The following is a 115,343-nucleotide window of genomic DNA, read 5'->3' on the forward strand; positions in this document are numbered from 1 at the left end:
GGGGGGCGCTGTACGGGTTTGATGGCCCCCCTGCACCCTCCATCCCGCCCCTCTCCATCACCGGACCTTTCTGAGAAGGCTCCCCATGCACACGCCAACCCTGCGGACCGTCACGGAACGCGACCAGCCCCCCCTCCCCCGCTTGAGCCCGAGCCGCCTGGGCACCTGGGCCGTCCTCCTGCTCGTGGGCTGCTGGGGCGGGCCGGTGGCCCGGGCCCAGCAGGCCCTCCAATACGGACCCTTCAGCCTGAACGCGTTTGCCAAGTACGAGGGCGCCCGCACCAGCAACTTCAACGAAAACCTCCAGCTCTACCCGGAGGCGACCAAGCAACAGCAGTGGGCCGACCAGCTGGTGCCGGGCACCCGCTACGGCACCGAGCCCACCAACGTCTGGCTCTTCCAGCCCTGGCTGGGCGTCAAGTTCGACCTGGGCGGCGGGTTCAAGGCCTCCGCCATGCTGAGCCAGCGCTGGCGGGGCGGCATGGGGGTGCCAAGCACGGTCGACGTCCCCGGCTTCCTCTATGAAGAGAATGTGGCGATCAGCCACGAGGACTACGGTCGGCTGGCCGTGGGCAAGATGGTCGCCCGGGGCTGGAGCGTGGCGGACTACCCCTACGGCACGGCCGTGGGACTGGCCAATGAGTGGGCTCAGAGCGGCGCCGGTTACGGCCTGCTCACCAAGGCCATCCGCTACACGTCCCGCCCCTTCGACATCTTCAACGGCGATCTCGTGCTGGAGGCGACCTACGACCAGGGCAACACCGCCTTCAAGATCCACAAGCCCCGGTTCTGGGAGTTCTATGGGCAGTACCACAATGCCGGTCTGGTGGTGGATGTCATCGTCCAGGACACCCGGAACGGGAATCCCCAGGCCTGGGGCCACGGCCCCTTCACGGGGCTAACGCCCTTCCCCCAAGACGATGCCAAGATCGGCGGCGCAGGCCAGGGCATGGCCATGGTGATGGCCCGGTACGACCTCGACGCGCACTGGCAGGTGTCCGGCGGCCTCCGGTCGAACCGCTGGAGCGGCGCCGACGCGGTGATCACCGTGGCCGGCCCCCCCGCCCAGTGGAACGACATGTTCAACGTGGACTGGGGCGGCACCCGGGACGGAGTCGCCAACCCCGGCTACTCCGCCACCTCCACGGACGGCTTTGCGGCCCTGCGGTACCGACGGGAGAAGTGGTCCGCCTGGCTCGCCGGCCAGATCCTGGGCACCGCCTCCACCTCCAACCCCTCCGAGCGGGGCCAGAGCAACTGGGCCAACTTCAACACCCTGGGGTTCCAGTACGAGTTCGGACGCGGTCTCTCGGCCTATGCCGGCGTCGGCATGGTCCGCTATGGCCGCCTGGGCCTCTCTCCGATGTCCATGCCCACGAATTCCGCCTTCACCGGGGTCGATTCCCGGGTCAGCAGGAGCGGCAACTGGGCGCTGTTCGGCCTCCTCTACGTCCTCTGAGTCCAAAGGAACCCCAGCCATGTCGAACAACCTCCTCACCGTGGTCCTCCGTTCGTTCCTTGGACTCGCCCTCGTCGCCGCCCTCACCTCCTGCGGCGGCGGCGGGGTGGTGCCCGGCACCGTCGATGCCAAGTCCATCCGGCCCCTGCCCACGGAGTACCTCACCCGCACGGCCGTCGCCTACTCGCCCTACCGGACCGGCAACAACTCGACCGAGACGCCCACGGCCACGCAGATCGCCCAGGACCTGACGCTCCTTGCCCAGGGGAACTTCACCCTGATCCGGCTGTTCGACAGCTCCGACAAGGTGGCCAAGCAGACCCTGCAGGTCATCCAGAACAACCACCTGGACATCAAGGTGCACCTGGGCTGCTGGATCTCCAGCACCAAGTACACCGCGCCCGCCGATGTGCCTGCCATCGAGAACGCCAACCAGACGGAAATCGCCCGCTGCATCGCGCTGGCGAACGCCTACCCCGACCAGGTGCTCGTGGTGAGCGTCGGCAACGAGTGCATGGTCAGCTGGGCGGGCAACCCGGTCTCCCCGGCCCAGATGGCCTCCTACATCACCCAGGTGCGGTCGGCCATCGCCCAGCCGGTTACCAGCGACGACAACTACGCCTTCTTCGCTTCTGCGCCGACCTACCTGCTCAACACCCTCGACTTCGTCTCCATTCATTCCTACGCCCTGCTGGACACCCTGTACGGGCAGCCGTGGGATTGGAAGCAGACGGACGTTCCCGCCTCGGGCCGGGCTGCCGCGATGATGGGTGCCGCGCTCGCCTTCGAGCAGCAGAACTACAGCGAGGCCCGCACCTACCTGGACAAGACCGGCTACGCCGCGCTGCCCATCGTCATCGGCGAGACCGGCTGGAAGGCCTTGCCGACGGGGGGCGAATACGAGCGGGCCCACCCGGTCAACCAGCAGATCTTCTTCAACCTCCTGGCCGCCTGGCGCATCTCCGGCACGGGCCCCAAGAACATCTTCTGGTTCGAGGCCTTCGATGAGCCCTGGAAGGGTGGTGACGACGGCTGGGGCCTCTTCAATGTCAACCGCCAGGCCCGCTACGTCGTGCGCGGCCTCTACCCCGCCTCCGTCTGGGAGCCCGGCACCTACAGCGGCGCGGATGCCCTGCACTACCTCCCCACGGTGCAGAATCCCGCGGTGACCGCCGGGAGGTACACCCTCTATGCGGAAGGCGCCACCTCCGGAGAGGCCCTGCCCGCGGCGCCCCTGGCCTGGGCCGGCTGGACCTGGAACACCTCGGCGGTGCCCACCACCACCACCGCCGCGGAGGGCACCACCAGCCTGCAGATCACGCCGGGCCCCCAGCCCTGGGGCTGGGGTGCGGCCCTGGCCTACACCAAGCATGCGGATGATCTGAGCGCCTTTGCTTCTTCCGGGTACCTGAACTTCAGCATCAAGACCACCTACCCGGGCACCATCCTCGTCGGCTTCCAGACCGGCAACCCCATCGACCTCACCCTCTACAACGTCTTCCTCCCGCTGGCATCGGGCAGCTACGGCTACCTCAACGACGGCGCGTGGCATGACGTGAAGATCCCCATCAGCGCCCTCACGCCGTGGGGTGTCATGGGCTCAGGGATGCCCCTGGCGTCGCTGTCGAAGCTCGACATGACCATGGTCTCCAATCCCTTCGTGGTCGCGGACGTCTTCAGCAGCACGGGCAAGCCCGCCAACAGCAATCCCACGAATCCCATCTACGTCGACCGCATCTTCTGGTCGAAGTGAGGCCTGCATGCTGACGCAGGGGACGCCGGCGCCCCAGGACCCTGGGGTGCCTCGGTGACCCAGGGGGTAGTGACCACCTCTCTCGAGCAGGGCTACCTGGTGAAGGGCCTCCGCACGGACGCGGCCGAGCTTCGGATGGTCCCGGAGCTCGGCGGACGGGTCATCAGCCTGCGCAGGCTCAGCTCCGGCCGGGAGTGGTGCTGGCACCAGCCCCACCCGGACTGGCTCTGGCGCAACGGGCCCGGGGATTCCTTCGGGGCCAGTCCCCAGGCGGGCATCGACGAGTGCGTGCCGACCGTGGCGCCCTGCCGGGTCGGCGACCGGGACCTGCCCGACCATGGCGAAGTCTGGTTCCAGTGCTGGGAGCTGGAGCCCGAGGCCCTGGCCCGGCAGGAACTCTCGGCCACGGTGCGGCTGGCGGTCACACCCTTTCAGTTCCGCCGGTCCATCCGGGTCGGCACGGACGGTGCCTTCCTCTTCGATTACGCCCTGACCAACCTGGGCGACCGCCCCGAGCCATACCTCTGGTCCTTCCATCCCCTGCTGACCCTGGAATCGGGGGATCGCCTCGACCTTCCGGAGGAGGTCCGGAGCCTGCGTCTGAACGGGGGCCTTGGGGTGACCATCTCCCAGGGCGATGTGTGGGCCTACCCGGAACCGTTCCCCGGGGTGAGGCTCGATGCCGGCGAGCTTCCCGGAATGCCCGGCGCCTGCCTCAAGGGCTTCGCCGGCCCCCTGAAGACGGCCCGGGCGGGCATCGTGAACGGCCTGACCGGTGACCGCCTGGAGCTGGCATGGGATGGGTCCACGCTCCCCTTCCTCGGCGTGTGGATCAACCGCGGCCACGGCGGCTTCCACCACCTGGCCCTGGAACCCTGCAGCGGTGCACCGGATTCCCTCCTGGACGCCGTGGAGTCCTGGCGGCAGTACCGAGTCATCCCGCCGGGTGAGACGGTGCGGTGGTCCATCAGCGTCAGCCTGTCGTGATGTGGGGGTTCCCGTGAACGCAGCCGAAGCCAATTCCACTCCTGCCACCGCCATGCTGGAAGACGGGCGCCTGTCCTTCGGAGAGAAGGTGGGCTACGCCCTGGGCGATGCCGCCTCCAACTTCTATTGGAAGACGTTTGAGTTCTTCATCATCTTCTTCTATACCGACGTGTTCGGCATCTCCGCCGGAGCCGTCGGCACCATGATGCTGGTGACCCGGGTCATGGACGCCGTGGCCGATCCGGTCATGGGAACCATCGCGGACCGCACCAAGACCCGCTGGGGGCATTTCCGGCCTTACGTGCTCTGGTTCGCCATCCCGCTGGCCGGTGCGGGGGTGCTCACCTTCACGACCCCCAGCCTCGGCGGAGGGGCCAAGCTCCTCTACGCCTATGCGACCTACTGTCTCCTGATGCTCCTCTACACCGCGGTGAACATCCCCTACAGCGCCCTGCTCGGCGTCATGACGCCCAACTCGAAGGAGCGCACCTCCCTGGCCTCCTTCCGGTTCGTCGGGGCCTTTTCCGTGGCGGTCCTGGTGCAGTACTGCACGCCCAGCCTGGCCCAGTGGTTCGGGATGTCATCGGCCCTGCGTGCCCAGCACAGCTTCCTGGCCCACCCCATCGACTGGGTGCGCTGGTTCCTCTCCCGGGACTTCCTCACCCTGCCCTCCGACCCGGCCAAGGGGTGGCAGATGACCATGGTCCTGTACGGCGCCTTCGCAGTCGTCCTCCTGATCCTCTGCTTCGCCACCACCCACGAGCGGGTCACTCCGCCCGAGGACCAGAGCCCGGACTTCAAGGAGGACCTGAAGAGCATGCTCACGAGCCGCGCCTTCGTGGTGATGCTCGGGGTCCTGATCATCATGATCATGTCCTTCGTGCTCAGGGGCTCGGTCTCGGCCTACTACTTCAAGTACTACGTCCAGCGCAACGACCTCCTCGGCCCCTTCCTGGTGGCCAACGCCCTGGCCTTCCTGGCGGCGGTGGTCATCACGCCCACCATCGCCCGGCACTTTGACAAGAAGACCCTGTTCATCGCCGCCATCGGCATCGGCGGCCTCATCATCGGCGGCTTCTGGCTGGCCAAGCCCACGGACATCGGGCTCATGTTCGGCCTGCAGATCCTCGCCAGCTTCATCATCGGGTTCAACTCGCCCCTGGTCTGGGCCATGTTCGCGGACACCGCCGACGACGCCGAGTGGCGCCTGGGGCGCCGGAACACGGGGCTGGTCTTCGCTTCGGCCGTTTTCGGCATGAAGATCGGGCTGGCCCTGGGTGCCTGGGTGACGGGGCTCCTGCTGACCGGCTTCGGTTACCTCGCCAACCAGGAGCAGTCGGCCACCTCGCTGCTGGGCATCCGGCTCTCCATGAGCCTGATCCCCGCCCTGATGCTGGTGGTGGCTGCCGTCCTCATGAGGGCCTACCCCCTCGATGACCAGAAGATGGTCCAGATTGAGAAGGACCTGGCCAGCCGCAAGAAGGGGCTCGAAGGCGAGGCCTGATGGATCCACGGAGAGATGAGCGTATGCCAGCCACCCATGCAGCAGATGCAACCCTGAAGCACCCCGGCTCGCCGGCCGAGGGCTCCATCGTGGAATTCGAAGGCGAATCCTATTACCGCATCACCAACCACGACGCGATGGCGCCCTTCTTCATGAGTCTGGTGAGCGACTCGGACCACTGGCTCTTCATCTCGAGCAATGGCGCCCTCACGGCCGGGCGGAAGGATGCGGAGCACGCGCTCTTCCCCTACTACACCGACGACCGGATCCATGACAGCCAGGATCAGACCGGCAGCCTGACCCTCTTCCGCATCACGCGCCGGGAGCGGACCTTTCTCTGGGAACCCTTCAGCCAGCGGCTTGAGGGGCTGTACCAGGTCACCCGCAGCCTGTACAAAAGCGTCCATGGCAACAAGATCCTGTTCGAAGAGGCCAACCACGACCTGGGCCTCACCTTCCGCTATGCGTGGATGAACAGCGAGCGCTTCGGGTTCGTCCGACGGGCGATGCTCACCAACCAGGGGGACGACGAGGTCCATGTCCTGCTCGTCGATGGCATCCAGAACGTCCTGCCTGCGGGGGTCGAGCGGCGCTTCCAGGTGGAGTTCAGCACCCTCGTCGACGGGTACAAGCGCACGGAGCTGATCAGGCCCTCGGGCCTCGCCCTCTTCCGCCTCAGCTCGGTACCCGTGGACAAGCCCGAGCCGAGCGAGGCCCTGCGGGTCAACCTGGCCTGGTCCACCGGGCTGGAGCCTGCCCAGCGCCTGCTCTCCACCACTCAGCTCAAGGCCTTCCGGCTGGGGGCGACGCTTCGCGAGGAAAGCGACATCCGTGGGCAGCGTGGCGCCTACCTCCTGCACGGTGGCTTTCCCCTGGGCGGAGGCGAACAGAAGGACTGGCTCGTCGTGGCGGAGCTCAACCAGGACGCCACGGCGGTCGTCGCCCTGAAGCATCGCCTGGAGTCCGAATCCAGCCTGAAGGCTGAGGTCCTGAGTGATGTCGCCAGAGGCACCCGGAACCTGCTGCGGATCGTGGCCTGTTCCGACGGACTCCAGCTGACGGGCGACCCGTTGAACGCCCAGCGGCATTTCTCGAACACCCTGTTCAACCTCTTGCGGGGCGGCGTTCCCGACGATGGCTACCGGATCTCCCGCAGCGACCTGGCGTCCTTCCTGGCCCAATCGAACAAGACGGTGGCCCGGCGGCATGCGCTGTTCCTGGAGCAGCTCCCGGACCACCTGCAGCACCGTGACCTGATCGACCGGGTGACCGCCCTGGGCGATCTGGACCTCGAGCGGCTCACCAAGGAGTACCTGCCCCTCACCTTCAGCCGCCGACACGGGGATCCCAGCCGGCCCTGGAACAGCTTCTCCATCGAGGTGAAGGACGAGTGGGGCGAGAAGATCCTCAACTACGAGGGCAACTGGCGGGACATCTTCCAGAACTGGGAGGCCCTGGGCCATTCCTTTCCCGGTTTTCTGGAGAGCATGATCTTCAAGTTCGCCGACTGCTCGACGGTGGATGGCCACAACCCCTACCGCCTCATGCGGATCGGCTTCGACTGGGAAGTGAGCGATCCCCAGGATCCCTGGTCCTTCATCGGCTACTGGGGCGATCACCAGGTGATCTACCTGCTCAAGCTGCTGGAGGCCTCTCGACGCTTCGACCCAGGCCTGCTGACGGGCCTGCTGGACCGACCGATCTTCACCTATGCCAATGTCCCCTACCGCATCAAGCCCTACCAGGACATGCTCGCCAACCCTCACGACACCATCGCCTTCGACGCGGCGGCTCACGAGGAGGCGATGGCACGGGCGAAGGCCCTGGGAGCGGATGGCCTCGCCGTGCTGGGCGCCCAGGGGACGGTCCTCCGGGCCAGCCTGGCCGAGAAGCTCCTGCTGGTAGCCCTCTCCAAGCTGGCGAATTACGTCCCGGAGGCCGGGATCTGGATGAACACCCAGCGACCCGAGTGGAACGACGCCAACAACGCCCTGGTGGGCTACGGCGTGTCCATGGTGACCCTCTACTACCTTCGCCGGTACCTGGCCTTCTGCCGGGAGCTCCTGCCGGAAGCGCCCGGGGGATGGCTCGAGCTGGCGGAGGAGCTCCACAGATTCCTGGAGGACGTGGATCGCGCCCTCGCCGGGCATCCACCGACGCCCGGCCAGGCCATCTCCAACTGTGAGCGGAAACAGGTCCTGGATGCACTGGGGCAGGCCGGCACGGTCTATCGGACCGAGATCTATGACCGGGGGTTCTCGGGATCCAGGGTCCAGGTGCCCGTGGAGCGCCTCCTCGGCTTCCTGAATGGGGCGCTGGAGCACATCGACCACGCCATCCGGCTGAACCTGCGGCCCGACGGCCTCTACCATTCGTACCACGTGATGAAAGTCGTCGGGGACGGGATCGAGATCCGCCCGCTCTACGAGATGCTGGAAGGCCAGGTGGCCGTGCTCAGCTCCGGCGTCCTGTCGGGAGAGGCGTCCGTGGCCGTGCTGGATGCCCTGCGGTCGAGCCAGCTCTACCGGACCGACCAGGCCAGCTACCTCCTCTACCCGGACCGTCCCCTGCCCCACTTCCTGGACAAGAACATTCTCCCGGCCCAGGCCGTCGCCTGTTCGCCGCTGCTGACAACGCTCCTGGCCGATGGGAATGAGCGTCTCGTGACCCGGGATGTCGAGGGCCAAGTCCACTTCAATGCCGACTTCAGGAATGTCTCGCACCTTCGGGAGGCACTGGACAGGCTGAAGCATGGTCCCTACCGGAGCATGGCGGAAACCGAGGAAGCCCAGCTGCTGGCCCTCTATGAGCAGGTCTTCGACCACCAGTCCTTCACAGGACGCTCTGGAACCTTCTACAAGTACGAAGGCCTGGGTTGTATCTACTGGCACATGGTGTCGAAGCTGCTCCTGGCCGTCGACGAGACGAGGCAGCGCACCTGCGATGAGTCCCAGGCCGTCGGGGACCGTCTCAGCGCGCACTACCGGGCCATCCGCGAGGGGCTGGGAAGCCACAAGCCGCCCTCCCTGCATGGGGCGATTCCCATCGACCCCTACTCGCACACAACCGGGTTCGCCGGCGCCCAGCAGCCCGGCATGACAGGTCAGGTCAAGGAGGACATCCTCAGCCGCCTGGGCGAGATGGGAGTTCAAGTCTCGCAGGGGCGCATCGCCTTCCTGCCCTGGCTCATACGTGACGGAGAGTTCCTGAGCCAACGTGCCAGATTCGCCTTCCTGGACGTGGAAGGTCACCCTGAACACCTGGACCTTGAGCCAGGAACGTTTGCCTTCACGCTCTGCCAGGTTCCGGTCGTGATCCACCGGTCTGGGTCCCCTGGCATCCAGGTCCTCCGCCAGGCAGGTTCCGTGGATGTTGTGGAGGGACTGCGGCTGGACACTGATGCCAGCAAGGCCATCTTCAGTCGCAGCGGTGAGGTCAGGCGGCTGGAGGTCTGCCTGGGCCGCTCCAACCCTGGCTCCTGAGCCAGAACAAACTTGTACAGGACGCACAAATCGTGAGAAGACGCGGTTCAGACATCGTGATCCGCTGCGATTCCCCGATGGGCTTGTCCTGACCCATGGCAAGCAGGGGACGAGTGATCCGGTGGATTGCGATCGGGAGGGGAGGACGCGCCCGAGTGGGATTCGTGAGTGGCACCACCAGCCGAGCCACAGCTCCAGAGGTAGGGGCGGTCCATGCTTCCGTTCCCGGTCATAATCTGGTCCACAGTACAGGAAGGAGTCGTCATGGCCAGGACCCTTTCGTTCACGCTGAATGGCAAGCAGGTGGTCACAACCGCCGACGGCTCGCGCATGCTGGCCTGTGTGCTGCGCGAGGACCTGGCCCTCACTGGCACCAAGATCGGCTGCGGGCAGGGTCTCTGCGGCGCCTGCACGGTGCTCGTCGACGGGGAGGCCGTGCGCTCCTGCTCCACGCCGCTGGCCGCCGTGGCGGGCAAGGCGGTGCTCACCATCGAAGGCCTGGGCCTGCAGGAGAAGCTCCACCCCGTGCAGGAGGCCTTCCTGGATCACCACGCCTTCCAGTGCGGCTTCTGCACCCCGGGCATGATCCTCAGCGCCTACGCGCTGCTGAAGAAGACACCCAGACCGGATCGCCGTCAGGTGGCCGAGGCCCTGGATGGCAACCTCTGCCGCTGCGGCGCCCACGTGCGGATCCTGGCCGCGGTCGAAGCCGCCGCCCAGAAGGGAGGTGCCAAATGAGGCCGGAGCAGGAGCGGAGGGCCACGGGCCGAAGGCCCGCCCCGCAGGGGTTTGGCGTAGGAGGTGCCAAATGAACCGGCGCGACTTCCTCAAGGCCACGGGGGCCGTGGGCCTCTTCGTCACCTTCCCCATCCCGGCTTTTTCGCAGGAACCTGAGAAGATCCCCAACGACGTGCCCGAGTACCCCAAGGACTTCAACGCCTACCTCAAGATCGGGCCCGATGGCCGCGTGGGCTGCTTCGTGGGGAAGATCGAGATGGGCCAGGGCAACATGACGGCCCTCGCCATGCTGGCGGCCGAAGAGCTGGATGTGCCGCTGGATCAGGTGGACATGCTCATGGGCGACACGGACCTCTGCCCCTGGGATGGCGGCACCTGGGGCTCCCTCAGCATCTGGCAGTTCGGTCCCGTGCTGCGGGGCGCCGCCGCCGAGGCCAGGGCCGTGCTGATCCAGATGGCCTCGGAGCGGCTGGGCATCGCCGCCGAACGCCTCCAGGTGAAGGCTGGCGTGGTGTCGTCGCTGGGCGACCCTTCGAAGCGCGTGTCCTATGGCGAACTGGTGCAGGGCAAACGGATCGAGCGGCACCTGAAGGACGTGAAGGTGAAGCCCGTGGCCGAGTTCACGCTGGTGGGCCAGGAGGTGCCTCGCAAGGATGGCCGGCTGAAGGTCACGGGCGGCGCCAAGTACACCGCCGACATCGTGCCCGAAGGCACCCTGTACGCCGCCATCCTCCGTCCACCGGCGCACGGCGCCAAGCTGCTGTCCGTGGATGTCTCCGCCGCCGAGAGGCTGCCGGGGGTGAAGGTGATCCAGGCCGGCGACCTGGTGGCCGCCCTGCACGCGCACAGCGACCAGGCTCGCGAGGCCCTCGGCCAGATCAAGGCCACGTTCCAGCCCTCACCCTCCACGCTGACTAACGACAACATCTTCGACCACCTGCTCAAGGCCGCACCGCCCGCACGGCAGCTGGCCGCCAAGGGCGACCTAAAAGCGGGCGAGGCTTCCGCCATCCACCAGGTCGAGGCCACCTACCTGGACAACTACATCGCCCACGCGCCCATGGAGCCCCACACGGCCGTGGCCCAGTGGGAGAGGGGCAAACTCACGGTGTGGGCCTCCACCCAGGCACCCTTCCTGCTGCGGGGGATGCTGGCCAAGGCCCACGGCTTGTCCGCCCGGCAGGTGCGCGTCATCACGCCCTTCCTGGGCGGCGGCTTCGGGGGCAAGGGCATGGCCCCCCAGGCCCTTGAAGCGGCGCGACTGGCCAAGGCGGCGGGCTGCCCGGTGCAGGTCACCTGGAGCCGCAAGGAGGAGTTCTTCCTCGACAGCTTCCGCCCCGCGGGCGTCGTGAAGATCCGCTCCGGCCTCACGAAGGAGGGGAGGATCGCCTTCTGGGAGCACCAGGTCACCGCCGCGGGCGAATCCGAGGCGGAGACCATGTACGACATCCCGCACCAGCGCAGCACCTCCGCCGGCACCTGGATGGGGGGCAACCCCGCCGGGTTCCACCCCTTCGCGGTGGGCGCCTGGCGGGCCCCGGCGGCCAACACCAACGTGTTCGCCAAGGAATCCCACATGGACATGCTGGCCGCCAAGGCGGGCGTGGACCCGCTGGAGTTCCGCCTCCGCCACGTGAAGGATCCCCGCATGGTCACCGTGCTGAAGGCCGCCGAGAAGGCCTTCGGGTGGACCCGCAAGCCCGGCCCCAGCGGCCGGGGCTTCGGCTTGGCCTGCGTCAACCACCGCAGCACCCTGGTGGCCGCCATGGCTGAAGTGGCCGTGGACAGGAAGACCGGGGAAGTGAAGGTCAAGCGCGTGGTGATGGCGCAGGACATGGGGGTGGTGGTGCATCCCGACGGCGCCCGCCAGCAGGTGGAGGGCTGCGTCACCATGGGCCTGGGCTACAGCCTCTACGAGCAGATCCGCTTCAGGAACGGCCAGGTCCTCGACGAGAACTTCGACACGTACCAGCTGCCCCGCTTCTCCCAGATGCCCACCATCGAGACCATCCTCATCCCCAACCCGGACGTCCCGGCCCAGGGGGGCGGTGAGCCCGCCATCGTCGTCATGGGCGCCCTCATCGCCAACGCCATCCACGACGCCATCGGCGTGCGCATGCTGCAGATGCCCATGACGCCGGAGCGGATCAAGCAGGCGCTTGAGAGGGCCTGAATCGTGCGGCTTTCCTGACATGCTGGCGGCATGGCGCCCCGTTCCCTCAGCTTCGCCACGGCCCTCGGCCGGATGCACGTCGCGTGGACGACGGAGGGCGTCTGCGCCTTGCGCTTTGCCGATGGGATCAACCCCCGCGAGTCACCGAAGGCACCAGCCTGGGTGCTGAACGCCGTGCACCAGCTCATGGCCCACCTGGCGGGCCAGCCCCAGGATCTGGGCCGCCTCCCCCTGGACCTGTCGGGCCTGACGCCCTTTCAGCGCCGCGTGGCCGAGGTGCTGCGGGCCACCCGGCCCGGCCAGACCATCAGCTACGGCGAGGTCGCCCTGCTGGCCGGCCGTCCCGGCGCGGCGCGGGCCGTGGGTCAGGCCGTGAAGGCCAACCCCCTCCTCATCCTCGTGCCCTGTCACCGCGTGGTGGCCGCCCATGGGCCCGGCGGCTGGAGCGCCTTCGGAACGCCGGAACGCAAGGCGCGGCTGCTGGAACTCGAAACCCTCAAAGGCGGTTGATGTCGCGCATCTCCAGCACCGGCCGCGGCGCGCCTTCCAGACCCGCCTGGATCATGGCCCGGCCCAGCTGCTCCGTGGTGGTGAGGCTATCCGGCGAGATCGCCTTCAGCAGCGGCAGGAAGGGCCCCAGCACGCGATACAGCAGCCGGTACAACGGCGTCCGGGAGGTGATGCCATGCAGGGGCCGGATGGCTCCGGGACGGAACAGGTACACGGCCTTGAAGGGCAGCCGCAGCAGGGCATTCTCGATCCGCCCCTTCACCCGCGCCCACATGACGCGCCCCTTCTCCGTGCTGTCGGCGCCGGCGCCGGAGATGTAGCTGAAGGTCATGGCGGGATTCAGGCGGCTGAGGGTGGTCGCGGCGGCCAGCGTCAGGTCGTGGGTGATGCGGCGGTAGGCCGCTTCGGTCATGCCTGCCGAGGACACGCCGAGGCAGAAGAAGCAGGCGTCCAGCCCCGTCAACTGGCCTTCGATGGCCGTGTAGTCGAAGTAGTCCTGAGGCAGGATCTCCTTCAGCTTGGGATGCGTCACGCCGGAGGGTGTCCGCACGAGGGAGCGCACCTCGGTGATGCGGGGATCCCGCAGGCACTCCCGCAGCACGCCCCGGCCGATCATGCCCGTGGCGCCGAACAGCAGGACCTTCATGATCGACCTCCCCGTATCGGCCCCGCGGGTCGACACTCCCAGTGTGCCGTGAACGGCACCCTCCAGTCCCGGGGGCCCGGCTCCGGCGACCGATCCGGCTGGCGCCCCCCCGGATCGCCGGTGGATCTTTCGCCCCAATCCTTCATCATGGGGGCACGCCCGGGAGCCGCTATGGAAATCCGCGTGATGGCCGTCCTGCTTGCCATGGCCCTGGTGGCCCCATCCAGCCTTCGGGCGGAAGCCCCCAGGACCGACTTCAACCCGGTGCAAGTGACCTGGGACCAGAAGGTGCCCATGCGGGATGGCGTGAGGCTCAGCGCCACCATCTACCGCGATCCGAAGCAGCTGAAACCGCTGCCGGTCATCCTCACCATGACGCCCTACATCGCCGACCATGCGGCGAAACAGGGAACCTACTTCGCGCAGAACGGCTACGTCTTTGTGGCCATGGACCTGCGGGGCCGGGGGAACTCGGAAGGTGCGTTCGTACCCGGCCAGGTCGAGGCCAAGGATGGCTACGATGCCGTGGAGTGGCTGGCGAAACAGCCCTGGTGCGATGGGCAGGTCGCCACCTGGGGCGGGTCCTGGCTCGGCTTCAACCAGTGGAGCCTGGCGAAGGAGTTCCCACCCCACCTCAAGGCGCTGGCGCCCACGGCGGCGGTGCATCCTGGCGTCGACTACCCGCAACCCAACGGGATCCCGATGTCCTACATGCTGCGCTGGCTGGCCTACGTGCATGGGCGGGCCCTGAACAGCGCGCTCTTCGGGGCCACCACCTTCTGGAACAACGCCGAATGGGAGCAGGTCTCCACCGGGCGCCCCTTCAAGGATCTGGAGGCCATCACCGGCATCCAGGGCACGGTGTTCCAGACCTGGCTGCGGCACCCGCGGGAGGATGCGTTCTGGCAGGCCATGACGCCGCGCCCCGAGCACTACGCCAAACTCCGCATCCCGATCCTGACCATCACGGGCCACTACGACGACGACCAGACCGGCGCCCTCACCTACTATGAGCGGCACATGGCCCACGGGCAGCCTGACATCACCCAGCGGCACTGGCTGGTCATCGGCCCCTGGGATCACTATGGCACTCGACGGCCCAAGGCGGAGCTGGGCGGCGTGACCTTCGGCTCCGGTGCCGTCATGAGCATGGAGGACCTACACAGGGCCTGGTACGACCATGTGCTGAAGGGTGGCCCGCGACCGGCATTCCTCGAGAACCGAGTGGCCTGCTTCATCATGGGGCGCAACACCTGGATCCATGCCGCAGCCCTCAGCCAGATCGAAGGGTCTCCCCTGAAGCTGGAACTCGACCTGGCGGGGGCCCAACCGGGAGACGTCGCCCGGGGCGGGTTGCTGTCCCCCAATCCACCCTCGGGCCCTGGACATGTGACCTTGGTGGCCGACCCCGCCTATCTGCCGCCCCGCGCCGATCTCGAAGATGAGAACGCGCAGTATCTGAAAGACCAGAGAGATGCCTTCAAGCAGCTCCCGGGCCAGGTGGTCTGGCACAGCGAGCCCTTGAATGAGGAAACCATCCTTGCGGGGCGTCCCAAGCTGGCGCTGCGCCTCACCTGCGATCAGCCCGATGCGGACCTGCGGGCAACCCTCCAGGAGGTGCTTCCGGACGGCAGTGCCGTCGCCCTTTCCGGCGGCTCGCTCCGCCTGCGCTACCGTCGTGGGGGTACAGAGCCGGTCCTCATGTCCCCTGGCCAAACCGAACTGGTGGATTTTCCGGCCCTGGATTTCTTCGCCCGAGCGCTGGCCAAGGGCAGCCGGCTCCGGCTTCTGGTGAGCGCGGCCCCTGCCTTCGGCTCCCAGCGCAACACCCATACCGGAGGCGACCTGGCCGCCGAGCCCCTGTCCGCGGCCAAGGTGGCGCACCTTACGCTCTTGACCGGGCCGGGGAGCGGCAGTCTGCTGCAGCTGCCCCGGCCGGAGGCCGCACTCCTCAAAGCCAAAGAGACCCCGGCCCAGTCACACTAGCGGGGTGGCGCACCCTTTCCCAGATGACCTGCTCGCCGTCCCGCACCGCCGGGACGTGCCCTTCTCCCGCCTGACCACCCTGGGCGTTGGGGGCGTGTGCCACTGGCTCTTCGAGCCGAAGACTGAGGCCGAGGCACAGGCCTTCGTCCGCGCCTGCGCCCGGGAGGGCCTGCCCTGGCGGGTGCTGGGGGGCGGCTCGAACCTGGTGGTGCTGGGGGATGTGGCGACGCCAGTCCTGCGCCTGGCATTGCCGAAAGAAGTCCGGCGCGACGGCAACCGCATCACGGCCCCCGCCAGCCATGGCCACATCGCCCTGGCCGAGGCCGCGGCGGCGGCTGGGCTTTCGGGTCTGGAGTTCGCCAGCGGCATCCCCGGTTCCCTGGGCGGCGCCATCCGCATGAACGCCGGGGCCTACGGCCGCGAGTGGGTGGACGTGCTCACGCGCTACCGCTTCCTGACGCCCGGAGGCGAGCTGGTGGAGAAGGCGCCGGAAGCGGGCGAGTTCCGCTACCGCTGGAGCTTCCTGACCGGCGGCCACGTGGTGCTGTCGGCCACTGCGGATCTGGTGGAAGGGGATCCGGCCACCATCCGTGCCCGGGTGGCCGAGTACCGCGAGAAGCGCGGCACCAGCCAGCCCCTGTCGAAGCGCAATGCGGGCTGCATCTTCAAGAACCCACCGGGCCTGAGCGCGGGGCGGCTCATCGACCAGGCCCACCTCAAGGGCCTGCGCATCGGAGATGCCGAGGTGAGCCCAGAGCACGGCAACTTCCTCGTGAACCACGGCAAGGCCACCGCCGCGGAGTTCGCCGAGCTGATGGAGACCGTCCGGACGAAGGTCCGTGACATCCATGGCGTGGAGCTCGAACCCGAGGTGGAGATCTGGCGGGAGTAGACTGACTGCATGTCCATGCTCCCCCGCACCCGCCCCAAGCGTCCCTGGCTGCCCTGGGCGCGGGCCGGGATCACCGTGGCGGTCATCGGCCTGGCGGGCTGGGGCCTCATGGAGCTGGGCACCCGGTACCTGGGCCTGCAGAAGCTGGTCATCGAGCAGGTGAACGTGAGCGGCTGCCGCGGCGAACGGCAGGCCGAGGTCCAGAAGCTGGCGGAACAGCTGGTGCTGGGCAAGCCGCTCTTCTGGGTGGATGCGGAGGAGCTGCGGACCCGCATCGAGGCCAAGCGCTGGGTGCGGGGCCTGCAGATCCGCAAGGACCCCCCGGATCGCCTCAGCCTCGCCATCGAGGAGCGGCGGCCCGTCCTCTGGCTGGTCCGCGCCAACGGCGTATTCCTGGTGTCGGATGACGGCGTGCTGCTGGATCGCGTCAACCAGGCCAACCTAAATCCCATTCCCGTGGTCGTGGACCCCTCCAGCCAGACAGACCAGGGATTGGCCCATCTGGTGAGCGCTGCACGCACGCTCCGGGAAAAACAGCAGGGTTTTTACGAGCGGATCACGGAATTGAGGGATAGCCCAAAGGGGCCTGTGGCCTACATCGAGGGATTATTGGCCCCAATCTACCTTTCGCGCAGGGATGTCACGAAAAACGTGCCCAATTTCCAGGGCCTCTTCGTGGACCGCCTCTCCCAGCGGCCGGATCTCGCCCGGCTGAGGTACATCGACCTGCGCTGGGACGACGAGGTGGCCGTGGGCGAACCCGAAGACGAATCGGCCCCCGCAAAGCCGCGGCGCTGAACCCCGGAAGGACTATTCCGCGTTTTTCCCGCCACGAATCCTCGATTTCGTGGGCGGAACTGGTATAAACCTAGAGCAAGGAAAAGGATCTTCATGCCGCAGCGCGCCGTACTCCTCGGACTCGACCTAGGTGCAAGCAAAGTGGTGGCGGTGGTCGCCGTCCAGGAGGAAGACGGGACCCTCAACGTGACCGGGACGGGCCAGGCCTCGCCCCAGGGCGGCATGACCCAGGGCCAGATCACGGACATGGACCTCAGCACCCGCGCCATCGTGCGGGCCGTCGAAGAGGCCATGAACACCGCCGGCCAGACCAAGGTCGATGGCATCCGCGTGGCCGTGGACGGCATCCAGTTCAAGGGTGAGAACCTGCGGGATTCCATCACCATCTCCAGCGGCGACAAGATCATCACCGCCGGCGACCGGGACCGCGTGCTGGAACAGGCCACCAACAGCTGCAAGCTGGCCAAGGAGGAGCTGGTCCTCCACCGCATCCCGCAGATCTTCCACATCAAGGGCCAGCGGGACATCCGCAACCCCGTGGGCATGTTCGGCGAGACGCTGGAGGCTGAGGTCCGCATCATCGTGGCGCCCAGCCCCGTGATCATGAACATCCAGCTGGCCCTGAAGAACGCCGGGCTGCATGGTTCGGAGCTGATGTATTCGCCCCTGGCCAGCGCCGAGGCCGTGCTGAGCCGCGAGGACCGCGAGAACGGGGCGGTGGTGGTGGACATCGGCGAGCAGCTGACGCACCTGGGGATCTTCCTGCACGGCACGCTCTTCCACTCCGCGATCATCCCCATCGGCGGCGCCCACTTCACCCGCGACCTGGAGATCACCAAGCACCTGGGCGGCATCGCCGCCTCGGAGCGCGTCAAGATGCGCTTCGGCACGGTCCTGCCCAGCCACGTGCCCGCGGAAGAGTCCATCGAGCTCGAGGAGGAGGGCCGCCTGGTCTCCCGCCGCGAGATCGCCGAGGTGCTGCAGGCCCGTGCCGCGGAGCTGCTGAACCATGTTCTGGCCGAGATGGGCCGGACGGGCCTCATGCATGAGATCCACGGCGGTGTGCACCTGGTGGGTGGCGGCGCCCTGCTCACCCACCTGCCCATCCTCGCCCAGACCCTCCTGGGCCGGCCCCGCGTGGTGCTGGGCCGCATCCAGGGCGTGCTGGGCCTGCCCCAGGCCACGGGCAACCCCTTCTTCGTGAATGCGCTCGGCGCCGTGAAGGCCCTGTCCCGCGACCTGAGCGAGACCCGCGGCAAGCAGGACCGCAGCGACGGTTTCCTGGGCCGCTTTTTCAGCCGTTTCTCGTAGTACTTCCAGCCGATCCCTTCGGGAGCCCCGATGTCTGAGACCCCCTTCCTGCCCTGCCCCCACAGCCTTCCCGGCGCCAACATCAAGGTGCTGGGCGTGGGCGGCGCGGGCTGCAACGCCATCAACCGCATGATCGACAGCGGCGTCACCGGCGTGCAGTTCATCGCCATGAACACCGACCAGCAGAGCCTCGCCCACAGCAAGGCCCACCTGAAGCTGCCCCTTGGCCCCCAGAGCAGCCGGGGCCTGGGCGCGGGCGGCAATGCCGAACGCGGCGCCGTGGCGGCGGAGGAAAGCCGGGAGGAAGTGCTGGCGGCCCTCCAGGGCGCCGACATGATCTTCATCACCGCGGGCATGGGTGGCGGCACGGGCACCGGCGCCGCCCCCGTGCTGGCCAACTACGCCCGCGAGCTGGGCGCCCTCACCGTGGCCGTGGTCATCACCCCCTTCGCCTGGGAGGGCCGCAAGAAGGGTGATCTCGCCCTCGCCGGCCTGGCGAACCTGCGCGACACCGCCGATACCGTCATCGTGGTGAGCAACGAGCGGCTGAAGAACGTCTGTGATGCCCGCGTCACCATGAAGGAGGCCTTCCGCGTGGCGGACGGCGTCCTCATCCAGGGCGTGCGGGGCATCGCGGACCTCATCCTCAAGCCCGGCATCATCAACGGCGACTTCGCCGACGTGGAGGCCGTGCTGCGCAACGGCGGCGAGGCCCTCATCGGCACCGGCGCGGGCCGCGGCGAAGAGGCCGTCATGGATGCCCTCCGCAAGGCCCTGGCCTGCCCCCTGCTGGAGCGTGCGCAGAGCGGCGCCGCCGCCAACGTCATGGTGTCCATCACCGCCGACTGGGAGGTCATGGAGGCCTCCGCCATCGAGACCGCCATGAACTACCTGCAGGACCACTACAGTGGCCGCCCCGACATCAAGGCCTGCACCGTGGAGGGCGAGGGCATGGAGGACCGCGTGCTGGTCACCGTCCTCGCCAGCGGCTTCGACCAGGAGGAGAAGCTCCTCGAGGAACGGCGGAACAGCCTGCACCTGGGCGGGGCTGATGCCCCCCTCCAGGTCTACACCACGGCGCTCCCGATCCAGTCCCAGCCGCTCCCCGCCAACGTGGTGAGCGGCCGCGTCTACGGCGAAGTGCCCGCCGGGGAGCTGCAGGGACCGACGCCCACCCGCCTGCTGCCCCAGGCCCCCACCCCCAGCGGTGAGCTGCCGGGCGCCGCCGATGACCTGCACGTGCCCGCCATCATCCGCATGGGCCAGGGCCGGCTGGGGATCGAGTAGGCCCCACCACGCCGCTCCCCGGTGGCTGAAGCCCCCATGCCCCTCCCCGCCATGACACCGCCTCCGGGCGCCCAGCTGCTCCGCTTCGTGGGGGATCGGGTGGCCTTCGGACTGGCGCACCCGGCCCCCGGATCCGCCGGTTGGCAGGCCTTCCTGCGCACGAACCTGACCCGCGGCGCCAGGATGCGCGCCGAGACCCTGGCCCTGCTCGGGGAGGGCGACCGCGATCCCGGGGGCTCCTCCTGGCGCGACATCCCGCTGCGTGAGACCGGGGACGGCTGGTCCCTGGATCTGCCCCTCACCGAGCCCGGCTGTTTCCGCGCCAAGGCCTACTGCGTGGACCTGGAAGGGTTCCAGCACTGGCCCGAGGGCGAGGACCTCAGCCTCTCGATCCATCCCGACCGCCTGCGCACCGCCAACACCATCTACTGCGCCTTCCCGCGCATGTTCGGCGGGGCCGCGGCGCGCCAGGTACCGGACCTTGCCGGGGCCATCCAGACCCTGGATGCCGCCGGCTATGCCGTGATCCCGCCCTCGGGACGCCTGCGGGACCTCACGGCCGCCGTGCCCCACATCTTCGAGCGCCTGGGCAGCCGCATCCTGCACCTGCTGCCCGTGGGCCCCGTGCCCGCCACCTACGCCCGCATGGGCCGCTTCGGCAGCCCCTACGCCCAGCTGGACCTCACGGCCATCGACCCCGCCCTGGTGGACTTCGACCGCCGCACCACCGCCGAGGAACAGTTCCGTGAGCTGACGGAAGCCGTCCACCGGCGGGGCGGCCAGGTCCTCCTCGACATCCTCGTGAATCACACGGGCTGGGGCTCGCGCCTGCTGGAGAGCAAGCCGGACTGGTTCCGGCGGAATCCCGACGGCACCTTCCACAGCCCCGGCGCCTGGGGCACCACCTGGGAGGACCTGGTGGAGCTGGACCACGGCAGCCCGGCCCTGTGGGACGTGGTGGCCCGGGCCCTGCTGGTGTGGTGCGGGCGCGGCGTGGACGGCTTCCGCTGCGACGCCGGCTACATGGTGCCCCTGCCCGCCTGGCAGTACATCACCGCCAAGGTGCACCAGGCCTACCCGGAGACCGTCTTCCTGCTGGAGGGACTGGGCGGCGGCTGGGAGGCCACCGAGGCCCTGCTCACCCGGGGCGGCATGCAGTGGGCCTACTCGGAGCTGTTCCAGAACCATCACCCCATCGAGGTGGCCCACTACCTGGACCACTGCCTGCGCCAGGGGGAACGGACGGGCCTGCTGGTCCACTACAGCGAAACCCACGACAACCTCCGCCTGGCGGGCCGCGGCGTGGCCTGGTCGCGCCTGCGCAACCGGCTCTGCGCCCTGGCGACGCAGAACGGAGCCTTCGGCTTCACCGCGGGCGTGGAGTGGCTGGCCACGGAGAAGGTGGACGTGCACGAGGCCCGGGATCTCGCCTGGGGCGCGGAGCCGAACCTGGTGGACGAGCTCGCCACGCTCAACCGCCTGCTCGCCCAGCACCCCTGCTTCTTCGATGGCGCGGAGATCCGCCGCCTCAGCTCGGACGACGCCCCCGTCCTGGCCCTGCTGCGGCGCTCCGCCGAGGGCCTCGATGCCATGCTCGTCCTGGTCAACCTGGATCAGGACCGACCTCAGGCCTGCCCCGTGGGCGCCGCGGACTGGGCCAACCTCGGGGAGGCGGGACTCGACCTGCTGGGCCAGCCAGCCCCCACCGCCCGTCTCCTGCCCAACGGGGACCGGGAGCTGAGCCTGCCGCCCGGCGCCTGCTACTGTCTGTCGGCCCACGCCACACCCCAGGGTCTGGCGGGCGATGCCTACCGCCAGGCCCGGGCCCAGGCGGCCTGGGGCCTCCAGGCCCTGGCGGCGGTCCACCCGGCCGAGGCCCTCGGCCCCGCACCCTGGCGCGGCCTGGCCGAACGTGTGGCTTCGGATCCGGAAGCCTTCCTCGCGGCCCTGCCCCATCTGGATCCGGACCTGCTCCGGGAGGACCTGCTGGCGGCCCTCGACGCCGCCCTCGCGGCCCGGGCCTTCCCCCTGGTGACGGTCTGGCGGGTCGAGGACGCGCGGCGCGTGAGCCTCGTGGCGCCGCAGCACTGGCTGCTGCTGCAGTCCCCGGACCCCTTCGACGCCACCCTCCAGTTGGCGGATGCCCCGGACCTGCACCTGCGGAGCATCCCCGCGCAGCGCGGATTCATCGCGGCCTTCCCGCCCAGCCCCCCCCGCCAGGGCCCCGCCACGCTCACCCTGCGCCGCCATGTCGCCGGCGCCGAGAACCTCCGGACCGACCTGCTGTTCCTGCCGAAAGTGCCGGCGCCACCGCACCCCGTCCGGGAGGGGCTGGCCCTGCTCACCAATGGCCGCGGCGGCATGGCCCGGCTGCATGCGGATCTCGGCGCCATCGCCTCCAAGTACGACTGCCTGCTGGGGGCGAACCTGCACCCCTCGGCGCCCTCGGACCGCCACGTGCTGGCCAAGCGGCTGCGCGCCTGGGTGAACGCGGACGGCTTCATCACGCCCCTGGACGGCCACAACCTCGTGAGCTTCGAGGCCGGGCCCCCAGCCCGCTGGGTCTTCCAGGCCAGCGCCGGCGATGGCCGGCGGGTGGAACTCTGCCTCGAGGCGGAGATGCCCCTGGACCACAACGCCGTGCTGCTGCGCTGGTCCCGCCCGGCCAACGCCGGCGCGGACACGGACCTGCCCTTCGGCCATTCCGTGCGCGTCACCGTGCGGGTCGACCTGGAGGACCGCTCCTTCCACGGCGAGACCCGTCTCGATGGCGCCGCCGAGGACCACTTCCTGTCCCACACCAAGGCCCTGCCCGGCCGCGCCGGTTTCCGCTTCGAGCCGGCCCCGGATCGCCACCTGGAGGCCTGGGTGGAGGCCGGGACCTACCACCCGCAGCCCGAGGCCTGCCGGGGCATCCCCCATCCCATCGAGGGCTCGCGCGGACTGACGGACTCGGGCGATGCCTGGAGCCCCGGCTGGTTCGACCTGCCCCTGCCCCCGGGTTCCGACCTGCGCATGGTGGTCCATGCCGACGCCACCGCTCCTGCCCCCTCCATCCGTGCGGCGCACCCGAAAGTCCCCGATATCCCGGGGCGGCTGCGCCAGGCCCTCCAGGCCTTCGTGGCCCGCCGTGCCAGCGGCCTCACCATCATCGCGGGCTACCCCTGGTTCCTGGACTGGGGCCGGGACACGCTCATCGCCTGCCGGGGACTCCTGGCGGCCGGACAGGTCGAAGACACGGCCCTCATCCTGCGCACCTTCGCGGCCCTGGAAGATGGCGGCACCCTGCCCAACATGCTGGGCGCCGACCAGACCGCGGACCGGGACACCTCGGACGCCCCCCTCTGGCTGGCCGTGGCCTGCGAGGAGGCCGCCGAACGCCTGGGCGCGGCCTTCTTCCAGGCCGAGGCTGGGGGTCGGAGCATCCTCGCGGTGCTGACCTCCCTGGGCGAGCACCTGCGGGCCGGGGCGCGCAACGGCGTCCGGATGGATCCCGCTTCGGGCCTGCTCTGGAGCCCTGCGCACTGCACCTGGATGGACACCCGCTACCCCATGGGCACCCCGCGCGAGGGCTACCCCGTGGAGATCCAGGCCCTGTGGATCCGCCTGCTGCGCCTGCTGGATCGGCTCTGCGCGCCCAGCGATGGCGAGCCCTGGGCCGCCACCCTGGCCCGGGCCGAGGGGTCCCTCGATGCCTTCTGGCTGGAGGACCGGGGCTGGTTCGCCGATGTGCTGCTGGCGGCCAAGGATGTCCCGGCCCAGGGGGCCCTGCCCGCCGATCACCTGCGCCCCAACCAGCTGTTCCTGGTCTCGCTGGGGCTGGTGAGCGGTGATCGGGCCCGGCGCTGCGTGGCCGCCTGCGCCCGCCACTTGCTGGTGCCCGGCGGCCTGCGCAGCCTGGCGCCCCTGCCGGTCGCCGTGCCCCTGCCCATCCCGGCCCCCTGGGGCGGCACCCTCAACGACCCCTCGCTGCCCTACCAGGGCCGCTACGAAGGGGACGAGGACACCCGCCGCAAGCCCGCCTACCACAACGGCACGGCCTGGGCGTGGCAGCTGCCCATGCTCTGCGAGGCCCTGGACCTGGCCTGGGAGGGCGATCCCGCCGCCCGCGCCACGGCCCGCGCCTGGCTGGGCTCCCTCGCCCCGCTGCTGGACACGGGCTGCCTCGGCCAGCTGCCCGAGCTCCTCGACGGTGACGCGCCCCACACGACCCGCGGCTGCGATGCCCAGGCCTGGAGCGTGAGCGAGGCGCTGCGGGTGTGGAAGCTCCTGAACTGACTGGCCTCAGGCGGGCCTGTCCGCCGTCCACTGGCCGATGCGGAAGATGACGAACTCCGCCGGCCGCAGGGGCGCGACGCCGATGAGGCAGACCAGCCGGCCCTGGTCGAGGTCGCTCTGGGTCATGGTGCTGCGGTCGCAGCGCACGAAAAACGCTTCGTCCGGCTTGGTCCCCAGCAGGGCCCCATTCTTCCACTCGTTGGTGAGAAAGTCCTGGATGGTGCCTTTGATGTTGGCCCACAGCGCTTCGCCATTGGGTTCGAACACGGCCCACTGCGTGCCGCGGTCGATGGAGCCCTCCAGATAGTTGAAATACCGGCGCAGGTTCAAGTACTTCCACTCGGGATCACTGGAGACCGTGCGCGCACCCCACACGAGGTTGCCCCGTCCTTCGAAGAAGCGTAGGCAGTTGATGCCCTCGGGATTGAGGAGGTCCTGCTGGCCCTTGGTGATGGCCTGCTCCAGCCCCAGGGCGCCGCAAAGCACGGCATTGGCCGGCGCCTGGCTCACCGACCGGGTCACGTCGGTCTCTGCGTAGATGCCGCAGAGAAAGCCGGAGGGCGGCAGGCTGAGGGTTGGGGGCTGGCGCGAGGACGTTCCAGCCAGGGGATTGGCGACCGTCACCCAGGGGTAGTAGAGGGCGGCATGGCTGGAATCGAGCCGGCTCCGGATGTCGCGGATGTCGCTCAGCGTGCAGGCGGGAGGCGCGTCCAGCACGGCGAAGCGGTAGGCGCCGGACTGTTCCGCGAAGGCCACCAGCTGCCCCTGGATGTCCGCCCAGGCCGTCGGGTCTGTGGCCTTGCGGGCGGAATAGCCCGGGGCCGCCACCGTGGAGAGGTCTTCCAGCGGCTGCAGGGTGGCCAGGGCCGCGGCATGGTCCGCCGGCGTCGGTAGGGTCCGCGTCCGGTTGGGTCGGGTGCGCGCCACGTACAGGCGCCGGCCACCGTTGGCGAAGTAGGCCTGCGCCGCGTGGGCGATGTGATTGCGCTTCTGCTCCGGCGAACCTGAAACCGGCAGATCGGCGAAGCTGCCGTAGATGCGCTGGAAGTCCGCCAGGCTGGTGAGCAGCGCGGGGCGCCTGCCCCATGGCCCCTTGCGGGTCGGCCCCACGAAGGCCGCCGTGGTGGTATCGATGCCCTGGATGGCCTGGGACCGGAAGCTGCTCTCCTCGATGAAGACTCCGGGAGCGAGGTACTCGGGCATGGCCATCCTCCACGGGATCAGCGAGGGCCCATTCTGCGCCGCACCGGGTGCGGTGGCAATCGAGCTGGCCGCGGGTTTGCCGGACAGGTCCATCCTCAATGCACGAGGTTCGGGATCGCCAGATCCACTGAATCCGTGAGTCCGGGAACACGCTTCACACCCTAGAATGGTCCATGGAAGCACCCCGCGCCCCTTCGACCTTAGGCGACCTCGATCTGCACCTGCTTGGCGAGGGGACTCACTTGCGGGCCTACGAAAAGCTGGGCGCCCACCTGCGGACGGTGGACGGCAAGGCGGGCGTGAGCTTTGCGGTCTGGGCGCCGAATGCGAAGGCCGTGAGCGTGGTGGGCGACTTCAACGGCTGGGATGGAAGGGCGAATGCCATGGCCCAGGTGGGGCCCAACGGCTTCTGGGAGACCTTCGTGCCGGGGCTGGTCCCGGGGATGCTCTACAAGTTCGAGCTGCACGGACCGAATGGAAAGCTGCTGCCCCTCAAGGCCGATCCCTACGCCTTCCGCTGCGAGCGCGCCCCGGGCACGGCCTCGATCATCCACGGCCTTCCCGCCCATGAATGGCGCGATGGCGCCTGGATGGAGGCGCGCCGGAAGGCCAGGGCCCATGCGGCACCGGTCAGCATCTATGAGCTGCACCTGGGTTCCTGGCGGCGGCGGCCCGACGGCTCCTTCATGAGCTACCAGGAGATCGCCGCGGACCTGGCTCCCTATGCCAGCTGGCTGGGCTTCACCCACGTGCAGCTGCTGCCCGTGACCGAGCATCCCTTCGATCCCTCCTGGGGTTACCAGCCGCTGGGGATGTTCGCGCCCACCAGCCGCTTCGGGGGCCCCGAGGACTTCAAGGCCTTCGTGGACACCCTGCACCAGGCGGGGCTGGGCGTGATCATGGACTGGGTGCCCGCCCACTTCCCCGAGGATGCGCATGGCCTGGGCAGCTTCGACGGCACCCATCTCTACGAGCATGCGGATCCCCGCCAGGGCCGCCACATGGACTGGGGCACCCTCATCTACAACTACGGCCGGGTGGAGGTGCAGAACTACCTCATCTCCAACGCGCTGTTCTGGCTGGACCAGTTCCATGTCGATGGCCTGCGGGTGGATGCGGTGGCCTCGATGCTCTACCTGGACTACAGCCGCGAGCCCGGCCAGTGGATCCCCAACCGCGATGGCGGACGAGAGAACCTCGAGGCCGTGGCCTTCCTGCGCCGCCTCAACGAGGTGGTCTACGCCCAGTTCCCGGACGCCTTCACGGTGGCCGAGGAATCCACCGCCTGGCCCGGCGTGTCGCGGCCCACAGACAAAGGCGGCCTGGGCTTCGGCTTCAAGTGGGACATGGGCTGGATGCACGACACCCTGCGCTACCTGGGCGAGGGCATGATGGCGCGGCCCCACCACCACGATGACATCACCTTCTCGATGCTCTACCACGACGCCGAGAACTACATGCTGCCCCTCTCCCACGACGAGGTGGTCCACGGCAAGCGCAGCCTCTACGGCCGCATGCCCGGCGATGCCTGGGAGCGCATGGCGAACCTGCGCCTGCTCTACGCCTGGCTCTTCGCCCACGGCGGCAAGAAGCTGCTCTTCATGGGCGGCGAGTTCGCGCAGGGGAAGGAGTGGAACCACGACACGGCCCTGGACTGGGGCCTGCTGAATGAGCCCGGCCACAAGGGCATCCACGACCTGGTGCGCGACCTGAACGGCCTCTACCGCCGATTCCCGGCCCTGCATGAAGGGGACTGCCAGCACGGCGGCTTCGCCTGGATCGACTGCGGCGACCGCTTCAACAGCGTGCTCACCCTGCTGCGCCGGGCCTCGGACCACCGGGACTTCGTGGCCGTGGCCTTCAACTTCACGGCCCTGCCCCAGGGCGGCTACCGCATCGGCGTGCCCACCGCCGGAACCTACGTCGAGCTGCTGAACACCGACTCGACCTTCTACGGGGGGCGCAACCAGGGCAACACCGGGCGGGTCCAGACCGAACCCATCCCCGCCCATGGCTTCCCCCAGTCCCTGAACCTCACCCTGCCGCCCCTGGCCGCGCTCTTCCTGAAGCCCGAAGCCTAGCTTCACCCTCCGATTTTCCTAGGACCCGTCATGGACAAGCTCCTCCCGAAACTGCAAAAGCTCACCCAGAACCTGTGGTGGACCTGGAAACCCGAGGTGCGGACGATCTACCGCGACCTCGACCTGGACCTGTACCACAAGGCCCACCGCAATCCCATGTGCGTGCTCAAGCAGATCTCGCCCGACCAGCTGGAAAAGCGGGCCGCGGACGTGGACGTGCCGGCCCGGGTGGACCGTGCGCTGCGGCAGCTGCAGGAGTACCTCACGGCCCCCACCACCTGGGGCCTGACGCACGCGGGGGCCATGCGCTCCCGGCCCATCGCCTACTTCTGCATGGAGTTCGGCATCCACGAGTCGCTGCCCATCTACTCGGGGGGCCTGGGCATCCTGGCGGGCGACCACCTGAAGGCCGCCTCGGACCTGGGGGTTCCGCTGGTGGGCGTGGGCCTGCTCTACCACGAGGGCTACACCAGCCAGGTCCTCAACGCCGACTTCTGGCAGCAGGACGTGGTGGAACCCTTCGACATCGCGGACCTGCCGCTGGTGCCCGCGGTGGACCGCTTCGGCGAGCCCGTCCACGTGTCCGTGGAGATGTCCGGGCGGCTGGTGCATGCCGCCGTGCTGGAGGTCAAGGTCGGGCGCATCCGCCTCATCCTCCTGGACACCCGCGTCAAGCAGAACGACGCCAGGGACGTGGCCCTGGCTGCGCGCCTCTACGGCGGCGACCAGCGCATGCGCATCGAGCAGGAGCTGCTGCTGGGCGTGGGCGGCACCCGGGCCCTGCGCGCGCTCGGCATCAATGCCAGCGTCTTCCACCTCAACGAGGGCCACTCCGCCTTCTCGCTGCTGGAGCGGGCCCGCTACCGCGTCCAGATGGACGGCATGACCCCCCAGCAGGCCCTGCAGGAAGTCGCCTCGGCCACGGTGTTCACCACGCACACGCCCGTGGACGCCGGCCACGACCGCTTCCCGGCGGACCTGGCCGCCGAGCACCTGCAGCCCCTGGCCGAAGGATTGAAGCTGCCCCTGGAGGAGGTCATGGGCCTGGGCCGGGTGAACCCCCATGACCACGGTTCCCCCTTCCTGCCCACGGTGCTGGCCCTCAAGCTGTCCCGGCGTGCCAACGGCGTCTCCGCCCTGCATGGCGTGGTCTCCCGCAAGATGTGGAACCACCTCTACCCCGGCCTGCGGGAGGAGGCCGTGCCCATCGGCCACGTCACCAACGGCGTGCACCTGCCCACCTGGCTGGCCACGGAGATGAACCACCTCTATGAGTCGCACCTGGGCGTGGACTACCAGAGCTCCCTCACCCGTCCCGCCACCTGGTCGCGGATCACCTCGGTGTCGTCGGCCGAGATCTGGGAGACCAAGCAGGTGCTGAAGGCCCGCACCATCCGCTTCATCCGCGAGCGCAACGCCCAGACCCGCGCCCGCCTGGGCCTGCCCGAGATCGAGCCCGCGCCCCTGGATCCGGATGCCCTCACCATCGGCTTCGCCCGCCGCTTCGTGCCCTACAAGCGGCCCGATCTGCTCTTCTCGGACCTGGACCGCCTGGACCGCCTGGTGAACCACCCCGAGCGGCCCGTGAACCTCATCTTCTCGGGCCGGGCCCACCCCGCGGACAACACCGGCAAGGGCCTCATCCAGAAGGTCGCCAAGATCCTGGAAGACCCACGTTTCCGCCACCGCATCGTCTTCGTCGAGAACTACAACATCCACGTGGGCCGCATCCTCTACCAGGGCATCGATGCCTGGCTGAACAACCCCCAGCGCCCGCTGGAAGCCTGCGGCACCAGCGGCATGAAGGTGGTCCTCAATGGCGGCCTCCACATCTCGGTGCGGGATGGCTGGTGGGCCGAGTCCTACGACGGCGACAACGGGTTCGCCATCGGCACCGGCGAGATCCATGCTGACCAGTCCATCCAGGACCACCGCGACGCCGAGGACCTCTTCCGCCTGCTGGAGGACGAGGTGGTGCCGCTCTACTACGAGAACCGCAACGGGGCCGGGGTGCCCCGCTGCTGGGTGGAGCGCATGAAGAACTCCATCCGTACGCTGGCCTGGCGCTTCAACGCCGACCGCATGGTCCAGGACTACGTCGAACACCTCTACCTGCCCGCCGCCATCGGCAGCAGCTGCCAGATGCCCCCGGCCTGAGTCCCGGTGACTGGGGCCAGCCCCAGAAACGACCGACCGGCGGAGTGCCACCGCCGTTTCTCATCGCCAGTACCGGCCCTGCCGATACGGGTGGTGAGGAGCGGCGGCCATGGCCGGATCAGCTCATGCCCCATCGAGCACCAAGCGCCTGGACCTGGAGCGCCGGGCCTTCCTGGACCTGCTCCAGATGGCCAACACCCTGGCCGAGCCCAGGGAATTGGCCCGGCAGCTGGTGGTCCTCGCCCAGCACCTGTCCGGCTGCGAGGCCGTGGCCGTCCGCCTGAAGTCCGGACCGGGCTACCCCTATGCGGCCCACCTGGGTTTTCGGGACCGCTTCATCTCCGTGGAGAGCGACCTCTGCGCCACGGACGGGGCCGGGCACCTGCTGAGGGACGCCGACCGCAAGCCGATCCTGGCCTGCCTCTGCGGCAAGGTGCTGTCCTGCCAATTGGACCGCAGCCAACGGTTCGGCACGGACCGGGGCAGCTTCATCTCCTCCTCCACCAGCGACCTGCTGGCCTCGCCGGAGGCCGGCTGCCTGGGCCAGACCCGCAACCGCTGCTGTGCCGATGGATACGAGACCCTGGGCCTCTTCCCCATCCGCCGGGACGACGTGACCTACGGCCTGATCCAGTGCAATGACTCCCGCCCGGGCCGGCTCACGGCGGAGGGCATCGACCTGATGGAACACCTGGCCGCCAGCGCCGCGCACCTGTTCCAGCTGACCATGGCCTGAGGCCCCACCCGAACTCATGTCCCCGCCACCGGATGAAGATGAGTTGGGGGTGAGGCCCTAGCCCCGGATCCGCCATGCCCATGTCTCCGCACGAAGTCATCCAGAACCTGGGGGAATTGCCGCCCCTGCCCCAGGTGGCCACCCGGGTCATCCGGATCAGTTCGGATTCCGATACCTCCACCGAACAGCTCCAGAACCTGATCCGCACGGACCAGGCCCTCACGTCGCAGATCCTCAAGGTGGCCAACTCCGCCATGTTCGGCCGGATGCGGGAGGTCACCACCCTGACCCAGGCGATCCTGACCCTGGGCTTCTCCACCACCCGCAGCGTGGTGCTGGCCTCCAGCGTCAAGAACCTCTTCACCCGCGGCCCGGTGGGCCTGCAGGAGCGCATCCTCTGGGAGCATGCCCTGGTGACGGCCCTCACCGGCAGCGCCTTCAGCAGGGCCATGCGCTTCCCCATCGCCGAGGAGGTCTTCCTGGCCGGGCTGATGCACGACATCGGGAAGAGCGTCATGATCCTGAAGTTCCCCGAGAGCTACGGCACCCTGCTCCGGCGCCTCCAGGAGGAGGGGGGCGACGGCCTCAGCCTGGAACTGGACACCTTCGGCTTCGACCATGCCATGGTGGGCGAGGCCCTGCTGGCGTCCTGGAACCTCGCGGAAGGCATCGAGGCCGTGGCCCGCTGGCACCACGACCCCCTCCATGCGGCGATGGAGCACCAGCGGCTGGTGGCCCTGGTGGCCCTGGGCAACCAGATGGCCTTCGACCTGCAGGTGGGCATCGGCATGCCCGATGCCCTCGCCGGGGCCACCTGGGAGGCCATGGACATCCTGCACCTGAACGACGCGGCCTACCAGGAGCACCGGACTTCGGCCCTGGAGGCCCTCGAGCGGGACAAGGCCCTGATCACGGATCTCTGAGAGCGCCCGACTCAGGCCAGGCCGAGCCGCTTGAAGGTGCGCTTCTTCCCGTCCTCCACCTCGGGCTGGTCGAAGGGATCCAGGTCCAGGGCGAAACCCAGGATCCCGATGATGGCCTGCCACGCCATCATGAAGGCGCCCACCTCATGCTCGGTGAGGGCCGGCATGGGCCAGCGCAGCACCGGCACCCCGGCGGCCTCCAGGGCCCCCATGGTGCCTTCGGCTTGGGCTCGGAGGATCTCTCCGCCCGTCAAGCTGGCGAGGCCTGGATAGGGCGAGCCTGGCGGAGGGTCCAGCTTTTCCGCCGGGGCAGCACCGTCCAGGGTCATCACGATCACGCCGAGGTTCCGCGGTCCCGCCATCCAGCGCTGCAGCTGGCTGTGCTGGTCCACGGGGCCCACGGCGCGGATGGGGGTGTAGCCCTTGCGGGTGCCGTCCTTGGCCACCTTGCCCAGGGACTCGGCCACCAGCTGCACCCACCAGGCCGAGAGGTTGTCGAGGCGCATGGCATAGGGCATGAGCACCCACTCGGTGATGCCCTTCTGGTGGGCATCCAGAAGCAGCTGCACGGTGGCGGCCACCCGGTCGCGCCAGGGGCCCTTGTCCGCCTCGAGCTCCGCGGCGACCTCGCGACCTCCGCGCAGGAAGGCCGCGGCATCCCGGCCCATCCAGGCCAGGGGCAGGGTTCCGATGGGCGTGAACGCCGAGAAGCGCCCGCCGACTTCGACGGGGATCGGCAGGATGCGGCAGCCGTTCGCCCGCCCCCAGGTGGCCAGGGGGTTCGCGTCGTCCTGGGTGATGAGGATGGGCGCGGCCAGGTCCCCATGGCCCGGCAGGGCCCGCAGCCGGGAGATCCAGGTCCAGAGCTCCAGGGTCTTGCCGCTCTTGGAGGCCAGGACCAGCTGGTCGCCGGGCTGGAGGCGGAAGTCCGGGGCCGGTTCGGGCGAGGCCAGGGGCACCCAGTTCCGGAAGGCCCGCTCATCCCCGAAGGCGCGCACCAGGGTTTCGGAAGGCAGCAGGGAACCACCGATGCCGCACCAGAGCAGCCGCCTGGCGGGATCGAGGCCGGGCAGCGCCGGCTCGGCCAGCTGCCGCCAGCCGCCCATGGGGTGGGCGGCGATGGTCTGCCAGTGCGCGTGGATGTCCATCTCAATCCCCCTTCGGTGGAATGGTCGCATAGAGCTCGAGGTAGGCGCGGGCCGGGCCCTCCCAGCCGAATTCCGTGGCCATGCCGCGCCGCTGCACCTGCCGCCAGGCGGCGGGATCGCGGAACAGCGCCAGGGCATCGTTGATCGCCTCGCCCAGGGCCAGGCCGGTGGGCCAGTCGAACTGGAAGCCGGTGGCCGTGTCGGCGGCCAGGGTCTCCGGCGTGGCACCCACCACGGTGTCGGCCAGCCCGCCCGTGCGGCGTACCAGGGGCAGGGCCCCGTAGGCCTGGGCGTAGAGCTGGGTGAGGCCGCAGGGCTCCTGGCGCGAGGGCACCAGGATCACGTCCGCCGCCGCGAAGGCGCGGTGGGCCAGGATCTCGTCGTAGCCGATGAAGACGGCGACGCGACCGGGGTGGCGCTGGGCCGCCTGGCGGAAGGCGCCTTCGGCATGGGGGTCCCCGGTACCCAGGACCGCCAGCTGCCCGCCCTGGCGGACGAGGTGGTCCACGTTGTCCAGCACGAGGTCCAGGCCCTTGAGGGGATCCAGCCGGCTGATGGCCGCGAAGAGGGGCGCGTCCGGATCCTCCTGCAGGCCCATGCGGCGCTGGAAGTCCGGGCGGTTCGGCGTGCGGCGGCCCGGGTGCCTCAAGTCGTAGCGACTCAGGATGTGGGGATCCCGCGCCGGGTTCCACACGGTGCGGTCCACGCCATTGAGGATGCCGTGCAGGTCCCCGCTCCGGTGCGCCAGCAGGCCCTCGAGGCCATGGCCCCCGGCCACCTGGATCTCGCGGGCATAGGTGGGGCTCACGGTGCTGATGCGGTCCGCCAGCCGGAGACCGGCCTTGAGGAAGCCGATGTCGCCGTGGAACTCGACGCCCTCGGGCGTGAGGGCGTGGCGGGGCAGCCACAGGTCGCCCAGCAGCTTCGCGGAGAAGCGTCCCTGGAAGGCGATGTTGTGGATGGTCATCACCGTCGCGGGCCGGGGTCCACTCCCGTAGGCCACGTAGGCGGGCATCAGGCCCGTGTGCCAGTCATGCCCGTGCAGCACCTCGGCCCGCCAGCCAACCACATCCCCCACCCGGCCCAGGTGGGCCGCCGCCCAGGCCAGGGCGGCGAAGCGCTGGGCCAGGTCCTCGGGCTGGCCGTAGGGGCCACCGGGGCGCTCGAAGTAGGCGGGCTGATCCAGCAGGTAGAGGGGCAGGCCCGGAGCCTCGGCGCGCAGGATCCGGGCGGGCCCTCCCCCCATGAGGTCCGGCAGCACCGTGACCTCGTCCTGCAGGGTGACGGCATCGCAGACCGCCGGGTAGGCGGGGAGGAGCAGGCGGACATCGGCGCCGAGGACGCGCATGGCCCTGGGCAGGGCGGCCATCACGTCGCCCAGGCCGCCGGTCTTGACGTAGGGGAACAGCTCAGAGGCAACAAACAGGATCTTCAAAGTGGCTAGCGCTCCAGCTGATCCAGCATCCGCTGGGAGATCAGCGTAACGCCAGCGTCCGTGCGGTAGAAGCGCCGGCTGTCCTCTTCCGGATCCTCGCCCACCACCAGCCCCTCCGGGATGCGGCAGTCCCGGGCCACGATGCAGCGGCGCAGGCGGGCATGGCGGCCGATGTCGCAGTTCGGCAGGATCATGGCGCCGTCCAGGCGGGCGTGGGAATGCACGAAGACCCGGCTGGAGAGCAGGGAGTGGTGCACGTGGGCACCGGAGATGACGCAGGCGCCGGACACCAGGCTGGAGAGCGCCACGCCGTTGCGCATCTCGCCGGCATGGACGAACTTCGCGGGCGGCAGCTGCTCCTGGTGGGTGGTGATGGGCCAGGCCTCGTCGTAGAGGTTGAGCGCAGGCAACACGCTGGTGAGGTCCATGTTGGCCTCCCAGTAGGAATCCACGCTGCCCACGTCCCGCCAGTAGGGCTCCGGGTGCCCGGCATTCGGGATGCAGCTGCTCTCGAAGCGGTGGGCGAAGACCCGGGCCTGGGCCACGATCCTGGGGATGATGTCCTTGCCGAAGTCATGGCCTGAGTTCGGATCCTCGGCATCCAGCCTCAGCTGCTCGTACAGGAACTCCGCCCTGAAGAGGTAGATCCCCATGGAGGCGAAGGCCCTGTCCGGTTTCCCGGGAATCGCCGGGGGATCGTCTGGCTTCTCCACGAAGGACACGATGCGGTCCTGGTCGTCCACATGGGCGATCCCGAAGCCCCGTGCCGCATCCCTGGGCACCTCCAGGCAGGCGATGGTCATGTCCGCCTGGTTTTCCAGGTGGTCCCGGAGGAACACCTTGTAGTCCATGCGGTAGATGTGGTCCCCGGCGAGGATCAGCACGTTCTTGGGATTGGCCGACTGGATGTTGTCCATGTTCTGGTAGACGGCGTCCGCCGTGCCGCTGTACCAGGCGTTCTTGTCGAAGCTCTGCTGCGCCGGCAGCACGTGGACGTACTCGTTCAGCTTGCCGGGCAGGAAGGTCCAGCCGAACTGGAGGTGTTCGAGCAGCTTGTGCGAGTTGTACTGCGTGAGCACCATGATCCGACGGAAGCCCGAGTTCACGCAGTTCGACAGCGTGAAGTCGATGATGCGGTACTTGCCGCCGAAATCGAGACCGGGCTTGGAGTAGTGGTCCGTGAGGTCCATCAGGCGCTTGCCGCGCCCGCCGGCCATCACCAGGGCGATGGTGTGCCGTGGGGAAAGTCGCGATTCCGAGATCGTCTGCATGGGAGTCCTCGGTGGTGGCCTGTGGGAATGATAGCCACGCCCAGGCCGGATCTCCCTACTGAACTGACCAAGGCCCCATGCGGTCTCCGGCGTTGAGCGCCAGGGCGAGCTCCATCAGGAAGAGTGGCCTCGGCACGCTCTGGAAGCCGTAGCCGGCCAGCCCCTCATGGGGGAGCTGGCCATCCAGCAGGCTGAAGCCCCAGGCCGCCAGGCGCGCATCCAGCGCCGCCAGGGCCGCGCGGCTGGCCTCGGGTTCCAGGCTGAACATGCTCTCCCCGAAGAAGGCCCCGCCCAGGGAGACGCCGTAGAGCCCGCCGCGCAGCTCGCCATCCCGCCAGGCCTCCACGCTGTGCGCGTACCCGGCGTGGTGCAGATCCAGATAGGCCGAGCGCATCTCCGGCGTGATCCAGGTGCCATCCTGGCCGGGACGAGGCACCCGGGAACAGTGGCCGATGACCGCTTCAAAGGCCGTGTCGAAGCGGACCTCGAAGGGGCGCAGGCGCAGGCAGCGGCGGGTCCGGGCGGACAGGTGCAAGTGCCCGGGCCGGAGCAGGGCCCGTTCCGGCGGTGACCACCAGAGGAGGGGATCCCCTTCGCCGTACCAGGGGAAGATGCCGCTGCGGTAGGCCAGCAGGAGGCGCTCCTGGCTGAGGTCGCCGCCGATGGCCAGGAGCCCGTCCTCGGCCAGCTCCGGGTCCGGAAAGATCAGCTTCGTCGTCAGCCGAAAGACAGGCACAGCCGGTCGCCCTTGAGGTCCACCTTGGCCTTGCCGCCCTTGGCCAGGGGGCCGAAGAGCAGCGCTTCCGCCAGGGGACGGCGCAGCTCCCGCTCGATGAGGCGGGCCATGGGCCGGGCGCCGAAGGCGGGGTCATAGCCCTTCTCCGCCAACCAGGCCCGGGCCTTGGGCGTGCAGGTGAGGGTGACGGCCTTCTCGGCCAGCTGGGTCTCCAGCTCGCGCAGGTGCTTGTCGGCCACGCGCTCCATCTCCTTGCGGCCCAGGGGCGCGAACTGGAGGATGGCGTCCAGGCGGTTGCGGAACTCCGGGCTGAAGGCCTTCTCGATGGTGCCGGTGGCCGAGCGCCGGCCTCCGGCCTCCGCGAAGCCCACTTGGCGGGCCGACAGCTCGCGTGCGCCCACGTTGGTGGTCATGACGATCACCGTGTGCCGGAAGTCCGCGCTGCGACCGTGGCTGTCCGTGAGCGAGGCATGGTCCATGACCTGCAGCAGCACGCCGAAGAGATCCGGGTGGGCCTTCTCCAGCTCGTCGAGCAGCAGCACCGCGTGCGGCTGCTTGCGCACGGCGTCCGTGAGCAGGCCGCCCTCCTCGTAGCCCACGTAGCCTGGCGGCGCGCCGATGAGGCGGGCCACGGCGTGTTTCTCCTGGTACTCGCTCATGTCGAAGCGCAGGAAGGCGATGCCGAGGGCCTTGGCCAGCTGCTTGGAGAGCTCCGTCTTGCCCACGCCGGTCGGTCCCGCGAAGAGGAAGCAGCCCATGGGCTTCAGGGGATCGCGCAGTCCCGAGCGGGCCAGCTTGATGGCGCTGGCCACGGCCTCGCAGGCTGGATCCTGACCGAAGATCTGCGCTCGAAGCGACGCTTCGAGCGTGGCCAGGGCCTCGCGATCATCTGCACTCACGCTGGCCACCGGCACCCGCGCCATGCGGGCGATGACGGCCTCGATCTCTGCCGGACCGACCTTCTTCACGCGGTCCTTCTTCGGCAGCAGCTTCTGGGCGGCGCCGGCCTCGTCCACCACGTCCAGGGCGCTGTCCGGCAGGCGGCGGTCGGGCAGGTGCTTGGAAGCTAGGCGCACCGCGGCCTCCAGGGCCTCGGCCGAGTAGGTCACGCCGTGGTGCTTCTCGTAGGCGGCCTTCAGGCCCTGCAGCACGCCCAGGGCGTCCTCGGTGGAGGGCTCGCTCACCTCCACCACCTGGAAGCGGCGGGAGAGGGCCCGATCCCGGTCCAGGGAGCCCTTCAGGTCCTGGAAGGTGGTGGCGCCGATGCAGCGCAGTTCCCCGGAGGCCAGCGCCGGCTTCAGCAGGTTGGCTGCGTCCATGGCGCCGCCGCTGGTGGCGCCCGCGCCCACCAGGGTGTGCATCTCGTCCACGAAGAGGATGGCTCCGGCCTGCTCCGCCAGCGCCTTGAGCACGGCCTTGAGCCGCTCCTCGAAGTCGCCCCGGTAGCGGCTGCCCGCCAGCAGGGCCCCCAGGTCCAGGGCGTAGATGCGGGCCGCCTTCAGGGGTTCGGGCACGGCACCCTCGTGGATGCGCCGAGCCAGGCCCTCCACGATGGCGGTCTTGCCCACCCCGGGCTCGCCCACCAGCAGCGGGTTGTTCTTGCGGCGCCGGCACAGCACCTGGGCCATGCGGGTGATCTCCGCGTCCCGGCCCACCAGGGGATCCAGCCGCCCCGCGGCCGCCCGGGCCACCAGGTCCGTGGCGTAGGCCTCCAGGGGGTTCTCGGCCACGGTGGCCTCGTCCTCCTCCCCGGCAGCCTGCTTCTTCGCCGGGGCCCTGGGCACGCCCTTGTCCGCGGCGGGACCGTGGCTCAGCACCTTCAGCAGGGCCAGGCGTTTCACGCCGTGGCGCTCCAGCAGCTGGCGGGCATGGCTGGACTCCTCCTCGAGGAAGGGCGGCAGCAATTCGCCGCCCCGGAGGTCCTGGCGGCCCGAGCTGAAGGCATGGACGAGGGCCCGCTCCACCACGCGGACGAAGCCGAGGGTGCTGTGGGGCTGGAAGGCCTCGCCTTCCGGAACCGGTTCGAAGAACTGGCCCAGGACGGCTTCCAGATCGGCGCGCAGGCGATCGAGGTTCACGCCGCAGCCCTTCAGGGCCCGGGCGGCATGGGCGTCGTCCAGCAGCGCCAGCAGCAGGTGCTCCAGAGCCACGTCCTCGTGGCGCCGGGCCTTGGCCAGCTCGAAGGCCCGCTGGAAGCCCTGGTTGAGCTCGGGGCTGATCTGTGGCGACTCAGGCATCGTTCTCCTCCACCGTCAGCAGCAGAGGAAAGCCGTCCCGTTCCGCCAGCTGGCGGCCCCGCTCGGCGCGGGTCTCTGCCACGTCCCGGGTGTAGATGCCGGCCACGCCCACGCCGGCCTTGTGCACCGCCAGCATGATCACCGTGGCTTCGGGCTCCGGTTTCCGGAAGACCGTCTTCAACAGCCAGACCACGAATTCCTGGGTGGTGTAGTCGTCGTTGTGGAGCAGGACCTTCCACATCCCCGGCTCCCGCAGCTGCGTGCGCTTGCGGGTGAGGACCTGGCCCTCCTCCTTCACCTTCCTGGCCATGGATGACGCCTCCGGGGCATCAGGATAGCGGGTCAGGCCGGTGGAAGAGGTTGATGAACTGGCCCCGCGCCAGTTCGCGGATGAAGAGGGCCGTGCGGTGGATGGCGTCGGGCTCGCCAGGAAAGGCTTCAGCGACCACCTGGGCCACTTCGGCCACGGTTCGGACGCCATCGCAGGCTTGCCACACTGCCGTGCCGCGGGCATCCAGCTTCACGCGGTAGTTCGGCTTCTTCATCATCCGCAGCAGCCAGGTCCAGCGCTTGGAGAGGATCTTGGGGCGGATCAGCACCACCGTGCCGTCCTCGCCGGGTTCGGACGAGAGCGCCTGGAAGGGGACGACGGCTAGGAAGGCTTCATCGGGAAACGAGTTCATGTGATTGCTTTCAAAAAAGAACACCGCCAAGCCGCCAAGGGCGCCAAGAAAGGCAACTGAATGAAGAATGTCTTCTGCTTTTCTTGGCGTCTTCGCGTCTTGGCGGTGAATCTTTACTGCTTTAGCGCTTTAGAAATTGGCACTCGGCGGCGCGGGCTCGTCGGCTTCGCCGGCGTTGGCCAGGGGCACCTTGACGAGGTAGAACGCGATCCCAGCCAGGATCAGGAGGCTGATCCAGAACATGCCGGGGTTGGGGAAGATCTTGTACTTCACCTCGAAGAAGGCGAGGGAAGCGAAGACCAGGCCCACCAAGGCCTCGCCGGCGATGAGGCCCGCGGCCAGCAGCACACCGTTGTTCTCCACGCGCACCTTCTGGGCCTCGTTGAGGCCCCGCTTGGCAGCGGACATCTCCACCACACCCTTGATCAGGCCGCCCAGGAAGATGGCGAAGGTGGTTTCCAGGGGCAGATACATGCCCACGGACACGAGCATCGGGCTCTTCACCTGCATGAGGATGAAGGCGAAGCCCATCATCATGCCGACGATGATCAGCGGCCAGGCCATCTTGCCTTCCACGATGCCGCGGCTGAGCAGGGCCATCAGGCCCGCCTGGGGGGCGGCCAGCTGCTTGGAGCCGAAACCGGCATCCAGGGAGAGCACAGCCTTCTTCTGATCGGCGGGGAGCTTCTTCACTTCATCGATGCTGTAGGTCTTGCCATCCGGGGCCGTCACGACCTGCACCTGCTGGGCGGTCAGTTCGGCGATGCGCTTGGTGCCCTGGGCGGTGATGTCGCCTTCGTGCAGCACCATGAGGGGAATGAACAGCACGACGGAGGCCAGGGCCACGCCGAGAAGATCGCCCATTTCCATGCGCCAGGGGGTGCCGCCCAGGATGTGGCCGGCCTTGAGGTCCTGCAGCATCTCGCCGGCGACGGCGGCGCTCACGCAGACGATGGCGGCCACGCCAAGCACGGCGGCCACGCCTTCCCGGCCTTTCACGCCCAGCAGCACCATGACCAGGGCGGTGAGGACGAGGGCGGTCAGCGTCAGGCCGGAGATGGGGTTGTTGCTCGATCCCATGATGCCGACGAGGTAGCCGCTGATGGCGGCGAAGAAGAAGCCGAGAATCACCATGACGAGGGCGGCCACGAAGGACACCATGGCCCCCACGTGGAAGATCTGCCAAGTGATGAGGAAGGTGACGGCGGCAGCGAAGGCGAGACCGCCGAGGACGTAGGTGAAGGGCAGGTCCTTGTTGACGCGGTCCACCACGTGGTCGCCGGATGCGGCCTTTTTCACGTCGGAGACGGAGCGAGTGAGGCCCGTGGCCAGGCTCTTGCGCATCTTGAAGAGGGTGAAGCCGGCGCCCACGAGCATGCCGCCAATGGCGATGGGGCGAACGATGAACTTCCACACGGAGTAGGACAGGGCGATCCAATCGCCTTCAGGGGCGCCTTCAGGCAGCACGCCGGGGGCCAGGAAGTAGGTGATGATCGGGACCAGCAGACCCCAGGCGATGATGCCACCGGAGAAGTTCAGGGCGCCGAGCTTGGGCCCGATGATGTAGCCCACGCCCATGTAGGCGGGGCTGATGCCGGGGGAGCTGAGCAGCATGCCGCCCGCGACCTTGGCCTTCCAGGTGCCCACGAGGTTGATGGCCGAGGTCTTGAAGAAGACGAACTTCTCCCAGGCGCTGGCGAAGAGGGAGAGTTGCACGAGCGCCTGGATGCTGGCACCGATGCCCATGGCGCCGAAGAGGAACTTGGTGCCGCTGCCACCGCGGGCGCCGGCCTTGTGGATCTCGGCGGCGGCCACGCTCTCGGGGTAGGGCAGTTCGGCATCTTCCACCATCACGCGGCGGAGCAGGGCCACGAACATGATGCCGAGCACGCCGCCCGTGAACATGATCAGGGAGCTGGTGACGTAGTTCCCGGCCGTGAAGAACTTGGGCCAGATGCCGCTGATGACGAAGGCGGGCACGGTGAAGATGGCGCCGGCGGCCACGGACTCGCCGATGCTGCCCACGGTTCGGGCCATGTTCTCTTCGAGGATGGTGCCCTTCATCAGCTTGATGAGGGCCATGCCGATGACCGCCGCCGGATAGGTGGCGGCGATGGTCATGCCGGCCTTCAACCCGAGGTAGGCGTTGGCGGAACCGAGCACCACGGCCATGACGAGGCCGATGAGCACCGCCCGCAGGGAGAATTCCCGCAGGTTCTGGTCGGATGGGACAAAGGGTTGCATCGGTGCTCCTGAAAAGGCGCCAGAGGGAAATGAGTAAGGCCGGTTGGAGCGGATAGTCTAATACATCGCCGTTTTCCCATTCCCATGACCCCGACCCTCACCAGCAAGGCCAACCCGCGCTTCCGGGCGCTGCAGACCCGCCTGAAGGCGGGTGGCCTGCGGCGTGAGAGCACCCTGCTGCTGGGGGAGAAGCTCATCGAGGCCTGGGCCGAGGCCCGACAGACCACTGCCGGAAAGCGCCTGCAACCAGCCCTCTGGCTGCGCCTGGAGCAGACCGATCCCCATCCCTTGGAGACGGTCCTGGGGGTCGAGACCCAAGTGCTGGGCGAGGTCCTCATGCGGGAACTGGCCGAGGCGGGCAGCCCACCGGAGCATGCCCTTCTGATGGAACTCGGCCCGGAACCCACCGGCTCCCTGGCCTCCCGGGTCATCGGCGCCTGGGGCATCCAGGATCCTGGCAACCTCGGCGCCATCCTGCGCAGTGCCGCGGCCTTCGGCTTCCAGGAGGCCCTGCTGGGTCCCGGCTGTGCCGACCCCTTCCACCCCAGGGCCCTGCGGGGCAGCATGGGCGCCGCCTTCCTCCTGCCCCTGCGCCGGGTCGAGGCCCTGGCTCCGGACGCCGGTCGCTGGTTCGCCCTGGATGGCGGTCCGGGCGCCATTCCCATGGCCGAAGCGGACCTGTCCGAGCCCCTGCGCCTCCTGGTGGGCAATGAGGGGCACGGCTGGCAGGGCGTGGACCTGCCCGCGGGCGTCCAGCGCCTGGCCATCCCCATCCGGGGCGTGGAGAGCCTCAACGCGGCCGTGGCCGCGGGCATCGCCTGCTTTGAAACGGCGCGGAGGTATTCGGGTTGAAAACAGGCTGGCTCCTCAGTTCCTTCAGTTCCCTGGTCCTCGCGGCGGTCTTCGTGCTGGCCTTCCGCTTCCCCGGCGCCCTGGGGGGCTGGCTGGAACCCGCCATGGCCCTGCTCTTCCCCCTGCTGCTGCTGGACGGACTGTTCAAGGGGCGCCACGCCGGCTGGACCTGGCTGACCCTGGTGGCCGGCCTGGTCCTCCTCTACCTCTGGGTGCCCCAGACCCTGGCCAGCAAGGGTGGCCTGCCCTTCGGCGCGGCCCTGCTGGGCCTGGTGCTGCTGAGCCTCTGGGAGGGTACGGGGCTCTGGCTGGTGGCCATGGGTGCCCGCTGGATGTTCCGCCGGACCGGAGCCCCGGGCGCTGCCCTGGCGGCGGGCCTGATCCTGCTCGCCTGGGAGACCTGGGGCTTCCACGTCTATCCCTGGACCTGGGGCGCAGCCTTCGGATCCCTGCCCTGGACCGCCCGCGCCGCGGCCTTCCTGGGCGCTTCAGGACTCTCGGCCCTGGCCTGGGCCTCCGGTGCCTGGGCTGCGGCCGCCCTCGCAGGAGGCGGCTCACCGCGCCGGGCCCTGGCTGGACCAGGGGTGGCCCTGGGGGTTCTCCTGCTGGCCGGCGGCTTCTGGTACCTGCTCCCGCGCCAGCCTGAGCTGCGCCTGGATGTGGCCCTCATCCAGCCCAATTTCCCCGCCGGACAGCGCTGGGTGGGCATGGAGGGCGAGATGTGGCGGCGGAGCGATGCCCTGCTGAAGTCTCAGGGACTGCCGCAGGCGGATCGGGCCACCCTGCTGCTCTGGCCTGAGAGCTCGGTGCTGGGCCGGGATGACCGCCAGAGCGACCCCCGCCTCGCCCGGGAAGCCGCCTCCCGGGGTGTGGCTTGGCTGTACGGCACCGAGGGCGGGCTCTTCAACCTGGTCCGGGGCGAAGTGGCGGAGCGGCCTGCCTTCCTGTTCGCGAAGACCGAACCCATGCCCTTCGGCGAGCGCATGCCGGGGCCCGAGCCCGTGCGGCGCTGGCTGGACCAGCGCCTGGGCTTCCTCTCGCAGGAGCCGGGCGAACTGAAACCGGACTGCGCCTTCGTGGTGCCCTCCGTGGCCGGGGAGGTGCGCGTCCATCCCTTGATTTGCAGCGAGGCCCTGTTGCCGGAGCGGACCCGGCGCGGGCTTGCCCTCAGCGGCGCCAACCTGCTGAGCAACCACACCAACGATGGCTGGTTCGACCGCAGCATCGCCACCGACCTGCATGCGGCGCAGATCCGCCTGCGGGCCACGGAGCTGGGGGTGCCCCTGGTGCGGGCCACGCTCACGGGCAAGTCCGGCATCTTCCGGGAGGACGGGCGGTTCGAGCTTTGGGGCAACCCACTGACCGAAGGCGCCTATGCAGCGACGCTGCGGTGGCGCCCCGTCCGGACGCCGGCGCGCGTCGCGTGGCTGCTGCCCGGCTTCATGGCCATCCTGCTCGCCGGATGCGTCCTGCTAGGATGGAAGGTCCTGCCCCGGAACCCCAGATGAACCGTGATTTCCTCGTACCCGAGCCACTGGCGACGCCCCAGGGCACCGTGGCCTTCTTCGACGAGACCTGGACGGTGGACCCCCGGGAGCTCCAGATCTTCTTCCAGGCGGAGGAGGTCTACTGGACCGCCTACCGAACCATCGAGCAGTGGCGGCGACTGCTCTCCTGCTCCCGCATGCTCACGGCCCGCCTGGTGCCCGAGGGCCACATGGGCGGCCGGCTGGTGGGGGCCACGCGCCTCTGGTCCGACCATGCCTACGAGGCCAAGCTCTACGACGTGGTGGTGGCCCAGGATCTCATGAACTTCGGCGTCGCCTCGGAGCTGGTGAAGTGGGCCCTGCGGCATCCCTGGGTGGGGGAGGTCCACCGCTTCGTCCTCGAGACCCGGGACGCCACGGAGTTCTATCCCCGCTTCGGCTTCCAGCCGGGCCATGAAGTGGAGAGCTTCCACATGCGCGTGAAGACCGCCGACCTGCAGGCCCGGGGGCTCCGATGACCGACACCATGCCCGGCCTCGCCGAGATCGCCCTCCAGCCCCTCATCCTGGCCAGCGGCAGCCCCCGGCGGCGGCACTGGCTGGAGGCCATGCGCATTCCCTTCGAGCTGCAGGCCCCCCAGGTGGATGAGACCCCCCTGCTCGACGAGGATCCCTCCGACCTGGTGCTGCGTCTGGCCGAGCTCAAGGCCGAAGTCGTCGCCGCCCGCAACCCGGGCCGCTGGGTCATGGCCGCCGACACCACCGTGGCCGTGGACCACCACACCCTGAACAAGCCCGTGGATGTCGAAGACGCGGTGCGGATGCTCAGCCTCATCCAGGGCCGGGCCCACCAGGTGCACACCGGCTTCTGCCTGCAGCGGAACGACGCCATCCACAGCTTCGTGGACACCGCCCAGGTCTTCTTCCGCCCCCTGACCGAGGCCCAGATCCGGTGGTACGTGGGCACCCGGGAGCCCATGGACAAGGCCGGGGCCTACGCCATCCAGGGCATCGGGGCCCTCTTCATCGAGGCGGTCCAGGGGAGCTTCTCCACCGTCATGGGACTCCCCGTGGAGCGGATGGGGGCCCTGTTCGGCCATCTGGGACTGCTGAAACCCTGGATGGGATTCCCGAAAGCCTGATGGATTTACTAGGTAATTCGGCGTCCGGTCCTGGAGGAAATCGTCCTTTCGGACGAGGCCGATATAGACCACCGCAAAATCCTCTTAAATGTCTGGAAACGCCTCAGAAAAAATAGGTAAACATTCGGGTTCCCCTGCCCTATCATCGTGATCTGCGACACAACTTGCCGAGTTGTCGCCCTGGGGTGGAAGCCCCAGGTTTGGGTGATGTCTGAATCATTTTTTAGACAAGGCTGAGCCTTCTCGTCCAAGCGGATCAGCCTGAGGTTGGGGGATCCCCCGCCCACGCCCCGTCGGCCCGCAGGTCCCCGATCTGTCCCACCGAACACCGTTCCCTGATGGCTTCCCGGCCCCGTCCTGCAAGCCAGCGCTTTCCAAGGGGTTGTGCATGCACCGATTCGACCAGGCGTTCCGCTTCGTCCTGCCGGCCGCGGCCGTGGCGGTCCTGGCCACGGTCCTCAGCGTGGGCTGGTTCACCCAGCCGGACCGCTTCGCCAAGGGCTATGCCCCCGAGCAGCCCATCCCGTTCTCCCACGAGCTCCATGCCGGCACTCTGCGGATCCAGTGCCAGTACTGCCACTCGGGCGCGGACAAGTCCCGGGTTGCGGGCATCCCCAGCCCGGACCTCTGCATGGACTGCCACAAGGTCACCAAGGTGGACCGCCCCGCCATCCAGAAGCTGGCCCAGATCGCCAACACCGGCGCGCCCCTGCCCTGGCAGCGGGTCCACACGCTGCCGGATCACGTCTTCTTCGACCACCGGCCCCACGTGAACGCCGGCATCGCCTGCCAGAGCTGCCACGGCGAGGTGCAAACCATGAAGGTGCTCACCCGCGAGATGGGCATGCGCATGGGCAACTGCCTGGGCTGCCACCGGGATCCCCACGCGGCCCTGCCCCCGGGCTCGACGATCACCAGGGGCGCCGAGCACTGCGCCGCCTGCCACCGCTAGGAGCCTCCGACGATGGCCGATTCTCCCCGCAAGCCGATCGTGGACCGCGCCACGGCCCTGCTGGCAGGCCCCTTCCTGCTGGGCCAGCGCGCGCTGAGCCTCGTGTTCGCCTCCGGCCAGGAAACCTCGGCCGAGGCGCCTGCACCCGCCATCTCCCGCCTCACCATCACGCCCCCCGAACACGCCATCAAGCGCCGCGGATGACCCGATGAAGACACGACTTCCCGAACATGGCCCCCTCGAGACCCCGCGATTCTGGCGGACCCTCGAGGAACGCCTCGAGACGCCCGAAGCCCAGGCTGCGGCCCACGACGAGTTCCTGCCGGGCGCGGTCCCCAGCGCCTTTGACGATGTCCATGGCCTGCCCGTCCAGAGCGGCTTCTCCCGCCGCGACTTCCTCGGCCTGGTGAGCGCCACGGCGGCCCTGGCCGCCACCGTGGCCTGCGACCGCAAGGGCCAGGGCACCGTGGTGCCCTACACCAAGCGCCCCCTGGAGGTCGTGCCCGGCGTGGCCAACTACTACGCCAGCGGCACCCATGAAGGCCGGCGGGTCTATCCCGTCCTGGTGAAGACGCGGGAGGGCCGGCCCATCCACCTCACGGGCAACGACGAGCACCCCGGCGTGAAGGGCAAGACCAGCCCCCGCACCCTGGCCGACGTGCTGCGCCTCTACGATCCCGACCGGCTCCGCGCTCCCAAGGCCGAGGGCCGGACCATCGGCTGGGCCGAGGCCGAGAGCCAGCTCCACAGCTCGTTGCGCTCCGCCAAGTCCTCAGGCAAGGCCGTGCTGCTGATCTCCCCCGCCGTGGTCTCCCCCAGCCGGAAGGCCCTGCTGGCGGACCTCAAGGCCGCCCTGCCCACCCTGGAGCACCTGGCCTATGAGCCTGCGGCCGGCGATGCCGCCGAGGAGGCCGCCAAGGCCAGCTTCGGCCAGTCCGTGGATGTGCAACCCCGGCTCGCCAAGGCCAAGGTCATCCTCTCCCTGGGAGCCGATTTCCTCAACGGCGAGGATCCCGAGGCGCTGGGCGCCTGGGGCGCCCAGCGGAGGTTGAAGAGCGCGAAGGACGAGATCAACCGCCTGTGGGTCCTGGAGGGACCCCTGACGCTGACCGGCACCAACGCGGATGTGCGGGTGCCCGTGTCGCCTTCACGGATCGGCGCCATCGCTTTCGCGCTGGCGAAGGAACTGGCCGCTAAAGGTTCCGCTTTGCCCGCAGGCGCGGACTTGTCCGCGATCTCGGCGGGCGCGCCCGCCGAGCTTGGGGGGAACACCAAACTCTGGACGAACCTGCTCAAGGATCTCCAGCATGCGGGCCGCCAGGCCGTGGTGCTCTGCGGGGCCCAGATGCCCGCCGAGGCCCACCAGGCTGCCCACCTGCTGAACGCCATGCTGGGTTCCGAGGGCGTGGCCGTTCGCGCCGCCGAGCCACTGGCCACGGTCAGGGACCTGGACACCGCCGTGAAGGCCATGGCCGAAGGGCGCTACGCCGCCGCGATCTTCTGGGACGTGAACCCTGCCTTCACCTTCCCGAGGGCCTCGGCCTGGAAGCAGGCCGCCACCAAGGTGCCGTTCCGCGCCTGGATCGGCCAGGTGGAGGACGAGACCTCGGCCCAGTGCCAGGTCCTGCTGCCCGAGAGCCACTGGCTGGAGAGCTGGGGCGACTTCAGCACCCCGGGCGCCGCCGTCCTCCAGCAGCCCACCGTGGGCACCCTCTATGACACCCGTCAGGGCGAGGACATCCTCCTCGGCGCGCTGAAGGCCCTCGGCGCCTCCGCCCCGGACGGCTACCACGCCTACCTGAAGGCCCGCTGGCAGAAGAGCCTGCCCGTCGTCACCTCCTTCGAGCAGGCCCTCCACGATGGCCTCGTGAAAGTCGAGGACAAGGCCCCCGCGCCCGCCTTCAAGGGGGCCTCCGTGGCCGCCGCCGCGAAGAAGGCCGCCGCCTCGCGGGCCGAGGGCCTGGAGCTGGTGCTCGTGCCGGGCTTCGCCACCCACGATGGGCGCCACGCCAACAACAGCTGGCTGCAGGAGACTCCGGACCCCATCACCAAGATGACCTGGGACAACCCGGTGGCCCTGTCCGTGCAGGATGCGCAGGCGCTGGGCATCCAGGAGGGCGACTGGGTCAGCCTCAGCCTCGGGGAGACCACCCTGCGGCTTCCTGCCGTCCTCCAGCCCGGCCAGGCCAAGGGCGTGCTCACGCTGGCCCTCGGCTACGGCCGCGGCACCGGTGGCGTCGCCAAGGGCGTGGGCGTCAACGCCTTCCCCCTGATGGGCCTGGATCCGGCCAGCGCGAACCTCGTCCGGGGGGTGCGCCTCGCCAAGGCCGGCGGCAGGAAGGAGCTCTCCCGCACCCAGAGCCACCACCGCATGGAGGGTCGCGACATCGTCCGCTCGCTCACCATGGACGAGTTCGAGCACCACCCGCAGGGGCACCACCACGTGCCCGAGCTGGTCACGCTGTATGAGGACCAGAAGTTCCCCGATCACAAGTGGGGCATGGTCATCGACCTGGCGGCCTGCACCGGGTGTTCGGCCTGCGTGGTGGCCTGCCAGTCGGAGAACAACGTGCCCGTGGTGGGCCCCGAGCAGGTGTCCCGTGGCCGCGAGATGCACTGGATCCGCATCGACCGCTACTACGAGGGCGAGCTGGAGAACCCCAAGGTGGTGCACCAGCCCATGCTCTGCCAGCACTGCGACCATGCGCCCTGTGAGAACGTCTGCCCGGTGAACGCCACCAACCACAGCCCCGACGGCCTCAACCAGATGGCCTACAACCGCTGCGTGGGCACCCGCTACTGCGCCAACAACTGCCCCTACAAGGTGCGTCGCTTCAACTTCCTGGAGTACACCGCCTACAAGACCGAGCCCGAGACCCTGGTGAACAACCCCGAGGTCACGGTCCGTCCCCGCGGCGTCATGGAGAAGTGCTCCTTCTGCGTGCAGCGCATCCAGGACGTGAAGATCCGCGCCAAGGGCGAGGGCCGCGGCATCCTCGACGGCGAGATCACCACCGCCTGCATGGCCGGCTGCGCCGCCGACGCCATCGTCTTCGGCGACCTGAAGGATCCCAAGAGCAAGGTCGCCCAGCTGGTGGCCGCGAGCCGGGCCTACAAGGTGCTGGAGGAGATCGGCGCCAGGCCGGCCATCACCTACCTGGCCGATCTGAAGAACCCCGCCGTCGAGGGAGGCTCCCATGCGCACTGACGCCGCCCAGGCCGGCGCCATCCCGGAGGCCCTGCTGGAGCCCGCGCTCACGGTGGGCGTGGTCACCCCCGGCAGCCTCGACGACCAGGTCCTGGCCTTCCCCGAGATCAAGCCCCCCAGGCAGTGGTATGTCGGCCTGGCCATCACCCTGACGGCACTCTTCATCGGGCTCAGCTTCATCGGCTACACCTTCGTGAAGGGCATCGGCGCCTGGGGCAACAACAGCCCCGTGTTCTGGGCCTTCGACATCATCAACTTCGTGTTCTGGGTGGGCATCGGCCACGCCGGCACGCTGATCTCGGCGATCCTCTTCCTCTTCCGCAAGCGCTGGCGCAACGCCATCGCCCGCTTCGCCGAGGCCATGACCATCTTCGCGGTCATGTGCGCCGTGGTCTTCCCCCTGATCCACATCGGCCGGCCCTGGCTGGCCTATTGGCTCTTCCCCTACCCGAACCAGCGCGCCCTCTGGACCAACTTCCGATCCCCGCTGCTCTGGGACGTCTTCGCGGTGAACACCTACTTCTCCGTGTCCCTGATGTTCTGGTACCTGGGCCTGATCCCCGACATCGCCTCCATGCGCGACCGGACCACCAGCAAGCTGCGCAAGGTCATCTACACCATCCTGGCCCTGGGCTGGCGCGGCGCCGCCCGGCACTGGCAGCACTACGAGAAGGCCTACCTGCTGCTGGCGGGCCTGGCCACGGGCCTGGTGCTCTCCGTGCATTCCGTGGTGAGCTTCGACTTCGCCACTTCCGTGGTGCCCGGCTGGCACATGACCATCTTCCCGCCCTACTTCGTGGCGGGCGCCATCTTCGCCGGCTTCTCCATGGTGGTGATCGTGCTGGTGGTGGTGCGCGAGACCATGCAGCTGAAGAACCTGATCACCGTCCGCCACCTCGACGTGATGAACAAGGTGATCCTCGCCATGAGCTGCATCATGGGCTACAGCTACATGATGGAGGGCTTCACGGCCTGGTACTCCATGAACGAGTTCCTGCACCACGGCTTCATGAACATCATCTCCGGCACCTACGGCTGGGCGGGCTGGCTCACCATCTTCTGCAACATCCTCTTCCCCCAGATCCTCTGGTTCAGGAAGGCCCGCACCAGCTACTTCTGGATGATCCTGGTGGCCCTGGGCGTCACGGTGGGCATGTGGTTCGAGCGCTTCGTGATCATCGTGATCTCGCTGCACCAGGACTACCTGCCCTCCGCGTGGCGCATCTACCAGCCCACCATGACGGACTTCGGCATCCTGCTGGGCACCTTCGGCCTCTTCTTCACCATGGTCCTGCTCTTCGCCCGGGTCCTGCCGGTCATCGCGACCACGGAAGTGAAGGCGATCCTGCCGGACGCGCAGCCTTCTCACCATGGAGATGACCACCATGTCTGAGACCTCATTCGCCGTCCTCGGCATCTTCGACACGCCCAACGCCCTGATGGCGGCCATCCCCAAGGCCCGCGCCGCCAAGCTCGGCACCGTCGAGGCCTACACGCCCTATCCCATCCATGGCATCGACGAGGCCCTGGGCCTGCGAAAGTCGCCCCTGGGCGGCATGGTGCTGGTCATGGGCATCATCGGCGCGCTCACCGCCTTCGGCTTCCAGTACTGGATCAGCGCCGTCGACTACCCGATCATCACCGGCGGCAAGCCCGCCGGCTCCTGGGAAGCCTTCATCCCCATCATGTTCGAAGTGACGGTGCTCTTCGCCACCTTCACGGCGGGCCTCGGGATGCTGTTCCTGCTCAACAAGCTGCCCTTCTTCGGGCACCCGGTGCTGTCCTCGAAGGCCATCACGGGCATCACCCGGGACCGCTATGTCCTGGCCCTGGAGGCCGAGGACGAGGGCTTCGACAGCGCCGCCGCCGCCCAGGCCCTGCGGGCCGCGGGCGCCGTCGAAGTGGAGGTGCTGCCCGCCCCCGATCGCAGCCCCTTCCTCACCAGCGACTTCATCCTGCGCACCCTGGGCGGCATCTTCGTGGCCTGCTTGGTGGCGGGCATCGCGATCTACAGCCTCACCAAGTGGTTCCCCATCCTGAAGCCCATGGTCTACATGCAGGACCAGCCCCGCCTCAATGCCCAGAAGGCGTCGACCTTCTTCAAGGACGGCCACGGCATGCAGAAGCCCGTGCCCGGCACCGTGGCCCGGGGCTACCTGCCCACCGCCACGGGTACCCAGGAGGCCGCCGCCGCCCTCATCAATCCCCTGCCCCGCACCCAGGAGGTCTTCGCCCTGGGCCGCAAGGTCTTCACCACCCGCTGTGAGGTCTGCCACGGCGCCGTCGGCAACGGCTCCGGCAGCCTGACCGCGGCCTACGGGGCCAAGGCCGGCAACCTGCAGTCCCAGCAGTTCCGGGACTACCCGGACGGCAAGATCTACTGGGCCATCGTCAACGGGAAGAATGCCATGCCCTCCCACGCCCCCTACCTCTCCGAGCGGGAGCGCTGGGCCGTGGTGCACTACGTGCGCGCCCTGCAGCGCGCCCAGAACGCCAAGGACGAGGACCTGAAGGTGGTCACCCCATGAGCCAGAACAAGCACGCCTCCACCCTCATCTGGGGCGCCACGGCGCTCGGCGCCCTGGGCGTCGCCGGCACCTATGCGGCGGCCGGTCCCGAGCGCTTCTGGGCCAACTGGATCCTCTGGTTCGTCCTGATGTTCACCCTGGGCCTCGGCTCCCTCTTCATCGTGGCCCTCGAGCACCTAGTGAGCGCCCGCTGGAGCGTGCCCATCCGCCGCATCCCCGAGCGCCTGGCCACCTTGCTGCTGCCCGCCATCCCCGTGGGCCTCATCGCCCTGGGCGCCATCCCCGTGCTCTACCCCGGCGCCCGGCCCGAGGCGGCCCACCACCCGATCCTGGCCGGCAAGGCCTTCTGGCTGAGCCTGCCCTTCTTCTCCGTGCGCACCCTGATCGCCTTCGGCCTCTGCCTCCTGGGCCTGGCCATGCTGGTGGGGGGCTCGCTGAAGCAGGACGGCTCCAAGGACCCCGCGTTCAACGTCCGCGCCCGGAAGTTCGCCCCAGCCTTCATGGCGATCTTCGCCCTGGTCATCACCCTCATCGCCTTCGACTGGATCTCGGGCCTGACGCCCGAGTGGTACAGCGACATCTTCGGGGTCTACGTCTTCGCCGGCGCCTTCCTCAGCGGCCTGGCGGCCACGGCGCTGTCCGTGCTCTACCTCCAGGACCGGAACCGCCTGGAGGGCGTGAAGGGCGACCACCTCTACAACCTGGGCGCCTTCCTCTTCGGCTTCACCGTGTTCTGGTCCTACATCGGCTTCGCCCAGTACATGCTGATGTGGTACGCGAACCTGCCGGATGAAGTCATCTACTACAAGATCCGCCTGGCGGGCGCCTGGCGCGCCATCACCATCTCCTTGGCCTTCCTGCACTTCATCCTGCCCTTCTTCGCCCTGGTGACCCGGGACTCGAAGAAGGATCCCAGGCGCATGCGCCGCGTGGCCTTCCTGATGCTCGGCGCCCACGTGCTGGACATGTACTGGCTCATCTTCCCCGCGCTCGGCGCCAAGCCGCTCTTCTCCTGGCCCGAGCTCAGCTTCGCCCTCTTCTTCATCGGCGGGATCCTCCTCTGGGTCCGCGGCGCCATGCAGAAGGGCGAGGACATGCCCGTCGGCGATCCCTTCCTCCGCGAGGGTCTGGAGTTCCGGCTATGAAGCTCAACGACTACCTCTCTCCCGAAGAGTTGAAGCGCCTCGCCTCCGCCCTGCTGGTGGTGCTGGGCTTCATCGCCATCGCCGCCTTTTTCGGCTTCACCGTGGTGCCTGGCCTGCGCTACCAGGCCCACACCACCGACACCTCCGTCCAGGCCGTGCAGGGCGAGACCGGCTGGCTGGATCCCACGGAATACCCCGCTGTGGCCCGGGAGGTCATCCCCCCCATCGACCCCAGGACCGTCATGACCCCCAATCCCGAACTCCTGGCCCGGGGCAAGGCGCTCTTCGACCAGAACTGCGCCACCTGCCACGGCGCGGAAGGCAAGGGCGATGGCGCCGCCGGCAAGGGGCTCAATCCCAGGCCCCGCAACTTCTCCGAGAAGGCGGGCTGGAAGAACGGCACGCGGATCGAGGACATCTACAAGACCCTGGACGAGGGCATCAAGGGCAGCTCCATGGTGTCCTACAACTACCTGCGCAAGAAGGACCGCATGGCCCTGGCGCATGCGGTGCAGGCCATGGGCTCCTTCGACCACGGCGCCAGCGACCCCAGGGCCCTCGCCAGCCTGGAGAAGCTCTTCGCCAGCGCCGGCGAGGTCATCCCCAACCGCATTCCCGTGAGCCGCGCCGTGACCATCCTCTGCCGCGAATATGCGGAAGCCCGTCCCCAGCCCGCCCCATCGACCATCCGCTGAGCCCATGACCAAGCCCTCGCTTCGACAGTTCCTCCTCACCTTCACGCTCACGGCCATGGCCCTGAGTCCGACGATGATGAAGGCCCAATCCCCGGCCCCGACTTTCACCGCGGAAGAGGTGGGCATCAACGAGAAGCTGGGCGCCACCATCCCCCTCGACCTTGAGCTGAAGGACGAGGATGGCAAACGCGTCACCCTGCGCCAGCTCATCGACAAGCCCACCATCCTGACCCTCAACTACTTCCGCTGTGCCGGCATCTGCACGCCGCAGCTCGGGGGCGTCGCTGAGGTCATCAACCGCACGGAGGCCGTGCCCGGCCGGGACTTCCAGGTGCTCACCGTGAGCTTCGACGAGCGGGACGAGCCCGAGGTCGCCGCCCAGAAGCGCACCAACTACCTGGGCGAGATCAAGCGGCCCATGCCGCCCGCCGCCTGGCGCTTCCTGACGGGACCCGGGGCCACCACCAGGGCCCTGGCGGACGCCGTGGGGTTCAAGTTCAAGCGCGACAAGGATGACTTCATCCACGCCGCCGCCATCATCTTCCTCAGTCCGAAAGGACAGGTGACCCGCTACATGTACGGCGTCACCTACCTGCCCGCCGACGTGCAGCTGGCGGCCCAGGAGGCGGCCCGGGGCGAGGCCCAGCCCACCATCAACAAGTTCCTGAAGTTCTGTTTCAGCTATGACCCCGTCGGGCGCAGGTACGTCCTGAACACCACCACCATCGGCGCCACGTTCATCATTCTGGGCGCACTGGTCTTCGTGTTCGCGCTGACCCGCCGCGGGCGCAGGACCCAGTCAGAGGAGGGCCAATGAGCACGCATGCTTCCACGGCGCAGCCGAGCTACCTGGTGGACACCGGGACGCGCAAGGGCCTCCTGGCCTGGCTGACCACCACGGACCACAAGCGCATCGGGCTGCTCTACCTCTACTCGACCATCACGTTCTTCTTCGTCGCCGTCGGCGTCGCCTTCGTGATGCGCCTGGTGCAGCTGACCACCTTCCAGAAGCTGATCTCGGCCCAGACCTACAACGCCCTCTTCACGCTCCACGGCGTGATCATGATCTTCCTGTTCATCATCCCGGGCATTCCGGCGGTCTTCGGGAATTTCTTCCTGCCGATCCTGATCGGCGCGAAGGACGTGTCCTTCCCCAGGCTGAACCTCGCCTCCTGGTACTTCTACATGGCCGGGGCCATCCTGGCGGTGCTCTCCCTCTTCACCGGCGGCGGCGCGCCTGACACCGGCTGGACCTTCTACGCGCCCTTCAGCCTGAAGACCGGCACCAACGTCAGCCTGGCGGTCTTCGCGGCCTTCATCCTGGGCTTCTCGTCCATGCTCACGGGCATCAACTTCGTCACCACCATCCACCGCCTGCGGGCGCCCGGCATGAAGTGGTTCCGGATGCCCCTGATGTGCTGGGCCCTCTACTCCACCGCCTGGATCCAGCTCCTGGCCACCCCCATCGTGGCCATCACCCTGGTGCTGGTCATCCTGGAGCGCTTCTTCGGCATCGGCATCTTCGACCCCGCCAAGGGCGGCGACCCTCTGCTCTACCAGCACCTCTTCTGGATCTACTCACACCCGGCGGTCTACATCATGATCCTGCCGGCCATGGGCGTGATCTCCGAGATCCTGCCCACCTTCACCAAGCGCCCCATCTTCGGCTACAAGGCCATCGCCTTCAGCTCCATGTCCATCGCCGCCGTGGGCAGCCTGGTCTGGGCCCACCACATGTTCACGTCGGGCATGAGCAACACGGCCCAGATCGTCTTCTCCCTGCTCACCATGGTCGTGGCCGTGCCCAGCGCCATCAAGGTCTTCAACTGGGTGAGCACCCTCTACAAGGGCAGCATCGACTTCCAGCCGCCCCTGCTCTTCACCATGACCTTCATCTTCCTGTTCTGCATCGGCGGCCTGACGGGGGTCATGCAGGGGGCCCTGGCCATCAATGTGCACATCCACGACACCTACTTCATCGTGGGGCACTTCCACTACGTGATGTTCGGGGGCACCGGCATGGCCCTCTTCGCGGCCCTGCTCTACTGGTTCCCCAAGATGTGGGGGCGGATGTATTCCAAGAAGGCCATCTACGTGGCCTGGTTCCCCATGTTCATCGGCTTCAACATGCTCTACTTCGGCATGATGATCGCGGGGGTGCTCGGCATGCCCCGGCGCTACTACGTGCATCTGCCGCAGTACCACACGCTGCACATCGTCATGACGGTGGGCAGCTGGTTCCTGATCCTGGGCCTCCTGATCTTCTTCGGCACCCTGCTGCGGGCGATCTTCAAGGGCCCCAAGGCCGAGGACAACCCCTGGGGTGGCGTCACCCTGGAGTGGACCATTCCCAGCCCGCCGCCCCTGGAGAACTTCGAAGAGATCCCCACCATCACCCACGGCCCCTACCACTTCGAGCAGCAGGAGGCGAGATGAGCGCCCCCTACATTGATTTCATGATTCCCTCCTCGCCGGGGGCCGGCTTCGCGGGCTCCACTGGAGCCCACTCCGCCACCCGGCGGTCGGGAGGTGCGGAATGACAGGGCACGTTCACCGCGACGACTTCGGCGCGCGTCTGGGCATGTGGCTGTTCCTGGTCACCGAGATGGTGCTCTTCGGCGGCCTCTTCATCGGCTACTCCTACATGCGCTACCGCTACCCCGCCGAGTTCCACCATGGGGGCGGCGAGCTGAACGCCACGCTGGGCATCATCAACACCGTGGTCCTGCTCACCAGCAGCCTCACGGTGGTGCTGGCCATCGTGGCCATCCAGCGGGCCGAGAAGAAGCGGGCCATGGCCTTCCTGGGGACCACCCTGGCCCTGGGCCTCACTTTCCTGGTGATCAAGGGCTTCGAATGGGGCGCCAAGTTCCACCACGGCATCTACCCCAACTCCCACCACCTGGCCACCCTGCCTCCCGGGGAACAGGTCTTCTTCGGCCTCTACTTCACGATGACCGGCCTGCACGGCGTCCACGTCATCGTGGGCCTCGGGGTGCTGAGCGTCATGCTCTGGTGGGTGGCCACAGACCGCGTCCGCCAGGACCGGTACGTCCACCTGGAGAACAGCGGCCTCTACTGGCATCTCGTGGACGTGATCTGGATCTTCCTCCTCCCGCTGTTCTACCTGGCCGCGTAAGGGCATCCCATGAGCGAACACGCCGCACATCCCACCGAGCACGCCGAGCACCCCGGCTACGGCACCTTCATCAAGATCTGGGTGATTCTGGTGGTGCTCACCGGCTGCCTGGTGGGGGTCAGCCACCTGGGCCAGACCGCCGCCGTCTGGGGCCTGCTCACCCTGACCCCGCTCAAGGCCGGCCTGGTCTTCTACTACTTCATGCATTTGAAATACGAGGGGCCACTCTTCAAGGTCGTGGTCCTGGTGACCCTGGGCACGCTGCTGATCTTCTTCGCCCTGCTGTTCTCCGACGTCGCTTTCCGCTGAGGCTCCCATGGATTGGATGAACCAAGCCGCCGTATCGGCCCAGAAGTCCGACGCGGTCTTCTTCTACGTGTTCGGGCTGTCGGTGGTCTTCCTGATCGGCATCACGACGCTGATGATCTACTTCGTGGTGCGCTACAGCAAGAAGCGCCACCCGGTGGCCTCTCAGATCGACGGCCACGTGGGCCTGGAGATCGTCTGGACGGTCATCCCCCTCGTGATGTTCCTGTCGATCTTCTACTACGGCTGGACCAACTACGAGTACATGAACCAGGCCCCCCGGGATGCCATGGCCGTGAAGGTGACCGCCCGCCAGTGGAGCTGGTCCTTCGAATACCCCAACGGCAAGCAGAGCCGGGTGCTCTTCGCCCCCATGGGCAAGCCCATGAAGATGGAGGTGCGCAGCGCCGACGTGGTGCACGGCTTCTTCGTGCCCTCCTTCCGCATCAAGATCGACGCCGTGCCCAGCCGCACCAACACCACCTGGTTCCAGGCCACCAAGGTGGGCTCGTACGACATCGAGTGCACCGTCATCTGCGGGGTGGATCACAGCCTCATGCTGAGCAAGGTCATCGTGGTGCCCGAGGATGAGTTCAAGGCCTGGTACTTCGGGGGCGAGGATGCCCCCGAGCCCGGCAAGAGCTTCCGTGCCGCCGAGGCCCACCCCGACCTCAAGGGCATGCCCCAGGGCCTGGCCGTGCTCACGGCCAAGGGCTGCCTCGCCTGCCACTCCGTGGACGGCAAGCCCAAGGTGGGCCCCACCCTGAAGGCCCTCTACGGCCGCGAAGAGCAGGTCCTCATGGCCGGCACCATGAAGGTGGTCCAGGTGGATGACGCCTACCTGCGGCGATCCATCACGAACCCCACTGATCAGGTGGTCCGCGGCTACCCGAACGCCATGCCCAGGACACAGCTCACCGAACAGGAGCTGGACGAGGTCGTGCGCTACATCAAGACCTTGAACTAGGAGCGTACCCTTGAGCGTGGCCGCCCTTCCCGCCTCGAAATCCCACCCGGTCTCGACCTTCCTGGAGCTGACCAAGCTCCGCATCTCGGGCGCGTCCACCTTCACGGCGGCGGCGGGCTACGTGGCCTTCCTCCGCGGCGCGGACCTGGGCCTGGTGACGACGCTCCTGGGCATCCTGCTGCTGGCCATGGGCAGCAGCGCCCTGAATGAAGTGCAGGAGCACCGCTTCGATGCCCTGATGCCCCGCACGGCGAACCGGCCCATCCCCCGGGGGGACCTGTCCCCGGCCCAGGCTGCGGTCATCGCCACGGTGATGGCCGTCTGCGGCTTCCTGGTGCTGTGGCTCGCCCACAACCTCACCTCGGCCCTGCTCGGGGCCCTGGCCATGGGCTGGTACAACGGCTTCTACACCCCCCTGAAGCGCGTCAGCGCCTTCGCCGTGGTGCCGGGCTCCCTCATCGGCGCGCTGCCGCCCGCCATCGGCTGGACGGCCGCCGGCGGCAGCCTGGCCGACCCCTCGGTGCTGGCCCTCGCCTTCGTCTTCTTCATCTGGCAGGTGCCCCACTTCTGGCTGCTGGTGGGCCTCCACGCCGAGGGCTACGAGGAGGCCGGCTATCCCACCCTGGTGAGCGTCTTCGGGCGCCCCCGGCTGTCGCGCCTCACCTTCACCTGGACCTGCGGCACCGCCGCCGCTTGCGGCCTGCTGCCCATGTTTCGGGTGCTGGCATCCTGGCCTGCGGAGCTCATGCTGGGCCTCGGCGCGATCTGGCTCATCGTCGGGTCCCTGCCCCTGCTGAAGCCCGGACAGGACGCGGTGCTCTACCGCCGCGTCTTCATGAACATCAACCTGTTCGCCCTGGTGCTCACCGCCGCCGTGATCCTGGATCCCTTCTTCGCCCGCTAGCCCCTTCAGGCCGTCAGGTCGATCCGCGCCCCCTGGGCCTTCGCCCCGTCGCCATCCCGGTCTCCATCGCGGTCCCCCGAAGACGCGGGGGGCGTGGTCGAGGCGGGTGCGGTGGCTGTGGCGGGAGGAGTGGTCGGAGGCGTCACCGGGGTCGTGCTCCCGGCTTCGTGCCCACGATGGTGATGGTGGTGGCCGCGGGCCTGCTGGATCTGGCCGAAGGCCTCCTGGGCCGCGGTGAGGTCGCCCTTCTGGAGGGCCGTGGCCAGGGCGGCGAAAGGCCCCTGGGCCGTGGCACCCTGGCCCTCCCGGGACGAAGGACCGTTCCCCGGCCCCCGGGCCTGGAGTGCCGCGAAGGCGTCCCTGGCCCCGGACAGATCACCTGCCTGCAGGGCCTGCCCGAGCTGATCGAACAGGGCCTTCATCTGCTTGAAGGAACCCGCCTCAGAGGCCTCGGCCTCCTCGGTCCGGGGATGATGATGCTCCCGGCGCTGCGCCATCTGGGCGAAGGCGTCCTGGGCCGCGGCGAGGTCGCCTTTCTGCAGGGCATCCGCCAGGGCCGCGAAGGGGTTCCGGGACGCAGTGCCCCCGGGATCCTGGGATGGGGCCTCCGGTGCCGAGGCCGGGCGCAGGGCGGCAAAGGCGGTCCGCGCGGCCGAGAGGTCCCCGGCCTGGAGGGCCTGCCCCAGCTGATCGAACAGGGCTTTGCGCTGGGCCCACGAACTTGGCGGGACCGAGGTGGTGGTGGAGGTGACGCTCAGATCTGACATGACCCCTCCTTGGGTTCGGTTGGAAGGGGACTCCATTCCCATTCCTGGCGGCTCGATGTGTATCGGCCACGGCGGGGGCAAGCTTGAGAAAAATTGTCAGCACAGCCGTGTCCGGGATCCGCCTGACCTCCAGCCGGCCGCCCGAGCGGGAAGGCTCCGGCCCGGCAGAACGGTCGGCGGCCCCTGGGGTACACTCTCGGCCATGCCCCCCCACCGTCCAGCAGGAACCCCCGAGGTCCACCCGTGGATGTGACCCGTTTCCTCGGCACCCACCGCTACACCTGGCTCACCGAGCTGGGTCGGGGGGAGGGCTGCTCCTGGCACCTGATGCGGCGTGAGCTGGATGGCACCCGCTTCCTGGCGCAGCTCTGGTCTCCCCTGCCCAACGACCGCGACCTCGACCACATCCGTGACACCTACCTCGCGCGGTTCCTGGATGCCACGCCCCTGGACCCCGTCATCAGCCACCTGGGTTTCGACGGGGAGCAGGCCTGGTACCTCCAGGCGATCCAGGGCGCGCCGCTGGCCCGGCTCTGGGCCGGCTGGGGCGAGGCCCAGCGCGAGGCCCTGCTGGCACACCTCGGCGACCAGCTCGGCCGGGATCCCCACCCCCGGTTCCTGCATCCCGAGGTCATCACCTTCCGGCCCGGCCTCACCCAGGTTCCCCGGGTCATCGGCGAGGCCCCCTGGGGGCTCGAGGTGGTGGCGGGATTCCTGCCGCAGACAGCCCCGGCTCCGGCCCTGTCCGAGGATCTGCCCTGGAACCACCCGCGGGACCTCTCCGAGCCCATCGCCCGTCCCCTCCGGGGCCGCAGCCAGGAACTCCCCTACCTCAAGTCCCTCATGCTGGGCTTCAGCGCCCCCATCCCCATGGAACGCATCGTCCTGCTCCAGGGCGAAGAGGGCGTGGGCAAGGAGCACCTGGCGGCCTTCGCCTGCGCCGTGGCTGAAGGGGAAGGGATCTGGGTCCACCACCTGGCGGCCTCCGCCGACGAGTCCCCGGGGCGCTTCCTGGGTCGGCTCCTCGAGGCCCTGCTCGGCGGCAGCGAAGTGGATTTCTACGCGGAGCGGCCCGAGGCCGCCAAGACCCTCTCCCTGCGGGTCCAGGCCTTCGCCTTCCTCACCGGGGGGCGCCACGTGAACGGCCAGGAGACCGGGCCCGAGCCGGAGGAGGTCAAGGCGGCCCTGGAGGCCCTGGATTTCGCCGGCCTCCTGCATCACCGCCTCATCCACCTCTCCGGCCTGGACCGCGCCACGCCCGGCGTGCTGACCCTCATCCGGGAACTGGTCCATGCCTCCTCCCTGCCCTGGCTGCTCTCCCTCACCACCGGGGCCCAGGGGGCGGGCCTGAGACCCCTCATCGCGCAGCTGCGCGGCGAACAGGCGGCGGCGGTGGTGGGCGTGAACCGGCTGGAGGACGAGGATCTGCGCCTGGTGCTGGAGGACCTGCTGGGCCGACACGACCTGCCCGAGTCCTTCCGCACCGACCTGATCACCCAGAGCCTCGGCAATCCCGGGCTGCTCCGGAACTTCCTGGAACTGGCCCACCAGTCCGGGACCCTCACCTGGGATCGGAACCAGTGGTTCCTGGTGCCGGGCCAGCCCACGACCCTGCGGGCCGAAGAAGACCTGATGCGCCAGATCTTCCTCGGCCGCCTCCAGCGGCTGACGGCAGCCTCGGCCACCCTGGTGCGCCTGCTGGCCCTGGCCGAGCGGCCGCTGCCCACCAGCGCCCTGGGGCGGCTGCTCGGCCTCCAGGACGAGGCCCTGGAAGATGCGCTGCACGGCGCCGTGGGGTCCCGGCTGGCCCAGCTCCAGCGCGGCCACGCCCTGATCCCCGACCCGCGCTGGCGGGAGCTGGTGCTGGGCCACACGCCCCAGCCGGAGCTCAAGCGGCTGGCCCGGGCCCTGTCCGCGGCCTTCCAGGAGCAGGGCTGGGACTGCCCCGTGCCCCTGCAATCCCTGGCCTCGGACGAGGCCACGGCGCTGGCCTCGGTGCTCACCTCGCTCGACCACGCGACCAGTGGCTCCCCGGAGGAGGTGCGGCGGATCGTGGGTCAGGCCCTCCAGCTCAGGCCGGCGCCCCGGGAGGAGGCCCGTCTCCACGAGCATCTGGCGGACGCCTGGGCCGCGGGCGTCCGCCTTCCCGAGGAGGTCGCGGAGCGCTCCCCCTACGAGGAGGCCCTGCTGTCCCTGGGCCGGGCCCTCGGGGCCCTGGCCCATGGCGCCAACGACGACGAGAGCCGCCTCACCGCCGCCCGCCTCTTCCGCAAGCGGGCCACCCTGCTCCTGCGCCTGCGGCGGCCGGCCGAGGCCCAGGAGGCGCTCCAGTTCGCCTCCGAACGGCTGACCGATCACCCCCTGCATCCCGAACAGCCCCGCCTGCGCCTGGCCCTCGGGCAGCTGCACCTGCTCCAGGGCCACCTCACCAAGGGCATCCGCGCCCTGGAGGAGGGGCTGCATCCCCAGGGTGGCTTCAAGCCCCTGCCCCAGGACCAGGCGGCCCTTCTGCTCGCCCTCGGGCAGGCCCTGGCCGGCCAGTCCCAGTTCCTCCGGGCCGCCTCCATGCTGCAGTCGGCCCAGCGGATGCTCGAGCACGCCCAGGGGTTCCGCAGCCTGGTCTCCGTGCAGATCGCCCTGGCCCAGGTCCGGCTCGCACAGGGCCAGTCCGAGGCCTGCATCCACCTCCTGCGGGAGGCCCTCCAGACCGCCCGGATGCAGGGTGACACCACCCTCCAGGCCAAGGGACACCTCGCGCTCGGCATGGTCCGCAGCCTCCAGCAGTTCCTCGGCCCCGCCCTGTCCCACCTGGACCGGGCCCTGGCCCGGGCGCAGCGCCTGGGCGACGCGGCCCTGGTCTCCCTCATCCAGATCTGGCGGGCCCGCACCTTCGCCGCCATGGGCGATTCCGTGGCCGCCGACCACGCCCAGTTCGAGGCCCTGGCCACCCAGCCGCCGCTCCTGTCGCCCGAGGAGCAGGGGGACCACCTCTTCCTCCAGGGCGAGGTCGCCCGCTTCCGCAGTGCCTGGCGGGACACGGCCCGCCTCTTCCGGGCCGCGGCTGAGCACTACGAATCCACGGGCCTGCTCTGGCGCCAGCGCCTCGCCCAGCTCCGCTACAGCCAGGCCGTGGCCCGGGAGGCCCGCCAGTCGCGTCTCGAGGCTCCCGAGCAGGGCTGGGCGATCCTGGAGAACCTGAAGGGGCCCGTCGAGGGCTCCGGGTCACGGTGGCTCGACCTGGAGTGGCACCGCGCCCACGCCCTGCTGCTGTCCACGGTCCCGGCCACCGAGGCCGTGGCGCTGGAGTCGCTGGAAGCCTGGAGCGAGGTCCAGGCCGCGGCCCGGGACCTGCAGTTCCCCGCGCTGATCCTCGAGGCCAGCGCCGAGGGCGCCCAGCTGCTGCTGCAGCGGGGCGAGAAGCTGGGGGCCCGGGCCCGCATGCAGGACGCCTTCCCCAGCTTCCAGCAGCTGTGGGCCCGGCTCCCCGAGGGTCAGGAGACCAGCTTCCTGGGCCGGGAGGACCTCCACCGCTTCCGCCAGACCGTGGAGGCCGTGGGCCTCCGGTTCATCCAGCCCGAGCGGGCCGATCCGCTGGTGGACTGGACGCCCACCCAGATGAACCTGCCTGCCTTTCCCGATCCGGGATGAAAGACTTGGACAGGATTAACAAGATTAAAAGCTTGATTAACAGGATTTAAATGCAAACAATTTCAATCAACCGCAGATGTCGCAGATGTCGCAGATTCACGCAGATGAAAAATTGGAGACAGACTTTTGTGCTGGGGCTGTGACCCATCTGCGTCATCTGCGTCATCTGCGGTTTCAATGTTTGATCCTGAAATCCATCCAGCCGCGTGACGCCGAAAACAGGGTGGGTTTTTAATCCTGTTAATCCATCTTTTCAATCCCGTTAATCCTGTCTCCGCCTTTTGGTGGTTTCATAGAAGCCCCAGGCTTCGACCTTCCAGCGGAGACCCCATGAGCCACCTGCCCGCCGATTCGCGCGCCCGCATCACCCTGTCCCAAGTCCATACCTGGCATCGCTCAGGACGGAAGCTGGTGATGGTCACCGCCTATGACGCCGCCACCGCCCGCATCGCGGACGCCGCAGGGGTGGACGTCATCCTTGTGGGGGACAGCGTGGGGAATGTCTGCCTGGGCTTCGAGAACACGCTGCCCGTGAGCATGGCCATGATGAACCACCACCTGGAGGCCGTGGCCCGCACCCGCCCCAACGCCATGCTGGTGGCCGACCTGCCCTACCTGAGCTTCCACCTGAGCGTGGAGGACACCCTGCGCAATGCCGGGGGCTTCCTCCAGCGGGGAGCCCAGGCCGTGAAGCTCGAGGGGGGTGCCAAGCGCCTGCCCATGATCCACGCGCTCATCGACGCGGAGATCCCCGTCATGGGCCACCTGGGCCTCACCCCCCAGAGCGTGAACCCCATGGGCGGCTTCAAGGTGCAGGGCAAGCACAAAGCCGAGGCCCTGCGCCTGCTGGAGGATGCGCAGAAGCTGCAGGACGCGGGGTGCTTTGCCCTGGTGTTGGAAGGCATCCCGGCGGAATTGGCGGCCAAGGTCACCGAGACCATCGAGATTCCCACCATCGGCATCGGGGCCGGCCCCCACTGCTCGGGTCAGGTGCTGGTCTTCCACGATGTGCTGGGCCTGCTGCCCGGCACCTCCCCGAAATTCGTCCGACGCTATGCCGAAGGATTCGAAGACCTACGGGTCGCCTTGGCCACCTGGGCCGAGGATGTGCGGGGGGGAGGGTTCCCGGATGAGCGGGAATCCTATACCCTTCCAGAAGCCGTTCGTCCGGCTTTGACCCAGTGGCGCCCCTAGGGGCCCCCTTGGTAAGCTGGCAGGTGTCTTCTGAAGGATCCCGCTTTTGTCCATGCGAGTTGTCCGTACCATCGCTGATTTACGAGCCCTGCTCCGTCCCTTGAGGGAAGCAGGGAAGCGGATCGGCTTCGTCCCCACCATGGGTTTCCTCCACGAGGGCCACGCGGCCCTGATCCGTCAGAGCGCCGCCCGCTGCGATGCCACCGTGGTGTCGATCTTCGTGAACCCCACCCAGTTCGGGCCCAGCGAGGACCTGGCCAGCTACCCCAAGGACCTGGAGCGGGACCAGAACCTCTGCCTGGAAGCCGGCACCACCGTGCTCTTCCTCCCCGAGGCCGCCGAGATCTACCCCACGGGCTTCCAGACCCACGTGGAACCCGGCCGCCTGGCCGACCCCCTCTGCGGGCGCTTCCGCCCCGGCCACTTCCGCGGGGTTGCCACCGTGGTGGCCAAGCTCTTCAACATGGTCGAGCCCGACCTGGCCTTCTTCGGCCAGAAGGACTTCCAGCAGACCGTGGTCATCCGGCGCACGGCCCGGGACCTGAACCTGCCCGTGGACGTGGTGGTGGTCCCCACGGTCCGGGAGGCCGATGGTCTGGCCCTGAGCAGCCGCAACACCTACCTCGACGAGGATGCCCGGCGCCGGGCGCTCCGGCTGAGCGAGGGCCTGCTGGCCGCGAAGGCCGCCTTCGATGGCGGGGAGCGGGACGCCGCCAGGCTGGTCGAGATCGCCCGGAAACCCCTCGCCGGGGTGGATTCCGTCCAGTACCTCGAACTGGTCGACACCCAGAACCTGGAGCCCATCCAGGGCCAGGTGGACCGCAGTGCCGCCCTTTGCGTGGCGGCCTATGTCGGCAGCACCCGGCTCATCGACAACGTGCTGCTCACCCCCCCCATCACCGAGGCCACGACCAGCCCCGCCTGACCCCGCACGGCCGGCTCATCCGATCGGCGTATGGTCCTGCCCTCAGAATGAACCTAGGCTGGGGGTGCCCTGCTGTCTGAGGCCCCTTGCCCTGGAGTCGCCCATGTTCCGTCCCTGCCTGACCGTCGGCCTGATCGCCGCCATGGCCCTGCCCGCCCTCGCCCGCCCAGACCGCCCGGAAGACAAGGAGCGCCGCCGGGAGTGGAAGGAGGAGCAGAAGGAGGACCGCCACTACTGGAAAGAGCACGACCGCCGCGAGCGGGAGTACTGGAAGGAGCGGGAGGGCCGCGACCACCACGCCCACCGCTATGAGGACGACCGGGACCACGACCGTGGCCGTCGCCATGTCGCCCCGCCCTGGATGAACGGCTATTGGCGGTCGGACGAGACCCGGCGCTACGTGGCCCTGGTGCCGGGTGATCCCTCCCGCATGTATGTCTTCCTGGACGGCCGCTGGGTGCTGCGCCAGGTCCGGGACCCGAGGGCCCGTCTGGACCTGGAGGGCGCCTTCCGCCTGCCCATGGCCCCCCCGCCCATCGCCCCGCCCCGGATCGGGCTGGATCTGCACGTGGTGCTGTTCAATTGAGTAGGTAAAAATCGAGCATGGACCCGGGGTAATCCTGGGTCCATGCTTATGCGTTGGCCGGGACTCCACGGAGCCTGGACCGGAGGATGCATGCTGCGCCACTTCCTGCTCGGAAAGATCCATCGCGCCACCGTGACGAGGGCCGACTTGGACTACGTGGGGTCGATCACCCTGGATCCGCTGCTCATCGAAGCCGCCGGGTTCATGGAGAACGAGAAGATCGACATCTACGACGTGACCAACGGATCGCGCCTCTCCACCTACGTGATTCCGGGGACGCCGGGGTCCGGTGAGGTCGGCATCAACGGGGCCGCCGCCCACCTGGTGAACGCCGGCGACCTGGTGATCATCGCGGCCTACGGCTGGATGACCGCCGAGGAGGCCGAGACCGTGGCCCCCAGGGTCGTCTTCGTGGATGAGCGCAACCGCATCACCGAGCGCCGCACCCAGGAGCGCACCCCCCTCTGCGTGGCCGCCTTCACGGACTGAGAAGAATAAAATCCAATCCCGGAACCTTTGACCGTTGGCGCGGCATCCAAGGGTCATGGTAGAAATGATTCACCCTTCGGTCTGGTACGACCCTGGGGCCCGCGGTGGGGGCAAGGCGACCCCCTGCAAAGTTCTGAAAGGTTGGTTTTATGGAAGTCCGCAAGTCCCTGGTGGTCAATTCGACCCCCCTGGAGACGCGCATCGCCCTGCTTGAGAACGGCCAGCTCTGCGAGCTGTTCCTCGAACGGACGATGAACAAGAGCCAGGTGGGGGATGTCTACAAAGGCCGGGTGGCCAAGCTGCTCCCCGGCATGCAGAGCGCCTTCGTCAACATCGGCGGCGTCAAGGACGGGTTCCTCTACCTGGATGACCCCGTCGCCCAGCGCTTGGGCGTCGACCTGTCCGCCGAGGAGGAAGGCGAGGAGACCCCCAGCGAGGACCTGCCACCGCCGCCGCCGCCCCTGCCGCCCCTCAAGGAGGGCGAGGAGACCCTGGTCCAGGTGGTGAAGGATCCCATCGGCTCCAAGGGCCCCCGGCTCTCCCGGCACCTGAGCTTCCCCGGCCGCTTCCTGGTCTTCATGCCCGGCATCGACCACATCGGCATCTCCCGCAAGATCACCGATCCCGAGGAGCGCGATCGCCTGCGCGAGCTGATCCGCGCCCACGCCCAGCCCGGCGAGGGCTTCATCGTCCGCACCGCCGCCATCGGCGAAAAGGACGAGGACCTGGTGGGCGACGTGGTCTTCCTGCGCCGCCTCTGGGAGGGCATCCAGGCCAAGGCCGAGACCGTGCCGGCCCCGGGCCTCGTCTGGCAGGACCTGCGCCTGCTGCAGAAGGTCATGCGCGACATCTTCCGCGAGGAGGTCTCCACCTTCTGGGTCGATGACGACGCCGCCCACCGCGAGGTGGTCTCCTTCGTCGAGAACATCCACCCCGAGTGGTCGAACCGCGTGAAGCGCTTCACGTCTGACCTGCCCATCTTCGAGGCCTTCGGCATCGAGTCCGAGATCGACTCCGCGCGCCAGCCCAAGGTCTTCCTCAAGCACGGCGGCTCCATCGTGCTGAACCAGACCGAGGCCCTGGTCAGCGTGGACGTGAACACCGGCAAGTTCGTGGGCAAGAAGGATCTCGAGGAGACCGTCTACCTCACCAACCTCGAGGCCATCCCCGAGATCGTGCGCCAGCTGCGGCTGCGCAACCTGGGCGGCATCGTGGTCATCGACTTCATCGACATGGTGGATCCACTCCACCGCGACGAGGTGCTGGCCCGGTTCCAGGAGGAGCTCAAGCGGGACCGCAACCACGCCCGCGCCGGAGGCATCTCCGAGTTCGGCCTGGTGGAGCTCACCCGCAAGCGCACGGGCCCCTCCCTGGAGCGCCAGCTCACCCAGCCCTGCCCCACCTGCAACGGCGCCGGCCGCACCCAGAGCCCCGAGACCTCCCTGCTCAAGGCCTACCGCGAGCTGGTGCGCCTGGGCGAGCGCCTGCGCGGGGCCGACGTGCGCCTGACCCTGCACCCCGAGCTCTCCGCTTCGCTCCACCAGGAGTCCCGCGAAAGCCTCATGCAGCTGGCCCGCCTTCTGGGCGCCCGGGTGTCCTGGATCGAGCGCGCCGACACCCCCCGCCACGCCGTGGTCATGGACCTGCAGTTCCCCGGCCAGGACAGCGCCAGCGCCTGACCGACCGCCGGGTCGCAGAAGGGCCTGCGGGGCAGGCCCTGGCGCGGGGCCCCGGCGAGGAGGTCATGCCACGCGACCGCCGGGTCGCAGAAGGGCCTGCGGGGCAGGCCCTGGCGCGGGGCCCCGGCGAGGAGGTCATGCCGCGCGACCGCCGGCTCCCTCGCCCCTCACCCCAAACAGGTCGGACAGCGCATGCCGTCCTGCAGGCCCTGGATGAGCTCGGGCACCCTGTCCAGGCTGCGCACCTCGTAGATGGGGTGGTCGGGGTCGTGGTCGGGGCGCGGCTTGGCTTCGCGGTTCACCCAGATGGCCGTCCACCCGGCTGACACGGCGCCCTCCACATCGTCCGTCCAGCTGTCGCCCACCATCACGAGGTTGCCGGGGAACACCCCCAGCTTGCGCTGCACCGCCTCGAAGGCGGCCGGTTCGGGCTTGAGGGCGCCGATCTCGGCGCTGAGGATCCGGGTGCGGATCCGCCCGGCGATGCCGAGGCGGTCCAGCAGCTCCAAGCCGAAGGTCTGGGTATTGGAGAGCAGCGCCACCCGGGCCAGGTCCCGCACCGCACCTACGGCCTCAGGGGAACCCGCGAAACACTCGGCCTGCCGGCCCGCCTCGAGAAAGGCCTGGGCCATGCCGTCCACCTGGGCCCCGTCCAGGCCCGCCCGGTCCTGCCAGGCTTCCAGGAAGACCCGCACCGACGGGTAGGCCTGCACCATGCCATCCCGCATCAGGGCCGGGAACAGGTGCGCCTGCTCGGGCCGCAGCAGCTCCTTCATCCGCTGGAAGGGGCTCCCCGCCGGGCTGAAGACCAGCGTGTTCCAGAGGTCGAAGACGACAGCGCGGATCAACGGAGGTCCGTCATGACCCACTGCCCTTGCTGGTGCGGAAGGGCACGCCGAACTCGATGCCCAGGATCTCGAAGCGGGCCTCGCCGGCCAGGCTCCAGGTGGCGGGTTCCTGGCGCAGGACCGCGCCGGACAGCGGGCCCCAGGCGGTCTTCAGGTCGTTGTAGCCCAGGGCCACATCCACCTTGAGGACGCTGCGGCCCTTGGGGGCGATGTCGGCGCCTTCGGGGAAGCTCACCGAACCCAGGGCGAAATCGCTGCCCTTGGCGTTCAGCTTCAGGTCGCCCGCGACGCGCCGGGTGCGCAGGTGCTGGTCCGACGGGTTGTCCACGCCCACCTCCAGCCGCAGCCTCAGGCGCGACTGCTCCAGGGGGAAGGCCAGCTCGACCTTCGGCTCCACGCGGTCCAGCGTGAACCGCAGCTGCCGGGCCGCTTCCTCGTACTTCAGGGCCGGGCTGAGGGCCTCGCAGCCGACCAGGAGCAGCAGAGCGGGCAGGACCAGCAGCCGTCGCATCTCAGGCCCCCCGGTAGATCACGCAGTTGTCGGTGGTCTCGTAGACCTCGATCTGGCAGAGCGCAGGCAGCTCGGGCTTCAGCTGCTCCCAGATCCACACCGAGATGTTCTCGGCGGTGGAGAGGGGGATCAGGTCGTTGAGGAAGCGGTGGTCGAGCTTCGAGATGACCTTCTCGACCACCACCTTCGACAGGTCGTCGAAGTCGATGATCATGCCGGTCTCGGCGTTCACCTGCCCCTCCAGCAGCACGAAGAGCTTGTAGCTGTGGCCGTGCAGGTTCCGGCATTTGCCCGGGTGGTTGTAGATGAAATGGGCGGCTTCGAACCAGTACTCTTTGCGCAGGATCATGGCACTCACGATGAAAAGGCCCCGCAGCGGCGGGGCCCTTCATTCTACCAGGACTGCATCCGGGGGCCCTCAGCGCCAGCGGATGGCGTTCAGCAGCAGGGCGATGGGAGTCAGGGCCGCCAGGTCATCCTGCCAGGCCGTGTCCCGGCGGATGCGCTGGGGCACGATGACCGTATCCCCGGGCTCGACGGTCTTCCCGTTCACCCAGGAGTCCACAATGCGGCCATCGGCCTTCACCAGTCGGATGTTCCAGGAATCGGCGTTGCGGGTCAGGCCGCCGGCCGTCTTGAGCAGGTCTGCCACCTTGCTGCCCGGAACCACCTTGTAGGTGGCGAAGGGGCTGGCCGTCTCGCCCACCACGTAGGCCGCGTCGGTCTGCCGGGGGATGATGACGTCATCGCCGTCCAGCATTTCGACATCCTGCCCCCGGTCGCCCTTGAGGGCCCCCTCGAAGTTCACGACCATGCGGTTCAGCTTGGCATCGCTGAGGCCATGCAGGATCGGGGGGCGGAACAGGGCCGTCTTCTGGGCCTGGCCGGCCGAGGTCTCCCGCTCCACCAGCAGCTTGGTCTCGTTCAGGCGACCCAGGATGTCGGCCACCCCCTTGGCCTGCGGATCCCCGCCGCCCTGGAGCGACCGCAGGAAGATCCCAGCCTTGGGCATGGCCTCCGGGGTGAGCCCCCCGGCCCGCTGGATCAGCTGGCTGAGGGTCGGCTTGTCCTGGTCCAGCACATAGGTGCCCGGCCGCGCGACCTGCCCGCCGATGTGCACCACACGATGCGTGCGGTAGTCCGGCTTCTCATAGAGGCTGAGCGTGTCATAGGGGTCGACCCTCGGGTTGAGGGTGTCGTCCCTCAGGGAGACCGGGCTGCCCGCCTCGGTCGACAGCAACCGCTCGAGGTCCAGGCGCAGGACCTGGCTGGGCTTCCCATCCTTGGTGTGGGCCAGCTCCGCGTAATAGCGGTTGGCGGAGAGCTGGGGAATGCCTGCCCGGAACACCAGATCCGAGGCGCGCATCCCCTCGAACCAGTCGAAGGTGCCGGGGTGCGTGAAGGGGCCGATCACGGTCACCTTCCGCGGAAGGCGGAAGTCCGTGATGGTGTAGAAGGTCAGGCGGTCCCGCGGCTCCAGGGCCAGGTTGTGGCTGACATCCCCCTCCAGGGCCTTCGCCACGTCAAAGGTGAGGAGTTCCTGCCGCTCGTCCCGATAGGTCCGCACCAGCTCTCCGCGGCCGAGGTAGGTGTCGGGCAGGAGCTGCTCCTGCCCCGCCAGCAGGTCCCGCACCCGCAAGCCCGGCTTGTGGGCAAAGCGTCCCGGCACCCGGATGCGGCCGGCCACCTCCACCACGCCCTCGGTTCTCTCGGTCTGGACCAGGGCCCGCACCACATCGTTGAAGAAGAGCCGGGTGTCCCGCAGGGCCTGATCGGTGTTGGGGATGTTCTGGACACTGATGACCCCGTTCGGGTCCACCCGCTGCAAGGTGAGAAAGCTGGAATAGGCCGTGGGCAGCAAGCCGCCCATGAAGCGCACGGCATCCAGCGCGCTCTCCTGGCCCTTCAGCTCCAGCTGGATTCCGGTCGCGCCCTCCCCCGTCTCGCGGCTTGGGGCAGCCACCCGCAGGAAGGCGCCCTCCATCAGCACCCGGATGCCCACGATCGGAACGAAGATCACGTCCCCGCTCTGCAGGCTGAAGTTCACATTGCCCCTTCCCTCGGCGCGCAAGGGGTAGAGGTCCAGGTGGTGGATGACCTGGCCGCCCCGGACCACCCGGATGTCCCGGAAGCTCCCGGCGCTGGTGGGGCCGCCCGACAGGCCCAGCACGTTCACCAGGGAGCTGAGGCTCGACACCAGGAAGGAACCGCCCTTGTAGACCTCACCGAGGACGAAGACCCTGACCTCGCGCAGCTTCATGACCTGCAGATCCACGTTCGCCCGCGAGAACTGGCGGGCCACCAGCCCCTGCACGGCCTGCTTGGCCTTCCCCAGGCTCAACCCGGCCACCTTCACCGAGCCGACCTTGGGAATGACGATCTCCCCTCGACCATCAACCTGGGCGGGGACGTCGAAGGTCGCGCTGCCATACACGTTGACGGAGAGCACGTCGCCCGCGCCCAGCACGTAGTCCTCGGCAATGCCGCCGTCGGTCGTGGCGGAAGGGTTCGCCTGCCGGGTGTCGAACAGGTCCGCGGCAAATCGGCGCGGGCCCTTGTCCCGGGCCTTCAGGGCCTTGATCTCCGTTTCGGCTTTGGCGTTCTCCCGGTACTGAAGCTCCTCCTTGGACAGGCCCGTGCGGTTTTCCTCGGCGTCCTTCCCCTCCGCCGTCTTCGGCGTCAGGGCGCCCTTGTTGGGCGTGGCGTCAGGGGCCTGCTGGATCTGGTTCTGGGGGGCCCCCACGTACTGTTTCAGGTTCTGCAGGTCCAGTTCCGAGGGTGTCTGCGCGCCGACGACCAGACAGGTGCACATCAGTCCCAAAGGTAGAGTCAGACGCATATTCGTTCCCTTGCACAAGGTCCACGGGGGCTGATCCAACCTAGCATGTGCCCGGATTCATGCCACCTGGTTCGGACCGGAAGCCTGCTCGAGATCCTTGAGGGGCCGCAGGGGAACGGCCACCTTCGCGGGATCCACCCGATCCCGGAAGGCGGTGAGGGCCAGGAAGACCAGCGCGGCCAGGCCCAGCAGCGAGGTCGCATTGTGGCCCGGAAAGCTCAGCGCGCGACTCATGGGAAGCGCGGCCAGCGACAGGAGGACCAGCGGCACCAGCCAGGCCCGCTGGGAACCCAGGCGATCCACGAGGAAGTGGTGCAGGTGGCTGCGGTCCGCATGGCCCAGGGGCACCCGCTTCCACTTGCGGACCGACACCACCAGGGTGACGTCCACGGCGGGATAGGCGAACACCCAGAGCATGAGGTTCGCGTTGGCCACGGCGAAGGCCTTGGCCGTCAACACGGCGAACAGCGTGCCCAGCATCAGGCTCCCGCAATCGCCCAGGAAATGGCGGGCCTTGGGGTAGTTGAGGAGCAGGACGGCCATCACGCCACCGAACAGGAAGCCACCGGAGGGCGCGTGCCCCAGGACCAGGCCGAACAGGGAGAGCAGCAGCAGGCTGTACCCCATGGAGAGCCCATTCAGCCCATCGATCAGGTTGTAGGCCTGGGGAATGGACCAGAACCAGAGGGTGAGCAGCGTGACCGTCACCAGGGGGTGGTCAGGCAGGGACAGCCCGAGAAAGTGGATGCGGGTCGTCAGCTGGCTCAGCTCGGGTGCCATGTCGACAGCCAGGAGCAGGGCGATGCCAAGCCCGCAGATGGCCTTGTAGCGCGAGCGCAGGTTCAGGCGGTCGTCCAGGAAGCCCATCAGGGCCATGCCATGCACCGCGGCCCATTCCACCCGGTCGATGGGCAGCGGGCACTTCCCGAGCGCCAGCAGGCCCGTCAGCAGGATCCAGAGCGCCAGCCCGGCGGTCAGGGCCGTGGGCGCCCGGTGCTGCTTCCGCGGATCGGGATGGTCGGTCCAGCCCAGGGGCGCGACCCAGCGGATGCAGGCCAACGAGATCACGAAGGTGATCGCGGCGCCGATCCCGACACAGATGAGCGTTGAATCCTGGAAAGACGGCATGGAGGTGCCCCAAAGTCTATGGGGTGGCGTGGAAGAGTTCGAACCAACGGACCCGGCCTGGAGGGGCGGGGGTTGAGTCGGGAAAAGAACAATTGGAAGACCCCATCATCCAGTCTCCACATAAGGATGGGCAAGTAAAATTCCGGTAATGAGGACTGACAAGTTGTTTTGAATATGGGAACGGCTTCCGGCGTTTATTTCTCATCGGCAGCCTTCGGCGGGAGTCCAGTTTCGTGCTCCGGCCTCCCGGGATTCGGCGTCGGGCGGAATTCGCGGTAGGATGAATCTGCCGATTTTCACCTGCTCCCCTTCGGCGGCGACCTCTGCAGGAAGCCCACCTCCCCCTCCTGATCCAGGACTCGGCGGACGGGTTTCATGGAGCGATCGCAGGAGACCCGGGTCGGTACCCGGGATCTGGGGGAGCCACCGCGGGCCCGAGGGCCCGGGAGACTGCATGAACGCTTTGAAATTCAACCCCACCACCGTTTCGGTGGACCTGGGCGGAACGCCCATCTCCATTGAGACTGGCCGCATCGCCAAGCAGGCCCACGGCGCCGTCGTGGTCCGCCAGGGCGACACCATGGTCCTCGTGGCCGTGTGCTACGGCACCCCCCGCGAAGGCATCGACTTCTTCCCCCTCACCGTGGACTACCGCGAGCCCGTGCTGGCCGCGGGCAAGATCCCCGGCGGCTGGTTCAAGCGCGAGGGCCGTCCCACCACCAAGGAAACCCTCACCAGCCGGCTCATCGACCGTCCCCTGCGTCCCCTCTTCGAAGAGGGCTACAACGGCGACACCATGGTCACCGCCCAGGTGCTCAGCTACGACGGCCAGCACGCCCCTGAGGTGCTCGCCATGGTGGGCGCCTCCGCGGCCCTCATCATCAGCGAGATCCCCTTCGTGAACCCCGTGGGCGGCGTCCGCGTGGGCCGCGTCAACGGCCAGCTGGTGGTGAACCCCACCGTCGAGCAGCGCGCCGACAGTGACATCGACCTGCTGGTGGCCGGCACCGCCGACGCCCTCGTCATGGTCGAGTGCGGCGCCAAGGAAGTGCTGGAAGCCGACATGGTCAAGGCCCTGGCCTTCGGCCACGACCAGATCAAGACCCTGGTGAAGCTCCAGAAGGACCTGCAGGCCAAGGTGGGCAAGCCCAAGGTGGCCGCCGCCAAGGCCGCCCGCAATGAGGAGCTCTACGGCCAGGTGGCCGCCGCCTTCGCCGAGAAGCTCTTCGCCGCGCTCACCATGAAGGTGAAGATCGACAGCTACAAGACCATCGACCTGCTCAAGAAGGAAGCCGTCGCCCAGTTCTGCGCCGACAAGCCCGAGCTGAAGAAGGACCTGGTGGCCTGCTTCGACGAGCTGAAGGAGACCCTTTTCCGCAACGCCATCCTCAAGCAGGGCGTGCGCCTGGACGGCCGCAAGTTCGACCAGATCCGCCCCCTCAACATCGAAGTGGGCGTCCTGCCCGCGGCCCACGGCAGCTGCCTCTTCACCCGCGGCGAGACCCAGGCCCTGGTGACCGCCACCCTCGGCACCATCAACAACACCCAGATCATCGATGGCCTGGAAGAGGAATACCGCAAGAAGTTCTACCTGCACTACAACTTCCCCGGCTACAGCGTGGGCGAGTGCAAGCCCAACCGCGGGCCCGGCCGCCGCGAGATCGGCCACGGCATGCTGGCGGAGCGCTCCATCTTCGCCGTGTTCCCCACGCCTGAAGAGAACCCCTACACCGTGCGCGTGGTCTCGGACATCACCGAGAGCAACGGCTCCTCGTCCATGGCCACCATCTGCGGCGGCACCCTCGCCCTGATGGATGCCGGCATCAAGCTCCAGTCCCCCGTGGCGGGCGTGGCCATGGGCCTCGTCAGCGACGGTGACAAGTTCGTCGTCCTGTCCGACATCGCCGGCCAGGAAGACCACTACGGCGACATGGACTTCAAGGTCGCCGGCACCGAGAAGGGCATCACCGCCCTGCAGATGGACATCAAGATCGGCGGCATCACCACCGAGATCCTCACCAAGGCCCTCGACCAGGCCAAGGCCGGCCGTCTGCACCTGCTGGATCTCATGGGCCAGGTGCTCGCCGCGCCCCGCGCCGAGTTCGCCAGCAACGCCCCCCAGATGCACAGCATCCAGCTCCCCAAGGAGAAGATCCGCGACGTCATCGGCAAGGGCGGCGCCACCATCCGCAACATCATCGAGGTGAGCGGCTGCGAAGTGAACATCGACGACGACGGCCTCTGCCAGGTCGCCGGCCCCACCCAGGAGAAGCTGCAGGTGGCCCTCAAGATGATCGGCGACCTCATCCAGACCGCCGAGGTTGGCAAGACCTACCTGGGCAAGGTCGCCAAGGTGGTCGAGTTCGGCGCCTTCGTGACCATCCTCCCCGGCCTCGACGGCCTGCTGCACGTCAGCGAGCTGGCCCACCACCGCGTCGCCAACCCGGCTGACGAGGTGAGCGAAGGCCAGGAAGTCATGGTCAAGTGCATCGGCATCGACGAGAAGAGCGGCAAGATCAAGCTCAGCCGCAAGGCGCTCATCCCCAAGCCCGAGGGCGCGGATGCCGAGCCCGAAGGCGAGGAAGGAGCCGCTGGCGAACCCCGCCGCGAGCGCAGGCCCAGGCCCCGGCGCGACCGCTAGGCCCCGGAGGCATTCCAGCGAAGAGGGCCCCTCCCGGGGCCCTCTTCCTTTGCCGGGTCCCCTGCTACTCCCAGTGGTGCCGGAGCAGGTCGGGCGGAGGCGGCAGCTCCCGGAACCAGCGCAGGGGCTTGAGTCCCGGGTTGAGGATGGCCAGGACGGTCAGGATGATCAGCTTGAAGTAGAGGTACAGGCTGACGTGCCGGGCGTACCACAGCTCCAGGGCCCCCTTGTAGGGGGCGGCCACCTGGTCGTGCACCCACTTGGGCTCGTGCTCCGGATGCCGGAGGATCCTCTCCTCGTCCCTGAAGAAGAGAGAGCCCATGCCCGATAGCCCGGGCTTCATGCCCTTGATGGCCTCCTGCTGCTCCGGCGAGTAGAGGTCGAAGTGGGATGCCACGACGGGCCGGGGGCCGATGACGCTCATCTGCCCCAGCCACACGTTGAAGAGCTGGGGAAGCTCGTTGATCTTCGTCTTCCGGAGCAGCCTCCCGAAGGGCAGCACCCGGGGGTCCCCGGCCTGGGTGATGAACCCCCCCGGCAGGTTCGGGCTGTTCAGGAGCATGGTGGCGAACTTGAACACGCTGAAGGGCCGTCCGCCCTGCCCGATGCGCGTCTGCAGGTAGAAGACGTGGTGCTCGCCCGTGCAGGCGAGGATGAGCATCACCGGCAGCAGGATGGGCAGCAGCACCAGGATGGCGAGGCTCGAGAGGATGAAATCGAAGGTCCGGATCACTTACATCCTTCCATCAAGGTACTTCCCGGTCTCCAGGTGATGGAACTCCGGCAGGAGGTTGAAGAACAGGTCCACGATGTCCTGCTTGGTCCAGCGGCCACTCTGGCGGAGCCGCTCGATCTCCCGGAGGAAGGCCTGGAGGTGCGAAGGGTCGGCCGTGGCCGCGTTCTTGACGATGCCGATGGAATCGAAGCGCCCCAGGTCCACCTCCTCGGAATCCGTGAAGAACTCCTCGAAGTCCTTCTCCCCGGTGGTGTCGCTCTGGAAGAAGTAGCAGGGCCAGCGGCCCTGCCTCGGGGCTGAGGCCATCCGTTCCCGGGCCTCGTCCTCGGTGTCGCAAAGCAGGGGCTCGAGCCCCTTCGCGGCGAGATACCGCTCCGCGATGGAGGAGAAGGTCACGAGGTTGAGCTCGGCCGACAGCTTGGGGAAGAAGATGTCCCGGGATTCGCCGAGCAGGGCCGACATGAGGCAGAGCTGCCCGGCCTCCTCCGGCGTGAGGAAGTACCGCCGGACATCGTTGGGTGCCGAGATCGGCTGCCCCTTGGCCAGGCGCATGTTGAAGCCGTGCAGCAGGCTGCCATCCGAAAAGGCCACGTTCGCGAACCGGGCCGTGGAGATGGGCATGGCCTCCGACGAGGAGAGCAGGTACATCTCCATGATCCGCTTCGAGGCCCCCATCATGTTCACGGGATTGGCCGCCTTGTCGGTGGACACGCAGAAGTACTTCCGGGCGCCTGAGTCCGCGCCCAGCTTCAAGGTGGACAAGGTGTTCAGGATGTTCACCTGGATCATGCGCATGAGCGTGTAGGGGTCCTTCTCGCTGCGCACGTGCTTCAGGGCGGAGAGGTTCAGGATGTAGTCGTAGGGCCCTTCGGCGCGGAAGAACGCCTCGAACTCCGGAGATCCCGCGTCCAGGGCGAAGGTCCTGAAATCGCCCTTGATGTAGCCATGGGAGCTGCGGATGTCCCGGACCAGTTCCACCAGGTTGTTCTCATTGATATCCACGGCATGCAGGACCCGCGGATTGCGGGAGAAGATCTCCAGCGTGACCGCCTGGCCGATGGACCCGGCAGCGCCGATGATCAGGAACCTCGAATGTTCGACCGTTTCGGACAAGGCCGCCCCGTGACGCCCAAGGTCCTCCCTGAGGAGATGCTTGCTTCTTCCGAGCATGCCAAGCAGGTCTCGCGAATCAAGTGCGCTCAAGAAAACCACCCTCCAGAAGACCCGCCCAGAATGCGTTCAATCGCCCCTCGGTAGAGTATCGAAATCAATCTGTGATCTGCTGCGAGTCTAGTGCAATTCCTGACGCGGCCAACCGCCCTCTTTGCGCGGAGACTGGGAATCGGCTCAGCGATTCTCCCCGCACGGGAAGATGAGGATCGACACCTGCGTGGCTAGTGTGGCGCCTTCGGCATCTCGTACCGATAGAGCTCCGAGCCGCTGGCAAAGTAGAGGAATCCCCCCTTGATGACCATGCCTGCCGTGATCGGCTTGGGGGGCCGTGCCACCACCTGCATGGTCTGCGTAGCAGGGTCGATGGCGAAGATCCCGGCTGCCGGGTGCCCGGCCAGGCCCCAGATCCGACCATCGGCCCCGAGTTGTACGGAGCTGTAGACGGTGCCGCCAGGGAATGGGAGCTCTTTGCGGAACAACAGGGCCCGCCGGTCCGGATCGAAGGCGAACCATGTCCGCCCTCCGATGCCATAAAGCAGGCCATTGGGAGCCATCTGGAGGTTCTCGAATGAGGCAAACCCGGGGAGAACGACCTCGAAAACCACCTTTTTGGCTGCGGGATCGTAACAGAAGAGCTTGGCTTCCTGCTGAGTGGGGTGGCTGCCCATGCCGCCGCTCACGTTGGTGCCTCCCAGGATGAAGTTCTTCCAAGGACAGAGGGCAACCACGCTCTGGTCCTTGATGAAATCCATATGCTGTTCCACCTTCCCGGAGCGTAGATCCCAGAAACACAATGGCCCACCCAGCCTGCCGTAACCGGGAATGGCGCCGATGTAAGCATTCCCATCCTTGGCCTCGACGAGAGCCAAGGGCCTCCAACCCTTGTCCGCGCCCGCGAAATCAATCCGAACCGGATTGGGAGACTTCGGGTCATCCGAGGGCGGCTTGGAGGGATCAAGGGAGTACAAGGGTGCGTCAGTTCCGTAGGATGCCATCAACAGGTTTCGCCCACTCGCCAGGAACGAATAGACTTCACCTCCGCCCAGGTCTGCGAGATCCAGGAACCGTGCTAACCGAGCATCCCAGCGGAAAAGATGTGCCGGGAGTGCGGAACTCCCATAAATCTCGCCATCCGGGCCGAGGCCGATCCTGAAAATGGGGAGTTCGTTCCCGTCGTATTGGAAGGGGCGGGCCTCCGTCTTTCCGGTCTGAGAGTCCCGATATGTCAGGGTGCGACCCCGGAGCGCGACTGTCCTGCCGTCTCTCAGACGATCTTGGTACAGCGGCCGGGCTGCTACGTTAGCTTCAATTGGCTTGGCTTCCCAACCCTGCAACAGGAAGCTTTGCTTGCCTGCCACGGCATAGATCCGACCATCGACGCCCTTGTAGACATTGGCCTGGCCCTGGACCTGGAATTCCGGGGGCAGGACCCCGCGACGCTCTCCGTCCTTGATCCGGTAGGCCGCGACATTCATCTTGGCGGCGCCGATGCCGGCGTAGATGAACCCGTCTCCGCTGGCCGCCAGGTAGTGGGCGTAGTCCTCTTTGGGATCCAGCCGCCCAAGATCCTCCACCACCTGGGTGATGGGGTCGAACCGCACCAGTTTGGCGTTGGGGCTGGTCCCACCGTACAACTTGCCGTCCACGCCAAAGGTCAAATCCCAGATGAAGGATTCTGTGGGGCTGGTCTGCCCCAAGTCCTTATACCTTCCGGTTCTTGGATCCAGTTGCAGGAGATGCGCATTGGGCGCGGAACCCACATATATTTTTCCGTCCGGCCCAAGAGTCATGCATCGAGCCGCGAACTCACCCTTGACGGGATTTGGGAATACTTGGGCCTTGGTGGTAACCAAGTCAATGGCCAGCAGGTCGAAGGTCTTATCCAGGTAGAGGTATGTCGCATAGAGCCGCTCGGAGCCCTCTGTCGGACCTGGGCCCACGGCGCTGGCGTACTGCCCTCCAATCCCCCGGTAGGTTCCGAGAGTTTCGAAACCCCCGATCGTCTGACCGCCCAATGTGCGGGTCATTGAAACAAGCAAGAGAGCGCTCGCTAGGGTCCGCATAGGCACCTCCACATTGTTCGAGGGCACGGCGAGGGGCTTTATTTATATCCAACCAAATACAAATCTGAACACAAAGTCGGGAATAGCTGGAGCGGGACATCAACAACGGGCGTGATGGCCCTCACCCACTGCCGCCGATTCAAATAGCCTTGCCAGTTTCTTCCAAAGATTTCCCAACTCCTCATTCCCATGTCTTTGGCCATATAGCGAAGATCATCGACATCGGGTTCACGGACGTGGCCAACAAACCTCTCCTTCTCGTACCAGGCATCCATTCCCGACCACTTCCCAAAACCGAACGGAACCGTCATCCGCTTTCGCAGGTTGACGCAGTTCGGCACGCTGATGAAAAACAGTCCTCCAGGAGCCAAGGAGGACATCACATCCCTGAAGAGCTTTTTGGGTGAGTGGTGCCAGTGCTCCAGTGAGTCAATCGTGGTTATGACGTCAATTGATCCAGGGCTGAATTCGAGGCCATCGATGATGAAATCCCGTGTAACTCGCTGGACTCCGTATTTGTCCTGGATCTTGTAGGCTGCCTCAAACAGCGATTCTCGTTTGTTATCTAGGGCATCATTGTGGAAAACATCCAAAAAATTATCGATGACGATTGTTTCCAGACCAAGCGCAGCGCAAGCAAGTGGAAACAGGCTTATGCCGCCACCGACGTCGCAGAGAGTTTTCGCGCCGGGTTGGTGCCGTTTAATGAATTCAATCTGGAATGCGACCCTCGGTATGTCCCTGAGGCGGATAGCGGCAACCTCTGGCGGGTACTCTCGGGCAAGACCTTCAAGCAGGGTTTTGATCTCACTGACGGATGAAGTAAATCCGATGCCCATTTTGTCTCCAGGATTCATGACATTAGCACGCCGTCGAAGCTCCTTGTGCCCTCCCCCTTTCAAAGGGAAGGTATCCGTGGGAGCGGACTACTGAAAGATCGAATTCGCCCACCCTGTCAGACCATAGGCTCCATTGAACTCCTTGCTGGGCATGCCCCGGGGTTCACGGAAGAAGGTGGTGGGAACCTCGGGATTGAGCCGGTCAAGGATAAATATTTCGTTCGAGTTATAAAATGAATATTTTTTTATATTTACATTTGTGGTAATTAATTTTTTCCCGGCCCCCAATACTTCCAATGTACGCATGGTCAGACCTTGCTGGCCCGGATGTTCAACATCAACAATGGCGAAGGATGATCTCAAGACTTCAAGTACGTCCTGATATGGCATTCCCCGGAACATGAAATCAGACAATCGCCTTCCTTTGAATTCTCTCTTAATTACTCGAAATAGCCAATAATGTAACCGTGTTGGTAGATAAGGATAAATAAAATACGGAAGCTTCGCTGCATCTGCGCAAGCAACCATGGTCCGGAGGATTCTGTACCTGTCGCTGTGGATGGTCCCCACAAAGGAGAAGGCGAAGTCGGGCTGGCCACCTTCCACAGGACCTTCATCGCAGAAGAACAGGGGCCGGAACTCGATCGCATAGGTCGCCGCATCACGCTCGTCGAAAGTCAGGCATTTATCAAACAGCTGAAGGTACGGTTCCACCCCCCTGGGGAACTTGTTTTCAAAGGAATCCCACATGTACAGGATGAACCTGGCTCCCGGGAAGGCCCCTCGGAGCCATTGGACGACTTCCGAATCACATGACTCCGGGCTGATGATGAGCACATCGTCGTAGGACTTTCCGGCCAGCCGCTCGATGGACCGGCGGAAGTACCGCCTGGAGAACCGCTTCATCAGGGCTGTTGCCAGGCGGAGCATGACTTTCACGACGGCGGAGTCACCCAGCCGTTCATTCAGATAGTCGACCCGGGCGCCCCTGCTTCGAAGGTGCTCCACGATCCGCAGCTCATAGCCGAAGAACCGGGGGGAGATGACCAGGATGGTCCTTCCCCGGAAATCCACCGGGGCTGGCACGTCCACTTCAAGTACCTGATTGGCCTGGTCGGTTCCCATCCGGACATCCTACCTGATCATCAAGCGGCGTAGCGTCGCCTGGCTGCCCCTTCGGCACCAGCCGGCCCGGCACGCCCGCCACCAGACTGTCCGCCGGGACGTCATGCACCACCACGCAGTTGGCGGCGACCACCACCCGGTCCTGAAGGGTGATCGATCCCAGCACCTTGGCACCTGCCCCGAGGAACACATCGTCTCCGATGTCGGGGCGCACCGTCCGGTCGAAGGTGAGGTCCGGGAATTTGGCCCCCACGGTGACGTTGTGGTAGATGACGGCATTCCTCCCGATCCTCCGGGCGCCGAGCACGGTGCCGGACGTGTGCGGGAAGAACAGGCCGGGACCGATCTCACAGTCCAGGCCGATCTCCAGGCCGAAGAGCACCATGTTGACCATGGAGACGAGCTTGCCCAGGGGCCTGAGGTGGTGCTGCCCACACCAGTAGGCCGTCCGGAACAGTGCCACGGGCGCAAAGCGCGGGGAGAACAGGGCCGCCGCCACCTGACCGAGACTGACCGCCTCGGGCGGGATCTGGCGCCCGGCAAAGTGGTGCTGCCTCGCCACGTCGGCCCGCAGGTTCGGGAAGAGGCTCATTTCATCAGCCCCTTGTCGAGCAGGGTGCGGTTGGCCCGGTCCAGCCCATCCTCCGGGAGCGGCTGGCTGTCCACCCAGCGGGCGAAGCCCGCGAGGCCTTCCTCCAGGCTGACCCTGGGCGTGAAGCCGGTGAGACGGCTGATCAGGGAGATGTCTGCGAAGCAGTGCCGGATGTCCCCCAGACGGTACTGGGCCGTGAGGTGGGTCTTCGAGGCTCCACCAAAGGCCCGCACCAGCTGGTTGGCCATGTCCCAGACGCTGGTGGGAATGCCCGTTCCCACGTTCATGGTCTGCCCGTCGGTGGCTTCGGACTCGAGGCAGAGCCGGATGGCCTCGGCGATGTCCTCCACATGGATGAAGTCGCGGCTCTCCTTCCCGTCTTCGAAGATGGGCAGGTCGAGTCCTCGGCGGATCCGGGTGGAGAAGATCGACAGGATCCCCGTGTAGGGGTTGTGGAGGGACTGCCCCGGCCCGTAGACATTCTGGAAACGGAGGATGGAGAAAGGGATTCCGAAGGCCCCGCAGGCGATGCGGACAAGGTCCTCCTGCGCGAGCTTGGTGGCGGCGTAGATGGAGGAGGGCCTCGGCCGGGAGGTTTCCGGGGTGGGGATGAGCTCAAGCTCGCTGCCGCAGGCGGGACAGACCGGATCCCACTGATGGCTGTCCAGACGGTCTGCGGTCCGGGCATCCGGAGCCACCGGACCGCAGGCCCCGCACCGATAGGCCCCCTCGCCATAGACGGACCTGGACGAGGCAAGGACCACCTTGCGGACCCGGTGCGGGTGGTCCTGCAACCACTGGAGCAGGGCCGCCGTCCCCTGGGAGTTCACCGCGTTGTACCGGGCCAGCTCATACATGGACTGGGCCGTGCCCGTCTCGGCCGCCAGATGCACCAGCGCGTCCGCGGACCCGAGGGCCTCGGCGAAACCCTCCGGCTGGCCCGCATCCCCGCGAATGACCTGGAAATCCCGCCCCACGAGCCCCGTGAGGTCGACGACCGGGAGGGCCCCATGGATCTGGGGGCTGAGGTTGTCGATGGCCACCACGTGGCAGCCGGCATCCAGCAGGCGCCGCCCGAGCCTGAGCCCGATGAACCCCAGCCCGCCGGTGATCAGGATTTTGGGCTTTGACATGAGACCCCTGAGCAGATGTCTAACGAACTTGATGAACCGGTTTAGGCTTCCCGATCTTCACGAAGAAGGCCATCAGGAAAAGCAGCAGGAACCCATTGCTGAACAGGATGCCCACAAGACCTGCGACGAACAGCCCCATGGCAAAGAGGATCCACAACGCCTTCAGTGGTTCGTCGTCGGAAATGACCATGAACCGCAGCAATGCCCCTGCGATGAACGATATGATCACAACCCCGGTGTAACCCCAATTGATAAATGCTTCAACCAAGTAGACCGCATTGGCGGAGCCGGTTTCTGTCGCATTCTGGCCACCTTGCGCAAAGAACACGGCCCTTTCGAATTGAATGTTTTTCAACCCGAACAACCATGAAAACACAGAGGTCGTCGCGCCCCTGAAATACTCGCCCCCAAAGGTTTCATAAAAGGTCCGGAGGGAATCGACGGCCGTAATGATGGGAATCGCGACTGAACGCCACAGAAGGTGTTGCAAGGGGCCAGCGGCTGCATAATTCATTGAGAAAAACACGTCGCTGTCTTCGGGCTTCATCACTTCGCCCCTCGAACCGGAGAAGTAAGTGACCAACAACAGGATGCTGAAGGTGATGGCAAGGAGTTGAATCGGCTTGATCCGCAACCTGATCCTCCCCTGGAACACCAGGTAGATCAGGGGGAACATGGCCTTCAGGAAGTAGGCCTTCTCCATGAAGGTGATGCAGTAGAACAGGAAGAAGAGGAAGAGGGCCCAGCGCAGGCGGTGGTGGTCGAAGAAGGCCTTGGCGATGGAGTAGGGGATCAGGGCCCCGGTGAGGATGGCGTGGATGTAGACGAAGGAGGCCTGCCAGCCGGGCCTGGCCTTGAAGAACTGCTCCCGCAGGATGGAGATGGTTTCGGAATCTGCGCCCCCCAGGGCCGCCACCAGGGGAATCTGTTCCGCCGTGCTCCAGGCGACCACCGCGAAGATCAGGAAGGGCACCCAGAGGAGCAGGATGAACTGGTCCACGTCCAGCTGGAGCAGCGGCATGCGGGCCCGGATCTTGACCTGCCAGCCCAGGAAGAAAGCCAGGGCCCCCACCACCGTGATGCCCGCAAACTGGAGGGCGTAGATGCTGTCCATGTAGAAGTGGAGGACCAGAGAACCCACCGCATAGATGAGCACCAACAGGATCAGGAACAAGATCCCTGCCGACTCAGCCCGGGTCAGCGTCTTCAGCATGCCGCTTTCCCGGAGACGAGGGAGGTCGCGAAGCGGACGTAGTCGTTCAGCAGGTCCTTCAAGCGATCCCCATCCTGGCAACGGGGCAGCACCCGAACCCCGTGAATGGCCACCTGGTACAGCTGGCGCGCGATCTCCTCCCGCGTCAAGAGCCGGCAGGTCCCCCCGGCGTAGCGCTCCAGCAGCTGATCGACATCCGAACCCGCCACGACGGACAGGGGGAAGATCGGCTTGCCCTGCGCCAGGTACTCGAAGAACTTGGCCGAGACCACGCCCTTGTTCCCCTGCCCCGGGAAGGCCAGGAAGGTGAGGGCGTCGGCCGAGTTCTGGATCGCCTTGGCCCTGGCGTGGGAGACATGGGGGACCAGGACCACGGCATCGCCCAGGGGCCGGCCGCTGCGGGCCACCTCCAGGGCCAGCTCCTGGCAGGCCCCCACGAAGATGAGCTGCAGGGTCTCCGACACCTCCGGATGTTCCGCCAGGAAGTCGGCCACGCCGCCCACGATGGTCGCCAGGTCGTAGAACCCCTCCGGGGTGCTGCCGGTGTAGACCAGCTTGACGGCCCCGGGCCTGATCCGGGGATCAAGCTCCGTCAGGTCCAGGGTGGCGCGTTCCCCCTGGAAGTAGTGGGTGGCCACGTTGTAGAGGACCTCCACCTGGATGCCATAGGCTGTCTCGAATTCCTGCCGGAGCCCATGGGACACGGTGCTCACGTGGTCCGCCCTCCGGAGCACGGCGCCTTCAATGGCCCGCTTCAGCCCCTTGATCCCACCCAGGGCCGGATGCAGGGCCCAGGCATCGCGCATGTCCACCACCAGCTGAACCCGGGAGGGGAGCAGCACCTTGAGCAGGAACCCCACGAAGGCCAGGGCGAAGGGGGGCGAGGAGCACAGGATGAGCACCCGGTCCCGGGATCGAAGCAGCCGGGTCAGCGCCTTGAAGAACAGCAGCAGGATGTTGGGCAGGTAGAAATCCACCAGGGCCAGGTGCTTGATCCGGCGCAGCAGCTTGACCGCCAGCCCTTCGCGGACGGAGGCCATGAGCGGGGCGCGGGTGAGGGCCTCGGCGCGGAAGGCGAGGAAGGAGGCCTCGTCCTCGAAGCGGGCCACGGTCAGGTGCAGGGAACCCATGACATTGAAAATGGCTATCTCGGCCCCGAGGCCGAGAAACACCTTCCCCCAGCGCTCCTGCCGGAAGCTGCCCGCCCGCTCGTTCTCGAGCTCGGAGGTGAAGAACCAGACCTTTCGGCCCGGCTCCGTCCTTCCATCCTGATTCGCCATGCCGTGCCACCCTCCCCCAAGCTGGAGCGACCCGCCCCCCGGGCCCCATCCCCGTCCTAGATTACGCGACGGGGCCGGCCGCCAGCCCGAACCCATCAAAGCGACAGATCAAAGGCCCGCCCCCAATACCCCAGGTTGATCACCCTCCAGTACCTGAAATCGAAGCCCTTCTCCCCCGCGGTGACGGCGTCGAAGTCCGGGAGCAAGCGGTCCGAGAACAGGCCCGGGAACCGCTCCAGTGATTCCTGGATGGCCGTGCGGAACTGCGCCCTGGCCTCACCCTTGAGCCACACCTGCTCGGCGGTCACGAAGCCCATCTTGTCCTTCCGGTCGAGGATCCGATCGGGCACCAGGCCGCGCATGGCCCCCCGCATCACCCGCTTGGAGACGCCGCCGCCGATCTTGAACTCCGCGGGCATGGCCAGGCAGGCCTCCACGACCCGGTAATCCAGGAAGGGGGTGCGCGCCTCGATGGAATGAGCCATGGAGTTGCGATCCTCCCACCGCAGCAGCATGGGCAGGTTGATGGAGGTCAGCTGGGCCAGGGAGACCTGCCGGACCGAGCTGCTGCGTCCGCCGGCGGCCGTGACCGGATCCTCGGAGAAGGCCTGGCGGTGGCCTTGAGCCAGCCAGTGGCGCTCGGAGAAGGCACGGTCATCGAAGCGGCCCATCAGGCCGATCAGGCTGGGGATCGTATAGGCGGCCATGTACCCGAGCGATCGCCGGGGACTGAACCCGGTCTCTCTCTGGATGTTGGTGATTTCCCGGGCCAGCTTCGGAAGGTTGAAGCTGCGGAGCAGCTCCGCCAGGTAGGCTCCGACATAGCAGGTGTAGCCCCCCAGGATCTCGTCGGCCCCCTGCCCGTCCAGCATCACCGAGACCTGATTCTCCCGGGCGAGACCGAAGACGCATCTCTGGGCAAAGGTGCTGGTCGAGCCGAAGGGCTCATCCTGGCTCCACACCAGGGCCTCCAGCTCGCGAAAGAGCCGTTCGGGTTCGGGCGTCGTGAAGATGCCCTGGGCGCCGGTATGCGCGACGATGATCCTGGCGTACTCGGATTCATCGAAGGCCCGTTCCGCCGAGCAGGCCGTGAAGGTCCGCTGCTGACCGGCGGCGCCCTGCTCGAGCAGGAGCTGCTGCATCAGGCAGACCACCGTGGAGGAATCCAACCCACCCGATAGGCAGGATCCGACCGGCACATCGGCCCTGAGCCGCAACCGGACGGCATCCAGCAGCAGCGCGCGGAACGTCTCCTGCGCTTCCGCCAGGGAAGAGCGATGGACCGTTTCCGGGGGGGCGTACCAAACCGTGGGCTGGAGCCGAGCCTGACGCCCCTCCCGCAACAGGGAGAGGGCCTCCGGAACCTTGATGAGCAGCTGCCCGCCGGGCGGGACCTGGGTCACGCCCTGGAACATGGTCTCTTCGGAGTGGTCGGACACGCTCCAGACGAGGTAGTCCAACATCCGGCCGAGATTCCCGCGGGCCGCCCAGCCCTCGAGCGCGGTGAAGGCCTTGATCTCGGAAGCAAAGGCCAGGCCCCTCTCGGTGGACCAGAGGTAGAGGGGCTTCACGCCGAAGCGATCCCGGGCCAGGAACAGGGTCTCTTCCCGGTGGTCGTAGATGGCCAGGCCCCACATCCCATTGAAGTGGGACAGGCAACCCGTCCCCCAGCAGTCATAGGCCGCGAGGACCACCTCGGTATCGGTGTGGCTGAGGAAGGTGTAGCCCTTCGCGCTCAGCTCGGCCCGCAGCTCGAGGTAGTTGTAGACTTCACCGTTGAACACGATCCAGTAGCGGTCCCGGTAGGACATGGGCTGGTGCCCGGCCGCGGACAGATCCAGGATCGACAGGCGCCGGTGTCCCAGGGCCAGGCCGCCCCGGGGACCAAGGGCCGAGTCGCCCAACCGGCGGGCGGGAAGGTAGGGGGCCCTGGCCTCGAAGATCTCCCCGGGTGTATCCACGCCCCCGTAGGGTTCACAGACTCCATCCTGGACGACCAGGAAACCTTCATCATCGGGGCCCCGGTGGCGAAGGATCTGGCCCATGGCCGTCAGCTCCCCGGCCTCGAAGGGCCGGGCTTGCAGAAGGCCGAAAATCCCGCACATATCAATCCTTGGCTAGGGTGTCGACAACCAACCGGATTTACTCGATCGGCTCGCTGACAAGCTCCGTGGAGGGCCCAGGCACCTTCGAGTCGTGCCTGATGATGAGGAAGTAGATCAGATAGAGAACGCACTGGTGGACGGCATAGCCGAGCAGGAACCTGTCAAAGCTAGTATGAGCGGCCAGCCAGGGCAGGATGCTGACGCTGGTCACGAAGAAGCAGACCTGCCAGATCAGGGCATGCCGCAACCGGCCGGTGGTAATCAAAACCGTCGACAGGGGGGACACCGAGCTGCGCACGAACACCGGCAGGGCGATGATGCAGACGAAGAAGGTGTCGACCCGCCACTTGGGCCCCAGGAAATGATGCAGGCCCCAGGATCCGAAGAAGAACATCACGATCAGCAATGCCAGGCAGCAGGCCCCCAGGATGAGGGCCAGGTTCTTCACCAGGGGCCACACCGGGCGGCGCGCCCGCTGTTCGTCCGAGGCATGCTTCAGCATGGCCTGGGAAAGGCTGGCGCTGATGAGGAGCATGGGCGCACCGATGAGCCGCTGGATCTGGGAATACTGCCCCACCTGGGAGAGCCCGTACATCGCGGAGATGATCCAGACGCAGACGCTCAGTCCAACCATGTCGAGGACGATCCCCGGCAGAAGGTAGATCGGGAACCTCTTATAGTCCCGGGCGGTGGCCAGCAGCATGCCGGGGCTTGAGGAGCGGGTCTGCGCGCGGTGTTTCCAGTACACCCAGCCGCTGAGAACCAGACCGCCGGCAAGAAAGGACAGGACATAGGACCAGAGCAGTCCGAACAGCGGCAGGATGGCCAACATGGCATAAAGAAATCCCTGCGAGGTTCGCAAAGCTGCCAGCGGGGCGAACCGGCCCTCCCTCACCAGGAAGGCGGCGACCGCCTGGAACATGGCAGTGCCAACCACCAGCCCGGCCACCAGCCAGGGTTCCCTGATCAGCTGCAGGATGGGGTGGTCGAACCAGCGGTGCCAGGGCAGGAAGCAGGCGCAGAAGGCCAGGATGGCCAACGAGGCCGCGATGACCCCGCAGAGCATGAAGATGGGGACCGCAGCCCGCTCCTCGGCCCCGGGAAGGGCCATTTCATAGCGCAGGCACCCGGCAGCGAGGACGATGCCGGAAATGGAGAGCAGGAGGGCCAGCTCCCCGAACTGGTCCGTGGAATAGAGGCGCGACAGGAAGGGGGTCGACGCAAGGACGAAGACATGCCCCATGGCGGTGCCCAAGGCGACCAGGCCCGTATTCTTCGCCAGCCTGAACAGGGCGGCCGCAGGAGATGGAGTCATTCGGATCCTTCGAGGGAGAAAGGCCTGGGCATGAAGGCAGTCGGTCGTCAGGGAGGCGATAGATACCACGCCACGGTTGACGCCAGACCCGCCTCAAAGGCCGTCACGGGGGTCCATCCCAATTGCTCGCGAATGCGGGTGGCATCGATGGCGTAGCGCTGGTCGTGCCCTGCGCGGTCATCCACAAACTGGATCAGGGAACGGCTCATTCCGATCCTGCGGCCAAGGTGGCGGTCCACGGTGTCACACAGGAGCTCAACCAGGTCGATGTTCCTCCACTCGTTGTCCCCGCCGATGCAATAGGTCTCACCCGCCGTCCCCGAGGCCATGGCCATTTCAAGGGCGGTGCAGTGATCCTCGACAAACAGCCAGTCCCGGACATTCTGGCCATTGCCATAGACCGGAATGGCTTCGTCCTTCGCCATGCGGCTGATGGCCAGGGGGATCAGCTTCTCGTTGTGCTGTCGCGGGCCATAGTTGTTCGAGCAGTTCGTCGTGACGGTATTCAGGCCATAGGTGTGATGGTAGGCGCGCACCAGGTGATCACCGCCGGCCTTGGTGGCGCTGTACGGGCTGTTGGGGGCGTAGGGCATGCTCTCGTGGAACTTCCCGGCATCGCCCAGGGAGCCATAGACTTCGTCCGTGCTGACATGCAGGAACCGGCAGTTGCGGTCGCCCCCCCAGGCCTGGCGCGCTGCCTCCAGCATGGAGAACGTGCCGACCAGGTTGGTCTGAATGAAGGCGGCGGGTCCGGAGATGCTGCGGTCCACATGGCTCTCGGCGGCCAGGTGGAAGATCCTGGTGACCTGGTTTTTCTCAATCAGGCTTCGAACCAATTCCAGGTTCTGGATGTCGTCCACCACGAGCTCCACACCCTCAAGGTGCTGGATCAGCTTCGGGTCGGCCGCATAGGTCAGCCGGTCCAGCACCAGGATGCGATCACGCGGGTGGGTTCGACACCAGTGATGAACCAGGTTGCTGCCGATGAATCCTGCTCCGCCGGTGATCAAGATGGTTTCAGACATCGGGCCTCCCATCCAACTCCGGAGCGTCAATCACTTCCCTGAGTGCATCCATCCAGGTGGGCATGAGATCAGGCCCCAGCTTCCGCCTTTTCGCGCCATCCAGGACGGAGTAGGCCGGTCGCCTGGCCGGGGTGGGGTACCCGTCGCTGGTGCATGGACTGAGGTCTGGAGCCATCCCCTTGGCTTCAAAAATGGCCTTGGCGAACTCGTGCCACGTGGTTTCCCCCGCGCAGGAAGCATGAACGAGCCCATGCCAGCCATGCTCTGCCGCGGCCAGCAGCTGTCGGGCCAAGGCCCGGCAGGAGGTGGGCGCGCCCCACTGGTCGTCCACGACCCGAAGGGGGCGCCCTTGGGCGGCGGCGGCAAGCATCGTATTGAAGAAGTTCTTGCCCCAGGCGTCATAGAGCCAGCTGGTCCGCGCGATGAGGTGCCGTGAGCACCGGGCTGCCTGGTACTCACCTTCAAGTTTGGTGCGGCCATAGACCGAGGTCGGGTTGGTGGGATCCTCCTCCCGATAGGGCTTTCTGCTGGTGCCATCGAACACGTAGTCCGTGCTGATCTGGACCAGAAGGGCCCGTTGCGCCTCGCAGGCTTCGGCCAGCCACCCCACGGCGGTGGCGTTGATCAGAACGGCCAGCTCGGGTTCCGACTCGCAGCGGTCAACCTGGGTGAAGGCTCCGCAATTGATCAGGATGTCCGGGCGAACCTGCGCGACAACCCGGCGAATGGAATCTGGATCGCTCAGATCAAGAACCGACTCCTCCGGAAGGATCAGTTCGTGTCCCAGCCAGGTTTTGCGGAGGGCCTGGGCCAGCTGTCCGGCCCCCCCTGTGACCAAGACCCGCATCAGAGTTGCGCCCTGCGCGCCCTCTCGTCCTTCACGAAGGGGTTCTCAGGGTCATCCTCATGCCGGATTTCATCGATTGCCTCGGACTTTCCCGTCCCCATGAAGAGGCGATCCGGGCAATTGATGACGAACCCGGGCTCGTGGCTGATGCAGCGATAGCAGTGGACCACGCCCTTGGGGATCAGGGCAGAACCGGGGTTGTTCACCCCCATCGCCGCCTCCATGCGGTTCAGATAGGTCGGGCTCTCAGGCCGGTTGTCCCACAGGGTGAGCAGGAAGTCGCCAGGCCCGACCCAGCAGAAGAGATCGGCCTGGTCCACATGCTCATGCGGGCCCCGGAGCACACCCGGATTCGTCACGCTCACATAGGACATTTCGGGGCGGAACCAAGTTGGCAATTCATCGTGACGGAAGATCTCCGCCAACCACCCGCGCTCATCCACGAACTTGCGAAAAGGGGTGATCACCACGCCTTCAATGGGACCCTTGCGGAACTCCATGCTCAGCTCCTTTCAATGGCTGCCCGAAAGGGGATGTCTTCCCGGCCCGCCAGGTCATTGGCATGGGCGAGACTCGGGAAGGTGCCTGCGTCGGTCCACCATCCAAGGAAAACCCCAAAGCTCAGTTCGCCCCGGGCGATGTAGGCATTGTTGACGTCCGTGATCTCCAGTTCACCCCGACCCGAAGGCTTCACGGTCCGGATGATGTCAAACACGGCCTCATCGTAGAAGTAGATGCCCGTCACAGCCAGGTTCGATTTCGGCGCAGCCGGCTTCTCCTCGATCCCCAGCACTCGATCGTCCTTCACGTCCGCAACGCCGTAACGCTGCGGATCCTCCACGGGCTTCAGGAGAATCCGGGCTCCCCGTCCCTGCCTTCCAAAGGCCTCGACTTCCGGCCCAAGGGCGTCCTTGAAGATGTTGTCCCCCAAGATCACGCACAGGGAGGATCCGCCGGCGAAATTTTCGGCCAGGCCCAGCGCCTGCGCAATGCCACCGGCCTCGTCCTGAACCTTGTAGGTGAACCGGCAACCGAACTCTCTCCCCGAGCCGAGAAGCGAGACCACGTCCCCCATATGCTCTGTACCGGTGACGATCAGGATTTCCTCGATCCCAGCTTCCTTGAACTTCCACAAGGGATGCCAAATCATTGGAACCTGCCCGACTGGCAACAGGTGCTTGTTCGTAACCTTTGTCAGGGGGAATAGACGCGAGCCTGTACCCCCGGCAAGAAGGACGCCTTTCAAGCCCACCCCCTAGACTGTCTCTCCACGGTTCGAATTGAGTTTACTTGAGATCCAAGCCCAATTCGCGATGGCCCAACTCATGGATATTCCCAAGGCAACAGCCAGGCCAACGGCCAGGGATCGCGGAGGGCCGCTCTTTTCGATGGGGAGGTTCCCCTCGTCAAGCACATTGAGAATCGGCATATCATTCTTTTCCTCAATCAGGGCTTGCTCGTGGGCGATGGTCAGGGTCGTGACAACCTGGGTGCGCAATTTGAAATCATTTTCGAGACGCTGTCCCTTGAGGCGCACGGCGGGATCTGAGCTCAGCAGGTAGTTGCGATTTCCCTCGAGGAAGGCGTGGAAGGACGCTTCGGAACGACCCATCTCGTCTCGAGCTTCGACCAGCCGCTTTTCCGAAAAGGCTGCCTTCACGCCGCCTCGCGTCCTTGCCCGACTGGAGACGAACTCATCCAGCAAGGCCACCACTTGCCGGGCGACTTCCTGGCTGAGCTGAGGGCTCTCGGTTTCGACCGAGATCGTGATGAGCTTGGTCTTGATGTCCCGGCTGACGCTGATTCGCTTCTGCAGTGCCTTCACGGCCCGATCCAGGTTCCGCTTTCCAAGGTAATCGTACAGGCTCTGCTCGCGCGTTTCAGTGGCTCCGAAGTACCAACTTCGGATGCCAAACCTGAACCGGCTTCGCAGCAACGCCTCCCGCAGCGTCCGGCTATTGAGAATGTCGACCAGGACCGCATCGGGGCTTTCCTGGCCGGGGATGCTCAGGCCCATGGCAGCGGCGGCGTACCCGGCGCCTCCACCACCCCGCTGCTCGGCGGGAAGGATCCGCGTCTCCGATTTGTATTGATTTGGCAATAGGAGCAGGACAATGCCAGTCAGCAATCCGATCGCCAGACCAATTCCAAGGTGACGGCGGAACTGGGACCAGCCTTTCTGCAAGTGGCCAAGCCAGACTTGAAGAGGGGGCTGTGGTTGGGTGGTGTGGGAGAGAGTCGGCTCGGGCATATGGAATCCAGGCTACCAGACGGTCAGTTGGGGGGCGTCAGACCAATAGTGCCAGGGGCGCCTCGGCTGGGGAGAAACTCCAGGCAACCGCTCACGCATCTCCGTTCCAAGACCAGCAGGGACCTGCCTTGCTCCTTGGGTCGATTTTCATCGAGCGTCAAAAAATCCGGGGAGGGTTGCCCCTCCCCGGATGTCTTCCTACTGCTGGTGAAAGGTCCCAGGATCAATTCGTCCTGGAGTTCCAACCACCCGTCGGTGCAATGACATTGGTGAAGCTGCGCGCTGCGGGAGCGTAGACCTTCCCGAGACCGGAGTAGGTCAGGGTTCCGCTCCATCCCCGCGGGACGACCATGGTGAAATTACCGTTCGCATCAGTGGTGGTCGTACCAACACCGCTGGCAGTGATGGTCACTCCGGCCACTCCGACTCGTGGAGCACTGCCGTTGATGTAGACCTGGCCGGTGATGCTGACGCCTGTGACTGCGAAGTTCAGGTTGGCCTGGTTCGTGGTCAGGGCGGCGTACGTGTAGTTCACTGGGTTGAAGGTATAGCCATTGCGGGTGGCAGTGACGGTGCCGGTCCAGGGTGAGTTGATGGTGCGCGTGTAGTTGCCAAGCGCATCGGTGGTGGCAGTGATGCCGCCGCCGAAGTTCACAGTCACGTTCTGCATGGGCAGCCCGCCATTCGTGATGTTGCCCGAGAGCACCACCACGGCCGTCGCACGGTAGTTCTGGCCAGCCTGGACGTTGATCACGTTGTTATAGCCGCGCACCGCCGGAGCGAAGGTGTAGCCGGCGAGGCTCGGTGTGGCCGTTCCGGTCCAGCCCCTGGGTACGTCGTGGCTGTAGACGCCGTTGGCATCCGTGATGGCCGTGCCAGCGCCACCGCTGAAGGTGATGGTGACGCCCGCGATCGGGATGATCGGAACACCGTTGATGTAGACCACGCCAGCGATGGGAACCGCAGCCACGGCCGTGTAGTTGGTGACGGTGTTGACGGTGAGGTTGGTGTAGGTGTTCGAAGGCGCGGTGAAGAGGTAACCGGCCTTGCTGGGAGTGACGGTGCCGGTCCAGCCCGCGTTGACGGTGAAGGAGTAGGAGCCGTCAGCAGCGGTGGTGGTGGTGCCACCGGTGTAGGTCATCGTGACGCCCGCGAGAGGTGTGGCAGCGGGAAGGAACGTGACGACGCCGGAGACAGTCGCCGTGGCGGCTGCGAAGTTCTGGACAGCGTTCTGGCCAGGGGTGGTGAGGTTCATCGCGGCGGACACGGCGGGCAGGAAGACGAGCGTGCCCGAAGTGGCCGTGACGGTGCCAGACCAGGGAACCGGGGTGGTGATGGTGTAGTTCCCCAGCGCGTCAGTGACTGCGGCGGTGCCGGTGCTGGGCGTGATGGTGGCACCCGCAAGCGGGGCACCATTGAGCGTGACATTGCCAGTGACCGTCGCGAAAGCGGTGGCCGTGAAGTTCTGGCCACTCAGGTTGGCGGGCCCGAGGGGGCCAAGGGTGCGCAGCGCCGGTGCGAAGGTGTAGCCGAACAGGGCAGGCGTAAGGGTGCCGGCCCAGCCGTTGGGGACGGTGGCGGTGTAGTTGCCCGTGCCATCGGTGATGGCGACATAGCCGCCATTGCTGAAGGTGAGGGCGACGTTGGCCAAAGGTCCGCTAAGGGTGCTGACCATGCCGGACACCTGGATGGTGTTCGGGGCATTGACGCTGGCGGTATTGGAGGGCACGGCATAGCCGGCCTGGTTCCAGGCGACCACCTGATAGTCGTAGGCCGTGCCGGGGGCAACGGTGAAATCGCTGAAGTTGTTGACGTTGGGGACGACGGTGGCGATCTCCGCGAAGGTGCCGGCACCGCCGGGGCTGCGCTGGATGGAGAAGCCGACTTCGTTGGTGGCATTGTCGGTCCAGGCCAGATCGGCGCGGCTGGGCACGCCCATGGTCGCCGTCAGGAGGGTGGCACCCGCAGGTACGGTGGTGGCCACGACCAGCTTCTCGGGACGCATGAAGTCGTTCTCTTCGTGGCCGAGGATGTGGCAGTGCCACACGTATTCCCAGCCGAAGTCCTGCGGGGCATTGGAGTAGCCAGCGGCCTGGTTGCCGGTCGCGGGATCCGTGGCATTGACAGAAATGTTCGCGGGCTGCAGGACGTCCATCGACCGGAAGCTGTTGGGAATGGCGAAGGGCAGCCGCGGGGACAGGGGCCGGAAGGCGACGATGATGTCTTCCAGCGGGTTCATGCGGACGGTTTCCTTCCAACCGATTTCGTTGGGTTGGGGCAGGCTGACTGCGCCGTCCCAGCCAACACGGTTGACGATCTGCACATCATAGAGGTGGAAGTGCACGGGGTGGGTGTCCACACCGTTGTGGGTGATCTTCCAGATCTGGGTTTCGCCATCATTCAGGACTTCCGTGATGGGATCGCGGTAGCCGAGGGGGATGGTGGTCTGGATGTTGAAGTTGGTGCCGGGGACTTCCACGCCGAGGGTGGCGTTCATCCGGCCGTAGTCGAGCTCGAAGAGCTCCTGGATGGCCTTGTTGAGGAAGGAAGGATTGACCTGGACGCCGTTTTCCGTGGCGATGAAGCCGGGGAGGGCAGGCAGGACGGCATTGGGGTAGAAGCTGAAGTCCTGGATGCGGGCGAAGGAATCCCGGGTGACGGTCCGGTTCAGAGCGCTGTTGTAGGCGATCTGGGGAATGATGGGCAGGTGCTGGTCTTCAGCGAAGGCGCTCGCTGCGGTGGCGGTGCCCGTGAAGGCCGCGTTGAGGGCGGTAACATCAAAGGCCGGGTTCACGCCAGCATTCACCACGACCTGCATGATGGTGCGGGTGTTGGGGCCGAAGCCAGGCAGGGTGGTCGCCGCGCCGCCGGACGTGGTCTGGTCGACATCGCCGGTGTAGTAGTCCAACCGGGAATCGAAGGCGGGCACCGGGGCAGGCGCGTCGTTGTAGAGGATGAGCGTCTTGCCGGCGAAGGCGGAGAAGTCGACGATGACGTCAGCGCGCTCGGCGGGTCCGAGGAAGAGGCCGTGGTTCGTGACGTTGAGCACCACGATGTTGCGGCGGTTGTACTCGTAGTTCACCGGCTGGGCGGGGAGCACCGCGGGAGTCGGGAGGAAGCCGCTCTCGTTGCCGATCTGGATCCAGGACGGGCCAGCCGTGAGGGGATCCGGCACGCCGCCAGCGCGGCCATCGGTGGGCCAAGTGGCCGGCCAGGCGACGTTGGGCGTGGCGGGAACCATCGTGACGTCCTTGCCCGTGGCATCAGCCACAAACCAGGACAGGTTCCACATGCGGTCGTTGGCAGCATTCAAGACGCGGAAGCGGTAGGCCTTGGGATCCACCGTGGTGGTGGGATAGGGCGTGCCGTTGACCAGCGGGGTGTCCATGAAGGCTTCGGGCACCAGGGAGGGATTGGGCGTGCCGGGATAGGTGGTCCCATTGGGATCACCGATGACCGGCTCTTCGCCGTGCACCAGGCCAGCCGCTGCGGTCAGCGGGGGCCAGAACCACGGGCCGTAGTCCCACCGACCCATGGCATTGGCGCCGGAGATGTCGGCAGGGTTCTGGTTGGGCATGTAGACGTGGGGATACCAGAGGGCGCCATCGCCGCCGTACTTGGCCACGTCCCACGTGGGATCGGTGCCGCCGGCGACGCCGACGGTGCCGAGGGTGGTGGTGTCGACGAAGGTCTTGTCCTGGATGATGAGGGGGATGCCATAGCGGTACACGCCAGCAGGATCGCCCTGGTCGGGGAGGATCCCGGCGTTGATGAGCCGTTCATCCGTGGGGCTGGTGATCAGGTAGCCGGCGGCCTCGCCGGCATACACGTTCAGGCGGGTGAGGCCGAACGCGTGATCGTGGTAGAACATCAGGCGGCCGCTCTGCTGGTTGGTCCAGAAGTAGGTGGCGATGCCATCGGTGGGGGTGGCGCCAGCGGCCATGTCGGGCACGTTCTGGAAGACCGCGCCCTTGGGGTAGCTGGTGGTCTCACCGGCGGGGGTGACCCACTGGTGCGGCGTGCCGTCACTGATCCAGGGGCTGAGGCCACCATGGAGGTGGAACTCGGCGCGGTTCTCGGTGAAGGTCTCAGTCCCACCGTTGAGCCCGATGCCGGCGCCCATGAGGGTGGTGTCCACGGGGAGGAAGAGATCGCCGGGGCGACGGCCCGTGGCGGGGTTCACCGGACCGACGGGCAGCATGTTGGTCATCTTCACGCGGACGGGGCGGTCCTTGGTGGCGATGATGACGGGCCCGAGGTACTGAGTGTTGGCACCGGTCGTCGCGTTGGCGACGGACTCAGCGAGCGGGTTCAGATCCTTGTAACCACGGAACTTGGTGGCGTTCAAATCCGTGTGCACCTTCTGGGTGTACTCGGTCACGCCGATTTCGTAGTAGTCCGCTCCGGGATAGGTGATCTTGTCGGGCACGGCCACGGGGATGAAGTTCCCCAGGTTGTTCGGGTGCGCGGCGCTGAGGCCGGGCAGCGTATCAATGAACTTGTGGATGGGCTTGGTGTTGTGCCAGTTGGAGGCGGTGCCGAACATGTAGTCCGGCTGTGCGAGCTGGAAGCCAGGGCCAGGGACGAGCACACTCTGGGGGCCACCGGCCTTGGCCTTCGCGGCGGTCGCTCTGGCAGCGCCGAGAGAAGCCGCGGGGTTGGTGCCCAGGGTCTGGGGATCGACCTTGCCACCCTTGGCCTTGAGGGCCGCCTGCTGGCGCGCGGCTGCGGCTGCCCGCGCGGCGTTCAGCTGGCCACGGCGGTTGGCCCGTTCCACGACGGCGGCACGATCGCCACCGGCCTGGGGGGCCATCGTGCGGTTCTGGCCAGGAGCCTCGGCCGGAGCCTTGGCTGTGGCCGGAGCCGCTGCCTGCGCGCCGAATCCCAGGAGAAGGGACGCGGCCAGCGCGAGCAGTTGTTTGAACCTTGTGAGCATGGTGCACCTCGCTTTGGAGTGAAAAAGAAGAAGGAAGAAGGGAGAGCGCGCAAAAGAACGAGAGGGGAATCGCAGCCAAGCCATTCCAGATGAAAGGAGACCGGGTGCGACAACTTGTCCTAAAGAGAATCCAAGCGTCGGCCGGATACACATTTAGAGGTATGGGTAGATCTACCCATCGACGGGGTAGGAACCATGTAAATTGGAATCAATACAGTGGTTGTGAGACTAAGACTCAACCTTTTGGTCGCTTCGACTCACCACGCGCATCAGAAATAGAGTTCGGCACTCGCCAGGTAGGCGGTGTTGCCCGCCCCACCCACGATCAGGACCTTCCCGTTCGGCAGGGTGGTCGCCGTGTGGAGCTCCCGGATCTCGGCCATAGAACCGGTCGCCGCGCAGAGTCCCGTGCCAGGGTCATACAGCTCGGCCACCGAGAGCAGGGGCGCGGGGCTGCCTGTGCCCACCCCCCCGACGATGAGGACGGTCCCATTGGCCAAGAGGGCAGCCGCGTGGTACTGGCTTCTCGCCGTGACCAGGCTCCCTGAAGCGGAGAAGGTCCCGGCGGACGGATCATAGAGCTCCGTGGCGGTGGTGGTGGCCCCACCCACCACCAGCACCTTGCCGCTCGCGAGGAGCGTGGCCGTGTGATAGGAGCGGGCAGCAGCCAGGACTCCGGTGGCGGCGAAGGTGCCAGTCCCGGGATCGTACAATTCTGCCGTTGCCAGCTTGTTGCCCTGGAAGAATCCGCCAGCGATCAGGACCTTGCCCGTCCCCAGGAGCGTGGCGCTGTGGGTGGCCCGGGGGCTCAAAGGTGCGTTGGCCGTGGTGGTGAATAGTCCCGTACTTGGATCGTAGATCTCGGCACTTGCGACGTAGGTGGTTGCCCCATTGCGCCCCGATACGATCAGGACCTTTCCACCCTGCAGCAGGGTTGCGGAATGGTCGGACCGGGCTGCCTGCAGGCTGCCTGTGGTGGGGGTGAAGGTTCCGGAAGTGGGATCATAGACCTCGGCAGTGGCCGTGGTCGTGACGAAATTGACGCCCCCGGCGATCAGGACCTTGCCGTCGGCCAGGAGCGTGGCGGTGTGGTGATCGCGGGCGGTGGTGAGCGGGCCCGTCGCGGTGAACAAGCCGGTGGCTGGATCATAGAGCTCGGCACCACTCATGCTGTTGCCGTTGAATCCTCCGACGATCAGCACCTTGCCATTCTGCAGCAGGGTGGCGGTGTGGGAGTACCGGCCGTTGGTCAGGCTGCCGGTGGCGGTGAACGTGCCGGGCCCGGCCAGGCTGACGGTGAGGATGGCCGCCGCGCTGGTGACGCTGGCGGTCGTGGCATCCACGACCTGGACCGTGAAGCTGCCGCCATTGTCTGCGAGGGCGGTGGCAGGGGTGGTGTAGGACGCCGAGGTGGCCCCGGGGATGGCGACGCCGCCGAGCAGCCACTGGTAGGAGAGTGTTCCGGTGCCAGTGGCCACCACGGTGAAGGTGGCCGTCTGGCCCACCAGGACCCACTGGCTCGCGGGCTGGGTGGTGATGGCAAGGGTGACCGGATCATTGACGGTGATGCTGATCGAGGCGGTGGCACTGCCGGCACTGTTGGCACCCGTCACGGTGTAGGTGGCGGTGGCGGTCGCCAGCGTGGGCGTCCCCGTGATCACCCCCGAGCTGGCGTTGAGGGCCAGGCCTGCGGGAAGCGCCGGGCTGACGGAATAGGAATCGATGCTGCCGCCACTGTGGGTGGGGTTGTTGGCCGGTATGGCCGTCCTGGTGGTGTACACGGCGGGGTTGGAGCTGTAGACGAGGCCTGTGGGCGCCTCGGCCACATCCTTGCAGCCCGTGACCAGCATGGCCAGCCCGAGCAGCATTGCCGACAGCCCACACCGGACCCGTTGCATAAATACCTCAATCAGCGGAAGACGACATCACCCAGAAGGATATCCCAAGTGGGCAGCCAGCCCAGTCTCAGTGGGTCACCCATTCGCTTTTCCGGACCAGTCGCGGCTCCGGGCCCGGGCTGAGCTGCATGATGTAGCAGCCCTTGGAGGCGTACCGCTGACCCGGTCCGAAGCTCAACCGGAGGTAGTCCGGAAGCACCTGGTCGCGCTGCATCCCGATGCGGTCCATGAAATTATCCCGGTAATAGTTTCGATCCATGTCCATGAGCCCCTGGATCAGGATCTGGATCATCGAGTAGGTCCGGGTGGCGATGCGGGTCTCGGGGTTCCGGTTCGTGAAGCCCGCGAACAAGCTGTTGGCGTACTTGGAGACATTTGGTTCCACCTGGGGATCCCGATACGGGTAGGTCAGCCAGGTGAAGGGCCTCGCCTGCTCGGGCAATTTGTAAATCTGCGCGCCAAGGCGACTGGATGCCAGGAACACGAACTTGGGCATCTCAGGGCGGCCCGCCAGGTCCCCAAGGGCCTCAAAGCAGCTCGCATCCGTCCACAGCAGGACCGCGGTGGGTTGCTCCCGCTGCAGGATGGCGCCCAACGTTACCGCATCCACTTGCTCTCCCTTGCCGAGGCGGATTTGCTTGGCCACCCCAAGTCCCAGTTCCTGCCAGGTCTCCCGGAAGCCAGCGGAGAGATCGCGGCCCTCCGGGCCCTCCTGGACGATCTGCAGGACACGTTCAGTAGCCGCGCGTTCGTCCAGGCTCTGGAGGTACCTGGCGGCCGCCTGGCCCTCCTGGTAGTAACCCTTGGAGAAGTACTGGGTGTACCAGTCGGTCTCAGAGACCACCGGCAGGTCGGTGAGGGGGAAGAGGCAGGGCAGCCTGTGGTTCTCACAGAAGGTGTGGATGGGTCTCCACTCTCCGTAGGAAATCCCGCCCAGCAGCGCGAACACGGGTTCCTTTGCCAGGTAGGCCGACAGCTGCCGGTCCCAGGTTTCGGGCGCGCCCTTCAGCCGCCAGACCGACAACGACAGCTTCCGGTAGGCACCGCTCATTTCACTGCCGCCGGGCGCGAGGTACATCCGGTTGCCGAACCCACTGGAGAGCTGGTTGTGCCGGGCCACATAGTTGTTCATGGGCGCGAGCATGGCCTCCTGATCTTCGGGGCGGACTTCCTCCGTGATGACCGTGGCGAACCGGATGGTGGTGGCATCCACGCCGGGGGACCACTCCGCCGACAGGTTTCTCAGGTAATGGACCAGGACGGCCATGTCCTTGTCCTTGAGTTCATAGCGTGGCATGGCCGCGTGCAGCTCGTAGCCGGAGGGATCGATGCCGACGCGGATGACGCGGGCCAGCGCCGGATCCGTGTAGGCAGGCCGAGCCTGCGGGTTCTGGAGCTTCAGCTCGGCCCGCTCTTCAGGACTGAGGTTGGGGAATTTCCAGTACCTCGGCTGGGCAAGCTTGGCGCCATTGGTGGGTAGGGTCACGATGCCCCCTTCCCAGGACCCAAGCCCCCCGCGCAGGTGGCAGCTCGCGCAGCTGAACGAGGTACCTGCCACGGGCACATCCGTGCTGACGACGGACTGCATGGGCTCACCCGAGGGGAGGATGCCTTCCCGGTACATGCGCTCACCCAGGGCCAGGGCCTTGGCTTCAGGAAGGCCCGCGATGGTCTTCGGCTTCTTGTCCCGCGCCAGAGCGGGCGGCGCCAGCAGCAGGCTGAGGCCCAGGATCCCGGCCAGGATCCGCCCGAAGGAGTTCGACCACCCCGCCCCGCTCACAGGATCCCCACTTTCTTGCATTCATCCATGAACTCGGAGGAGCTCATCAGGCCGAAAAGGCGCACCCACTGCCCGGTCTTGGGATCCCGGATCAGGGTCAGGGGGTAGTGCAGCATCTTGTTGGGGATGTAGGCATTGAAGGCGTGCATCACCTTGTCGATGTCCTCCCGCTTTCCGGTGAGGAAATCCCAGCCTGGCTTGGCGCGGTACCGCTTGAGGTAGTCGCGCATCACCTTGGGCGTATCGTTCTCCGGATCGATGGAGATGGAGATGAGACGGGCCTTCGCGGCCTGGCCCGGCAGTTTCAGCTGGAGGTTGGCGTAGCCCGCCGACAGGACGGGGCAGATGGTCGTGCAGGTCCCGAAGATGAAGTCGACGATGATGGGGTCGTTGGTCTCCAGCAGGGTCTTCAGCTTCACCTTGGTCCCATCCTGGTTCACCAGGGTGACATCGGGCACGGTGTAGGCCTCGATGGTCCGTTTGACGGGGGGAGGCGCCTGGGCCGAGAGGCTGCTGGCCAGGGCGGCGCAGATTCCAAACAGCAATCCGGCCGTGTGCCACATGCGTCGAGTCATGCCTGGTTCCTCCCGATGATCGCCTGGTGAATGACGGCCGCAGGATGAGGGCCGACGACCGTGGACTGATTTTACGCAGCCCCCGCGGAATCCGTTCAATTCCCGGAGCGGAACCCGGCCCAGATGCAAACGGCCCGCCGAAGCGGGCCGTTCTGGACTACATGGTTCTACTACCTACAGGTCCTCGCCGTCGATCTCGGTCATGCCCTGGAGCTCTTCGACGTGCTGGGCCATGCGGGCGTATTCGTCGTCGAAGTCCTCGCCACCCTGGAACTCGTTGAGGCTGGGCTCGGGGTACTCGCCCTCCTCGATGTCGAGGTTCCGGTAGTGGGCCATGCCGGTGCCGGCGGGGATCAGGCGGCCCAGGATCACGTTCTCCTTGAGCCCGCGCAGGTAGTCCACGCGGCCTTCGAGGGCGGCCTCGGTGAGGACGCGGGTGGTCTCCTGGAAGCTGGCGGCCGAGATGAAGCTTTCGGACGTGAGCGCGGCCTTGGTGATGCCCAGCAGCAGGGGCTCACAGGTGGCGGGCTGGCCGCCATCCTTGAGGGCCTGCTCGTTGATCTCCTTGAAGCGGTGCTTGTCGACCTTCTCCTCGACGATGAGCGGGGTGTCGCCCACGTCGGTGATGAGGACCCAGCGCAGCATCTGGCGGATGATCACCTCGATGTGCTTGTCGTTGATGACCACGCCCTGGGCCCGGTAGACCTCCTGGACCTCGTTGACGAGGAAGGCCTGGAGGGCACGATCGCCCTGGACCTTGAGGAGATCGTGGGGGCTGACGGCACCCTCGGTGAGCTTCTCGCCGGCGCGGATCTCGTCGCCGTCCTGCACCTGGATGTGCTTGCCGCGGGGGATGAGGTACTCGCCCTTCTCGCCCGTCTCCGACTCCACGACCACCTTCTGGTTGCCGCGGACCCGGTTGCCGTACTTCGCGATGCCGGTGACTTCGCTGATGATGGCGGGTTCCTTGGGCTTGCGGCCTTCGAAGAGCTCGGTCACGCGCGGCAGGCCGCCCGTGATGTCGCTGGTCTTGGCCTGCTGGCGGCTGGTCTTGGCGATGACGTCGCCGGGCAGCAGCTCCTGGCCCTCTTCCACTTCGATGTAGGCGCCGGTGGGGATGTTGTAGCGCTTGAGCACCTTGTGGTTGTCCCCCTTGATGTTGATGTGGGGGTGGATCTTGTCGTCGGTGGGATCGATGACCTTCTTGCGGAAGTTGCCGGAGATCGGATCCTTCTCTTCCTGGTAGGAGACGTTGACTTCGAATTCCTTGAAGTCGGCGACGCCACCCACTTCGGTGAGGAGCACGTCGTTGTACGGATCCCACTCGGCCATCACGGTGCGGGGTTCGACCGCTTCCTTGTCCTTGACCCTGAGAATGGCGCCGGAGGTGATCTTGTAGCGCTCACGCTCGTTGCCGTCCTCGTCGGTGACGAGGATGTAGCCGTTCCGCGTGAGGGCCACGGTCTCGCCCTTGCGGTTGACGACGGTCTTCTTCTGGTCCTTGGTGTTGTCCAGGCCCTCGTAGCGCACGATGCCCGCGATCTGGGCCTCGTGGGTGCTCTTTTCGGAGGTGCGGCTGGCCGCGCCACCGACGTGGAAGGTTCGCATGGTGAGCTGGGTGCCGGGCTCGCCGATGGACTGGGCGGCGATGACGCCGACCGCCTCGCCGAGGTCCACCAGGCGGCCGGTGCTGAGGTTCAGGCCATAGCACTTGGCGCAGATGCCCCGGCGGGCCTCGCAGGTGAGGGTGGAGCGGATCTTGACCTTGGGGATGCCGCTGGTCTCGATCGTGAACGCCAGTTCCTCGGAGAGGAGGGTGCCGGCGGGGGCGATGGTCTTGGCGGCATCGTAGGGATCCACGATGTCCTCGAGGCAGACGCGGCCCATGATGCGGTCGCGCAGGCGGGACCGGATGGTGCCGTCGCTGTTGACGATGGCCTCGACCTCGATGCCGTTGATGGTCTCGCAGTCATCCTCGTTGACGATGACGTCCTGGGCCACGTCCACCAGCTTGCGGGTGAGGTAGCCGGAGTCGGCCGTCTTCAGCGCGGTATCCGCGAGGCCCTTGCGGGCGCCGTGGGTCGAGATGAAGTAGTCGAGGACGGAGAGGCCTTCCTTGAAGTTGGCCGTGATCGGGGTCTCGATGATGTCGCCGCTGGGGCGGGCCATGAGGCCGCGCATGCCGGCAACCTGGCGGATCTGGGTCTTGGAACCACGGGCGCCGGAGTCGGCCAGGATGTAGATCGAGTTCAGGAACTCGCCGGTCTCGTTGCGCTTTTCCAGTTCCTTCATCATGTCGCCAGCCACCTGGTCGCTGGTCTTGCCCCAGACTTCCAGGATGCGGTTGTAGCGCGTGGAGGCGTCGAGGCGGCCCTCGTAGGATTCCTTTTCGATGGCGCGGACTTCATCCGAGGCGGTCTTGAGGAGCTTGGCCTTGGAATCGGGCACGACGAGATCGTCGATGCCCACGGACACGCCGGCCTTCATGGCCCACATGAACCCGGTGTCCTTCATGGCATCCAGCATGCGGATCGTGACTTCCGGTCCGTTCAGCTTGTAGGCGCGGTTCACGAGGGAGAGCAGGCCCTCCTTCTTGAGCAGGCCGTTGATGAAGGGCACTTCCTCGGGCAGGCTGCGGTTGAAGAGCACGCGGCCCACGGTGGTGGTCTTGAGCTGATTCTTCACGGTCTCGGCGGGCGCCTCGAAGACCTCCTGCTCGGAGTTCTTCTTGGGATCCTTCGCATGCCAGGCCTCGGTGTCCACCCACTCGCCGGTGTGGCGGATCTGGATGATGGCGTGGGTATCGACCACGCCGGCCTCGTGGGCCGACACCACGTCATTGACGTTGGCGAAGACCATGCCCTCACCCCGGCGGCCGATGCGCTTCTTGGTCAGGTAGTAGCCACCCAGCACGATGTCCTGGGAGGGCACCACGTTGGGGCGGCCGTTGGCGGGGTTGAGGATGTTCTGGGTGGACATCATCAGCACCTTGGCCTCGATCTGGGCCATGGGGCTGAGGGGGACGTGCACGGCCATCTGGTCGCCGTCGAAGTCGGCGTTGAAGGCGGTGCAGACGAGGGGATGCAGGCGGATGGCCTTGCCTTCGACCAGCACGGGCTGGAAGGCCTGGATGCCAAGACGGTGCAGGGTCGGGGCGCGGTTCAGCAGAACCGGGTGGTCCTTGATGACCTCTTCCAGCACGTCCCAGACCTCGGGACGGCCCTCCTCGACCATCTCCTTGGCCTGGCGGATGGTGGCCGCGTAGCCCTTGTGCTCGAGCCGGTTAAAGATGAAGGGCTTGAAGAGCTCCAGCGCCATCTTCTTGGGCAGGCCGCACTGGTGCAGCTTGAGGTCGGGGCCCACCACGATGACGGAGCGGCCCGAGTAGTCCACGCGCTTGCCGAGCAGGTTCTGGCGGAACCGGCCCTGCTTGCCCTTGAGGGCGTCGCTGAGGGACTTGAGGGGGCGGTTGCTGACGCCACGAAGGAGGCGGCCGCGCTTGCCGTTCTCGAAGAGCGCGTCGACCGCTTCCTGCAGCATGCGCTTTTCGTTGCGCACGATGACGTCGGGGGCCTTGAGCTCGAGGAGCTTCTTGAGGCGGTTGTTCCGGTTGATGACGCGGCGGTACAGGTCATTGAGGTCGGAGGTGGCGAAACGGCCGCCGTCGAGGGGCACCAGGGGGCGCAGCTCGGGGGGCAGCACGGGCACCACGTCCAGGATCATCCACTCGGGCTTGTTGCCGGAGCGGTGGAAGGACTCGGCCACCTTGAGGCGCTTGGCGACCTTGCTGCGCTTCTGGGTGGAGGTTTCCTTCTTCATCAGGTCGCGGAGCTCGATGGTGAGGGCTTCGATGTCGACCTGCTTGAGCAGCTCCTTGATGGCCTCGGCGCCCATCTGGGCCTTGAAGCCTTCGCCGTGCAGGCTGCGGTACTCGCGGTACTTGTCCTCGTTGAGGATCTCGCCTTCCTTCAGGGTGGTGCCGCCGCTCTCGGTGACCGTGTAGGCCTCGAAGTAGAGCACGCGCTCCAGGTCCTTGAGGGGGATGTCCAGCAGGTAGCCGATGCGGCTGGGGACGCCCTTGAAGAACCACACGTGGCTGACGGGGCTCGCCAGCTGGATGTGGCCCATGCGCTCGCGGCGCACGGACTTCTTGGTGACTTCGACGCCGCACTTGTCGCAGGTAACGCCTTTGAACTTCTGCCGCTTGTACTTGCCGCAGAGGCATTCCCAGTCGTTCACGGGCCCGAAGATGCGGGCGCAGAAGAGGCCGTCGCGCTCGGGCTTCAGGCTGCGGTAGTTGATGGTCTCGGGCTTGGTGACTTCGCCCTTGGACCAGGAACGCATCTTGTCCGGGCTGGCCAGGGACACCCGGATGCATTCATAGGCGTTGATGTTCTGCTGCTCTGGATACATGTGGACCTCTCAAGTATTCGTCGGAAACGGAAGCGGAAACGAGATCAGCCCTCGATGGAGAAGGCAGCGGGTTCTTCTTCCGCCATGGCCGGGTCCAGCTCTTCGCGGGTGAGCATCTCGACATCGATGCACAGCGCGTTGAGTTCCTTCTTGACGACGTTGAAGCTCTCGGGGAGGCCGGGATCCTTGATGGTCTCGCCCTTGATGATGGCCTGGTAGATCTGGGTGCGGCCGTGCATGTCGTCGGACTTGTAGGTGAGGAGTTCCTGCAGCACGTGGGCCGCGCCGTAGGCTTCCAGCGCCCAGACTTCCATCTCGCCGAAGCGCTGGCCACCGAACTGGGCCTTGCCGCCGAGGGGCTGCTGGGTGATGAGGCTGTAGGGCCCAATGCTCCGGGCGTGGATTTTGTTGTCGACGAGGTGGTGCAGCTTGAGCATGTAGACGCAGCCCACGTTCACGGGCTGCTCGAAGGCCTCGCCGGTCATGCCGTCATAGAGCCGGGTCTTGCCGGTGACGTCGGGGCCCAGCTTGTTGTTCTTCTCCCAGGCCTGGACGAGGAAGCCCTTGATGTCGGCTTCCCGGGCGCCGTCGAAGACGGGCGTGGAGAAGTGGACGCCGAGGGTCTTGCCGGCCCAGCCGAGGTGGCACTCAAGCACCTGGCCGATGTTCATACGGGAGGGAACGCCCAGGGGGTTCAGCACGATGTCCACGGGACGGCCATCGGGCAAGTAGGGCATGTCCTCCACGGGAAGGATGCGGCTGACCACGCCCTTGTTGCCGTGGCGGCCGGCCATCTTGTCACCGACCTGCAGCTTGCGCTTGACGGCCACGTAGCACTTGACGGTCTTGAGCACGCCGGGCATGAGCTCGTCGCCCTTCAGCAGGCGCTCCATGCGCTCGTTCAGGATGTCGCGCAGGACCTTGAGCTGGCTCTCGGTGCGATCGAGGATGTCCAGCACCTCGGCATTGATGCGGTTCTTGGCGGCGGCCACCGAGACCTGGCGGAAGCGGTGGTAGGGCACGGCCTCCAGCATGTTCTGGGTGAGCTTCTTGCCCTTGGGCAGCAGCTCCTTGCCCTTGTCGTCGCTGAGGACCTCGTCGAGCTCCTTGCCCTTGAGCAGGGTCACGACCTTCTTCTTGGCCTCGGCGCGGATGATGCGCTCCTCGTCGGAGAGATCCTTCTCCCACTTGGCCATCTGGTCGCGCTCGATCTGCTGGGTGCGCAGATCCTTCTCCTGGCCCTTGCGGGTGAAGACCTTGATGTCCACCACGGTGCCTTCGATGCCGGGGGGCACGGTCAGGCTGGCGTCCTTCACGTCGCTGGCCTTCTCGCCGAAGATGGCGCGGAGCAGCTTCTCCTCGGGGGACAGGATGGTCTCACCCTTGGGCGTGACCTTGCCCACCAGGATGTCGCCGTGCTTGACGGTGGCGCCGGTGCGGATGATGCCGCTGTCGTCGAGGTTCTTGAGGGCCTCTTCCCGGACCTGGGGGATGTCGCGGGTGATCTCTTCGGGGCCGAGCTTGGTGTCGCGGGCGTGGACCTCGAATTCCTCGATGTGGATCGTGGTGTAGAGGTCTTCCTTCACGACGCGCTCGGAGATCAGGATCGCGTCCTCGAAGTTGTAGCCGCGCCAGGGCATGTAGGCCACGACGAGGTTGCGGCCCAGGGCCAGCTCGCCGTGATCGGTGCAGGGGCCGTCGGCGAGGATCTGGGCCTCGGTGACGTACTCGCCCTTCTTCACCAGCGGGGTCTGGTTGAGGCAGGTGTTCTGGTTGCTGCGGGCGAACTTCACCAGGGTGTAGATGTCCACGCCGGATTCGATGCCCTCGGTCTCGGGATCGTCCTCGACGCGCACCACGATGCGGTTGGCGTCCACGGACTCGACGATGCCGGAGCGGCGGCAGACCACGCAGGCGCCGGAATCCTTGGCGGCCACGAACTCCATGCCGGTGCCCACGATGGGGGCCTCGGTGCGGATGAGGGGGACGGCCTGGCGCTGCATGTTGGCGCCCATGAGGGCGCGGTTGGCGTCATCGTTCTCGAGGAAGGGGATGAGGCTGGCGGCCACGGAGACCACCTGCTTCGGGCTCACGTCCATGAGCGTGACCTTGTCGCGGGAGACGATCTTGGTCTCGCCGGCGACGCGGACGGTGACGTCCTCGTCCTGGATGGCGCCGTCCTTGTCCACGCGGACGTTGGCCTGGGCGATGACGTGCTCGTCCTCTTCCCACGCGGACAGGTAGAAGGCGTGCATCTCATACTTGGCGGGGCGCTTGCCGGCCTTGACCAACTTCTTGTTCTCGGTCTCCAGATCCTCGAGGCGCACCACTTCCATGTAGCCCAGCTTGGAATCGCCCACGCTGGTGACCTTGGCGAAGTGGACGATCTTGCCGTTCTCCACCTTGAGGTAGGGGCTTTCGATGAAGCCGAACTCGTTGATGCGGGCGTAGCAGGAGAGCGAGCTAATGAGGCCGATGTTCGGGCCTTCCGGCGTCTCGATGGGGCAGATGCGGCCGTAGTGGGAGGTGTGCACGTCGCGCACCTCGAAGCCGGCACGGTCGCGGCTCAGGCCGCCGGGTCCGAGAGCGGAGAGGCGGCGCTTGTGGGTGATCTCGGAGAGGGGGTTGGTCTGGTCCATGAACTGGGAGAGCTGGCTGCTGCCGAAGAACTCCTTCATGGCCGCGATGACCGGCTTGCTGTTGATCAGGTCGTGGGCCTGCACGGGATTGTTGGGATCCTGCGCGATGCTGAACTTCTCCTTGATGGCCCGCTGCACGCGCACGAGGCCGACGCGGAAGCCGTTCTCGAGCAACTCACCCACGGACCGCACGCGGCGGTTGCCCAGGTGGTCGATGTCGTCGGCGCGGACCGGGGCGATCTCGCCGATGTCCTGGCGGGTGGTGTCGTACTTCTTCAGGCGCAGCAGGTAGTGGATGGTCTGGATGAAGTCGTCCGTGCCCAGGATGCGGTATTCCAGGTCGGTGCTCAGCGCCAGCTTGGCGTTGATCTTGTGGCGGCCCACCTTGCTGAGGTCGTACTTCTGGGGATCGAAGAACATGCCGAACAGGAGCTTCTTGCTGGATTCCAGCGTGGCGGGCTCACCGGGACGGATCTTCTTGAAGAGCTCCTTGGCGGCCTCTTCGCTGTCCTCGGTGTGGTCCTTGGCGAGGGTCTCGGAGAAGACCTTGCCGGTGGCGTCGGCCTCGGGGAAGCAGACGTCGAAGGACTGCACGTCGTTGGCCAGGAACATCTCGAGGTGGGTCTGGAGGAAGGGCTCGTTGGCCTCCATGAGCACCTCGCCGGTGCCCATGTTCACGATGTCCTGCAGGAGGACGGCGCCGTCCAGCATCTCGCGGGACACGGGCACGTCCTTGATCCCGGCCTTCTCCATCTGGTCGAGGAGGCGGCGGGTGATCTTCTTGTCCTTGGCCAGCACCACTTCCTTGGTCTTGGGGTGCTTCACGTCCTCTTCAGTCTTCTTGCCCTGGAGGTGCTCGCCCACGGCGACCGTGAGCTTGCCCTTCTTGAGGAAGAAGGTCGCCGGGGTGTAGAAGTGGCGCAGCATGGGCTCATTGGCGTTCAGGCTCTCGCTGAAGAGGCCCAGGGCGCGCATGAAGGTGGCGCCCAGGAACTTGCGCTTGCGGTCGATGCGGGCGTAGAGCAGGCCCTTGGCATCCAGCTCGAACTCGATCCAGGAACCGCGGTAGGGGATGATCTGGGCGCTGTAGAGGCTCTTGTCCGGGGCGATGCTGAAGAAGACGCCGGGGCTGCGGTGCAGCTGGCTCACGATCACGCGCTCGGTGCCGTTGATGATGAAGGTGCCGCGGTCGGTCATGATCGGCAGGTCGCCGAAGTAGACTTCCGAATCCTGGCTCTGCTTGAAGCGGCGGTTGCCCTTGTCATCCTTGTCGAACTGGTTGAGGCGCACGCGGATCTTGAGGGGGGCGGCCATGGTGGAGCCGCGCTCCACGCACTCGTCCATGCCCATCTTCTGCTTCATCGCGACGGGCTCCTGGCACACGTCACAGATGGTCGCGGCGTTCTTGTTGCGGGTGCCGCACTTGGGGCAGTCGACCGTGGGATCCTTCGGGTGGTCCGACACGATGCTGTGGCCGCAGTGCTTGCACTGGGTGCGGAGGTGCTCGAGGCCCAGGTACTTCTCGCACTTGCAGGCCCAGTGGCCCACGGTGTAGTCGAGGAACTCGACTTCGAGGTTGGCGTCGGTGCCGTCGGGGTTCTTGCCGTTGTGCACGGGGAACATGGACTCGAACACGGCCTTGAGGCCGCGGGTCTCCCGCTCGCTGTGCAGCAGGTTCATCTGGAGAAATTCGTCGTAGCTCCGCTTCTGGATGTCGATCAGGTTCGGGATGGGAACCAGGGACCGGATCTTGGAGAAGTTGTGGCGCTGGCGGTAGATGTTCTGCTGAACACTCATGGTTCGCTCCAGGTAAAGTTGGCGGAACCTTCTATGGACGGCACGCGGCACGGCATTTCACAGCTGCGGGCCTTGAGCAAAGACGGCTTTGTCCCAGGGCTGGAAGCCCCGGTACGGGATTACGTGAGGTGGTGCGGGGTGCCCCGGTACGAACCGATGGCCACCCTGCCACCCAGCGGTGGAAGGTGCGGCCCAGGAACGAGGATGGCGCTGCGACGGCGGGCGTTTGGCAACCAGGGGCCTTTATGAAGGCGGTCCATCCGGGAGTCCGGACGGAAGGAATAATCGTACCATATCCAGACAGAACCGCAAAGCGTAAGGTGCGAGAGGCACCCCACGCTTTGCGTTAATGCTGCGATAAAAGCTACTTGATCTCGACCTTGGCGCCAGCGGCCTCGAGCTTTTCCTTGATCTTGGCAGCTTCGTCCTTGGCCACGCCTTCCTTGACGGCCTTGGGAGCGCCATCGACCAGGTCCTTGGCTTCCTTGAGGCCCAGGCCGGCGACGATCTCGCGGACGGCCTTGATGACGTTCAGCTTGTTGGCGCCGGCGTCCATGAGCATGACGTTGAATTCCGTCTGCTCTTCCACGGCGGCGGCCGGGGCGCCAGCGCCAGCGGCGGGGGCAGCGGCGGCGGCGGCGGACACGCCGAAGCGGTCCTCGAGGGCCTTGACCAGGTTCGCCAGGTCAAGGACGGTCATGGTTTCGATTTCAGCGATGAGCTGATCGGCAGTGAGAGCCATGATGGCCTCCTAAAATTCGAAATGGGGTTTTGGATTCGGGGTTGGGGTGCTACTCGCCGGCCTTCTGCTTGCGGATGCCATCGAGGGCGACCGCCAGACCGGAGATGGGATAGGTCATGAGGTAGAGCAGCTTGGCGATCAGCACATCGCGGCTGGGCAGCTCGGCCAGGACCTGGAGCTGCTTGGCGTCGATCAGCTTGCCATCCATGACGCCGGCCTTGAAGGTCGCCGCGGGATTGTCCTTCAGGAAGCCATTGATGGCCTTGGCCATGGCAACGACGTCGTCGTTGGTGGTGGCGATGGCGCTGGCGCCCTTGAAGGAACCGCCCAGGGCCTCGAAGGACGTATCCTTCACGGCCAGGCGGAGCAGGGTGTTCTTGCTGACACGATACTGGGCCTTGCTCTCGCGGACGCTCTTGCGGAAGGCGGTGTCCTTCTCGACCACGAGGCCCTTGAATTCGATCACGACGGCCGAGGTGGCGGACGCGAAGGTTTCCTTGAGTTCGGCGACTTCGGCGAATTTCTTGGTCTTTTCCATGGTCAGCCTCCTACTTCTCAACACTGGTGTTGAGGGTGACCGAGGGGCCCATGGTGGAGGCGATGTAGATCGTCTTCACGTATTTCCCCTTTGCCGTGGCGGGCTTGGCCTTGTGGACGGCATCGATGAGGGCCTTGGCGTTCTCTTCCAGCTTCTCGACGCCGAAGGAGAGCTTGCCGACGCCAGCGTGGATGATGCCGGTCTTGTCGACGCGGTATTCCACCTTGCCGGCCTTGATCTCCTTGATGGCCTTGGCCACGTCGAAGGTCACGGTCCCGGTCTTGGGGTTGGGCATGAGGCCGCGGGGACCGAGCACTTTGCCCAGTCGGCCGACGCCCTTCATCATGTCGGGGGTCGCGACGAGGGCATCGAAGTCGAGGAATCCGCCGGCGATCTTCTCGACCAGCTCGTCCCCGCCCACGATCTCGGCGCCCGCAGCTTCCGCTTCCTTGATCTTCTCGCCGCCTGCGATCACAGCCACACGCATGGTCTTGCCCGTTCCGTGGGGCAGGACGATGGTGCCGCGGACCATCTGGTCCGCGTGGCGGGGATCCACTCCGAGCCGCATGTGCACTTCCACCGTCTCGTCGAACTTGGCGAATGCCGTGTCCTTCACGATGGTGAGAGCGTCCTTCAGCTCATAGGGGCGATCTTCGATCTTGGCCGCGGCAGCCCGGTACTTCTTTCCAGGTTTTGCCATAGTGGCTCCATTCGAACAATCTCCCGCGATGTCGGTCGCGGTGGCCGGGATCGCCGCACGACGCGGCTTTCCAACAAAAAACGAGAATCAACAACAGGGTTCGCGCGGGCTTGGGACCCACGCGAGAGAGAATGGCCTAATCGATGACGTCGACGCCCATGGAGCGGGCGGAGCCGGCGATGGAACGGACGGCGGCCTCGAGGCTGCCGGCGGTGAGGTCGGGCATCTTGACCTTGGCGATCTCGGCGAGCTGGGCCTTGGTGATCTTGCCGACCTTGGTCTTGTTGGGCGTGGCGCTGCCCTTGTCCAGGCCGAGCTTCTTCTTGATGAGCACGGCGGCGGGCGGGGTCTTCAGGATGAAGCTGAAGCTGCGGTCGGCGTAGACGGTGATGACGACGGGCAGCGTGGTGCCCTTCTCGACCGCGCCCACGGACTTCGCGTTGAACTGCTTCACGAACTCCATGATGTTCACGCCGTGCTGGCCCAGGGCCGGACCGACGGGAGGTGCCGGGGTGGCCTCGCCCGCGGGCAGCTGCAGCTTGATGTAGCCAGTGATCTTCTTTGCCATGGGGATGCTCCCGCGGGGGATTCCGGCACATGCCGGCGACGTCCGCCTTGAGGGTGGGGATCCTGGGGACCCGCCAACCGGGGTTGAAAAGGTCCCGGCCGAAAGAGGCCGGGACTGGAAAGTCTACCAAAAGGACCTCGAAAAGTCCTTAGGAGATATGGAAACCCTACCGTTTTTCGACCTGGATGAAGTCCAGCTCGACGGGGGTGGATCGGCCGAAGACGGTCACCATGACCTTGATGGTGGAGCGCTCCTCGTGGATCTCCTCCACATCGCCCTCGAAGTTGGCGAAGGGGCCATCGATGATGCGGACCTTCTCGCCCTTCTCGAAGTGGTACTTGGGCTTGGGCTTCTCCTGGGTCTCTTCGGTGTGGTGCATGATCTGCCGGACTTCCTCGTCCGTCAGGGGCGTGGGCCGCTTCTTGTTGGCCCCCACGAAGCTCGTGACCTTGGGCGTGTTCCGGACCAGGTGCCAGTCGGCATCGGCCATCTCCACGGAGCCATCGGGCTTGCGCTCGACCTGGATCTGCACGAGCAGGTAGCCGGGGAACGACTTGCGCTTCTTGACGACGCGTTCCTTCTTGCCGGACTTGGCGTCGACCTTCATCTCCTCGTAGGTCTCCTCGGGGATCTGGATGTCGCCGAAGCTGTCCTGCCGCTCCTCCATCTGGATGCGCTGGCGGAGATGCTCCATCACCTTGGCTTCATAGCCGGAGTAGGTGTGGATGATGAACCACTTCAGTTCGCGGCCCTGAGGCTGGGCCGTGGCGTCCTGCGGGGTGTCCTGGGGAATGCTCACGAGATCGGTCATGCCTGCCTCCGCTTCAGCGAGTCTTCAGGAAGAAGTACGCGAAGCCCTTGGAGAGAACCCAATCCACGGACCAGAGGAAGGCCCCCACGAACACCGAAACGACGACCACCGTCCAAGCGGAGGTCATCACCTTCTCCTTGGTGGGCCAATCCACCCGGTCGAGTTCGGCGAAGAGATCCTTGGCCTGCTGCTTGATGGCACCGATCACGATGGACCCCGTGGAATGGACGTCGATCAGAAAAACCTGGCCCCGAGCGGGAGCGCCGGGGCCGGGAAGTGGCAGGGGAGACAGGGTTCGAACCCGCGACCTGCGGATTTGGAGTCCGCTGCTCTACCAGCTGAGCTACTCCCCTGTGGGACCGCCCGGCGACTGGTGGCGCCGGGCGGGGAACCCTTGGATCCCGAGCCCTACTTGGACTCGCGATGGATCTTGTAACCACCACAGAAACGGCAGAACTTGTTGAATTCAAGCTTGCCCGTGGTGGTCTTCTTGTTCTTGGTGGTGCTGTAGTTCTTGCGTTTGCATTCCTGGCACTGCAGGTGAACGATGTCGCGCATGGTGACCTCCTAAGTCGGAGGGCGGATCGGCCTTAGGCCAGGATCTCGCCCACGTTGCCGGCGCCCACCGTGCGACCACCCTCGCGGATGGCGAACTTCAGGCCCTTGTCCATGGCGATGGGCTGGATCAGCTCAACCGTCAGGGTCACGTTATCGCCGGGCATCACCATTTCGCGGCCGGCCTCGAGCTCGATGGAGCCGGTCACGTCGGTGGTGCGGAAGTAGAACTGGGGACGGTACTTGTTGAAGAAGGGGGTGTGGCGCCCGCCCTCTTCCTTGGTCAGCACGTACACCTGGGCGTTGAACTTGGTGTGGGGGGTGATGCTGCCGGGCTTGGCGAGCACCTGGCCACGCTCCACGTCCTTGCGCTCCACGCCGCGGAGCAGGATGCCGGCGTTGTCACCAGCCTGGCCCTGGTCCAGGGACTTGCGGAACATCTCGACGCCGGTCACGA

At 66.8% G+C, this 115,343-nt stretch carries 86 protein-coding genes, 1 tRNA gene and 2 pseudogenes (1 of these 89 only partly in view); 42 read left to right on the forward strand and 47 right to left on the reverse strand.

Annotated features, from left to right (window positions below; translation table 11 throughout):
- Nucleotides 1–85 precede the first annotated feature (85 nt).
- The 8 genes from QOZ81_RS14280 to QOZ81_RS14315 all read left to right on the forward strand — a co-directional run bounded on the left by QOZ81_RS14280 (nucleotide 86) and on the right by QOZ81_RS14315 (nucleotide 12,606).
- The gene (locus QOZ81_RS14280; RefSeq protein ID WP_291204879.1) at nucleotides 86–1,459 is read left to right on the forward strand and encodes a hypothetical protein; all 1,374 of its coding nucleotides are present in this window, start codon (nucleotides 86–88) and stop codon (nucleotides 1,457–1,459) included.
- Between the two features lie 19 nt (nucleotides 1,460–1,478).
- Nucleotides 1,479–3,212, forward strand: a complete 1,734-nt coding sequence (locus tag QOZ81_RS14285) for a glycosyl hydrolase family 17 protein (protein WP_291204877.1) — start codon at nucleotides 1,479–1,481, stop codon at nucleotides 3,210–3,212.
- A gap of 69 nt (nucleotides 3,213–3,281) precedes the next feature.
- Entirely contained in the window at nucleotides 3,282–4,199 is a 918-nt protein-coding gene (locus tag QOZ81_RS14290; protein WP_291204875.1) for a hypothetical protein, read from the forward strand.
- A 13-nt stretch (nucleotides 4,200–4,212) separates the two neighbouring features.
- The gene (locus QOZ81_RS14295; RefSeq protein WP_291204872.1) at nucleotides 4,213–5,703 is read left to right on the forward strand and encodes an MFS transporter; all 1,491 of its coding nucleotides are present in this window, start codon (nucleotides 4,213–4,215) and stop codon (nucleotides 5,701–5,703) included.
- Between the two features lie 23 nt (nucleotides 5,704–5,726).
- The gene (locus QOZ81_RS14300; RefSeq protein ID WP_291204869.1) at nucleotides 5,727–9,185 is read left to right on the forward strand and encodes a hypothetical protein; all 3,459 of its coding nucleotides are present in this window, start codon (nucleotides 5,727–5,729) and stop codon (nucleotides 9,183–9,185) included.
- A gap of 264 nt (nucleotides 9,186–9,449) precedes the next feature.
- On the forward strand, nucleotides 9,450–9,923 hold the full coding sequence (locus QOZ81_RS14305) for a (2Fe-2S)-binding protein (protein WP_291204866.1): 474 nt from the start codon (nucleotides 9,450–9,452) through the stop codon (nucleotides 9,921–9,923).
- 70 nt (nucleotides 9,924–9,993) lie between these two features.
- Nucleotides 9,994–12,096: a xanthine dehydrogenase family protein molybdopterin-binding subunit gene (locus tag QOZ81_RS14310; protein ID WP_291204863.1), complete on the forward strand. Its 2,103-nt coding sequence runs from the start codon at nucleotides 9,994–9,996 to the stop codon at nucleotides 12,094–12,096.
- A gap of 30 nt (nucleotides 12,097–12,126) precedes the next feature.
- Nucleotides 12,127–12,606 (forward strand): methylated-DNA--[protein]-cysteine S-methyltransferase, encoded by a 480-nt coding sequence (locus tag QOZ81_RS14315; RefSeq protein ID WP_291204860.1) that lies wholly within the window; start codon nucleotides 12,127–12,129, stop codon nucleotides 12,604–12,606.
- Here the strand turns inward: QOZ81_RS14315 and QOZ81_RS14320 are convergent.
- The gene (locus QOZ81_RS14320) at nucleotides 12,593–13,252 is read right to left on the reverse strand and encodes an NAD(P)H-binding protein (protein WP_291204857.1); all 660 of its coding nucleotides are present in this window, start codon (nucleotides 13,250–13,252) and stop codon (nucleotides 12,593–12,595) included. The two genes, QOZ81_RS14315 and QOZ81_RS14320, sit on opposite strands and share 14 nt — an antisense overlap.
- Nucleotides 13,253–13,423: 171 nt before the next feature.
- On the opposite strand from QOZ81_RS14320, the gene QOZ81_RS14325 reads away from it, so the two are divergent.
- The 6 genes from QOZ81_RS14325 to QOZ81_RS14350 all read left to right on the forward strand — a co-directional run bounded on the left by QOZ81_RS14325 (nucleotide 13,424) and on the right by QOZ81_RS14350 (nucleotide 23,804).
- On the forward strand, nucleotides 13,424–15,238 hold the full coding sequence (locus QOZ81_RS14325) for a CocE/NonD family hydrolase (RefSeq protein WP_291204854.1): 1,815 nt from the start codon (nucleotides 13,424–13,426) through the stop codon (nucleotides 15,236–15,238).
- 4 nt (nucleotides 15,239–15,242) lie between these two features.
- Nucleotides 15,243–16,130, forward strand: a complete 888-nt coding sequence (gene murB / locus QOZ81_RS14330) for a UDP-N-acetylmuramate dehydrogenase (protein ID WP_291204851.1) — start codon at nucleotides 15,243–15,245, stop codon at nucleotides 16,128–16,130.
- Between the two features lie 9 nt (nucleotides 16,131–16,139).
- The gene (locus QOZ81_RS14335) at nucleotides 16,140–16,928 is read left to right on the forward strand and encodes a cell division protein FtsQ/DivIB (RefSeq protein ID WP_291204848.1); all 789 of its coding nucleotides are present in this window, start codon (nucleotides 16,140–16,142) and stop codon (nucleotides 16,926–16,928) included.
- Nucleotides 16,929–17,021: 93 nt separating this feature from the next.
- The gene (gene ftsA, locus QOZ81_RS14340) at nucleotides 17,022–18,239 is read left to right on the forward strand and encodes a cell division protein FtsA (protein WP_291204845.1); all 1,218 of its coding nucleotides are present in this window, start codon (nucleotides 17,022–17,024) and stop codon (nucleotides 18,237–18,239) included.
- A 30-nt stretch (nucleotides 18,240–18,269) separates the two neighbouring features.
- On the forward strand, nucleotides 18,270–19,526 hold the full coding sequence (gene ftsZ, locus QOZ81_RS14345) for a cell division protein FtsZ (RefSeq protein ID WP_291204842.1): 1,257 nt from the start codon (nucleotides 18,270–18,272) through the stop codon (nucleotides 19,524–19,526).
- Between the two features lie 36 nt (nucleotides 19,527–19,562).
- The gene (locus QOZ81_RS14350) at nucleotides 19,563–23,804 is read left to right on the forward strand and encodes an amylo-alpha-1,6-glucosidase (RefSeq protein WP_291204839.1); all 4,242 of its coding nucleotides are present in this window, start codon (nucleotides 19,563–19,565) and stop codon (nucleotides 23,802–23,804) included.
- 6 nt (nucleotides 23,805–23,810) lie between these two features.
- Here QOZ81_RS14350 and QOZ81_RS14355 read toward each other — a convergent pair.
- Nucleotides 23,811–24,692: pseudogene (locus QOZ81_RS14355) on the reverse strand (phage tail sheath family protein); the annotation flags it as partial.
- A 515-nt stretch (nucleotides 24,693–25,207) separates the two neighbouring features.
- On the opposite strand from QOZ81_RS14355, the pseudogene glgB reads away from it, so the two are divergent.
- From glgB to QOZ81_RS14375, 4 genes and pseudogenes are all read left to right on the forward strand, one after another.
- Nucleotides 25,208–27,088, forward strand: a pseudogene (gene glgB, locus QOZ81_RS14360) (1,4-alpha-glucan branching protein GlgB); the annotation flags it as partial.
- Between the two features lie 30 nt (nucleotides 27,089–27,118).
- Nucleotides 27,119–29,245 carry an alpha-glucan family phosphorylase gene (glgP, locus tag QOZ81_RS14365; RefSeq protein WP_291204829.1) on the forward strand — a complete coding sequence of 709 codons (2,127 nt, stop codon included), beginning with the start codon at nucleotides 27,119–27,121 and terminating at the stop codon, nucleotides 29,243–29,245.
- Nucleotides 29,246–29,354: 109 nt separating this feature from the next.
- Nucleotides 29,355–29,981: a GAF domain-containing protein gene (locus QOZ81_RS14370; protein ID WP_291204826.1), complete on the forward strand. Its 627-nt coding sequence runs from the start codon at nucleotides 29,355–29,357 to the stop codon at nucleotides 29,979–29,981.
- A 74-nt stretch (nucleotides 29,982–30,055) separates the two neighbouring features.
- Nucleotides 30,056–30,904, forward strand: coding sequence for an HDOD domain-containing protein (locus QOZ81_RS14375; protein ID WP_291204824.1), 849 nt, complete (start codon nucleotides 30,056–30,058; stop codon nucleotides 30,902–30,904).
- A gap of 11 nt (nucleotides 30,905–30,915) precedes the next feature.
- Here the strand turns inward: QOZ81_RS14375 and QOZ81_RS14380 are convergent, their stop codons facing one another.
- The 8 genes from QOZ81_RS14380 to QOZ81_RS14415 form a co-directional block, all read right to left on the reverse strand.
- Nucleotides 30,916–32,052: a hypothetical protein gene (locus QOZ81_RS14380; protein ID WP_291204822.1), complete on the reverse strand. Its 1,137-nt coding sequence runs from the start codon at nucleotides 32,050–32,052 to the stop codon at nucleotides 30,916–30,918.
- A gap of 1 nt (nucleotide 32,053) precedes the next feature.
- Complete coding sequence (glgA, locus tag QOZ81_RS14385; RefSeq protein ID WP_291204819.1) at nucleotides 32,054–33,487, reverse strand: glycogen synthase GlgA; 1,434 nt, start codon at nucleotides 33,485–33,487, stop codon at nucleotides 32,054–32,056.
- Between the two features lie 5 nt (nucleotides 33,488–33,492).
- The gene (glgC, locus tag QOZ81_RS14390; protein ID WP_291204816.1) at nucleotides 33,493–34,758 is read right to left on the reverse strand and encodes a glucose-1-phosphate adenylyltransferase; all 1,266 of its coding nucleotides are present in this window, start codon (nucleotides 34,756–34,758) and stop codon (nucleotides 33,493–33,495) included.
- Nucleotides 34,759–34,813: 55 nt separating this feature from the next.
- A complete protein-coding gene (aat, locus tag QOZ81_RS14395) occupies nucleotides 34,814–35,494 on the reverse strand; it encodes a leucyl/phenylalanyl-tRNA--protein transferase (protein WP_291204813.1) in 681 nt (226 codons plus the stop codon).
- The gene (locus QOZ81_RS14400) at nucleotides 35,476–37,731 is read right to left on the reverse strand and encodes an AAA family ATPase (RefSeq protein ID WP_291204810.1); all 2,256 of its coding nucleotides are present in this window, start codon (nucleotides 37,729–37,731) and stop codon (nucleotides 35,476–35,478) included. Before QOZ81_RS14400 ends, aat begins: the two co-directional genes overlap by 19 nt.
- Nucleotides 37,724–38,041 (reverse strand): ATP-dependent Clp protease adaptor ClpS, encoded by a 318-nt coding sequence (locus tag QOZ81_RS14405; protein ID WP_291204807.1) that lies wholly within the window; start codon nucleotides 38,039–38,041, stop codon nucleotides 37,724–37,726. The genes QOZ81_RS14400 and QOZ81_RS14405 overlap by 8 nt, the downstream gene beginning before the upstream one ends.
- 19 nt (nucleotides 38,042–38,060) lie before the next feature.
- Entirely contained in the window at nucleotides 38,061–38,414 is a 354-nt protein-coding gene (locus QOZ81_RS14410) for a PqqD family protein (protein ID WP_291204804.1), read from the reverse strand.
- Between the two features lie 129 nt (nucleotides 38,415–38,543).
- Nucleotides 38,544–40,658: an OPT family oligopeptide transporter gene (locus QOZ81_RS14415; protein ID WP_291204801.1), complete on the reverse strand. Its 2,115-nt coding sequence runs from the start codon at nucleotides 40,656–40,658 to the stop codon at nucleotides 38,544–38,546.
- An 84-nt stretch (nucleotides 40,659–40,742) separates the two neighbouring features.
- Between QOZ81_RS14415 and QOZ81_RS14420 the strand changes: the two genes are divergently transcribed.
- The 17 genes from QOZ81_RS14420 (at nucleotide 40,743) to QOZ81_RS14500 (ending at nucleotide 57,982) form a co-directional block, all read left to right on the forward strand.
- Nucleotides 40,743–41,510, forward strand: coding sequence for a TrmH family RNA methyltransferase (locus QOZ81_RS14420; RefSeq protein ID WP_291204797.1), 768 nt, complete (start codon nucleotides 40,743–40,745; stop codon nucleotides 41,508–41,510).
- Complete coding sequence (gene lnt / locus QOZ81_RS14425; RefSeq protein WP_291204794.1) at nucleotides 41,507–43,018, forward strand: apolipoprotein N-acyltransferase; 1,512 nt, start codon at nucleotides 41,507–41,509, stop codon at nucleotides 43,016–43,018. The genes QOZ81_RS14420 and lnt overlap by 4 nt, the downstream gene beginning before the upstream one ends.
- The gene (locus QOZ81_RS14430) at nucleotides 43,015–43,515 is read left to right on the forward strand and encodes a GNAT family N-acetyltransferase (RefSeq protein WP_291204791.1); all 501 of its coding nucleotides are present in this window, start codon (nucleotides 43,015–43,017) and stop codon (nucleotides 43,513–43,515) included. Before lnt ends, QOZ81_RS14430 begins: the two co-directional genes overlap by 4 nt.
- Nucleotides 43,512–44,138, forward strand: coding sequence for a Maf family protein (locus QOZ81_RS14435; protein ID WP_291204788.1), 627 nt, complete (start codon nucleotides 43,512–43,514; stop codon nucleotides 44,136–44,138). Before QOZ81_RS14430 ends, QOZ81_RS14435 begins: the two co-directional genes overlap by 4 nt.
- A 388-nt stretch (nucleotides 44,139–44,526) precedes the next feature.
- Entirely contained in the window at nucleotides 44,527–45,090 is a 564-nt protein-coding gene (locus QOZ81_RS14440; RefSeq protein ID WP_291204785.1) for a cytochrome c3 family protein, read from the forward strand.
- A 12-nt stretch (nucleotides 45,091–45,102) separates the two neighbouring features.
- Nucleotides 45,103–45,294 (forward strand): hypothetical protein, encoded by a 192-nt coding sequence (locus tag QOZ81_RS14445; RefSeq protein WP_291204782.1) that lies wholly within the window; start codon nucleotides 45,103–45,105, stop codon nucleotides 45,292–45,294.
- 4 nt (nucleotides 45,295–45,298) lie between these two features.
- The gene (locus QOZ81_RS14450; protein WP_291204779.1) at nucleotides 45,299–48,298 is read left to right on the forward strand and encodes a TAT-variant-translocated molybdopterin oxidoreductase; all 3,000 of its coding nucleotides are present in this window, start codon (nucleotides 45,299–45,301) and stop codon (nucleotides 48,296–48,298) included.
- Nucleotides 48,288–49,691 (forward strand): NrfD/PsrC family molybdoenzyme membrane anchor subunit, encoded by a 1,404-nt coding sequence (nrfD, locus tag QOZ81_RS14455; RefSeq protein ID WP_291204776.1) that lies wholly within the window; start codon nucleotides 48,288–48,290, stop codon nucleotides 49,689–49,691. The genes QOZ81_RS14450 and nrfD overlap by 11 nt, the downstream gene beginning before the upstream one ends.
- Nucleotides 49,684–50,826, forward strand: a complete 1,143-nt coding sequence (locus tag QOZ81_RS14460) for a quinol:electron acceptor oxidoreductase subunit ActD (RefSeq protein WP_291204773.1) — start codon at nucleotides 49,684–49,686, stop codon at nucleotides 50,824–50,826. Before nrfD ends, QOZ81_RS14460 begins: the two co-directional genes overlap by 8 nt.
- Nucleotides 50,823–51,971, forward strand: coding sequence for a hypothetical protein (locus QOZ81_RS14465; RefSeq protein WP_291204770.1), 1,149 nt, complete (start codon nucleotides 50,823–50,825; stop codon nucleotides 51,969–51,971). Before QOZ81_RS14460 ends, QOZ81_RS14465 begins: the two co-directional genes overlap by 4 nt.
- Nucleotides 51,968–52,666 carry a c-type cytochrome gene (locus tag QOZ81_RS14470; protein WP_291204767.1) on the forward strand — a complete coding sequence of 233 codons (699 nt, stop codon included), beginning with the start codon at nucleotides 51,968–51,970 and terminating at the stop codon, nucleotides 52,664–52,666. Before QOZ81_RS14465 ends, QOZ81_RS14470 begins: the two co-directional genes overlap by 4 nt.
- Before the next feature lie 4 nt (nucleotides 52,667–52,670).
- Nucleotides 52,671–53,483 (forward strand): SCO family protein, encoded by an 813-nt coding sequence (locus tag QOZ81_RS14475; protein WP_291204764.1) that lies wholly within the window; start codon nucleotides 52,671–52,673, stop codon nucleotides 53,481–53,483.
- Nucleotides 53,480–55,102: a cytochrome c oxidase subunit I gene (locus tag QOZ81_RS14480; protein ID WP_291204761.1), complete on the forward strand. Its 1,623-nt coding sequence runs from the start codon at nucleotides 53,480–53,482 to the stop codon at nucleotides 55,100–55,102. The genes QOZ81_RS14475 and QOZ81_RS14480 overlap by 4 nt, the downstream gene beginning before the upstream one ends.
- A 100-nt stretch (nucleotides 55,103–55,202) precedes the next feature.
- Nucleotides 55,203–55,805 carry a cytochrome c oxidase subunit 3 family protein gene (locus QOZ81_RS14485; protein WP_291204758.1) on the forward strand — a complete coding sequence of 201 codons (603 nt, stop codon included), beginning with the start codon at nucleotides 55,203–55,205 and terminating at the stop codon, nucleotides 55,803–55,805.
- A 9-nt stretch (nucleotides 55,806–55,814) separates the two neighbouring features.
- Entirely contained in the window at nucleotides 55,815–56,114 is a 300-nt protein-coding gene (locus QOZ81_RS14490) for a cytochrome C oxidase subunit IV family protein (RefSeq protein WP_291204755.1), read from the forward strand.
- 16 nt (nucleotides 56,115–56,130) lie between these two features.
- Complete coding sequence (coxB, locus tag QOZ81_RS14495) at nucleotides 56,131–57,078, forward strand: cytochrome c oxidase subunit II (protein ID WP_291204752.1); 948 nt, start codon at nucleotides 56,131–56,133, stop codon at nucleotides 57,076–57,078.
- Between the two features lie 16 nt (nucleotides 57,079–57,094).
- Entirely contained in the window at nucleotides 57,095–57,982 is an 888-nt protein-coding gene (locus QOZ81_RS14500) for a protoheme IX farnesyltransferase (RefSeq protein WP_291207581.1), read from the forward strand.
- 5 nt (nucleotides 57,983–57,987) lie between these two features.
- Here the strand turns inward: QOZ81_RS14500 and QOZ81_RS14505 are convergent, their stop codons facing one another.
- Entirely contained in the window at nucleotides 57,988–58,749 is a 762-nt protein-coding gene (locus QOZ81_RS14505; protein WP_291204749.1) for a hypothetical protein, read from the reverse strand.
- Between the two features lie 243 nt (nucleotides 58,750–58,992).
- On the opposite strand from QOZ81_RS14505, the gene QOZ81_RS14510 reads away from it, so the two are divergent.
- The 6 genes from QOZ81_RS14510 to QOZ81_RS14535 all read left to right on the forward strand — a co-directional run bounded on the left by QOZ81_RS14510 (nucleotide 58,993) and on the right by QOZ81_RS14535 (nucleotide 67,270).
- On the forward strand, nucleotides 58,993–62,397 hold the full coding sequence (locus tag QOZ81_RS14510) for a hypothetical protein (RefSeq protein ID WP_300714913.1): 3,405 nt from the start codon (nucleotides 58,993–58,995) through the stop codon (nucleotides 62,395–62,397).
- 330 nt (nucleotides 62,398–62,727) lie between these two features.
- Complete coding sequence (gene panB / locus QOZ81_RS14515) at nucleotides 62,728–63,591, forward strand: 3-methyl-2-oxobutanoate hydroxymethyltransferase (protein ID WP_291204743.1); 864 nt, start codon at nucleotides 62,728–62,730, stop codon at nucleotides 63,589–63,591.
- Nucleotides 63,592–63,643: 52 nt separating this feature from the next.
- Nucleotides 63,644–64,516 carry a pantoate--beta-alanine ligase gene (gene panC / locus QOZ81_RS14520; protein ID WP_291204740.1) on the forward strand — a complete coding sequence of 291 codons (873 nt, stop codon included), beginning with the start codon at nucleotides 63,644–63,646 and terminating at the stop codon, nucleotides 64,514–64,516.
- 103 nt (nucleotides 64,517–64,619) lie between these two features.
- Nucleotides 64,620–65,102 carry a hypothetical protein gene (locus QOZ81_RS14525; RefSeq protein ID WP_291204737.1) on the forward strand — a complete coding sequence of 161 codons (483 nt, stop codon included), beginning with the start codon at nucleotides 64,620–64,622 and terminating at the stop codon, nucleotides 65,100–65,102.
- A 90-nt stretch (nucleotides 65,103–65,192) separates the two neighbouring features.
- A complete protein-coding gene (gene panD / locus QOZ81_RS14530) occupies nucleotides 65,193–65,591 on the forward strand; it encodes an aspartate 1-decarboxylase (RefSeq protein ID WP_291204734.1) in 399 nt (132 codons plus the stop codon).
- Nucleotides 65,592–65,740: 149 nt separating this feature from the next.
- Complete coding sequence (locus tag QOZ81_RS14535; protein WP_300714914.1) at nucleotides 65,741–67,270, forward strand: Rne/Rng family ribonuclease; 1,530 nt, start codon at nucleotides 65,741–65,743, stop codon at nucleotides 67,268–67,270.
- Between the two features lie 167 nt (nucleotides 67,271–67,437).
- Here the strand turns inward: QOZ81_RS14535 and QOZ81_RS14540 are convergent, their stop codons facing one another.
- The 5 genes from QOZ81_RS14540 to QOZ81_RS14560 all read right to left on the reverse strand — a co-directional run bounded on the left by QOZ81_RS14540 (nucleotide 67,438) and on the right by QOZ81_RS14560 (nucleotide 72,596).
- Nucleotides 67,438–68,118: an HAD family hydrolase gene (locus tag QOZ81_RS14540; RefSeq protein WP_291204728.1), complete on the reverse strand. Its 681-nt coding sequence runs from the start codon at nucleotides 68,116–68,118 to the stop codon at nucleotides 67,438–67,440.
- Nucleotides 68,119–68,128: 10 nt separating this feature from the next.
- Nucleotides 68,129–68,629 (reverse strand): LEA type 2 family protein, encoded by a 501-nt coding sequence (locus tag QOZ81_RS14545; RefSeq protein ID WP_291204725.1) that lies wholly within the window; start codon nucleotides 68,627–68,629, stop codon nucleotides 68,129–68,131.
- 1 nt (nucleotide 68,630) lies between these two features.
- Complete coding sequence (gene queD / locus QOZ81_RS14550; RefSeq protein WP_291204722.1) at nucleotides 68,631–68,978, reverse strand: 6-carboxytetrahydropterin synthase QueD; 348 nt, start codon at nucleotides 68,976–68,978, stop codon at nucleotides 68,631–68,633.
- Between the two features lie 69 nt (nucleotides 68,979–69,047).
- On the reverse strand, nucleotides 69,048–71,441 hold the full coding sequence (locus tag QOZ81_RS14555; protein WP_291204719.1) for an SLBB domain-containing protein: 2,394 nt from the start codon (nucleotides 71,439–71,441) through the stop codon (nucleotides 69,048–69,050).
- A gap of 84 nt (nucleotides 71,442–71,525) precedes the next feature.
- Nucleotides 71,526–72,596 carry a glycosyltransferase family 4 protein gene (locus QOZ81_RS14560; protein ID WP_291204716.1) on the reverse strand — a complete coding sequence of 357 codons (1,071 nt, stop codon included), beginning with the start codon at nucleotides 72,594–72,596 and terminating at the stop codon, nucleotides 71,526–71,528.
- Between the two features lie 454 nt (nucleotides 72,597–73,050).
- Here QOZ81_RS14560 and pnp point away from each other — a divergent pair, with 454 nt between their 5' ends.
- The gene (gene pnp, locus QOZ81_RS14565) at nucleotides 73,051–75,237 is read left to right on the forward strand and encodes a polyribonucleotide nucleotidyltransferase (RefSeq protein WP_300714916.1); all 2,187 of its coding nucleotides are present in this window, start codon (nucleotides 73,051–73,053) and stop codon (nucleotides 75,235–75,237) included.
- Nucleotides 75,238–75,301: 64 nt separating this feature from the next.
- Here pnp and QOZ81_RS14570 read toward each other — a convergent pair whose 3' ends face one another.
- The 31 genes from QOZ81_RS14570 to tuf all read right to left on the reverse strand — a co-directional run.
- The gene (locus QOZ81_RS14570; protein WP_291204710.1) at nucleotides 75,302–75,970 is read right to left on the reverse strand and encodes a sugar transferase; all 669 of its coding nucleotides are present in this window, start codon (nucleotides 75,968–75,970) and stop codon (nucleotides 75,302–75,304) included.
- Nucleotides 75,971–77,143 (reverse strand): UDP-N-acetylglucosamine 4,6-dehydratase, encoded by a 1,173-nt coding sequence (locus QOZ81_RS14575; RefSeq protein ID WP_366083028.1) that lies wholly within the window; start codon nucleotides 77,141–77,143, stop codon nucleotides 75,971–75,973.
- 224 nt (nucleotides 77,144–77,367) lie between these two features.
- Entirely contained in the window at nucleotides 77,368–79,209 is a 1,842-nt protein-coding gene (locus tag QOZ81_RS14580; RefSeq protein WP_291204704.1) for a hypothetical protein, read from the reverse strand.
- A 38-nt stretch (nucleotides 79,210–79,247) separates the two neighbouring features.
- Entirely contained in the window at nucleotides 79,248–80,048 is an 801-nt protein-coding gene (locus QOZ81_RS14585) for a class I SAM-dependent methyltransferase (protein ID WP_291204701.1), read from the reverse strand.
- A gap of 87 nt (nucleotides 80,049–80,135) precedes the next feature.
- The gene (locus tag QOZ81_RS14590; protein WP_291204697.1) at nucleotides 80,136–81,173 is read right to left on the reverse strand and encodes a hypothetical protein; all 1,038 of its coding nucleotides are present in this window, start codon (nucleotides 81,171–81,173) and stop codon (nucleotides 80,136–80,138) included.
- Nucleotides 81,142–81,765 carry a serine O-acetyltransferase gene (locus tag QOZ81_RS14595; RefSeq protein WP_291204694.1) on the reverse strand — a complete coding sequence of 208 codons (624 nt, stop codon included), beginning with the start codon at nucleotides 81,763–81,765 and terminating at the stop codon, nucleotides 81,142–81,144. Before QOZ81_RS14595 ends, QOZ81_RS14590 begins: the two co-directional genes overlap by 32 nt.
- Nucleotides 81,762–82,898 carry an NAD-dependent epimerase/dehydratase family protein gene (locus QOZ81_RS14600; RefSeq protein ID WP_291204691.1) on the reverse strand — a complete coding sequence of 379 codons (1,137 nt, stop codon included), beginning with the start codon at nucleotides 82,896–82,898 and terminating at the stop codon, nucleotides 81,762–81,764. Before QOZ81_RS14600 ends, QOZ81_RS14595 begins: the two co-directional genes overlap by 4 nt.
- A 19-nt stretch (nucleotides 82,899–82,917) precedes the next feature.
- Nucleotides 82,918–84,111 (reverse strand): hypothetical protein, encoded by a 1,194-nt coding sequence (locus tag QOZ81_RS14605; RefSeq protein WP_291204688.1) that lies wholly within the window; start codon nucleotides 84,109–84,111, stop codon nucleotides 82,918–82,920.
- Nucleotides 84,105–85,391 (reverse strand): glycosyltransferase, encoded by a 1,287-nt coding sequence (locus tag QOZ81_RS14610; protein ID WP_291204685.1) that lies wholly within the window; start codon nucleotides 85,389–85,391, stop codon nucleotides 84,105–84,107. Before QOZ81_RS14610 ends, QOZ81_RS14605 begins: the two co-directional genes overlap by 7 nt.
- A gap of 95 nt (nucleotides 85,392–85,486) precedes the next feature.
- Nucleotides 85,487–87,496: an asparagine synthase (glutamine-hydrolyzing) gene (asnB, locus tag QOZ81_RS14615; RefSeq protein WP_291204682.1), complete on the reverse strand. Its 2,010-nt coding sequence runs from the start codon at nucleotides 87,494–87,496 to the stop codon at nucleotides 85,487–85,489.
- A gap of 37 nt (nucleotides 87,497–87,533) precedes the next feature.
- The gene (locus QOZ81_RS14620) at nucleotides 87,534–88,811 is read right to left on the reverse strand and encodes a lipopolysaccharide biosynthesis protein (RefSeq protein WP_291204680.1); all 1,278 of its coding nucleotides are present in this window, start codon (nucleotides 88,809–88,811) and stop codon (nucleotides 87,534–87,536) included.
- A gap of 47 nt (nucleotides 88,812–88,858) precedes the next feature.
- Nucleotides 88,859–89,821, reverse strand: a complete 963-nt coding sequence (gene rfbB / locus QOZ81_RS14625) for a dTDP-glucose 4,6-dehydratase (RefSeq protein ID WP_300714917.1) — start codon at nucleotides 89,819–89,821, stop codon at nucleotides 88,859–88,861.
- Nucleotides 89,822–89,828: 7 nt separating this feature from the next.
- Entirely contained in the window at nucleotides 89,829–90,683 is an 855-nt protein-coding gene (gene rfbD, locus QOZ81_RS14630) for a dTDP-4-dehydrorhamnose reductase (RefSeq protein ID WP_291204674.1), read from the reverse strand.
- Entirely contained in the window at nucleotides 90,683–91,183 is a 501-nt protein-coding gene (locus QOZ81_RS14635) for a dTDP-4-dehydrorhamnose 3,5-epimerase family protein (protein WP_291204671.1), read from the reverse strand. Before QOZ81_RS14635 ends, rfbD begins: the two co-directional genes overlap by 1 nt.
- 2 nt (nucleotides 91,184–91,185) lie before the next feature.
- Entirely contained in the window at nucleotides 91,186–91,929 is a 744-nt protein-coding gene (locus QOZ81_RS14640) for a sugar phosphate nucleotidyltransferase (protein WP_366082641.1), read from the reverse strand.
- A 9-nt stretch (nucleotides 91,930–91,938) separates the two neighbouring features.
- Entirely contained in the window at nucleotides 91,939–92,934 is a 996-nt protein-coding gene (locus QOZ81_RS14645; RefSeq protein ID WP_291204665.1) for a hypothetical protein, read from the reverse strand.
- 223 nt (nucleotides 92,935–93,157) lie between these two features.
- Nucleotides 93,158–97,870, reverse strand: a complete 4,713-nt coding sequence (locus tag QOZ81_RS14650) for a multicopper oxidase domain-containing protein (RefSeq protein ID WP_291204662.1) — start codon at nucleotides 97,868–97,870, stop codon at nucleotides 93,158–93,160.
- Nucleotides 97,871–98,139: 269 nt separating this feature from the next.
- Complete coding sequence (locus QOZ81_RS14655) at nucleotides 98,140–99,768, reverse strand: kelch repeat-containing protein (protein WP_291204659.1); 1,629 nt, start codon at nucleotides 99,766–99,768, stop codon at nucleotides 98,140–98,142.
- 67 nt (nucleotides 99,769–99,835) lie between these two features.
- Nucleotides 99,836–101,569 (reverse strand): ABC transporter substrate-binding protein, encoded by a 1,734-nt coding sequence (locus QOZ81_RS14660; RefSeq protein ID WP_291204656.1) that lies wholly within the window; start codon nucleotides 101,567–101,569, stop codon nucleotides 99,836–99,838.
- Nucleotides 101,545–102,123, reverse strand: a complete 579-nt coding sequence (locus QOZ81_RS14665) for an SCO family protein (RefSeq protein WP_291204653.1) — start codon at nucleotides 102,121–102,123, stop codon at nucleotides 101,545–101,547. The genes QOZ81_RS14660 and QOZ81_RS14665 overlap by 25 nt, the downstream gene beginning before the upstream one ends.
- A 174-nt stretch (nucleotides 102,124–102,297) precedes the next feature.
- Nucleotides 102,298–106,536 carry a DNA-directed RNA polymerase subunit beta' gene (gene rpoC, locus QOZ81_RS14670; RefSeq protein ID WP_291204650.1) on the reverse strand — a complete coding sequence of 1,413 codons (4,239 nt, stop codon included), beginning with the start codon at nucleotides 106,534–106,536 and terminating at the stop codon, nucleotides 102,298–102,300.
- Nucleotides 106,537–106,580: 44 nt separating this feature from the next.
- Complete coding sequence (gene rpoB / locus QOZ81_RS14675; protein ID WP_291204648.1) at nucleotides 106,581–110,972, reverse strand: DNA-directed RNA polymerase subunit beta; 4,392 nt, start codon at nucleotides 110,970–110,972, stop codon at nucleotides 106,581–106,583.
- Nucleotides 110,973–111,336: 364 nt separating this feature from the next.
- Nucleotides 111,337–111,717 carry a 50S ribosomal protein L7/L12 gene (gene rplL / locus QOZ81_RS14680; protein WP_366083026.1) on the reverse strand — a complete coding sequence of 127 codons (381 nt, stop codon included), beginning with the start codon at nucleotides 111,715–111,717 and terminating at the stop codon, nucleotides 111,337–111,339.
- Nucleotides 111,718–111,763: 46 nt separating this feature from the next.
- Nucleotides 111,764–112,252, reverse strand: coding sequence for a 50S ribosomal protein L10 (gene rplJ, locus QOZ81_RS14685; protein ID WP_291204642.1), 489 nt, complete (start codon nucleotides 112,250–112,252; stop codon nucleotides 111,764–111,766).
- Nucleotides 112,253–112,262: 10 nt separating this feature from the next.
- A complete protein-coding gene (gene rplA, locus QOZ81_RS14690) occupies nucleotides 112,263–112,952 on the reverse strand; it encodes a 50S ribosomal protein L1 (RefSeq protein WP_291204639.1) in 690 nt (229 codons plus the stop codon).
- Between the two features lie 136 nt (nucleotides 112,953–113,088).
- The gene (rplK, locus tag QOZ81_RS14695) at nucleotides 113,089–113,520 is read right to left on the reverse strand and encodes a 50S ribosomal protein L11 (protein ID WP_291204636.1); all 432 of its coding nucleotides are present in this window, start codon (nucleotides 113,518–113,520) and stop codon (nucleotides 113,089–113,091) included.
- Between the two features lie 166 nt (nucleotides 113,521–113,686).
- Entirely contained in the window at nucleotides 113,687–114,331 is a 645-nt protein-coding gene (gene nusG / locus QOZ81_RS14700; protein ID WP_291204633.1) for a transcription termination/antitermination protein NusG, read from the reverse strand.
- A gap of 13 nt (nucleotides 114,332–114,344) precedes the next feature.
- The gene (gene secE / locus QOZ81_RS14705; RefSeq protein WP_291204631.1) at nucleotides 114,345–114,539 is read right to left on the reverse strand and encodes a preprotein translocase subunit SecE; all 195 of its coding nucleotides are present in this window, start codon (nucleotides 114,537–114,539) and stop codon (nucleotides 114,345–114,347) included.
- A 69-nt stretch (nucleotides 114,540–114,608) separates the two neighbouring features.
- Nucleotides 114,609–114,684: transfer RNA gene (locus QOZ81_RS14710), tRNA-Trp, on the reverse strand.
- A gap of 55 nt (nucleotides 114,685–114,739) precedes the next feature.
- Nucleotides 114,740–114,889 (reverse strand): 50S ribosomal protein L33, encoded by a 150-nt coding sequence (rpmG, locus tag QOZ81_RS14715; protein WP_291204628.1) that lies wholly within the window; start codon nucleotides 114,887–114,889, stop codon nucleotides 114,740–114,742.
- Nucleotides 114,890–114,921: 32 nt separating this feature from the next.
- Nucleotides 114,922–115,343 carry the 3' portion of an elongation factor Tu gene (tuf, locus tag QOZ81_RS14720; RefSeq protein WP_291204625.1) on the reverse strand. 772 nt of this gene lie beyond the right edge of the window, so 422 of the gene's 1,194 nt are visible here — the last part of the coding sequence; its start codon lies off the right edge, out of view — the gene reads right to left on this strand; it ends in the stop codon at nucleotides 114,922–114,924.

Origin of the sequence: Geothrix sp. (genome assembly GCF_030219325.1) — a bacterium.
Lineage (GTDB): Bacteria > Acidobacteriota > Holophagae > Holophagales > Holophagaceae > Geothrix.

Excerpts from the sequence above, each read along its gene's own strand:
- QOZ81_RS14280 (WP_291204879.1), top strand. The coding sequence starts at position 86 with ATGCACACGCCAACCCTGCGGACCGTCACGGAACGCGACCAGCCCCCC.
- QOZ81_RS14285 (WP_291204877.1), top strand. The coding sequence starts at position 1,479 with ATGTCGAACAACCTCCTCACCGTGGTCCTCCGTTCGTTCCTTGGACTC.
- QOZ81_RS14300 (WP_291204869.1), top strand. The coding sequence starts at position 5,727 with ATGCCAGCCACCCATGCAGCAGATGCAACCCTGAAGCACCCCGGCTCG.
- QOZ81_RS14305 (WP_291204866.1), top strand. The coding sequence starts at position 9,450 with ATGGCCAGGACCCTTTCGTTCACGCTGAATGGCAAGCAGGTGGTCACA.
- QOZ81_RS14310 (WP_291204863.1), top strand. The coding sequence starts at position 9,994 with ATGAACCGGCGCGACTTCCTCAAGGCCACGGGGGCCGTGGGCCTCTTC.
- QOZ81_RS14315 (WP_291204860.1), top strand. The coding sequence starts at position 12,127 with ATGGCGCCCCGTTCCCTCAGCTTCGCCACGGCCCTCGGCCGGATGCAC.
- QOZ81_RS14320 (WP_291204857.1), bottom strand. The coding sequence starts at position 13,252 with ATGAAGGTCCTGCTGTTCGGCGCCACGGGCATGATCGGCCGGGGCGTG.
- QOZ81_RS14325 (WP_291204854.1), top strand. The coding sequence starts at position 13,424 with ATGGAAATCCGCGTGATGGCCGTCCTGCTTGCCATGGCCCTGGTGGCC.
- QOZ81_RS14335 (WP_291204848.1), top strand. The coding sequence starts at position 16,140 with ATGTCCATGCTCCCCCGCACCCGCCCCAAGCGTCCCTGGCTGCCCTGG.
- ftsA (WP_291204845.1), top strand. The coding sequence starts at position 17,022 with ATGCCGCAGCGCGCCGTACTCCTCGGACTCGACCTAGGTGCAAGCAAA.
- ftsZ (WP_291204842.1), top strand. The coding sequence starts at position 18,270 with ATGTCTGAGACCCCCTTCCTGCCCTGCCCCCACAGCCTTCCCGGCGCC.
- QOZ81_RS14350 (WP_291204839.1), top strand. The coding sequence starts at position 19,563 with ATGCCCCTCCCCGCCATGACACCGCCTCCGGGCGCCCAGCTGCTCCGC.
- glgP (WP_291204829.1), top strand. The coding sequence starts at position 27,119 with ATGGACAAGCTCCTCCCGAAACTGCAAAAGCTCACCCAGAACCTGTGG.
- QOZ81_RS14370 (WP_291204826.1), top strand. The coding sequence starts at position 29,355 with ATGGCCGGATCAGCTCATGCCCCATCGAGCACCAAGCGCCTGGACCTG.
- QOZ81_RS14375 (WP_291204824.1), top strand. The coding sequence starts at position 30,056 with ATGCCCATGTCTCCGCACGAAGTCATCCAGAACCTGGGGGAATTGCCG.
- QOZ81_RS14380 (WP_291204822.1), bottom strand. The coding sequence starts at position 32,052 with ATGGACATCCACGCGCACTGGCAGACCATCGCCGCCCACCCCATGGGC.
- glgC (WP_291204816.1), bottom strand. The coding sequence starts at position 34,758 with ATGCAGACGATCTCGGAATCGCGACTTTCCCCACGGCACACCATCGCC.
- QOZ81_RS14400 (WP_291204810.1), bottom strand. The coding sequence starts at position 37,731 with ATGCCTGAGTCGCCACAGATCAGCCCCGAGCTCAACCAGGGCTTCCAG.
- QOZ81_RS14405 (WP_291204807.1), bottom strand. The coding sequence starts at position 38,041 with ATGGCCAGGAAGGTGAAGGAGGAGGGCCAGGTCCTCACCCGCAAGCGC.
- QOZ81_RS14410 (WP_291204804.1), bottom strand. The coding sequence starts at position 38,414 with ATGAACTCGTTTCCCGATGAAGCCTTCCTAGCCGTCGTCCCCTTCCAG.
- QOZ81_RS14415 (WP_291204801.1), bottom strand. The coding sequence starts at position 40,658 with ATGCAACCCTTTGTCCCATCCGACCAGAACCTGCGGGAATTCTCCCTG.
- QOZ81_RS14420 (WP_291204797.1), top strand. The coding sequence starts at position 40,743 with ATGACCCCGACCCTCACCAGCAAGGCCAACCCGCGCTTCCGGGCGCTG.
- QOZ81_RS14430 (WP_291204791.1), top strand. The coding sequence starts at position 43,015 with ATGAACCGTGATTTCCTCGTACCCGAGCCACTGGCGACGCCCCAGGGC.
- QOZ81_RS14435 (WP_291204788.1), top strand. The coding sequence starts at position 43,512 with ATGACCGACACCATGCCCGGCCTCGCCGAGATCGCCCTCCAGCCCCTC.
- QOZ81_RS14440 (WP_291204785.1), top strand. The coding sequence starts at position 44,527 with ATGCACCGATTCGACCAGGCGTTCCGCTTCGTCCTGCCGGCCGCGGCC.
- QOZ81_RS14445 (WP_291204782.1), top strand. The coding sequence starts at position 45,103 with ATGGCCGATTCTCCCCGCAAGCCGATCGTGGACCGCGCCACGGCCCTG.
- QOZ81_RS14450 (WP_291204779.1), top strand. The coding sequence starts at position 45,299 with ATGAAGACACGACTTCCCGAACATGGCCCCCTCGAGACCCCGCGATTC.
- nrfD (WP_291204776.1), top strand. The coding sequence starts at position 48,288 with ATGCGCACTGACGCCGCCCAGGCCGGCGCCATCCCGGAGGCCCTGCTG.
- QOZ81_RS14460 (WP_291204773.1), top strand. The coding sequence starts at position 49,684 with ATGTCTGAGACCTCATTCGCCGTCCTCGGCATCTTCGACACGCCCAAC.
- QOZ81_RS14465 (WP_291204770.1), top strand. The coding sequence starts at position 50,823 with ATGAGCCAGAACAAGCACGCCTCCACCCTCATCTGGGGCGCCACGGCG.
- QOZ81_RS14470 (WP_291204767.1), top strand. The coding sequence starts at position 51,968 with ATGAAGCTCAACGACTACCTCTCTCCCGAAGAGTTGAAGCGCCTCGCC.
- QOZ81_RS14475 (WP_291204764.1), top strand. The coding sequence starts at position 52,671 with ATGACCAAGCCCTCGCTTCGACAGTTCCTCCTCACCTTCACGCTCACG.
- QOZ81_RS14480 (WP_291204761.1), top strand. The coding sequence starts at position 53,480 with ATGAGCACGCATGCTTCCACGGCGCAGCCGAGCTACCTGGTGGACACC.
- QOZ81_RS14485 (WP_291204758.1), top strand. The coding sequence starts at position 55,203 with ATGACAGGGCACGTTCACCGCGACGACTTCGGCGCGCGTCTGGGCATG.
- QOZ81_RS14490 (WP_291204755.1), top strand. The coding sequence starts at position 55,815 with ATGAGCGAACACGCCGCACATCCCACCGAGCACGCCGAGCACCCCGGC.
- coxB (WP_291204752.1), top strand. The coding sequence starts at position 56,131 with ATGAACCAAGCCGCCGTATCGGCCCAGAAGTCCGACGCGGTCTTCTTC.
- QOZ81_RS14505 (WP_291204749.1), bottom strand. The coding sequence starts at position 58,749 with ATGTCAGATCTGAGCGTCACCTCCACCACCACCTCGGTCCCGCCAAGT.
- panB (WP_291204743.1), top strand. The coding sequence starts at position 62,728 with ATGAGCCACCTGCCCGCCGATTCGCGCGCCCGCATCACCCTGTCCCAA.
- panC (WP_291204740.1), top strand. The coding sequence starts at position 63,644 with ATGCGAGTTGTCCGTACCATCGCTGATTTACGAGCCCTGCTCCGTCCC.
- QOZ81_RS14525 (WP_291204737.1), top strand. The coding sequence starts at position 64,620 with ATGTTCCGTCCCTGCCTGACCGTCGGCCTGATCGCCGCCATGGCCCTG.
- panD (WP_291204734.1), top strand. The coding sequence starts at position 65,193 with ATGCTGCGCCACTTCCTGCTCGGAAAGATCCATCGCGCCACCGTGACG.
- QOZ81_RS14535 (WP_300714914.1), top strand. The coding sequence starts at position 65,741 with ATGGAAGTCCGCAAGTCCCTGGTGGTCAATTCGACCCCCCTGGAGACG.
- QOZ81_RS14545 (WP_291204725.1), bottom strand. The coding sequence starts at position 68,629 with ATGCGACGGCTGCTGGTCCTGCCCGCTCTGCTGCTCCTGGTCGGCTGC.
- queD (WP_291204722.1), bottom strand. The coding sequence starts at position 68,978 with ATGATCCTGCGCAAAGAGTACTGGTTCGAAGCCGCCCATTTCATCTAC.
- QOZ81_RS14555 (WP_291204719.1), bottom strand. The coding sequence starts at position 71,441 with ATGTGCACCTGTCTGGTCGTCGGCGCGCAGACACCCTCGGAACTGGAC.
- QOZ81_RS14560 (WP_291204716.1), bottom strand. The coding sequence starts at position 72,596 with ATGCCGTCTTTCCAGGATTCAACGCTCATCTGTGTCGGGATCGGCGCC.
- pnp (WP_300714916.1), top strand. The coding sequence starts at position 73,051 with ATGAACGCTTTGAAATTCAACCCCACCACCGTTTCGGTGGACCTGGGC.
- QOZ81_RS14575 (WP_366083028.1), bottom strand. The coding sequence starts at position 77,143 with ATGCTCGGAAGAAGCAAGCATCTCCTCAGGGAGGACCTTGGGCGTCAC.
- QOZ81_RS14580 (WP_291204704.1), bottom strand. The coding sequence starts at position 79,209 with ATGCGGACCCTAGCGAGCGCTCTCTTGCTTGTTTCAATGACCCGCACA.
- QOZ81_RS14585 (WP_291204701.1), bottom strand. The coding sequence starts at position 80,048 with ATGGGCATCGGATTTACTTCATCCGTCAGTGAGATCAAAACCCTGCTT.
- QOZ81_RS14590 (WP_291204697.1), bottom strand. The coding sequence starts at position 81,173 with ATGGGAACCGACCAGGCCAATCAGGTACTTGAAGTGGACGTGCCAGCC.
- QOZ81_RS14595 (WP_291204694.1), bottom strand. The coding sequence starts at position 81,765 with ATGAGCCTCTTCCCGAACCTGCGGGCCGACGTGGCGAGGCAGCACCAC.
- QOZ81_RS14600 (WP_291204691.1), bottom strand. The coding sequence starts at position 82,898 with ATGTCAAAGCCCAAAATCCTGATCACCGGCGGGCTGGGGTTCATCGGG.
- QOZ81_RS14605 (WP_291204688.1), bottom strand. The coding sequence starts at position 84,111 with ATGCTGAAGACGCTGACCCGGGCTGAGTCGGCAGGGATCTTGTTCCTG.
- QOZ81_RS14610 (WP_291204685.1), bottom strand. The coding sequence starts at position 85,391 with ATGGCGAATCAGGATGGAAGGACGGAGCCGGGCCGAAAGGTCTGGTTC.
- asnB (WP_291204682.1), bottom strand. The coding sequence starts at position 87,496 with ATGTGCGGGATTTTCGGCCTTCTGCAAGCCCGGCCCTTCGAGGCCGGG.
- QOZ81_RS14620 (WP_291204680.1), bottom strand. The coding sequence starts at position 88,811 with ATGACTCCATCTCCTGCGGCCGCCCTGTTCAGGCTGGCGAAGAATACG.
- rfbD (WP_291204674.1), bottom strand. The coding sequence starts at position 90,683 with ATGCGGGTCTTGGTCACAGGGGGGGCCGGACAGCTGGCCCAGGCCCTC.
- QOZ81_RS14635 (WP_291204671.1), bottom strand. The coding sequence starts at position 91,183 with ATGGAGTTCCGCAAGGGTCCCATTGAAGGCGTGGTGATCACCCCTTTT.
- QOZ81_RS14645 (WP_291204665.1), bottom strand. The coding sequence starts at position 92,934 with ATGCCCGAGCCGACTCTCTCCCACACCACCCAACCACAGCCCCCTCTT.
- QOZ81_RS14650 (WP_291204662.1), bottom strand. The coding sequence starts at position 97,870 with ATGCTCACAAGGTTCAAACAACTGCTCGCGCTGGCCGCGTCCCTTCTC.
- QOZ81_RS14655 (WP_291204659.1), bottom strand. The coding sequence starts at position 99,768 with ATGCAACGGGTCCGGTGTGGGCTGTCGGCAATGCTGCTCGGGCTGGCC.
- QOZ81_RS14660 (WP_291204656.1), bottom strand. The coding sequence starts at position 101,569 with ATGCAAGAAAGTGGGGATCCTGTGAGCGGGGCGGGGTGGTCGAACTCC.
- QOZ81_RS14665 (WP_291204653.1), bottom strand. The coding sequence starts at position 102,123 with ATGACTCGACGCATGTGGCACACGGCCGGATTGCTGTTTGGAATCTGC.
- rpoC (WP_291204650.1), bottom strand. The coding sequence starts at position 106,536 with ATGTATCCAGAGCAGCAGAACATCAACGCCTATGAATGCATCCGGGTG.
- rpoB (WP_291204648.1), bottom strand. The coding sequence starts at position 110,972 with ATGAGTGTTCAGCAGAACATCTACCGCCAGCGCCACAACTTCTCCAAG.
- rplJ (WP_291204642.1), bottom strand. The coding sequence starts at position 112,252 with ATGGAAAAGACCAAGAAATTCGCCGAAGTCGCCGAACTCAAGGAAACC.
- rplA (WP_291204639.1), bottom strand. The coding sequence starts at position 112,952 with ATGGCAAAACCTGGAAAGAAGTACCGGGCTGCCGCGGCCAAGATCGAA.
- rplK (WP_291204636.1), bottom strand. The coding sequence starts at position 113,520 with ATGGCAAAGAAGATCACTGGCTACATCAAGCTGCAGCTGCCCGCGGGC.
- nusG (WP_291204633.1), bottom strand. The coding sequence starts at position 114,331 with ATGACCGATCTCGTGAGCATTCCCCAGGACACCCCGCAGGACGCCACG.
- rpmG (WP_291204628.1), bottom strand. The coding sequence starts at position 114,889 with ATGCGCGACATCGTTCACCTGCAGTGCCAGGAATGCAAACGCAAGAAC.